The sequence below is a fragment of the Gordonia alkanivorans NBRC 16433 genome (genome assembly GCF_000225505.1).
In the GTDB taxonomy this organism is placed as follows: Bacteria; Actinomycetota; Actinomycetes; order Mycobacteriales; family Mycobacteriaceae; genus Gordonia; species Gordonia alkanivorans.
In genome coordinates, this window is record NZ_BACI01000099.1 from 1 (window position 1) to 115,343 (window position 115,343).

At 66.8% G+C, this 115,343-nt stretch carries 93 protein-coding genes and 1 pseudogene; 35 read left to right on the top strand and 59 right to left on the bottom strand.

Annotated elements, in window-relative coordinates; translation table 11 throughout:
* Window positions 1-480: 480 nt before the first annotated feature.
* The 4 genes from GOALK_RS18365 to GOALK_RS18380 all read left to right on the top strand — a co-directional run bounded on the left by GOALK_RS18365 (window position 481) and on the right by GOALK_RS18380 (window position 9,671).
* Window positions 481-3,213: a hypothetical protein gene (locus GOALK_RS18365; RefSeq protein ID WP_006360331.1), complete on the top strand. Its 2,733-nt coding sequence runs from the start codon at window positions 481-483 to the stop codon at window positions 3,211-3,213.
* On the top strand, window positions 3,210-4,742 hold the full coding sequence (locus tag GOALK_RS18370) for an AAA family ATPase (protein ID WP_006360332.1): 1,533 nt from the start codon (window positions 3,210-3,212) through the stop codon (window positions 4,740-4,742). Before GOALK_RS18365 ends, GOALK_RS18370 begins: the two co-directional genes overlap by 4 nt.
* A gap of 175 nt (window positions 4,743-4,917) precedes the next feature.
* Window positions 4,918-7,065, top strand: coding sequence for a site-specific DNA-methyltransferase (locus GOALK_RS18375; RefSeq protein WP_006360333.1), 2,148 nt, complete (start codon window positions 4,918-4,920; stop codon window positions 7,063-7,065).
* A complete protein-coding gene (locus GOALK_RS18380; protein WP_006360334.1) occupies window positions 7,062-9,671 on the top strand; it encodes a DEAD/DEAH box helicase family protein in 2,610 nt (869 codons plus the stop codon). Before GOALK_RS18375 ends, GOALK_RS18380 begins: the two co-directional genes overlap by 4 nt.
* A gap of 68 nt (window positions 9,672-9,739) precedes the next feature.
* Here GOALK_RS18380 and GOALK_RS18385 read toward each other — a convergent pair whose 3' ends face one another.
* Both GOALK_RS18385 and GOALK_RS24680 read right to left on the bottom strand, forming a co-directional pair.
* The gene (locus tag GOALK_RS18385) at window positions 9,740-12,649 is read right to left on the bottom strand and encodes an ATP-dependent DNA helicase (protein WP_157139172.1); all 2,910 of its coding nucleotides are present in this window, start codon (window positions 12,647-12,649) and stop codon (window positions 9,740-9,742) included.
* A 247-nt stretch (window positions 12,650-12,896) separates the two neighbouring features.
* Entirely contained in the window at window positions 12,897-14,060 is a 1,164-nt protein-coding gene (locus tag GOALK_RS24680; protein ID WP_081474367.1) for a 5-methylcytosine restriction system specificity protein McrC, read from the bottom strand.
* Here GOALK_RS24680 and GOALK_RS18390 point away from each other — a divergent pair.
* Window positions 14,046-15,299, top strand: a complete 1,254-nt coding sequence (locus tag GOALK_RS18390; protein WP_006360337.1) for an IS256 family transposase — start codon at window positions 14,046-14,048, stop codon at window positions 15,297-15,299. The genes GOALK_RS24680 and GOALK_RS18390 overlap by 15 nt on opposite strands.
* 343 nt (window positions 15,300-15,642) lie before the next feature.
* Here GOALK_RS18390 and GOALK_RS18400 read toward each other — a convergent pair whose 3' ends face one another.
* From GOALK_RS18400 to GOALK_RS18415, 4 genes are all read right to left on the bottom strand, one after another.
* Window positions 15,643-17,448 carry an AAA family ATPase gene (locus tag GOALK_RS18400; protein WP_006360339.1) on the bottom strand — a complete coding sequence of 602 codons (1,806 nt, stop codon included), beginning with the start codon at window positions 17,446-17,448 and terminating at the stop codon, window positions 15,643-15,645.
* Window positions 17,449-17,983: 535 nt separating this feature from the next.
* Entirely contained in the window at window positions 17,984-21,328 is a 3,345-nt protein-coding gene (locus tag GOALK_RS18405; protein WP_006360340.1) for an ATP-binding protein, read from the bottom strand.
* Window positions 21,325-22,167, bottom strand: a complete 843-nt coding sequence (locus GOALK_RS18410; RefSeq protein WP_006360341.1) for a DUF4194 domain-containing protein — start codon at window positions 22,165-22,167, stop codon at window positions 21,325-21,327. Before GOALK_RS18410 ends, GOALK_RS18405 begins: the two co-directional genes overlap by 4 nt.
* Window positions 22,164-23,684 (bottom strand): DUF3375 domain-containing protein, encoded by a 1,521-nt coding sequence (locus tag GOALK_RS18415; RefSeq protein WP_006360342.1) that lies wholly within the window; start codon window positions 23,682-23,684, stop codon window positions 22,164-22,166. Before GOALK_RS18415 ends, GOALK_RS18410 begins: the two co-directional genes overlap by 4 nt.
* 125 nt (window positions 23,685-23,809) lie before the next feature.
* Between GOALK_RS18415 and GOALK_RS18420 the strand changes: the two genes are divergently transcribed.
* A complete protein-coding gene (locus tag GOALK_RS18420; protein WP_040004344.1) occupies window positions 23,810-24,925 on the top strand; it encodes an alpha/beta hydrolase in 1,116 nt (371 codons plus the stop codon).
* A 10-nt stretch (window positions 24,926-24,935) separates the two neighbouring features.
* On the opposite strand, the gene GOALK_RS18425 is transcribed toward GOALK_RS18420, so the two are convergent.
* The gene (locus tag GOALK_RS18425; RefSeq protein WP_006360344.1) at window positions 24,936-25,622 is read right to left on the bottom strand and encodes a ZIP family metal transporter; all 687 of its coding nucleotides are present in this window, start codon (window positions 25,620-25,622) and stop codon (window positions 24,936-24,938) included.
* 508 nt (window positions 25,623-26,130) lie between these two features.
* Between GOALK_RS18425 and GOALK_RS18430 the strand changes: the two genes are divergently transcribed.
* The 13 genes from GOALK_RS18430 (at window position 26,131) to GOALK_RS18490 (ending at window position 37,494) form a co-directional block, all read left to right on the top strand.
* Window positions 26,131-26,655: an MSMEG_0572/Sll0783 family nitrogen starvation response protein gene (locus tag GOALK_RS18430; RefSeq protein WP_005195025.1), complete on the top strand. Its 525-nt coding sequence runs from the start codon at window positions 26,131-26,133 to the stop codon at window positions 26,653-26,655.
* A gap of 40 nt (window positions 26,656-26,695) precedes the next feature.
* Window positions 26,696-27,595 (top strand): carbon-nitrogen hydrolase family protein, encoded by a 900-nt coding sequence (locus GOALK_RS18435; protein ID WP_006360345.1) that lies wholly within the window; start codon window positions 26,696-26,698, stop codon window positions 27,593-27,595.
* Window positions 27,588-27,905 (top strand): MSMEG_0570 family nitrogen starvation response protein, encoded by a 318-nt coding sequence (locus GOALK_RS18440; protein WP_006360346.1) that lies wholly within the window; start codon window positions 27,588-27,590, stop codon window positions 27,903-27,905. The genes GOALK_RS18435 and GOALK_RS18440 overlap by 8 nt, the downstream gene beginning before the upstream one ends.
* A complete protein-coding gene (locus GOALK_RS18445; protein ID WP_006360347.1) occupies window positions 27,902-29,173 on the top strand; it encodes an MSMEG_0569 family flavin-dependent oxidoreductase in 1,272 nt (423 codons plus the stop codon). Before GOALK_RS18440 ends, GOALK_RS18445 begins: the two co-directional genes overlap by 4 nt.
* Before the next feature lie 254 nt (window positions 29,174-29,427).
* Window positions 29,428-30,483: an MSMEG_0568 family radical SAM protein gene (locus GOALK_RS18450; RefSeq protein ID WP_006360348.1), complete on the top strand. Its 1,056-nt coding sequence runs from the start codon at window positions 29,428-29,430 to the stop codon at window positions 30,481-30,483.
* Window positions 30,484-31,935 (top strand): MSMEG_0567/sll0787 family protein, encoded by a 1,452-nt coding sequence (locus GOALK_RS18455; RefSeq protein WP_040004345.1) that lies wholly within the window; start codon window positions 30,484-30,486, stop codon window positions 31,933-31,935.
* Window positions 31,936-31,987: 52 nt separating this feature from the next.
* Window positions 31,988-32,851 carry a carbon-nitrogen hydrolase family protein gene (locus GOALK_RS18460; protein WP_006360350.1) on the top strand — a complete coding sequence of 288 codons (864 nt, stop codon included), beginning with the start codon at window positions 31,988-31,990 and terminating at the stop codon, window positions 32,849-32,851.
* The gene (locus tag GOALK_RS18465; protein ID WP_040004346.1) at window positions 32,848-33,975 is read left to right on the top strand and encodes an MSMEG_0565 family glycosyltransferase; all 1,128 of its coding nucleotides are present in this window, start codon (window positions 32,848-32,850) and stop codon (window positions 33,973-33,975) included. The genes GOALK_RS18460 and GOALK_RS18465 overlap by 4 nt, the downstream gene beginning before the upstream one ends.
* Window positions 33,972-34,982 carry a DMT family transporter gene (locus GOALK_RS18470; RefSeq protein WP_006360352.1) on the top strand — a complete coding sequence of 337 codons (1,011 nt, stop codon included), beginning with the start codon at window positions 33,972-33,974 and terminating at the stop codon, window positions 34,980-34,982. The genes GOALK_RS18465 and GOALK_RS18470 overlap by 4 nt, the downstream gene beginning before the upstream one ends.
* On the top strand, window positions 34,948-35,361 hold the full coding sequence (locus tag GOALK_RS18475; RefSeq protein ID WP_006360353.1) for a nuclear transport factor 2 family protein: 414 nt from the start codon (window positions 34,948-34,950) through the stop codon (window positions 35,359-35,361). The genes GOALK_RS18470 and GOALK_RS18475 overlap by 35 nt, the downstream gene beginning before the upstream one ends.
* Window positions 35,358-36,392 (top strand): LLM class F420-dependent oxidoreductase, encoded by a 1,035-nt coding sequence (locus GOALK_RS18480; RefSeq protein ID WP_006360354.1) that lies wholly within the window; start codon window positions 35,358-35,360, stop codon window positions 36,390-36,392. Before GOALK_RS18475 ends, GOALK_RS18480 begins: the two co-directional genes overlap by 4 nt.
* Entirely contained in the window at window positions 36,392-36,859 is a 468-nt protein-coding gene (locus tag GOALK_RS18485; RefSeq protein ID WP_006360355.1) for an SRPBCC family protein, read from the top strand. Before GOALK_RS18480 ends, GOALK_RS18485 begins: the two co-directional genes overlap by 1 nt.
* 35 nt (window positions 36,860-36,894) lie before the next feature.
* Window positions 36,895-37,494 carry an FKBP-type peptidyl-prolyl cis-trans isomerase gene (locus GOALK_RS18490; protein ID WP_006360356.1) on the top strand — a complete coding sequence of 200 codons (600 nt, stop codon included), beginning with the start codon at window positions 36,895-36,897 and terminating at the stop codon, window positions 37,492-37,494.
* A 224-nt stretch (window positions 37,495-37,718) separates the two neighbouring features.
* On the opposite strand, the gene GOALK_RS18495 is transcribed toward GOALK_RS18490, so the two are convergent.
* The 3 genes from GOALK_RS18495 to GOALK_RS18505 form a co-directional block, all read right to left on the bottom strand.
* The gene (locus GOALK_RS18495; protein WP_187346496.1) at window positions 37,719-39,134 is read right to left on the bottom strand and encodes a cytochrome P450; all 1,416 of its coding nucleotides are present in this window, start codon (window positions 39,132-39,134) and stop codon (window positions 37,719-37,721) included.
* Between the two features lie 100 nt (window positions 39,135-39,234).
* The gene (locus GOALK_RS18500; protein WP_006360358.1) at window positions 39,235-40,512 is read right to left on the bottom strand and encodes a glycosyltransferase 87 family protein; all 1,278 of its coding nucleotides are present in this window, start codon (window positions 40,510-40,512) and stop codon (window positions 39,235-39,237) included.
* Between the two features lie 93 nt (window positions 40,513-40,605).
* On the bottom strand, window positions 40,606-41,043 hold the full coding sequence (locus GOALK_RS18505) for a globin domain-containing protein (protein WP_006360359.1): 438 nt from the start codon (window positions 41,041-41,043) through the stop codon (window positions 40,606-40,608).
* A 331-nt stretch (window positions 41,044-41,374) separates the two neighbouring features.
* Here GOALK_RS18505 and GOALK_RS18510 point away from each other — a divergent pair, with 331 nt between their 5' ends.
* Window positions 41,375-42,637: an HNH endonuclease gene (locus GOALK_RS18510; protein ID WP_006360360.1), complete on the top strand. Its 1,263-nt coding sequence runs from the start codon at window positions 41,375-41,377 to the stop codon at window positions 42,635-42,637.
* Between the two features lie 154 nt (window positions 42,638-42,791).
* Here GOALK_RS18510 and GOALK_RS18515 read toward each other — a convergent pair whose 3' ends face one another.
* The 5 genes from GOALK_RS18515 to GOALK_RS18535 all read right to left on the bottom strand — a co-directional run bounded on the left by GOALK_RS18515 (window position 42,792) and on the right by GOALK_RS18535 (window position 49,184).
* Window positions 42,792-45,203: an ATP-binding cassette domain-containing protein gene (locus GOALK_RS18515; RefSeq protein ID WP_006360361.1), complete on the bottom strand. Its 2,412-nt coding sequence runs from the start codon at window positions 45,201-45,203 to the stop codon at window positions 42,792-42,794.
* Between the two features lie 170 nt (window positions 45,204-45,373).
* Entirely contained in the window at window positions 45,374-45,784 is a 411-nt protein-coding gene (locus tag GOALK_RS18520; protein ID WP_035751617.1) for a VOC family protein, read from the bottom strand.
* A 20-nt stretch (window positions 45,785-45,804) separates the two neighbouring features.
* Window positions 45,805-46,236, bottom strand: coding sequence for a helix-turn-helix transcriptional regulator (locus GOALK_RS18525; RefSeq protein ID WP_040004352.1), 432 nt, complete (start codon window positions 46,234-46,236; stop codon window positions 45,805-45,807).
* Between the two features lie 39 nt (window positions 46,237-46,275).
* Window positions 46,276-47,976, bottom strand: coding sequence for a phospho-sugar mutase (locus tag GOALK_RS18530; protein ID WP_006360364.1), 1,701 nt, complete (start codon window positions 47,974-47,976; stop codon window positions 46,276-46,278).
* Window positions 47,955-49,184 (bottom strand): glucose-1-phosphate adenylyltransferase family protein, encoded by a 1,230-nt coding sequence (locus tag GOALK_RS18535; protein WP_035751613.1) that lies wholly within the window; start codon window positions 49,182-49,184, stop codon window positions 47,955-47,957. The genes GOALK_RS18530 and GOALK_RS18535 overlap by 22 nt, the downstream gene beginning before the upstream one ends.
* A gap of 69 nt (window positions 49,185-49,253) precedes the next feature.
* Here GOALK_RS18535 and GOALK_RS18540 point away from each other — a divergent pair, with 69 nt between their 5' ends.
* Window positions 49,254-50,357: an NAD(P)/FAD-dependent oxidoreductase gene (locus GOALK_RS18540; RefSeq protein WP_006360366.1), complete on the top strand. Its 1,104-nt coding sequence runs from the start codon at window positions 49,254-49,256 to the stop codon at window positions 50,355-50,357.
* An 82-nt stretch (window positions 50,358-50,439) separates the two neighbouring features.
* On the opposite strand, the gene GOALK_RS18545 is transcribed toward GOALK_RS18540, so the two are convergent.
* The 6 genes from GOALK_RS18545 to GOALK_RS18570 form a co-directional block, all read right to left on the bottom strand.
* Window positions 50,440-51,411: an oxygenase MpaB family protein gene (locus GOALK_RS18545; RefSeq protein ID WP_006360367.1), complete on the bottom strand. Its 972-nt coding sequence runs from the start codon at window positions 51,409-51,411 to the stop codon at window positions 50,440-50,442.
* Between the two features lie 92 nt (window positions 51,412-51,503).
* Window positions 51,504-52,238, bottom strand: coding sequence for a VOC family protein (locus GOALK_RS18550; protein WP_006360368.1), 735 nt, complete (start codon window positions 52,236-52,238; stop codon window positions 51,504-51,506).
* Window positions 52,235-52,564, bottom strand: a complete 330-nt coding sequence (locus GOALK_RS18555) for a hypothetical protein (RefSeq protein WP_006360369.1) — start codon at window positions 52,562-52,564, stop codon at window positions 52,235-52,237. The genes GOALK_RS18550 and GOALK_RS18555 overlap by 4 nt, the downstream gene beginning before the upstream one ends.
* A 54-nt stretch (window positions 52,565-52,618) precedes the next feature.
* Entirely contained in the window at window positions 52,619-52,840 is a 222-nt protein-coding gene (locus GOALK_RS18560) for a DUF3263 domain-containing protein (protein WP_006360370.1), read from the bottom strand.
* 216 nt (window positions 52,841-53,056) lie between these two features.
* On the bottom strand, window positions 53,057-54,154 hold the full coding sequence (locus GOALK_RS18565; RefSeq protein WP_006360371.1) for a DUF475 domain-containing protein: 1,098 nt from the start codon (window positions 54,152-54,154) through the stop codon (window positions 53,057-53,059).
* A complete protein-coding gene (locus GOALK_RS18570) occupies window positions 54,151-54,435 on the bottom strand; it encodes a hypothetical protein (RefSeq protein ID WP_040004353.1) in 285 nt (94 codons plus the stop codon). The genes GOALK_RS18565 and GOALK_RS18570 overlap by 4 nt, the downstream gene beginning before the upstream one ends.
* A gap of 282 nt (window positions 54,436-54,717) precedes the next feature.
* On the opposite strand from GOALK_RS18570, the gene GOALK_RS18575 reads away from it, so the two are divergent.
* Window positions 54,718-55,062, top strand: a complete 345-nt coding sequence (locus GOALK_RS18575) for an RNA polymerase-binding protein RbpA (protein WP_006360373.1) — start codon at window positions 54,718-54,720, stop codon at window positions 55,060-55,062.
* Between the two features lie 71 nt (window positions 55,063-55,133).
* Here the strand turns inward: GOALK_RS18575 and GOALK_RS18580 are convergent, their stop codons facing one another.
* The 5 genes from GOALK_RS18580 to cobN form a co-directional block, all read right to left on the bottom strand.
* Window positions 55,134-55,979, bottom strand: coding sequence for a polyprenol monophosphomannose synthase (locus GOALK_RS18580; protein ID WP_006360374.1), 846 nt, complete (start codon window positions 55,977-55,979; stop codon window positions 55,134-55,136).
* 8 nt (window positions 55,980-55,987) lie between these two features.
* A complete protein-coding gene (gene lnt / locus GOALK_RS18585) occupies window positions 55,988-57,670 on the bottom strand; it encodes an apolipoprotein N-acyltransferase (protein ID WP_006360375.1) in 1,683 nt (560 codons plus the stop codon).
* A complete protein-coding gene (locus GOALK_RS18590; protein WP_040004348.1) occupies window positions 57,667-59,307 on the bottom strand; it encodes an amidohydrolase in 1,641 nt (546 codons plus the stop codon). The genes lnt and GOALK_RS18590 overlap by 4 nt, the downstream gene beginning before the upstream one ends.
* A gap of 65 nt (window positions 59,308-59,372) precedes the next feature.
* Window positions 59,373-59,909 (bottom strand): FxsA family protein, encoded by a 537-nt coding sequence (locus GOALK_RS18595; protein WP_006360377.1) that lies wholly within the window; start codon window positions 59,907-59,909, stop codon window positions 59,373-59,375.
* A 93-nt stretch (window positions 59,910-60,002) separates the two neighbouring features.
* Entirely contained in the window at window positions 60,003-63,758 is a 3,756-nt protein-coding gene (gene cobN / locus GOALK_RS18600) for a cobaltochelatase subunit CobN (RefSeq protein WP_429913172.1), read from the bottom strand.
* An 85-nt stretch (window positions 63,759-63,843) separates the two neighbouring features.
* Between cobN and GOALK_RS18605 the strand changes: the two genes are divergently transcribed.
* The 3 genes from GOALK_RS18605 to GOALK_RS18615 are packed head-to-tail and all read left to right on the top strand — an operon-like array spanning window position 63,844 to window position 67,242.
* Window positions 63,844-65,025 (top strand): ferredoxin-like domain-containing protein, encoded by a 1,182-nt coding sequence (locus GOALK_RS18605; RefSeq protein WP_006360379.1) that lies wholly within the window; start codon window positions 63,844-63,846, stop codon window positions 65,023-65,025.
* Window positions 65,026-65,038: 13 nt separating this feature from the next.
* Window positions 65,039-65,662: a precorrin-8X methylmutase gene (locus GOALK_RS18610; protein ID WP_035751714.1), complete on the top strand. Its 624-nt coding sequence runs from the start codon at window positions 65,039-65,041 to the stop codon at window positions 65,660-65,662.
* Between the two features lie 2 nt (window positions 65,663-65,664).
* On the top strand, window positions 65,665-67,242 hold the full coding sequence (locus GOALK_RS18615; protein ID WP_035751601.1) for a precorrin-2 C(20)-methyltransferase: 1,578 nt from the start codon (window positions 65,665-65,667) through the stop codon (window positions 67,240-67,242).
* Here GOALK_RS18615 and GOALK_RS18620 read toward each other — a convergent pair.
* Genes GOALK_RS18620 through dprE2 form a run of 4 tightly spaced genes read right to left on the bottom strand, consistent with a single transcriptional unit; the run spans window position 67,195 to window position 70,728 of the window.
* A complete protein-coding gene (locus GOALK_RS18620) occupies window positions 67,195-67,938 on the bottom strand; it encodes a cobalt-precorrin-6A reductase (protein ID WP_006360382.1) in 744 nt (247 codons plus the stop codon). The genes GOALK_RS18615 and GOALK_RS18620 overlap by 48 nt on opposite strands.
* The gene (gene cobM, locus GOALK_RS18625; RefSeq protein ID WP_006360383.1) at window positions 67,935-68,708 is read right to left on the bottom strand and encodes a precorrin-4 C(11)-methyltransferase; all 774 of its coding nucleotides are present in this window, start codon (window positions 68,706-68,708) and stop codon (window positions 67,935-67,937) included. The genes GOALK_RS18620 and cobM overlap by 4 nt, the downstream gene beginning before the upstream one ends.
* Window positions 68,705-69,964, bottom strand: coding sequence for a bifunctional cobalt-precorrin-7 (C(5))-methyltransferase/cobalt-precorrin-6B (C(15))-methyltransferase (locus GOALK_RS18630; protein WP_006360384.1), 1,260 nt, complete (start codon window positions 69,962-69,964; stop codon window positions 68,705-68,707). Before GOALK_RS18630 ends, cobM begins: the two co-directional genes overlap by 4 nt.
* The gene (gene dprE2, locus GOALK_RS18635; RefSeq protein WP_006360385.1) at window positions 69,961-70,728 is read right to left on the bottom strand and encodes a decaprenylphospho-beta-D-erythro-pentofuranosid-2-ulose 2-reductase; all 768 of its coding nucleotides are present in this window, start codon (window positions 70,726-70,728) and stop codon (window positions 69,961-69,963) included. The genes GOALK_RS18630 and dprE2 overlap by 4 nt, the downstream gene beginning before the upstream one ends.
* Window positions 70,729-70,792: 64 nt before the next feature.
* Between dprE2 and GOALK_RS18640 the strand changes: the two genes are divergently transcribed.
* Window positions 70,793-71,194: a PPOX class F420-dependent oxidoreductase gene (locus GOALK_RS18640; protein WP_035751598.1), complete on the top strand. Its 402-nt coding sequence runs from the start codon at window positions 70,793-70,795 to the stop codon at window positions 71,192-71,194.
* Here the strand turns inward: GOALK_RS18640 and GOALK_RS18645 are convergent, their stop codons facing one another.
* Entirely contained in the window at window positions 71,195-72,337 is a 1,143-nt protein-coding gene (locus GOALK_RS18645) for a M24 family metallopeptidase (protein ID WP_006360387.1), read from the bottom strand.
* A gap of 84 nt (window positions 72,338-72,421) precedes the next feature.
* On the opposite strand from GOALK_RS18645, the gene GOALK_RS18650 reads away from it, so the two are divergent.
* A complete protein-coding gene (locus GOALK_RS18650; protein WP_006360388.1) occupies window positions 72,422-73,378 on the top strand; it encodes a 5'-3' exonuclease in 957 nt (318 codons plus the stop codon).
* 16 nt (window positions 73,379-73,394) lie between these two features.
* Here GOALK_RS18650 and GOALK_RS18655 read toward each other — a convergent pair whose 3' ends face one another.
* The 11 genes from GOALK_RS18655 to dop form a co-directional block, all read right to left on the bottom strand.
* Window positions 73,395-74,273, bottom strand: coding sequence for a DUF4333 domain-containing protein (locus GOALK_RS18655; RefSeq protein WP_006360389.1), 879 nt, complete (start codon window positions 74,271-74,273; stop codon window positions 73,395-73,397).
* A 180-nt stretch (window positions 74,274-74,453) separates the two neighbouring features.
* Window positions 74,454-77,282 (bottom strand): DEAD/DEAH box helicase, encoded by a 2,829-nt coding sequence (locus GOALK_RS18660; RefSeq protein WP_006360390.1) that lies wholly within the window; start codon window positions 77,280-77,282, stop codon window positions 74,454-74,456.
* Complete coding sequence (gene tatC, locus GOALK_RS18665; RefSeq protein WP_006360391.1) at window positions 77,279-78,253, bottom strand: twin-arginine translocase subunit TatC; 975 nt, start codon at window positions 78,251-78,253, stop codon at window positions 77,279-77,281. Before tatC ends, GOALK_RS18660 begins: the two co-directional genes overlap by 4 nt.
* Before the next feature lie 20 nt (window positions 78,254-78,273).
* A complete protein-coding gene (tatA, locus tag GOALK_RS18670; protein WP_006360392.1) occupies window positions 78,274-78,537 on the bottom strand; it encodes a Sec-independent protein translocase subunit TatA in 264 nt (87 codons plus the stop codon).
* Between the two features lie 75 nt (window positions 78,538-78,612).
* Complete coding sequence (locus GOALK_RS18675; RefSeq protein ID WP_006360393.1) at window positions 78,613-79,581, bottom strand: helix-turn-helix transcriptional regulator; 969 nt, start codon at window positions 79,579-79,581, stop codon at window positions 78,613-78,615.
* Window positions 79,581-80,573: a helix-turn-helix transcriptional regulator gene (locus GOALK_RS18680; RefSeq protein WP_006360394.1), complete on the bottom strand. Its 993-nt coding sequence runs from the start codon at window positions 80,571-80,573 to the stop codon at window positions 79,581-79,583. The genes GOALK_RS18675 and GOALK_RS18680 overlap by 1 nt, the downstream gene beginning before the upstream one ends.
* 45 nt (window positions 80,574-80,618) lie before the next feature.
* Window positions 80,619-81,977 carry a Pup--protein ligase gene (gene pafA / locus GOALK_RS18685; protein WP_005200010.1) on the bottom strand — a complete coding sequence of 453 codons (1,359 nt, stop codon included), beginning with the start codon at window positions 81,975-81,977 and terminating at the stop codon, window positions 80,619-80,621.
* 72 nt (window positions 81,978-82,049) lie between these two features.
* A complete protein-coding gene (gene prcA / locus GOALK_RS18690) occupies window positions 82,050-82,850 on the bottom strand; it encodes a proteasome subunit alpha (protein ID WP_006360396.1) in 801 nt (266 codons plus the stop codon).
* Window positions 82,847-83,728 (bottom strand): proteasome subunit beta, encoded by an 882-nt coding sequence (gene prcB / locus GOALK_RS18695; protein WP_006360397.1) that lies wholly within the window; start codon window positions 83,726-83,728, stop codon window positions 82,847-82,849. Before prcB ends, prcA begins: the two co-directional genes overlap by 4 nt.
* On the bottom strand, window positions 83,725-83,916 hold the full coding sequence (locus GOALK_RS18700; protein WP_004019064.1) for a ubiquitin-like protein Pup: 192 nt from the start codon (window positions 83,914-83,916) through the stop codon (window positions 83,725-83,727). Before GOALK_RS18700 ends, prcB begins: the two co-directional genes overlap by 4 nt.
* Before the next feature lie 194 nt (window positions 83,917-84,110).
* Window positions 84,111-85,610, bottom strand: a complete 1,500-nt coding sequence (gene dop / locus GOALK_RS18705) for a depupylase/deamidase Dop (RefSeq protein WP_006360398.1) — start codon at window positions 85,608-85,610, stop codon at window positions 84,111-84,113.
* Window positions 85,611-85,691: 81 nt separating this feature from the next.
* Between dop and glgP the strand changes: the two genes are divergently transcribed.
* Window positions 85,692-88,250, top strand: a complete 2,559-nt coding sequence (glgP, locus tag GOALK_RS18710; RefSeq protein WP_006360399.1) for an alpha-glucan family phosphorylase — start codon at window positions 85,692-85,694, stop codon at window positions 88,248-88,250.
* A gap of 108 nt (window positions 88,251-88,358) precedes the next feature.
* Here the strand turns inward: glgP and GOALK_RS18715 are convergent, their stop codons facing one another.
* The 3 genes from GOALK_RS18715 to GOALK_RS18725 all read right to left on the bottom strand — a co-directional run bounded on the left by GOALK_RS18715 (window position 88,359) and on the right by GOALK_RS18725 (window position 93,793).
* Window positions 88,359-90,878 carry an FHA domain-containing protein gene (locus tag GOALK_RS18715; protein WP_006360400.1) on the bottom strand — a complete coding sequence of 840 codons (2,520 nt, stop codon included), beginning with the start codon at window positions 90,876-90,878 and terminating at the stop codon, window positions 88,359-88,361.
* A 114-nt stretch (window positions 90,879-90,992) separates the two neighbouring features.
* Complete coding sequence (gene arc, locus GOALK_RS18720; protein ID WP_006360401.1) at window positions 90,993-92,780, bottom strand: proteasome ATPase; 1,788 nt, start codon at window positions 92,778-92,780, stop codon at window positions 90,993-90,995.
* 182 nt (window positions 92,781-92,962) lie between these two features.
* Window positions 92,963-93,793: a tRNA (adenine-N1)-methyltransferase gene (locus GOALK_RS18725; RefSeq protein WP_006360402.1), complete on the bottom strand. Its 831-nt coding sequence runs from the start codon at window positions 93,791-93,793 to the stop codon at window positions 92,963-92,965.
* Between the two features lie 163 nt (window positions 93,794-93,956).
* On the opposite strand from GOALK_RS18725, the gene GOALK_RS18730 reads away from it, so the two are divergent.
* Window positions 93,957-94,838, top strand: coding sequence for a RecB family exonuclease (locus GOALK_RS18730; protein ID WP_006360403.1), 882 nt, complete (start codon window positions 93,957-93,959; stop codon window positions 94,836-94,838).
* Between the two features lie 48 nt (window positions 94,839-94,886).
* A complete protein-coding gene (locus GOALK_RS18735; protein ID WP_006360404.1) occupies window positions 94,887-95,747 on the top strand; it encodes a thioesterase family protein in 861 nt (286 codons plus the stop codon).
* 166 nt (window positions 95,748-95,913) lie between these two features.
* Here GOALK_RS18735 and hisG read toward each other — a convergent pair whose 3' ends face one another.
* The 5 genes from hisG to GOALK_RS18760 form a co-directional block, all read right to left on the bottom strand.
* Complete coding sequence (gene hisG / locus GOALK_RS18740) at window positions 95,914-96,759, bottom strand: ATP phosphoribosyltransferase (protein ID WP_006360405.1); 846 nt, start codon at window positions 96,757-96,759, stop codon at window positions 95,914-95,916.
* Window positions 96,760-96,829: 70 nt separating this feature from the next.
* Window positions 96,830-97,093 carry a phosphoribosyl-ATP diphosphatase gene (locus tag GOALK_RS18745; RefSeq protein WP_006360406.1) on the bottom strand — a complete coding sequence of 88 codons (264 nt, stop codon included), beginning with the start codon at window positions 97,091-97,093 and terminating at the stop codon, window positions 96,830-96,832.
* Window positions 97,090-97,761, bottom strand: coding sequence for an HAD family hydrolase (locus GOALK_RS18750; protein WP_042376306.1), 672 nt, complete (start codon window positions 97,759-97,761; stop codon window positions 97,090-97,092). The genes GOALK_RS18745 and GOALK_RS18750 overlap by 4 nt, the downstream gene beginning before the upstream one ends.
* A 50-nt stretch (window positions 97,762-97,811) precedes the next feature.
* Window positions 97,812-98,606 carry a helix-turn-helix transcriptional regulator gene (locus tag GOALK_RS18755; protein WP_006360408.1) on the bottom strand — a complete coding sequence of 265 codons (795 nt, stop codon included), beginning with the start codon at window positions 98,604-98,606 and terminating at the stop codon, window positions 97,812-97,814.
* Between the two features lie 4 nt (window positions 98,607-98,610).
* Window positions 98,611-99,078 carry a CinA family protein gene (locus tag GOALK_RS18760; protein ID WP_006360409.1) on the bottom strand — a complete coding sequence of 156 codons (468 nt, stop codon included), beginning with the start codon at window positions 99,076-99,078 and terminating at the stop codon, window positions 98,611-98,613.
* 125 nt (window positions 99,079-99,203) lie between these two features.
* Here GOALK_RS18760 and GOALK_RS18765 point away from each other — a divergent pair, with 125 nt between their 5' ends.
* On the top strand, window positions 99,204-100,016 hold the full coding sequence (locus GOALK_RS18765) for an alpha/beta fold hydrolase (RefSeq protein ID WP_006360410.1): 813 nt from the start codon (window positions 99,204-99,206) through the stop codon (window positions 100,014-100,016).
* Window position 100,017: 1 nt separating this feature from the next.
* Here the strand turns inward: GOALK_RS18765 and GOALK_RS18770 are convergent, their stop codons facing one another.
* Together GOALK_RS18770 and GOALK_RS18775 are read right to left on the bottom strand one after the other, a co-directional pair.
* Window positions 100,018-101,493: an MFS transporter gene (locus GOALK_RS18770; protein ID WP_006360411.1), complete on the bottom strand. Its 1,476-nt coding sequence runs from the start codon at window positions 101,491-101,493 to the stop codon at window positions 100,018-100,020.
* Complete coding sequence (locus tag GOALK_RS18775; RefSeq protein WP_006360412.1) at window positions 101,490-101,936, bottom strand: MarR family winged helix-turn-helix transcriptional regulator; 447 nt, start codon at window positions 101,934-101,936, stop codon at window positions 101,490-101,492. Before GOALK_RS18775 ends, GOALK_RS18770 begins: the two co-directional genes overlap by 4 nt.
* A 100-nt stretch (window positions 101,937-102,036) precedes the next feature.
* On the opposite strand from GOALK_RS18775, the gene GOALK_RS18780 reads away from it, so the two are divergent.
* Together GOALK_RS18780 and GOALK_RS18785 are read left to right on the top strand one after the other, a co-directional pair.
* Window positions 102,037-102,960: a manganese-dependent inorganic pyrophosphatase gene (locus GOALK_RS18780; protein WP_006360413.1), complete on the top strand. Its 924-nt coding sequence runs from the start codon at window positions 102,037-102,039 to the stop codon at window positions 102,958-102,960.
* A gap of 153 nt (window positions 102,961-103,113) precedes the next feature.
* Window positions 103,114-104,700: pseudogene (locus GOALK_RS18785) on the top strand (DUF222 domain-containing protein).
* 85 nt (window positions 104,701-104,785) lie between these two features.
* On the opposite strand, the gene GOALK_RS18790 reads toward GOALK_RS18785, so the two are convergent.
* Window positions 104,786-105,568 (bottom strand): crotonase/enoyl-CoA hydratase family protein, encoded by a 783-nt coding sequence (locus GOALK_RS18790; RefSeq protein ID WP_006360415.1) that lies wholly within the window; start codon window positions 105,566-105,568, stop codon window positions 104,786-104,788.
* A gap of 24 nt (window positions 105,569-105,592) precedes the next feature.
* Window positions 105,593-109,183, bottom strand: coding sequence for a methionine synthase (gene metH, locus GOALK_RS18795; RefSeq protein ID WP_006360416.1), 3,591 nt, complete (start codon window positions 109,181-109,183; stop codon window positions 105,593-105,595).
* 51 nt (window positions 109,184-109,234) lie between these two features.
* Between metH and GOALK_RS18800 the strand changes: the two genes are divergently transcribed.
* Window positions 109,235-110,113, top strand: a complete 879-nt coding sequence (locus tag GOALK_RS18800) for a PAC2 family protein (protein ID WP_006360417.1) — start codon at window positions 109,235-109,237, stop codon at window positions 110,111-110,113.
* Between the two features lie 53 nt (window positions 110,114-110,166).
* Window positions 110,167-111,216 carry an alpha/beta hydrolase gene (locus tag GOALK_RS18805; RefSeq protein WP_006360418.1) on the top strand — a complete coding sequence of 350 codons (1,050 nt, stop codon included), beginning with the start codon at window positions 110,167-110,169 and terminating at the stop codon, window positions 111,214-111,216.
* Window positions 111,217-111,229: 13 nt separating this feature from the next.
* On the opposite strand, the gene GOALK_RS18810 is transcribed toward GOALK_RS18805, so the two are convergent.
* The 5 genes from GOALK_RS18810 to GOALK_RS18830 form a co-directional block, all read right to left on the bottom strand.
* On the bottom strand, window positions 111,230-111,538 hold the full coding sequence (locus tag GOALK_RS18810) for a hypothetical protein (RefSeq protein WP_006360419.1): 309 nt from the start codon (window positions 111,536-111,538) through the stop codon (window positions 111,230-111,232).
* 90 nt (window positions 111,539-111,628) lie between these two features.
* A complete protein-coding gene (mshC, locus tag GOALK_RS18815; protein WP_035751706.1) occupies window positions 111,629-112,879 on the bottom strand; it encodes a cysteine--1-D-myo-inosityl 2-amino-2-deoxy-alpha-D-glucopyranoside ligase in 1,251 nt (416 codons plus the stop codon).
* 88 nt (window positions 112,880-112,967) lie between these two features.
* The gene (locus GOALK_RS18820; protein WP_006360421.1) at window positions 112,968-113,843 is read right to left on the bottom strand and encodes an SCO1664 family protein; all 876 of its coding nucleotides are present in this window, start codon (window positions 113,841-113,843) and stop codon (window positions 112,968-112,970) included.
* A 16-nt stretch (window positions 113,844-113,859) separates the two neighbouring features.
* On the bottom strand, window positions 113,860-114,567 hold the full coding sequence (locus GOALK_RS18825; protein ID WP_006360422.1) for a DUF3090 domain-containing protein: 708 nt from the start codon (window positions 114,565-114,567) through the stop codon (window positions 113,860-113,862).
* 25 nt (window positions 114,568-114,592) lie between these two features.
* Complete coding sequence (locus tag GOALK_RS18830) at window positions 114,593-115,330, bottom strand: MSMEG_4193 family putative phosphomutase (RefSeq protein ID WP_035751563.1); 738 nt, start codon at window positions 115,328-115,330, stop codon at window positions 114,593-114,595.
* Window positions 115,331-115,343: the final 13 nt, after the last annotated feature.

The window sequence follows — 115,343 nt, forward strand, 5'->3', positions numbered from 1 at the left end:
TCAGCGGCAGCCGGTACTCGAGAAGTAGCTCAGCCTGGTCCAACCCGGCGTCTTCGAGGTCGCTGACCAGTACTGCGACGCTGCGCTCCCATGAGCGCACTTCGGCCTTCGACGCGTGGTAGCCGTACTCGAAGAAATGTTGCTCGGTCAACTTAGGGATCAGAGTGTTAGCGGTGATCTGGGCGCGAACGCCCAACACCGAAGCTCGAAACAGAGACATGCGGCTCCAGGAAGACACGACGAACTTCCCGCTCGGGTTGGAGCCTTGTCACGATGACGCGTCTGTCGGGCCGTAGCGGATGACGGTGTCCACGATAGTGGCTGACGCCGACAGAATTGGTTCGAGCACCCGGCGGTTCGGACATCCCTCCGACCCGACACGCAAATGCTCACGATTGTCGTAACGATCGGTTAGCTTCCTGTCGACGTAACTTCTGCGTACGGGCGAACGGACAGACTCGAAGATGAAAGATTGAACTAATGGCGTTGCAAGTTGTCGGCGGAGGGTCGAGTGCCGTCGCGTCCTCGTCTCACGCCGCGTGTGCCCGCTTCCGCGGCACCGATCCGCTGATCACAGGCTTGACTCGCCGCAATCTCGCTACTGCAGTCGGGTTTGACGACGCCTCCGGCGCGATCCCGCAGGCACGGTGGATGCGCGCGATGACATTCGAGCGGCTGGTGCGCAACGAGGACTTCGCCGGACGAATCGCCACACGGACTGTAGGTGCGCTTAACCTCGACCGACCGAAGGAAGTGGTCACGGTCGACGCGCACTCCAACCCTGACACCACCGCGAAGGTGCTCGTCGCAGCGCACGAGCGTGCCGTAAACGAACAGTCCGTGACCCTCGTCTACCAACTCGCGGTCCCATTCGTCGGCTTCGAGGAGCACGACGCTACCGATGTGAAGCCCGATTTCGCTGTCGTCGCGCCATCTGTCGACGACCCGACCGCGTCGTGGCTGGTTATGGGCGATGCAAAGGATTACGAGCGGGTTCGCTCGCGAATCGACGACGCGCGAATGCTCAAGGGCTTCCTTCAGGTGGCTGTCGGCGCAGAATCCGCGCGCGCGTGGTCTCGGCTGCCAGTCGACATGTCTGTCCACACTTTCGGGGTACTTGCCGTGCCACGCAACGCGTTCCTCCAGCCGGAGGCGATTGTCGAGAACCTTCATGACTACGCCGAAGAGGTCAACCTCCGCATCGACGAGCGCCGACGCGAAGCGGCTCAGTCCGGCTACGCCGCTGGCCAAGACGTCAAGCCATATGTCGAGCACCTCCAGGCCGCCTTCGACCCGACCTCGTGTCCGACTTGCACGCTCTTCACCTACTGCCGCGACGAATTACGTCGCTCGACTGTAGCTGGCGATTTGCTGATCGAACTGGGCATAGCCCGACGGCTTCGGAACGCAGCCCTCGGTCTCGTCGACGGTGTGACGGATGTCGGTCGCGTGCCCGCGTCGACGGCGGCGAACATCGAGGCAACGCTTAGCGGCGTCGCACAGCATTCTGGCCAGCTTCGCATCGACCAGGCCGGAAAGCCCGGGACGATCAATGTAGTCCTCGCGAAGTCAGACGCGGCAGCGATCGGCCTGCACGGAATTGGCGTGCAACGAGTTACGACAAGCGGACGAAAGGACTGGCAGTTCACTGTCTTCCAAGACCCGCAAGCGTCCGACACTCGGCGTCGAGCGATGCGGATCATCGGGAAGACGCTCAACAACGCAATCGGCGAGCAACAACGGGCGGCCGGTGTCGGCCAGCCCGACTCCGTGCACCTGGTGGTGCCCGACCAGGCGACTGCCGACGTGCTCGTCACGATCGCGGACAACCTTGCTGGTGTCGAACTGAGCCGCTTGCGGTGGAGGCGCGACGAGCACCAGGGCCGCCCCGCGCTCACCTACGACGGAGAACCGGCAACCATTCCGCGAGCGATCACCGAGGGCGAACGTACTGCGATTGCGTTTCTCCTCGAAGACGACCGCTCGCGCGGATTCTCCCTGCGTTGCCCCATCATCGATGCTCGCGAAGTACTCACGCGGCACTTCGTGGCTGGTGGCCCCTCGGTCAATGCGGGCCGTCTCGACTACCTAGTCGGTTGGGCCGAAGCACGGAAGTCCGGGCCGCTCGATCACAGGGTGTTCGCAGACGAGATCGAAGCTTCCGTACACACTCCGGGCGCACGCCTCACTAACTCAATGTCCGATGCAATCCACGGAGCATTAGTCGGAAAGCGCGGCAAATCCGGATCCGGCGACGCGGCTGACCCCGAGTTGTACGAGAGGCTCGTTCTCGAGGAGATGCAGTACAAAGCGCGGGCGATTGAACGCGCTCTGGACGCTCTGGAAGCTATCGAGCCGTCGACACTGCGCGCCGCGTATCGCGCGGTTGAGTCTGACGCGCAAGAGGTATGGCGCCGGCGCTTGACGCTGCACGCGTCGGACCTCGTGCGATTCGGCCGTACTTACCGTCCCTGGCGGAACTCGCTCGTGCCGATGCTCGAGAGTGACGGCAAGTGTGCGTCTCAGTTACTCCTCTTGTGCAATCCGCAAGCGGCGCGCGACATGGCCTCGGATGCCGGTAATCGATTCGTCGCATCTGCCACCGTCGTGTCGGCTGCGCCGCTCGTCCTCGACGTCGACTCCCGGAGGATCGTTGACGGGTCGCGGATCGTAATGGTGACTCGGAACGGGATGGCCTGCGTCGAGATGACCGAAGTAACTCTCGACGCACCCACCGGCGGAAAGTTCAAGATCGACGGCCTGTCGATCGGCCCCCTCGCGACGGACGCCCCAGACATCCCGACAATAATGCGGTGGACCCCTCAGACGACACCACAACTGGAAGTCGGCGACTCGCTCGTCGTCGCCGACTTCGCCTGGTTCGACAAGCTCACCGGCAACCGCAAACTACCGGTGTGCAAGCCAAAGTCCGATACCACGTCGGCGCCTACGCCAGATTGCCGGTTCGACTCGTACGAGTTTGACCCTGTCGCGCACAGGTGGTGCTGCCGTTCCCACGAGATCAGCGAGGCCGAGTTCTCCGACCTGCTCGCGGAACGACGCGCACGAGGTGAACTGAACCCCGAAACGTGGCCGCCGGTGCGCGACGATGACGCGTTCGAGGTAGTCGCCGTTGGTGCGTCCGAGGGAAACGCCTATGTAGTCGCGCCGGAGACAGTGCCTGCCCACCAGACCATGGATGACATCGAATGAGCGCGCAGCAGATTGAAGAGGCGAGCCACTTCCAGGAACCGCTTGACGTTGCAACCAGCGCCAAGCACCACGAGGACGCAGCCGTACTCAACGAGCACGTCACCGACGAGGCCAGTGTCGAACTCGCCGCCATGCTGTCTGGCACGTCGATGAACGAACGGATTTTGTTGAAGGCCGCGGCCGGAGCGGGCAAGTCGTACGCGCTGAAACGACTCGTCGTGGAGGCGACTCAGCACGCTCCGGGGCATCGAGTCGCGATAACCGCATTTACGAACAAACAGGTTCGACCGCTCGCCGTCTCGCTCGCGGAGTCCCTTGGGAAGGACGCTGTTGCCCTACTTGCGGGAAAGGATGCCTACCTCGACATCCCGCAAGAGGTTCTCAACGCCGCAACAGTGGTGACGTCAACGACTAATCTGCCACTAAATGTGCAGGTTGTGATCGGGACGGTGGCACGGTTCGGCGCAATCTCAGAGCGTAAGAGACTCCTCGATCACCTCGGCTCGGCATCGGACAGCGATTCTCCGTTCGACGTGTTGTTCGTCGACGAGGCGTGGCAGATCGCACACCACCTGTTCGATCAGATCACGAAACTCGCTCCGATCTGGGTTGGTGTGGGCGACGTCGGACAATTGCCGCCCCTCGAGATCGGGCAGAACCCGTGGCGTGGCGATCCCGCCTATAACCCATACCGCGCGTGGCCGACCGAGTACGACCACGATGCCGGCACATGGTCACGCGAACTCCCGACGGTGTGGCGCCCAGCGGCCGGCCACCTCGCCCTTTGGCGCGCCTTCTACCCCGAATGGGAGGGCTCTCTCGACTGTGTCGCGGCTCCAGGCGACCGCTCGATCGATTTCGGACCGATGGACGACGGCGCGGCCGAGATCTGGAGGCAAGTCGGCACGGGTGTGCCAACTTTGCTCGAAGTTGGCGGATTACCCGAAGCAGAAGCAGCCGACATCGACTTGCCGCTAATGACCTTCCTCGAGGCCTTACTCGATGAGTTCCTCGCTGCCGAGCCGACGCTGACGTCCGCCGTGTATGACCGGGACGTCTCAGGTAGGCCGACGGGCTGTTGGGACACGGTAACTCTGCGCGGCCCTCATTCGGATCCTCTAATCACCATCTTGGCAACGCGTAATCAATCCGTGGACGATGCAACCGAAGTCGTTCTACGGCTGCAAGAGCGGCACAGCTTGACCGACCGTGACATCGTCGCTTCCACTGTTGATTCGTGGCAGGGCCAGACGAACGGCATCACGATCGCGGTGCACCCACTGAACGGCGCAGCCGAGCTAGACGAGTTCAACTCCGCGTTCGGCCGTCTCGCGGTCGCGTGCACCCGCGCGACTCACGGCCTTCTCATGCTGACTCGCCCCGGACTCGACGATCTGCTTGCCGAGGCGCCGGCTCGCCCAGGCACACCGTTCGGTGAACCAGGTACTCGTCAGCTGCCTCGGCAGACACACGCACGAATCCTCGCGACATTTGCTCGAAGCGAAATAGACGTATCGGAGCACGGATGAGCTCGGTCTGGCAGATCAAGCAAGGCCGGAACTCAGACCAACGCCATCTCGAGCACGTAGATCCGGACAGCCGCCGGCCGTCGGTGCCCACGGCCCTTTTGCGACCTACCGCCGCATCCGGCCTCGTCCCCGGGGCCGTCTCAGTCACTCCGACCCAGTAGGAAAGAATCGACACGTGTCACGTCTCAACGACCTCCTTCGTCAAGTCGCCAACAGTGATCCCCAACTGGCCAAGGATCTTCGACGCGAAACGGATGCGCTCGCAGACCGTCGTGCCTTCGGATTGAACTTCGAGCGGCACACTCCAGAGGCGGTGGAGCTGCCGGGTCGACCAGTACGAAAGTCCGACAAGGTCCGCATACTCCCTGAGCGCGGAAAAATGCCAACGAAAGAAGACGAGCGGCTGTTCCGGGTCACGAAGGTGTACTCAGAGGGCGGTGACCGATGGGCAGATGTCACCGCGGTAGATAGCCCCCACGATGCGTGGTCTGTAAATGTCGACGACCTCATCGTCGTCGCCGAATTCCGTGACCCGATCTACCCCGGGCTAGTCTCCAGCGGAAAGGTAGAGCAAGGCGGAGACAAGCCGTACCACATCGTCATTAACTCGGAAAACTACCACGCTCTCCAGGCGTTACTCTTTACTCATCGCGGAAAGATTGACTGCATCTATATCGATCCGCCGTATAACACCGGTGCCAGAGACTGGAAGTACAACAACGACTACGTCGCGAGTGACGATCACTACCGACACTCGAAATGGCTCGCTTTCATGGAACGCCGCCTACTTCTCGGGAAGGAGCTGTTAGCAGATGACGGCGCACTCGTTGTCACTATCGACGAGCACGAAGTTCATCGCCTCGCGTTACTTGTAGAGCAGATTATGACCGGATTTACCGTGCAAATGGTAACAATCGTAAATAACCCGAAAGGCGTAACTCAGGGATATCTCTCACGAGTCGAAGAGTACGCGATCTTCTGTTTTGCCCCCAACTTTAAGATGCCGACCGTTCCAGATGATTTGCTAACGCACAAAGAGGTCAGCGAAACTGCGGATGGGCGAATCCGCCCTCGATGGAAGGGACTTTTGCGATCGGGAGACGATTCGCGGCGTGAGGATCGCGAGCATATGTTCTATCCTGTGTGGTTAGATCCCAACACTCGACGACTCATTCGTGCTGGCGATTATCTGCCCCTCGGAGAGAGCCCGAACTTTCAGTTGAAGGACCGGCAGGGCAACGCAGTGGCGTGGCCAGTTCGTAAAGATGGCTCACTCGGCCGATGGGGCGTTGGTACAGACACATTGAACAAACTCATAGAACAGGGTTTTGCATCGTGCGGTCGGTTTGACAAGAAGCGGTCTACATGGGGCATCTCTTACTTATCGGAAAACGTTCGGGCCGAGTTGGCAGATGGGCTTCTGGAGGTCTTGGCCAGGGACGAAGTCACGGGTGTGGCTGATGTTGTTTACGTGGATACAGCGTCTCGGCGGGCTCGGACTGTATGGCACAGATCGAGTCACGACGCTGGAGCGCATGGAACCGACCTCCTTGGCGACTTTCTAGGGTCTGGCCGCAGTTTCCCATTCCCAAAGAGCCTCTACGCGGTCGAAGACACCGTTCGCCTACTTGTTGCGCGAAAACCGCATGCAGTTGTTCTTGACTTCTTTGCGGGTTCAGGAACAACAGCGCACGCGGTCATGCGACTCAATCGTCAGGACGGAGGTCAGCGCGTGTCGATTTCGGTCTCAAACAACGAAGTTTCCCCGGATAGACAAATCGAACTCCGAGCGGAAGGCGCACGTCCCGGCGACCCAATATGGGAGTCCAACGGACTTTGCGAATCAATCACGAAATCTCGTGTCCGAGCTGCCCTCCAAGGGCAGACACCCGAAGGCAGGGCTGTGGAAGGCCTGTACAAGTTCGTCGATGAGTTTCCCAAGTGTGAGGGATTCAGCGAAAATGCCGAGTTCTTTACCCTCACCTACGAATCCGCTATGCGAGTGGCATCCAACCGAGAGTTCGCCAAGATCGCTCCGTTCCTCTGGCTACGCGCGGGGGCACGCGGGCGCCGCATCGATGACATCTCGGCTGGATGGGATGTCGCAGATACGTACGGCGTGATCGCAAACCTCGACCTAAGTGAGCCGTTTATCAAAACCGTTGAAGCGCAAGAAGGTCTGACCCACGCGTTCATTGCGACGGACGAGGATCGGCTCTTCGAGGCGATGGTTCGACTGCTACCGGAACACGTTGAGCCGGTACGTTTGTACTCGTCGTACCTGCGCACTTTCGAGATTGAAGCCGGGAGGGCCGCGCGTTGAAGTTCACACTAAAGCCGTACCAGCGATCAGCACTCGAAGATATGCTTGCGACACTCGAGCGCGCGAAGACGATTCACGAACGCGAGGCAGTCCCGACCTCGGTGTCGCTGTCCGCAACCACCGGCGCCGGAAAAACGGTGATTGCGGCAGCGGTAGTCGAGTCACTGTTCTACGGCAACGACGATTATAACTTCGAACTGGACGACGGCGCCGTCGTCGTCTGGTTCTCGGACCAACCAAACCTCAATCAGCAGACACGGTTCCGCATTATGGAGGCGTCCGACAAGGTTGTGTCGACGGACCTCGTGACGATCGAGTCGACGTTTTCGCGACCAAAGTTCGACGCCGGGAAAGTGTATTTCCTCAATACCCAGAAACTCTCCAAGTCGTCGCTTCTGACCCGCGGTCACGAGGCTGTTGCTGAGCAAGATGTGTTTGAAGGAATGCACAGGTCCGTGCAACCCGATATGCAGGGCTACACGATATGGCAGACCATCGCCAACACTATCGAGGATCCAGATCTGACTCTGTATCTAATCGTCGATGAGGCTCATCGTGGGTTTGGTACGAAAGCAACTAGCGACAAGTCCACGATCGTCCAAAAGCTGATCAATGGACATGCGGGGTATCCTCCGGTGCCAATCGTGTGGGGGATTTCGGCTACGATTGGCGATTTCCGAGAAGCGATGGACGATGCTGATGTGTCGGGCGACCGCCGCTACCTGCCGCCGGTCCAAGTCGATGGTTTCCAGGTGCAGGAGTCTGGACTCGTCAAGGATGTCGTCAAGGTTGACATTCCTGCTGAAGCGCAGGCCATCGACATGGTCTTGGTACGTCGAGGCGCAAGGAAGCTCAAGCACTCGTCCGAGAGGTGGCAATCGTACTGCGAGACACAGCGACTGCCCGACGTCGTCAAACCGTTGATGGTCCTGCAGGCTCCCAACACGCCGGACCACGACAAGATCGGCGAGGCACTCGACGTCATCTTCGACGTCATGCCCGAGTTGGGCTCCGCCTCAATCCGACATGTCTTTGATAAACACGCTATGCAGACATTTGGGGCCCACCAAGTTCATTGGATCGAACCGCAACTGGTCGAAGATCGCACAGATGTCCGAATACTGGTCGCAAAGGACGCGATCTCCACTGGATGGGACTGTCCGCGTGCGGAGGTGTTGGTGTCATTTCGCCCTGCTGTTGATCACGACCACATTCAGCAATTGCTTGGTCGAATGGTACGTACTCCCCTCGCCCGCCGAGTTCCAGGCGACGACGAACTAAACTCGGTAGACTGCCTGTTGCCGTTCTTCGATCGAAAGACCGCCGGCGATGTAGTTCGGCTGCTAACCGCCCAGATCGACGGGGTCCCCGAACCGACCCGAAGGATAGTCCGCGACGAGTGCCTCATGACACCGAACAAATCAGTTCCGGAGACAGTCTGGCGCGTGTGGGACAACTTACCGTCGATGACAATCCCGCAGCGTGGTACATCTCCTGTTAAGCGGCTCGCGACTCTCGCGCTTTCCCTGTCGACCGACGGTGTGAGGCCGGGAGCGCTGGCCGAGGTGTCTGGTCAGTTACATGGCTTGCTCGATGAGGCGGCTGTGTCGTACAGCAGCAAAGTAAAAGCATCGATTGAAGAAGTCTTGGCTGTGCGGCTGCAGCAGATCTCGGCTAAGTTCGGCGCCAAGGGTGTTGAGTACGCCGACATCGTCGAGGTGGCTGACGAACGGGCAATTCGCGCTGCGTTCGAGGACGCTTGCAAGGCTTTCGGCGCCGACATCGCGCACGGTTACGTCGATTATCTGACGAGGGCCGACGACAGCGACGACGCGCTCCGCGAAGCGTTCATTCGAACCGCAGCTCTAGCCTGTGTGCCGGAGATACGCGAGGCGGTCGACAAGAAGTCCGACCAGATCGCGACAGAGTTGTTTGACGAGCACGCTGATGCCATCCAAGAACTGCCCGACGATCGTCAGCAGGAATACCGCGACATCAACGCACTCGCAGCGACACCTCAGATCGAACCACTCGGGCGGCCGCGCACCCGTATCGAAGACTACGTCGACGAGAACGAGGACGGACAGCTCTTTCGCGCTGAGTTGGTGAAGTTGCACCTCATGTCGGACGAGAACGGCGATGCGCCGATTACAAAGTTGAACGAGTGGGAAGCCGAGATCGTCAAGCACGAGATCGCGCGTAACGGTGCGCTTGGCTGGTATCGGAACCCTCCGCGTCAGACGGCTGACTCACTCGGAATCGCTTATCGCGACGAGACGACCGGAAACTGGCGATCGATGCACCCGGACTTCATCTTCTTCCACGAGATCGACGGCGAAGCGAAGGCGTCAATCGTCGACCCACACGGTCACCATCTCGATGACTCATTCGTGAAGCTTCAGGCCCTCGCTACCTTCGCCGAGGAGCACGGCACCGCATTTCATCGAATCGAAGCCTTGAGCAAAGTCGGTAGCGTGATGAAGATGCTGGACCTGAAGGACGAGGACGTGCGCGCCGGCATCAATGCGGGCCGTCGTTCTGTCGATTGGCTTTACAGCTCCCAGTTGGCGAGCAACTACTACGCCGAGAACAAGGTCAAGAACTGACTTCTAGCCTGGGCTGTTGGGTCGCTGCGGGACGAAACCTTATTTGTGCGTGTGTCATCTGCAGATGATTACGGTCTCGCGGCGGCCGAGCAGACGTGGCGCACGTCGCACTGGTTGCATTTCCTCCGGTCTGGTTTCGGCTTAAATTCGCGGCGGCGCAGGCTGTCCGCTGTCGCGATGATCAATTCTTCGGCTTCGCCAATCGAGTCCGCGTCGACTTGAACGTCATATCGCTTCTCCGCCCCCAGATCCTGAATGAACGCGGCGCCGACGTCGAGGCCTTCTCGACGTCCTGCCTCGGTGTAGATCTGCAACTGGAGAGGGTCGATCTGCCCGCCGGTGGACGTCTTGTAATCCACGATCGCGAGGCGCCCGACTTTGCCGTCCTCATTGTCATAGATGACGTCGGCGCGGCCCGAAATCACCGCACCGTCCAGGTAAAGCTCGAATGGCCGCTCAGTCGCCCAGGTGCGTAACAAGTCTCCCGAGTAGTCGCTGACGTACCTCATCACGAGTCGGCGCGCCTTGTCACGCATCTGCTTGTGGCCGGCCTTATTCGCATATGGGAGGAAGAATTCGAAGTTGAGCAGCTCGTCTATCTGCTTTCGTGTCGGCACCACGCCAGTCGCCTGTGTGCGCTCCGCCAACACTCGCATCGTGTGGTGCACGGCATTGCCGTACCCGAGTTCCTGCTGAATAGTTGGCATGAACCCGAGCTCGTTCTTGAGTAAGTAGCTGCGCGGACACGCCTGGTACAGCGCGAGTTCGCTATACGTGATCGCGAGGTCGCTCTCCGAAGCAGTTCCCTTGCCGGTCACCGACGTCGGGACGCCGGCCTTGGCGTAGGCGTTTGCGACCTCGTCGTAGTACGGAGAGGCGTTGCGGTTCTTGCCGGCTCCTGTCAACGAAAAACTGGACAGCAGTACCGCATCGCGAGCGCGCGTGATTGCGACGTAAAACAGTCGTCGCTCGTCATCGTCGGTGCCTTCGTAGCGTTGCCGGTCAAAACGACCGAGCAAGTCTTGGGGAAAGTCTTGCGAGCGACCGTTTCGGCTCGATGGAAACCGGGTCTTCACGAGTGATGGCAAGAACACGACCGGCCATTCCAGACCCTTCGACCCATGCACAGTGCCAAGGGCGACACCGTCGTCCAGATGCCCTTCCTCGCCGGCGAAATCGTCGTAGCTTCCCACCGCGTAGTTGGTGAGCAGGATCGCGAGGTTCTTGTAAAACCACAGTCCGCCGCTTCGGCCGCCGACCTGTTCCCCCGGGTTATTCGGGTCTTTGCGCGCTCGCCAGCTGACGCCCTCGTAGTCTGCGAGTACCGTCGTGAAGCGCGCGATTGTCCCGAGTCGATTGCGCGTCGTCTCGTCGGAGAGATCCCACGTATTTACACCAAGCAACTCCATCAACCCATAGAAGTCACGAACGAGGCTTTCGTTGAAGTCGCTGTCACAGGCTTTCTGCTTCCACGCCTCGAGGTGGACCGACAGCGCTGACTGTTGATTGTCAGAGAGAGCGAACGTCGTGGTGTAGCTGTCGAGCAGTCGCTCCAGTGTGATGATTTCTGGCTGTGCGTACTGTGCCGGGCGCCAGCCGATATCACCGATCCAAGCGTACGTCTCGCCGAACACTCGGGGCTCCGACTGCGCGAATAGCCCTGATCGTCCGCCTGCCTGTACAGGGATTCCGGCCTTCTCGAGGGCGTCCATGATCGCTGGATACGACGAACGGCCCCGCACGAGTATCGCAATATCGCGGTATGCGAGTCCGCCCGAGTGGAAGTCGCGGATCTGCCTCGCGATCTCGATCGCAGCGTCAGCCTCGTCTCCTGGGTCGCGAACGATCGCGACGCTCGGGCCGTCCGCCGTTCGGTGCGGGAGCATTTGCTTGTCTATGCGGCCGGAGATCGTCTGTGCGAAAAGGTTCGCGACCTCGACGATGCCTGGCCGCGAACGACGGTTAGTGAGGAGCTTGAACTGAGCCACGTCTGTATACCGGTCGGCGAAGGTGACGATGTTCTGCACAGATGAACCGCGCCACTGGTAAATTGCTTGGTCATCGTCACCCACGACTACAACGTCTGCGTTGCCGTTTGGCTTCGCGAGCAGTTCGACGAGCCGTTCTTGAGCTGGGTTCACGTCCTGGTACTCGTCGACGATCAGGTGCCGCAGAGGTGCGCTGACTGCGGCATGGACCTCGGAATCGGCGAGTGCCTCGACGGCCCGCACAATCTGGGTCCCGAACGACATGAACTGGTAGCGGTCGAGCGCCGCGTAGTACGCCAGCACGGCGTCCTTGAAACTGCCCGCCGGGAGTGTGGCAACGTCGATCAACTCGTTCTCTATGACGTCGATGCCCCGCTGGAACCTGTCAATGTTCTTGAACGTGCCGTCGGTCGGCGCGAGGTCCTTAATTCCGATCAGACGATTCTGTTGATACAGGAAGTTGGTCAGCTGGTTCGCATCGAGCGGCGTGTAGGTCTCGTACCGCGGCACGTAGGTCTGCAGCATGCGAAAGCAGTACGCGTGAATCGTGCCGACGAACAGACGCCCGAGTTGATCAGTTGCAGCAGCACCCATTCGGGCTGTCACCCGCTCCCGAATGCGGTCCTTCAGCTCCGCGGCCGCCTTTTCCGTAAACGTGAACGCGACAATCGACTCTGGGGGCTCGCCGTCAGCAAGGAGGGAAGCCACCCGCTGCGATACGACCTCCGTCTTGCCGGAGCCGGCCGCCGCGATGATCTGGATGTGGCTCCCACGGTGCGCCACCGCTTTCGCCGCATCACCTTCAAGTTTCGGAATATCTGCTGTGCTTGCTGTCGGGCCAGCCGTGACCGGGCCTACCCGAGCTCCGGGTTTGACGGAAGCCGGGGGCGGCGCGACACCGCGTGCCGATCTCGCCGGTGTTGGAGTTGCGACGAACGGCTTCGGGACGGGACGTGGCGGCTGCGAGGGAGACACCCACTTGAACTTCACGTCATCAGCCTCCTCGTCGCCCCTGGGTCATCGTATCGGCCTCAGGTTCTTCGCTGACGGTAAGGACGCGAGAACTGTAAGAGCGATCCCTCACGACGCGCGCCTGGCAATGATCCTCGCGACGGTCTCTCGGCTGCCATTCCCCACGCACGGCCGAAGACGACCGACGCTTTGGTGACGTGCGAACATCATCCTCCTAGCGGAACTAACCATCCAGCCATCACGGTTTCTACCGACCGGGGGAGCCTTATCCCCGAGAGAACGGACCGACGATTGCCCTCAACGCTGCCGCACAGAGGGTCTGCTCTGTCGGTAGCCGCATGAAATGCACGATGTTGCCCTGCGATGTCTTCCACGGTCCGAGGGCCTCTGCTCGAACGTCTAGATCCATCTCAGATGTTGCTGGATAAGCGAGAAGCCCAAGAGGTGGTGGGAGCCCTGCCTTCGAGTTTGTCGCTAGGTAGGCAGCTAGCTGGTAAAGGTCCCCTCGATCGGGATCTCGCCGGTCGTTCGTCAATCGCTTGTATTTCGCATCGATGATAGCCAATGGGCTGCTGGCTGGACCGACGGTTATGTCTGGGAGCAACCGGCCGAGGCCGAACGTACCGTTTCGAGTCGATCGCAAGAAATACGACTTGTCACCTCCGAGGTTGCCGTGTGCCACCGTCTCGCTCGCGAAGGCCTCCCGTGCGCAGGCGAGGACGAATAGCTCCCATAGTTCTGCAACGTCGATCAGCATGCCTTCGATGCTGTCTCCCGCGGGAGTGTTCTGAATGCCTCCGAAATGAGCTATACGCCAAGATAGTTCAGCTGTTTGCTTGAAGGGCAGGCGGATCGGCGTGTATCGCACACTATCTAGCTGGCGTCGTTTTGGTAGACGAGGGCGATTGCCGGTGCTGTGGCGCAAACGCATCACGATTTCCTCCACCCGGGGCCCTCTCCAGTCGGGTGCCCACGAATCGAGAAGACCGCCCAGCACATTATCCGCAGCCACGATCGACCGGCTTACGGAGTTATCCAACGACTTTTGACGCTCCGTCCAGGCAACCGACGCGACACCGCGGGCCGCGAAACCAGCCGTGCGCTTCCCGTTGATACGCCCTTTGACTGTCGTCCCGGAGGCATCGACTTCGCGTCGAAACGTCGGCAGACCGTGCTGCGACGACTGAGTAACCGAGTTAGCCCACAACCTTGCTATAACAGGCGCAACCAGCAGATCGGGCGACTCCCCCAGCGATGCCGTCTGCTTGATCGCAACGACGCCAGTAGTGCCCCATAGAGTGGTGTAACTCGGTGGCCGAGATCGTGTCTGACGCTGTGTTGTTGACCGATGCAAAGCGGCCACCGCGTGATCCTTCGAGTCAAGCTTCCACAGAATCCTCGAGGAGTCATCGCGATGACCGCACCCCATATTGTCGACCCTGCCGGCCTACTCGGCCAAGCCCTCGCAGACGCGTCACCGGATCTGATGCGCGAACTGCTACAGACTATGATCAACGCCCTGCTCTCGGCGGATGCCGACGCCGTGTGCGGTGCCGAATGGAACGCACGATCTGCCGAACGCACCAACCGCCGCAACGGCTACCGTCACCGCCCCCTCGACACCCGGGTCGGCACCGTCGACGTCGCCATTCCGAAGCTACGCTCGGGCAGCTACTTTCCCGAGTGGCTCCTCGAACGTCGCAAGCGGGCCGAGTCAGCGCTGATCACCGTCGTGGCCGACTGCTACCTGGCCGGTGTATCGACCCGCCGGATGGACAAACTGGTCAAGACACTCGGCATCGACTCACTGTCGAAGTCGCAGGTCTCACGCATGGCCGAAGACCTCGACGAGCAGGTCGCCGCATTCCGGCACCGCCGCCTCGACGAAGCCGGACCGTTCACCTTCGTCACCGCCGACGCGTTGACGATCAAAGTTCGTGAGAACAAGCAGGTCGTCAAGGCCGTCGTGCTGCTGGCGACCGGCGTCAATGGCGACGGCCACCGCGAGGTGTTGGGCATGCAGGTGGCCACCAGTGAGACCAAGGCATCGTGGAACACCTTCTTCGCCGACCTGGTGGCCCGCGGCCTGGGCGGGGTGCGCTTGGTGACCTCCGATGCTCATGCCGGGCTCATCGAGGCGATCGCAGCGAACCTGCCCGGCGCGGTATGGCAGCGCTGCCGCACCCACTACGCCGCCAACCTCATGGCAGTGTGCCCCAAGTCCATGTGGCCGGCGGTAAAAGCGATGCTGCACAGCGTGTATGACCAGCCCACCGCCACCGCGGTGCACGAGCAGTTCGACCGGCTCCTCGAATACACCGACGGCCGATTGCCCGAGGTCGCCGACCACCTCGGCGACGCCCGCGAGGACCTGCTCGCCTTCACCGGGTTCCCCGACGACGTGTGGCGCCAGATCTGGTCTAACAACCCCACCGAACGGCTCAACCGCGAGATCCGCCGCCGCACCGACGTTGTGGGCATCTTCCCCAACCGCGACGCAATCATCCGCCTCATCGGCGCCGTCCTGGCCGAACAGACCGACGAATGGGCCGAAGGCCGCCGCTATCTCGGACTCGAAGTCCTCAGCCGCTGCCGACTTACCCTGACCACCGACACCCCAACACCGACGGAGGCGACCACCGATCCACTGATGCAACTACCCGCCTGACCCCCCGAAGGATCAGAAACGAGTTACACCACTACTCGGGGCTTGACCACGACGCCCGTGACCCCAGTCATCCACCTACCGATCGTGTCGATTCCCAATCGTGGGTTGATCGTGAGGACCCGATTACCTCTTCGGAGTTGCCCGATGTAGCGGCCAGCACGCCAACCCGAACCGAACCGTTCGATAACCGATCCTGGAATCTCGTCCGGGTGGCGGTGAGCGAATGGCACTACGAAAGCGTCCGGGTGTGCCACCTTTGCAAGGTCGGCAAGCCACATGTCGTCTTCGGCGGTTAGGACGGTCCTCGGTCCGTCGAGATCGAGGAATTCGATGATTCTCTGAGTCATGGCCTGGTGAGGAACGCTCTCTCGAGGCGTTCCATCTCCTGGTCCCGATCTTCGACACTGGCCAAGTACTGCTCTAACAACGGCCGGAGACTCAAGTTCCATAAACCTCTCAATGAAGGGCGTGGCTCATTCTTCGGCGTCCACAGGTAGGTGCCGGAATTCGGTTTCTTGTTAAGTGTTCCCAGCCAAAGTATTAAGAACTCAGTAATTTCGGCGAAATACGTATGACCGATCTCAAACTCGGTACCTAAACCGCGGATCTTCGATATCTCTGCATTCAAGTTACTCGCACACTCACCTAGTGCCGTAATCTCCTCCTCCAATTCAGCATATGTAGTCCTGGATACAACCTTACTTACATTTCCGTGTTCCGCGTTCCAGCGATGCATCACGATCTCGGCGAGAGACTCTTTGTCGAATCCGACCGCGCGCCAAAGAAATCTGCGCCGCAGAGCGAAGTCCAGCGACTCGACCGACTGGTCGATGTCGTTCATCGTGCCGATCAGGTAGAGATCGGCGGGTAACGAAATTTCGCCGATACCCTGCTCACCATGCGATGGCAGCCTACGGGTCTCACCCCGCTTATCACGTTCGAGAAGGCTGAAGAGCTCACCAAGCATCGCTGAGAGATCCGTCCGGTTAATCTCGTCAAGTATCAGCACGATCGGCAGCGGATCGCAGCCGACAGGGAGCACCTGATTCTTCAGCTTGTCCAAGACGGTGAAGATCTCCCCCCTCTTCCAAGTGGTCTTACCGTCTTGCAGATTTAGTCCGACGACAAAATTGGAGTAGTCCCACCCCGGGTGCAACTGCAGTTCGTGGATGTTGGTTCCGACAATCTTGTCAACGGTTGTGGCATTACTAAAGTAGGTATGAGCCCCCCACCGCACCAGCGCTTCGCGGCGAATAAGCGATTCGGCGATCTTCTTCGCCGTATAGGACTTTCCGGTGCCTGGAGGCCCATACAAACAGAGATTCTTCTTCCACCTCAGTGCCTCCAGCTCGCCGACGTTGTCGTCGTCGGTAGGCCGCCAGACGGCGAGGAGCGGTGGGCTGTAGAACTCTACGCGACCAGCCGGGCCAATAATCCCCTTCTCCTCGAGGTTTCTAACAACCTTGCGTAGCTGCTCGTCGGGGTGCGCGCCTTGGTCTGCCACAAATTCCGAGAAGGTCGATATTAGTTGACGCCTGTGATTCCCCGCCGCGACCGAGACGTATTCAGTCGGAATCAAGAAGTGCAACAGCATATTGCGCGCTGCGCCGAGGCTACGGTCGGTTGAGTCCGCAAACTTCGTAAGTTTTTCGGGGTCCGCGGTGATCTTCTCAAGCTCGTCCAGGTCAAGCTGCTTCGCACGGTGCGCGAAATCTATCAAATACCCGACGTGGAGGTCCGGGCGTTGGAGGTAGTTCTGCCCCGGTCGCCATGGGCCTCTCCTAAGCGCCTCAACGACGTCGCCCTCCGGAAGGTTCTCGCCGAGGATCCGTTCGATCGTTGAACGCTTGCGGGACCAACCAACGACGCTCGTATGCGGTACCAGATAATACAACCAAAGTACCTCGGCCGCTGTGACTCTCACGTCCGACTCGGAGTTTGCGAGCTGCTCGTCCAGTTTGTCGACGAACGAGCCGCTGCCTACCAGCGGCTGATGGTTGAAGACTTGGTCGAGCTCCGCAAGGTTGGAAAGACTCCACGCTGCGCGGTCAGGGAATAGCAGAGAGTTACCACCAAATAGGCACCGCGCTTTCCACAGACTGGTGGTGTCATAGACCGGCTGTACTCTCGGGTTGCCGTAAGGATCCATAGGCCATCTCTACGTTCCCGTAGCGATGCAGTCAACAGTCCGCTTGCTGTTTCGTGCCGACCACCTGGCGCGTTCGCGGTCCCACTAGCTTTAGCACCGCCAAAATCGTCCGTACGGACGAAACTGCCCGGTCGCTCGGACGTCCGCACGGTTCGCCTCCATCGTGACGAACCTCAGCTGAGTTTTGGCGTGAATTACACAGGTCGTCTCTTCAAATGACCCGGGAAGCACACAGACCGTACTCGGGTCGAGGTCGAACGATTCCCAAGTGTGCGTGAGTACCTGCTCCGCGGTCGCGTTCTACCTCATCCGCGAGCATCGGCAAGGTGTCGCTTAAAAACCTCTGATGGTGGAACATCTCGAGATCATCGGTGTAGCCGATGCCATCGACGAACTCCCTCCGGCACGAATGAAGACCGCACCGCACCCCCGGCTCGTCCTACCGACTGGACATCCGCTGCACACCGCGAGGAATCAATTCTGCTTAGAGCTCCCGCTCTTCGGCGGGTGCCAGCATCTCCGGCACAGGACTCCCCTACACCGACAACTGACTCCCCGACCGCCGCAACTCCGAGAACGCCTTGATCGTCGTCGACGTCGCGGTCGCGATCGGCCGCAGATCCGATCCTGCCTCAACCTTCGACACCATCACCACGTTGTCCACGTACGGCTGGATCGTGCTCGTGTTCTGCACCGTCGCCACGATGATCAGCTGGAACCCGAACTTGCGGAACGCACTCAGCGCCTGCTGGGCGAACTGCGGGTCGGACTTGGAGAACGCCTCGTCGAGCATCAGCTGCGCGAAGATCGGTCGGTTGTCGTTGCCGTGCGGGCTGGCCAGGTTGAAGCTCAGCGCACCGGCGAGACAGAAGGCCATCAGCTTTTCCTGCTCGCCACCGGAGTTGTCACCGGCGTTGGAGTAGGTGCGGATGGTCTCGCCGCTCTCGGCGTCGTGCTCCTCGCAGTAGAAGTCGAAGCGGTTGCGCACGTCGAGAGCGTCACGCGTCCACTGGCGGTCCTCCGGGGTGTTGCCGGCGAGACGTTCGCGCAGCAACAGGATGTCGGAGTACTGCTCGAGGATGGCCTGTTCGTCGCCGAAGCTGACCGCCGTTGCGCGGGTGGAGATCTGGCGGGCCTTCTCGGTCAGTTCCTCGACCGCGGCGAGCTTCTTGCGGCCTGGGACCAGTCGCAGGCGGGTGCCGCGGTTGAACGCCACCGCGCCGAGACCAGTGTTGACGCGCTCGATCTGCTCGACGATCCGTCGTTCCTCGGCGTCGGCAGCCATGTGCAGGCCAAGGATCGCGCCCGGCGCCTGCTCGGTGATCAGGCGGCGCATCCGCTCGTAGGCGGACGGCAGTTCCCGTTCGTCGATGCGGCGGCAGACGGCGACGTAGTCGTGGATGCGCTCGTCGAAGTCGTCGCTGTCGTTGGGGATGGCGTCGGGGAATTCCTCGTCGTAGGTGTCGAGGATCCGGGCCAGCTCATCACGGGAGCGTCGGGCGTCGGAGCGCATGCGGTCGCGCTCGCGGCCGGCGGCCTTGACGATCTCCTGGCGGTACGGCTCGGGGTTGAGCACGTCGAGGGTCGCCGAGAGATCTTCGCGGAAGCCGTCGAGGGTCTTTTCCGCCTGCGCGGGAACGTCTTCGGGCTTCAGCCGGTCGATCAGGTCGAGCAGCTGGGTGCGGCGCTCGTCCTGGCGGGCGATCTTGTCCTTGACCAGCGCGGCCTGCGAGATCGCGTTGCGGACCTGCTCCCAGAGGTCTTCGGCCTTGCGCTGCAGGGCTTCGACGTCGGGGTGCTCCTCCATGAGGAGGTCGTACTGGTCGGTGAGCTGGTCGACGCGATCATCGACGGAGTCGACGTCGATCTCGTTCCACTGCGTGAACTGCTCGCACACGCGGCGGTAGGCGTCGCGGCGTCGTTCCTTGGCGGAACGTTCGCGGTCGAGTTCGGCGCAGTCCTCGCGGGCGTCCTCGAAAGCGCGTTCCTCGTAGGCAAGTTCGTCGCGCAGCGCGGTGATCTTGGATTCGACGTCGCCGACGAAGATGTATTGCGACCGGCGCAGCTGCTGGCGGTCGTCCTTGACGGCGAGCTTCGCCGAGTCCTTGCGCAGGCCCTGGTCGGTGACGGCCTTGGCGTACTGCGAGAACTCGCCCGGGTTGTCGACGCACATGTGGTTGCCCAGGCGCGCGAGGATGGTCATCGCCTCGGCGGCACACGGGTGGCCGGGATCGACGGGACGCAGCTTGGACGCCAGGGTGCCCGGCTCGACGTCGGGCATCGGGCGGGTCTCGGCCTGGTGCAGCTGGATCCGGCCGCGCATGTCGTGCGAGTTGACGAATCGCAGCGCGGAACGGAAGTGCTTGTCCGGCACGAGGAGTCGCAGACCGGCGTTGCGCAAGACCTTCTCGACGGACAGGCGCCAGCGTTCCTCGTCGGGATCGAGTTCGACGAGTTCGGCGACGTACTTCAGCTCGGACTCGTCGATCTGCAGCGCGTGCGCGATGACGCGGCGCATCTCGTGTTCGGTGCGCGGCAGCGCGGACCCGGCCTGTTCGACGCGGCCGAGTTCTTCCTGCGCGGTGTCGCGGCGGCTGCGGGCGGCGACCTCGCGGGCCAGCGCCTCCGCGTAGTGGGCGCGGCCGGCCTCGAGCTGGCCGTCGATCTTAGTGGCCTCCTCGATGAGCTCCTCGCGCAGCGACCAGAAGCCCTCGGCGTTGGTCGGCGGGGAAAAGCCGAGTGCGGAGACCTTGTCCTCGTAGGAGTTTCGTCGTGCGGTGACCTCGGTGCTGAGTTTCTGTGCGCCGCCGAGCTGTTCGCGCAGCGGGGCGAGGTCGCCGGTGGAGGTGGCGATGCGGGCCAGCAGCAGGCTGTGGTCCTGGCGCAGCTGGTCGTGCTGGGTGGTCAGTGCGGCGAGATCACTGTCCATGCGGGTGATCTGGTCGTCGAGGTCGGCGACCTCGGGCTGCGCGTTGCGGATCCGCAAGTTGTTGACGTAGCTGCGGATGGTGGTGCTGTCGATGGTGTCGAGGACGCTGAAGGTCGCCGATTCTGCGGCGTAGCGCTCGTGGACCTCTTCGATGTTGCCGAGGATGGTGCGCTTGCGGCGCGCGACGTCGAGCAGCTCGCGGGCCTCGACGAGCGGGTCGATCTGCTCGAGGGCGTCGGTGATGCCGACGATGGAAGTCGGGGCGTCGAGCATGAACTCCCGCACGAACTGCGCGAGACCGCCGACGCTCTTGAGCGACTTGGCCTTTCCGAGGAGCTGCTGCGCGGCGTCGGAGCCGCGGATCCCGATGAGCGAGTACAACGTCGAGAGGTACTTGCCCTCGCCGGGTCCGCCGCGCCAGCCGCGGTCGCGGAACTTGGCCGAGTTGTAGTTGGCCGCGGCCCACTCGTTGCAGGCGTCGACGATGTCGGCGTCGCCGTCGTAGATGAAGTACGAGCTGTGCGCGTCGGTCATCTTGCCCGCGGCCAGCCACTTGAGGACCAGACCGGTGATGGCGGTGCCCGAGGTGGAGGTGTAGGTGACCGCGATGGCCGCCCACGCCGGGCCGGTGCCGCGCAGGTACATGATCTCGCGGTGCGCGTTGGTGCCGTCGCGCCGCTCACCCCACGCGCCGCGCACGTACTTGCCGACGGTGCGCTTACCGCTCGACGAGCCGGCGGCGGTGGCGTCGCCCGAGGCGTTGAAGTTGCGCCGATGGTCGGGCAGGAACGCCAGCGAGATGGCGTCGAGCAACGACGACTTACCCGAACCCGACGACCCGGTGATCAGAGAACCGTTGGAGCTGAACGGGATCGAGTGATACCCGTCGAACACGCCCCAGTTGATCAACTGCAACCGGGACAGGTGGTACTGGTCGACCTGCCCGCTCACCAGTCGTCTCCTTCGTCGTCGCTGTAGGCGTCCTCGGCATCGAGGTCGGTCGCATCGGCGGCCGCGCCCTCCGGTGGCTCCTCCCCCGTGTCGCCGGAACCGATGAACTGCTCGAACTGTCGCTGCAGGTCGGTGATCACCGACGCCGTCATCACCGCGGAGATCACCGGGCTGACGGTGAAGGTGTCGGCGTCGTCGCGCTGCTTGCGGAGGAACTCGAGTTCTTCCATCTTGTCGATGGCCCGCTCGATGCGCTTGTCGAAGAGCGCGAGGTCGCGGTCGATGGTGTTGGTGACGCCGGCGAAGAGTTCGTGGATCTCCTCGCGGGTGATCAGTGCATCCTCGTCGCGGGCGGCGCGGATGTACTTGGCGAGGTGCAACGCCAGGATGGCGTCGTAGGTGTGGACGGTCTCGCGCTTGAGAATGCGTCGGCCCCAACGAGAGTCGTAGCCCGCCTGCTCGACGAAGGCGACCTGCAGTTCGTCGACGAGGCGCAGACGGAGGTCGAGTTCGGACAGCCGGATCCGCAGGACGTCCTGGTACTCGGAGACCCACGACCACAGCTGCGGCTGCCGGTCACCGCTGACGTAGCGGCGGGCCAGCAGGTTCTGCAGCGCCCAGCAGGCGCGGTCGGGCATCTCGCTGACGTCGCCGTCGAAGCGGGGTGCGCTGGGTGCGTGCGAGGCGGCTCGGTTCGCGACGGTGGGGAGATCGTCGAATCCGGCGAGTTCGTCGGGGAGGTCGGGGCCCTTCGTGGCTCGCTGCGCTCGCACCTCAGGGAGCGAGGGGTCGGTCTCAGCGAGCGAGGGTTCCGTCTCAGGGAGCGAAGAATTGGTCATTCGGCGTCGACCTCCGCAGTCGGAATCGGTTCGGTGAAGGTCAGGTCGGGGACTTCGATGGCGTGGTCCTCCCCGAGGAGGGACCGGAAACGCACGGTGGTCATCGGCACGTTCTCCCCTGCTGCGGCCTGCTTCTGGGCCCAGGACCACAGCACGATGACGTGCGCGAGGTACGCCTCGTCGAGTCCTTCGATGACGTCGGTGAGCGCGACCGGTCCGGCGGCGACGGCGTTGTTCACGGTCTCGGTGAGTTCGACGGTGTCGACCTGGCCGGTCATCGAGGCGAAGGCGGCCAGATCGGCGTCGGCGCCACCGGCGGGCAGAGCCGGGGCGGGCGGGACGTGTTCGCGGATCTCGAAGGCGAGGCGGCCGATCGAGTTGAGGGTCGGGGCGGCCAGCGGCAGCTCGTAGCCGAGGCGACGGTCCGCGAGGGAGGTCTTGAGGAGGTCGTTGGCGGTGGCCAGGGCGTCGTTGAGCTGACGTGCCAGACCGCGGCTCTGCTCGAGGGTGCCCGACGCGACGAAGCGTCGAATCCGACGGGCGCAACGCTGACGGGTGCGGCCGACCTCGGCCATCTGCTGGGTGACCAGACCGAAGAAGTTGTCCATCACCGACCGCAGACCGGCGTCCATGCCGGGGAAGTTCTCGATGATGGTGTCGATGTCGACCTTGAGGCGGGCGCGACGCTCCGGGTCCTGGATCATCTGGGAAAACGCCTGGTACGACGCCGACTGCGACGACTGCAGTAGCGCCTCGTAGTCGTCGAAGAGCTGGCGCTGACGGTCGCGGTAGGCGAGGTCGGAGTCCCCCGGGTCGTCGAGCAGCGCGGTGGTGATGCGGTCGAGCATCGTGCCGTACTGGCCGATGTCGGAGATGATCTGCTCCATCTGGTAGCCGATCGCGCGGGCGGAGTCCTCGGCGACGCGGAGGTCGACCGGCGGTCGGCGGCCGGCTTCGAGGTCGGCGAGCTCGGCGTCGAGGTCGGACATCTGCGCCTCGAGCTCCAGGCGGATGGTCTCGGGGTCGTTGCTGACCTGTCCGGCGACGCGTCGGAGTTCGGCGGCGATACCGGTGATCGAGCCACCGGTGGCGATGGAGTCCTCGCGGCGCTGACGGCGCATGAAGTCCAGGACCGAGCGGGCCTCGCTGGTCAGATGGCAGAGGTTGGGGGCGTCGGGGTCGGTGGTGTCGGTGACGCGGTGCAGCCAGCCCTGACGGGCCCACAGCTTGACCAGCTCCAGGCCGGTGGGCTGGTCGTCGGTGAGGTCGAGTTCGGCGAGGTCGCGTTCGAGCCGCATCGTCAGCTCGACCTCCGACATCTTGGTGCCGTAGTCGAGGTGACGCTCCATCAAGGTGACGTAGAGAGCCGAATTGTTCGCGGCGAACAGCTTGACCGCCGCCGACTTCTGCAGCGCGCGGTTGGCCTCCAGGGCGTCACCCAGTGTGACCTGCACCGATTCCGACGGTACGACGGGTCGCCCGGCCTCGCGCTGAGCCGGGAAGGCAGAACTCTCCATCGCCGCCTCACGGGGATCTCGGGGACTACAGGACCCGCGACAGTCTGCCACGTCCGTCCGGGCGCACCCCAGTCCGGTGGTCGTGTGTTCAGCCGCCGGTGACCCACCTCGCTACCCTGAGCAGCATGGTGATGGCTGATCGTCCCGAGGTCGAGACCGCGTCCGGACCGCTGACGGCGCTGACCGTCGCTGGACTGGCGTCGAGCATGCTCGGCGGACTCGCGCGCGTGCCCTTCAAGAAGCCGTGGTCGGGGCCGTCGGGCCTGCTCGACAACATCGGCCAGGCCGTCACCCGGCAGTCCATCCGTACGTTCATGGGCTACTCGATGGGTCTGCCGATCGAGGAATTCCGGTCGATGGAGAAGATCCTCGACGAGATCTGCCGCGTGGTGATGCCGCCGTTCGTCGAACTGACCGACGGGGTCGAACTGACCGACGACACCATCGGCGGCGTCCCCGGCCTGTGGTGTCGCGCGAAGGCGAGTACCGACGCCTACGTCGACGAGGACGAGGAGAAGCAGGAGATCGGCGCGACCATCCTGTACCTGCACGGCGGCGGGTACATCGGGACGTCGCCGATCATGTATTCGGCGTTCGCATCGTCGCTGGTGCGGATCACCGGGTTCGAGGTCTTCATCGCCGACTATCGGATGGCACCCGAATTCCCCTTTCCCGCCGGGGTTCTCGACGCCGCGGATGTCTACCAGGCACTCCTGGGACGTGGGGTGAGCCCTGAACACATCATCATCGCCGGCGACTCCGGTGGCGGTGGCCTCGCAGCGTCGTTGGTGGCACACCTGCACGAGCAGGGTCTACCCAAGCCCGGTGCGATGGCGTTGTTCTCCCCCGAAATCGATCTCGACCTCGACCACCCGTCGATAACCGAGAACGCCCAGTACGACGTGCTGCCGTGGAACATCCCGGTGACGCCGTACCTACATGGTGTGCAGCCGAACGATGCTCGCGTCTCGATCATCCACGCCGACCCGGAGCCGGACTGGTTCCCACCGACTTTCGTGTGCTGGGGCAAGGACGAGATGTTCCGCGACGGCATCCGCGAATTCGCAGCGCGACTCGAAGACTCCGAGGTGCCCACGCGCGCACTAGAGGAACCGGGGATGTTCCATGTGTTCCCGATTCTGATGCCGTGGGCCGAGGCGTCGAAGCGGGTCTTCCGAGAACTCCAAGAGCTCGCCCAGGGCCACGTTGCCAGCGACCCGGACGCGCTGCAGACGCACTGAGGTCGTCGGCTCAACCCAGGACGAACGCGAGCAGGAAGCCGCCCGCGGTGGCCAGGCCGACCCACCAGCCGCCTTCTTTATAGGCCTCGGGCATGAGGCCGTTGGCGAGGACGCCGAGGGTCGCGCCACCGGCGAAGGCTTGGACGATGCTGACCGCGGTCGGCGAGATGGCGTCGGAGACTGCGTAACCGCCCACGGTCACCGCGATGAGGATCGCGGCGGTGGCCACCCACATCACGAGCGCGTAGCGCAGCGACATGTCGTGTTCGCGTCTCATCAACGACGCACCGCTGACCGCCTCGGGGACGTTGCCGACGGCGATCGCCACCACCAGCACCAGCGAGCCGCCCGCGGTGAGTGAGACGCCCAGCGCGCTGTTCTCGGGCACGCCGTCGAGGAAGACACCCAGCATGAGCGCCGGACCGATGGCGCGGGAGCCGAGTTTGGTTTCGACGACGTGGTCGGCGACCACGTAGACCGCGGTTCCTAGAAGCAGCGCTACCCCGGCGAGGCCGATCCCGGCCTGTGTGAACGCCGGCTGGAAGAGCTCGGTGGAGACCGCGGCGATCATCGTGCCCGCGCCGAAGGCCATCAGGGTCGCCAGGACTCGAGCCGGGAGATCCCACCGGAGACCGATCGCGGCACCGATCGCGATGGGTACCGCGGTCACGAGTCCGTAGAGGATCGCAGTGAGCATGGGTCCAGCTTGCGCCTCGTCGTTCGGCGAGATGGTGCGACACGTCGGACGGGATCGGTGTCGTCCAGGTGGACGACGGCGAACGACGGTTACAGAGCCGTAGAGGTCGGGTTCGTCCGGAATCCGTGAGAAACAGGTCACAGAATTGCGGATCCCTCGCTCGACCTGCGGAGACACAGACGATATGCTGACTTACGTCCGATGAACCGGTCAGACCCCCGACCCGACCGGTTCGTCGGACATTTTTGTTGCCGGACCATCCTGCTGTCCTGACGAGCGGTTGAGGGACGGGCGCGCGTCGAGCGACGTGTTACGCAGACCGGCCATCCATTTATTCCAGCGGTAACCACCCGGTAATCGTCGAGGGGTGAACTGGTTCTCGTAGCGATCAGCTACTCGATGAGATCGAAGTCTTCCGATCCACCGCTCTTGGGCAATGATGCCCGATCCGCATTCGTCTCACACGCCGAGCCGCCAGGCGCCGTCGTCTCGCCATCCAGGAGTCCTTGTGCCCTCTTTCGACGAAACCATCACCGAGAACATCGCCGCGTCGCTGGCGGAGATCCCGCATCCCTCACTTCCCAAGGGCTCCAACATCTACGGCGGCACCAAGATCTTCCCGGATTACCAGGCCGAGGACGGTGAAACTTACTTCACGCTGGTGCACGGCATCGCGCATGAGTCCTCGGTGTCGTTCGTCGCGGTGCTGCAGGCGACCCGCGCCCTGCGCAAGGGCTTCGAATCCGCGATGTACTTCTACGGCCCCGGTGCCATCAATTGCCTTGCCACGCGCGGCTTTCCGACGACCGGCGACTCCGGCTTCCCCGGTGAGCAGAACATCAACAACGCGCTCGAGACCTTCATCTCCGAAGGCGGCACCGTGTTCTGCTGCCGCTTCGGTCTCGCACTACATGGCGGCCGCGAGGAGGACCTGATCGAGGGCGTCATCCCGGCGCACCCGCTCGACGTCCAGGACGCGATCATCCACTACGCACGCAAGGGCGCGATCATCAACTCGACGTACATGGTCTGAGTCGCAACACTTTCCGCATCACCGACCCTGGGACATTCCTATGACCACCATCGGAACCGTCGCGGCGAACTTCACCCGCGATCTCGAACAGAACTACGCGACGATCGAAGAGTACGTCGCCCAGGCGCGGGCCCGCGGCGTCGACTTCCTGGTCTTCCCCGAGGCGGCGATCGGCGGATACCTGTCGTCGCTGGGCAACCACGGCGACACCCGGAAGAACAGTGCACGGTCGCTGCCACCGGCGATCTCCCTCGACGGACCCGAGATCGCGCGGGTGCAGTCCATCGTCGGAGACCTGGTGGTGGCGATCGGGTTCTGCGAACTCGGCGAGGACGGCGAGACCCGCTACAACGCGGCCGCAGTCCTCGACGGCCACCGGATCTACGGCAGCTATCGGAAGGTCCACCAGCCGCTCGGCGAGAACATGTCGTACTCGTCCGGCGACGGGTACGGGGTCTTCGACACTCCGATCGGGCGCGTGGGTCTCCAAATCTGTTATGACAAGGCCTTTCCCGAGGCCGCCCGCATCATGGCGCTCAAGGGTGCCGAGATCATCGCCAGCTTGTCGGCGTGGCCGGCGGCACGCACCGCGACCGCCGAGAACCTTCAAGAGGACCGGTGGACCTACCGGTTCAACCTCTTCGACGCCGCTCGCGCCCTGGAGAACCAAGTGTTCTGGGTGGCGTCGAACCAGAGCGGGACCTTCGGATCGTTGCGGTATGTGGGCAACGCCAAGATCGTCGACCCGGGCGGCAACATTCTCGACACCACCCTCCTCGGCAGCGGGCTCGCCGTCGCCGAGGTGGACATCTGCGAGAGCTTCACCGCGATGCGAGCCGGCATGTTCCATCTCCGGGACCGCCGACCCGACAAGTACGGCCTCCTCACCGAACCGGAGACCGCCGACGACCTCGCCTGGCGGGACCTCGCTCATGCCTGAGATGACCGTCCAGGTGCGCTGGCCCGACGGGCTGTTCCGCCAGTACTACTCCCCCAGCCTCGTCCTGCACGACCACCTCGCGCCGGGTTCGTACCGCGTCGACGACTTCCGGGCGCGGGCCACCACCGCGCTCGACGAAGCCAGCGCACGGGTGCGGGCCAAGTACGGGTTCGCGTGCACCTCGGCCGCCGCGTCCGCTGAGGAGATCACCAAGGATGCTGCGCGGCATCCGGATTCGGCGGAGGTCGAAGTGGTCTCGATGTACCCGCCGCTACCCGCGCACACCACCGACCTACGGGAGCGCTCATGAACACACACGTACCGGTCGTCGTCATCGGCGGCGGGCAGGCCGGCCTCTCGGTCAGCTGGTACCTCGGCCAGGCCGGAGTCGAGCATCTCGTCGTCGAAGCCGAGACCGCGGTCCACGCGTGGGCCGACAAGCGTTGGGACAACTTCACTCTCGTGACACCCAACTGGCATTGCCGGCTGCCCGGATATGCCTACGACGGCCCCGATCCGGACGGGTTCATGACCCGCGACGAGGTCGTGGCCTGGCTGGAGGTGTGGCTGCAGACCTTCGAGCCGCCGCTCGTCGAACACACGCGGGTGACCCGTCTGCAGCGGCTCGGTGTTGACCGGTTCGAGGTGACCCTCGACGGTCCGGACGGCGTCACCTCCGTGACGTGCGACCAGGCGGTGATCGCGACCGGTGGTTATCCGCTGCCGGTGATCCCGGCGTTCGCGTCGGCGCTCGATCCGGCCGTCCATCAGATCCACTCCGAGGAGTACTTCAACCCGGACCAGTTGCCCGAGGGTGCGGTGTTGGTCGTCGGAACCGGGCAGTCGGGCACGCAGATCGCCGAAGACCTGCACCTGGCCGGGCGGCAGGTGCATCTGGCGGTCGGCAACGCGCCGCGGGTCGCACGGTTCTATCGCGGACGCGACTGCATGACGTGGCTGTCGGACATGGGGCTCTACGACACTCCCACCCAGGAGTATCCGGGTGGCCGTGCCGCGCAGGAGAAGACCAACCACTACGTCACCGGCCGCGACGGTGGCCGCGACATCGACCTCCGACGCTTCGCTGTCGAGGGCATGCAGCTCTACGGCATGCTGACCGACGGCAAGGACTCGACGCTGCGGTTCGCGCCGACGCTCAGCGATGCACTGGACAAGGCCGACGCAACCTACAACTCCATCTGCTCCGACATCGACCGGCACATCGACTCGCTGGGGATCGAGGCGCCGGAACCCTCGCGGTACGAACCTGTGTGGGCTCCCGACGAAGACCCTGCCGAACTCGATCTCGCAGCAGCCGGGGTGACGTCGATCATCTGGGCCATCGGGTACCGACCCGACTACCGGTGGATCGAGGCCAGCGCCTTCGACGGTGGGGGTCGCCCGATGCAGACGCGCGGGATCACCGAGGTCCCCGGGCTCAGCTTCGTCGGGTTGCCGTGGATGCACACCTGGGGATCGGGACGGTTCCTCGGGATCGATCGGGACGCGAGGTACGTGGCGGAGCACATCGTCGGTGTTCTGGACCAGGGGCGCCCGCGATTGGCGGCGGCGCAGTAGATGGCCGGGCGAAACGGAGGAGTTGGGTCCGGACCTCGAGGTGAACGCTACAAGCGGGCCGTGCGCTCGAAAAACTCGTCCCCCTCAGCGTCCTCCGAGGGCAATCTGCCCTCCGGCGGTGCTCACGGGGACGAGTCTTTTGGCAGATTGCGTCGCGACGCACGCGAAGACGCAACTCGCACCTCACGGGGCAATGGAGCTCGCACCTCAGGGAGCAGCAAGAGCTTGTTACTCAGGGAACAGGGGAAGTACCTATGACGGTAACCACACGAGTTGACCTGGCACTGCTCGGGATTCGGGGCGAGCCGCCGGTGCAGCGGACCGGCGGTGCCGGGCCGAGCGACGACGGCCACCTGATGGTCGACGGCCTGCACGCTGCGATCCCGCGGAACCCGCAGAGTCCGTTCGTCTTCGACGGCGAACGTGTCCTGTACGACGGAGTGGATGTCGGCATCGAGGTCGAGGCCATCGGACGGCCCCGGTTCTACGACCTGCAGACCGCCGACGGGGTCAGCTACGAGAAGATCGCCCGTCTACACGGTCGTAACGTCTTGGCGACGACGGTGGTCCAGACGTGCATCCGCTACGACGAATCGGAGCGGTGCCGGTTCTGCTCGATCGAGGAGTCACTGCGGTCGGGGTCGACGATCGCGGTGAAGAAGCCGGATCAGCTGGCCGAGGTCGCCCGTGCCGCAGTGGAACTCGACGGCGTCACCCAGATGGTGATGACCACCGGCACCACGAACGGCCGTGATCGTGGGGCCCGCCACCTCGCGCGGTGCGTCCGCGCGATCAAGGCCGCGGTCCCCCACCTGCCGATCCAGGTGCAGTGCGAACCGCCCGCCGACCTTGCGGTCCTCACCGAGTTGCGGGAGGCGGGCGCCGACGCGATTGGCATCCACGTCGAATCCCTCGACGACGGCGTGCGGCGTCGGTGGATGCCGGGCAAGTCATCGGTTCCGATGGACGAGTATCGCGAGGCGTGGGCTGAGGCCGTCCGCGTCTTCGGCCGGAATCAAGTGTCGACGTACCTGCTCGTCGGGCTCGGCGAAGACACCGACGAGATGATCTCCGGCGCCAAGGAACTCGCCGACCTGGGCGTCTATCCGTTCATCGTGCCGTTCCGGCGTCATGCGGGAACGCTCGCCGTGGACGTCGACGATGCACCCGCACCGGATCGGGCCATCGTGGAGAAGATCAGCCGCGAGGTCGCGCGCCATCTCACGCTGATCGGGATGGCGGGAGCGGATCAGCGGGCCGGATGCGCAGCGTGCGGCGCGTGCAGCATCCTGCCGACGGTGGGTGGCTGAATGAGAACAACCGCCAAAGACGCAGTGGCCGGGGAACTCTCGATCCTTGCCGGTCGACGCCGCGTCGCCCCACGCCCGGACTTCCTGATCACCGTCGCCGACACCGCCGTCGAGCATGCCACCTACCGTGCGATGCGGCACCACGAGTTCGTCGATCGACAGGGACTTTTCGCGCATACCGACCTCGACGCCACGGACGACGATCTACGCACCGTGGTCCTCGTCGCGACGCTGCCGGACGGCACGATCGCCGGTGGCGTTCGTGTGGCCCCCGTGCGGTGGGACGGAACGTCGGACATGGAGGACATCGGCTGGTGGTTTGGCAGCCGGCTCGTGGTCGCCGACCCCGGGCACGCCGCCGGCATCGGTCCGGCACTCGTGCGCGCCGCGTGTGCGCACATCGAACAGCAGGGTGCACTGCGTTTCGACGCCACCGTGCAGGACCGCTACGCGCGGATGTTCCGCCGCCTCGGCTGGGACGACTGCGGGGCCGGTCCAGTGATCGCAGGTCAGGCGCACCGGGAGATGCGCTGGCCGATCCACCGCATCCAGCGGACCGTCGACGGCACCAAAGCCGTTCTCGCCGAGGCGCTTGCACCGTTCGCCGACCAGGACGGCGGACTCGGAGCGACCGGTTTCCGCGGTGACGACGGTGTCCCGCTGCCCGGGACCGACGTGATCGCGGCCTGCGATGCGATCATCCCGTCGATGATCGAACGCGATCCGGAATGGGCCGGATGGTGTTCGGTGCTGGTCAACATCAACGACCTGTCCGCGATGGGCGCACGACCGATCGGACTCCTCGACGCCGTCGGCGCACCCACGACATCGCATCTGACCCGCATCATCCGCGGTATCTCCGCAGCTGCACGCGCCTGGCAGACACCGGTTCTCGGCGGTCACACCCAGGTCGGGGTGCCATCGGCACTGTCGGTGACGGCGTTGGGCACCACCGGCAGTCCCCTGCGTGCAGGTGGCGGTGCGGTCGGCGACACCGTCACCCTGCACGCCGACCTCGGCGGGTCCTGGCGGCCGGGCTATCACGACCGGCAGTGGGACTCCACGAGTTCACGCAGCAGCGACGAATTATGTTCGATGGCAGGTCATCTCGCGAGGGTTGCGCCCGCGTCGGCGAAGGACGTGAGCATGGCCGGGGTCGCCGGAACGCTCGGCATGCTCGCCGAGGCGTCGGGCACCGGAGCCGAACTCGACGTGACCGCCGTGCAGCGCCCGACCGGTGCGTCGATGGGTGCGTGGCTGACCTGCTTCCCCGGGTACGCGATGCTCACCGCGGACCGGCCTGGGCGTCGTGCCGAGGTGCCGGCCCCGAGTACTCTCACCATCGCGGACTGTGGTCGTCTCACCGCGGAGCCCGGCGTGCGGCTGCGGTGGCCCGACGGCGCGGTGACCGTCGCGGTGGCCTCCACGGTCACCGGGCTGGGGGCCGCATGACCCGAGCTCGCGTGACACCTTCTCCGGACGGTCAGCCCGGTACTGTTCGACCATGAGCACGGTCACCCTCGGTGCTCTCGCCGCGCACTTCGGCCGCGACGTGGAGCGCGGCGTGTCCAAGGCCGTCGGCATCGTCGCAGCGGCCGCACGCGATGGCGTCGACCTGCTCGTCTTCCCGGATGCGACGCTCGGCGGCTATCTGGGCGACCTACGCAATCCCGATCCTGACGAGCTGCCACCGGCGCTAGATCCCGACGGCCCCGAACTGGCCGCACTGATCGCGGCCGCGGGCGACACGACGGTCTGCATCGGCTACACCGAGGCCGACGGCGACAGGCACTTCAACACCGCGGTCTGCGTCTCCGGGGACGGAATCCTCGGCACCCACCGCAAGGTCCATCAGCCCGCCGGTGAGTCCCTCGCCTACGCGGCCGGTGACGAGTTCCGCTCGTTCGACACCCCGGCCGGCCGGATCGGCATGCTCATCGACTACGACAAGACCTTCCCGGAGTCGGCCCGGACCCTTGCCCTCGACGGCGCGCGAATCATCGCCGCGCTGTCCGCATGGCCGGCGAGCGTGACCGACCGCGCCGCCCGACTCCCCGCCGACCGGCAATCACGGCTGTTCGACCTGTACGACTGCGCCCGCGCCGCCGAGAACCAGGTGTTCGTCGTGTCGTCGAACCAGACCGGCGTGATGGGCTCGCTGCGGTTCCTCGGGCAGGCCAAGATCGTCGGACCCGGCGGCGACATCCTCGCCACCACACGGTCGAAGGGTGGGCTGGCCAGCGTCACGGTCGACGTCGACGCGGAGATCGACCGCGCCCGCCGCGTGCTCAATCACCTCGCCGAGTTGCGCCCGGACTCCTACCGCAGTGCGAGCCACCAGTCCGGGACTGGCGCGGACCTATCATGACCGGTGTGGATTCCCCCTCCCCGCGAGTCGCCCTGCTGACCTATTCGACGAAACCGCGTGGCGGCGTGGTCCACACGTTGAACCTGGCCGAGGCGATGGCGCGACTCGGCGTCGACGTGTCGGTCTGGTCGCTGGCGCGCGGCGGTGACGAGGGTTTCTTCCGCGCGGTGGATCCGGCGGTGAAGTTGCGGCTGGTGCCGTTCGCCGATCGGGAGAACGAGACGATCACCGACCGCATCGTGCGATCCATCGACACCCTGCGCGGCGCCTTCGACGCGAGTGCCTACGACATCGTGCACGCCCAGGACTGCATCAGCGCCAACGCCGTTGGCACCTGTATCCGGACGATCCATCACCTCGACCAGTTCACGACGCCGATCCTCGTCGAATGCCACGAGAAGGCCGTCGTGAATCCGTATGCGCGGATCTGTGTCTCACGGGCGGTCGCCGACGAGGTGCGGCACGGGTGGGGGCTGGCGCCGGACGTGATCCCCAATGGGGTTGCGTACGAACGGTTTGCCGATGCGGCGTCGGATGTATCGGAAGCTGTTGAGGCGCGCGCCCGGTGGACCGGCAAGCTCGGCGAGTACGTGCTGGCCGTCGGCGGGATCGAGCCGCGCAAGGGCAGCATCGACCTGCTCGACGCGTATGCGATGCTGCGTGAACGGCATCCGGAGCTGTCGCTCGTCTTCGCCGGTGGGGAGACGCTGTTCGACTATCGGGACTACCGCGCTGACTTCGACCGCCGCCGGGCCGAACTGGACGTCGAACCGATCGTCCTCGGCAACGTGCCCGACGACGAGCTGCCGTCGCTGGTCGCCGCCAGTCGGGTGTTCGCGTTCCCGTCGGTCAAGGAAGGGTTCGGGCTGGCCGCGATGGAGGCACTGTCCGCGGGGCGGCCGGTCGTGACGCGTGAGCTGCCGATTCTCCGAGAGGTGTTCGGCGACACGGTCGCGTACGCATCGACCGTGCCCGAGCTCGCCGATGCGCTGGCGGACGCGCTCACGCCGGACCCGGCACGCGTCGACTCCGGCCGGTCGCTCGCCGCGTCGTTGACGTGGGAGGACGCGGCTCGTCGTCATCTCGAGTTCTATGCGCGCCATCCGATGCCCACGCGCACATGACCCATTCGCGAGCCGCCGAACGCGCCGGCATCCTCGCGGTGACCCTCACTGCGTTCCTGTGGGGCACGTCGGGCACCGCGGCGGCACTCGCTCCCGCACTCAGTGCGGTCACGATCGGTGCCATCGCGATGTCGGGCGGCGGGTTGCTGCAGGGTGCGATCAACGCGCGTGCGGTGCGTGCTGCCTGGCCGTCGTTGATGCAGCGATGGCCGACAGTGCTGGCGGGCGGCGTCTGCGTGGCGATCTACCCACTGTGCTTCTACGGGTCGATGCGCGTCGGCGGCGTTGCACTGGGAACCGTGGTGTCACTGGCGTCGGCGCCGTTGTTCTCGGCGGTCATCGAACGGGTCGCCGAGGGGCGGGCGTTGACGACGCGGTGGAGCGTCGCGTGTGCGCTGGGTATCGCCGGCAGTGTCGCACTGGCGTTGTCGCGCAGCGAGTCCTCGCACGGCGACAGCGTCTCGGGCAGCACCGCGTCGGCCTGGGGTGTCGTACTCGGGCTCGGCGCGGGTGCGACATATGCGGGCTTCTCGTGGGCGATGCGTCGCCTGATGAACGAGGGACTGGCCCGCGGGGCGTCGGCCGGTGGCGTCATGGGACTGGGCGGAGTTCTGCTGTTACCGGTGGTGGCGGTGTGCGTGCCGTCGGTGATCGAGCATCCGGAAAGCCTTGTCGTCCTCGCCTACCTGGTCATCGTGCCACAGTTCCTCGGATACGTCTTGTTCAGCCGCGGGCTACGACGGATCGACAGTTCGACCGCCACCACCATCACTCTCATCGAACCGGCCGTCGCGACCGTTCTGGCGGTCGTCGTGCTGTCCGAATCGATCACCGCGGTCGGCTGGATGGGCATCGGCGTGCTGGCGGTGGCGCTCGTCGTGTTGATGGCTCCCGCGCGGCGTCGGAGATCGGTTAGCGTCGAGCAGAGAAGTTCGCACAGCGGCACCCCTGCCGTGGACGAGGAGGACATGCATGAGGCAGTTCCGAGAGGCCGTCGAGGCACGTGACGCGCAGGCGATGCAGGACCTGCTCGCCGACGACGTCGTCTTCACCAGCCCGGTCGCATTCAAGCCGTACCCGGGTAAGGCGATCACCTCGGCCATTCTGCGGGGCGTGCTGCGCGTCTTCGAGGACTTCCGCTACGTCAGGGAGATCAACGACGCCGGGGGTCGGGATTCGGCGCTGGTGTTCGAGGCGACCGTCAACGGCAAGGCGGTCACCGGCTGCGACTTCATCCACATCAACGACGACGGCAAGATCGACGACTTCATGGTGATGGTCCGGCCGCTCTCGGGTGCGCAGGCCCTCGCCGAAGCGATGGGGGCGCAGTTCGACCAGATCGCAGCCGAAGCCGCAGCCGAGACCGCGAACGGGGCGAACGAATGAAACTCGGACTGCAACTGGGGTATTGGGCCGCGCAGCCGCCGGCCGGTCACGCCGACCTCGTGGACGCCGCGGAGAAGGCCGGTTTCGACTCGATCTTCACCGCCGAGGCGTGGGGTTCGGACGCCTACACCCCCCTGGCGTGGCTCGGGTCGTCGACGAACCGCGTGCGGCTGGGCACCTCGGTCCTGCAACTGTCGGCGCGCACGCCAACCGCCTGCGCCATGGCCGCGTTGACGCTCGACCACCTGTCCGGCGGACGCCACATCGTCGGACTCGGCGTGTCCGGGCCGCAGGTCGTCGAGGGGTGGTACGGACAGAAGTTCGCCAAACCGCTCGGCCGCACGCGCGAGTACATCGACATCATGCGCCAGGTGTGGGCGCGGGAGGCTCCGGTCACCAGCGCCGGACCGCACTATCCCCTGCCGTACAACGGCGAGGGCGCGTCTGGGCTGGGTAAGCCGCTCAAGCCGATCACTCATCCGCTGCGTGCCGACATCCCGGTCATGCTCGGCGCCGAGGGGCCCAAGAACGTCGCACTCGCAGCCGAGATCGCCGACGGTTGGCTGCCGCTGTTCTACACACCGCGCATGGCCGACACCTACAACGCCTGGCTCGACGAGGGATTCGCCAAGCCGGGCGCGCGACGCAGCCGCGAGGACTTCGAGATCATCGCGACCGCACAGATCGTCATCACCGACGATCGCGCCGCGACCTACGACGCCATCAAACCGTTCCTCGCCCTGTACATGGGCGGAATGGGCAGCGAGGACACCAACTTCCACGCCGAGGTGTACCGCCGCATGGGGTACTCCGACGTCGTCGACGAGGTGACCACACTGTTCCGTTCGAACCGCAAAGAGGAAGCGGCGCAGATCATTCCCGACGCCGTCGTCGAGGACTCGGCGATCGTCGGCGACGTCGATTACGTCCGCGAGCAGATCAAGGTGTGGGAAGCGTCCGGCGTCACCACGATGCTGGTCTCCCCGCGCACCATCGAGGAGATCGATCAGCTCGCCGGCCTCATCAGCTGATGCTGTCCCCCGCCCGGTTCACGATCATCGACGACGTCGTCGCGTTCCCGACGCCCGTCGCAGAGACGTTCGACTATCTCACCGACCCGAGCAATCGGCCTGCGTGGCAGTCGAGTCTGCGTCGCATCGACGACCTGCAGGTGGTCGGCGACCGGGCGGGTGACGTCGGCACAAGCTGGACCGACGTCACCGTCGTGCCCGGGGTGGCACCGCGTCTGGAGGTGATCGACTGCGAACCGCACCGGCTGTGGCGCGAGGTGGGCGGGTGGCGGAGCGTCGACGCGGTGCTGACGCTGGGCTTCGAGGAACGGACTGACGGTGGGACGGATGTCCACGCCGAGGCGACGCTGACGGTACCCGCCATCGGGGTGCCGGTGCTGGCGGTGAACCGGTGGCCGGCGGCGAAAGCGATCCGTGCCGACCTGGCTCGCGCGGCCCGGATTCTGGGCGGTGGCGGCGCTCGGTGAAGCATGCTTGCTCGGGTAGCGTGACCAGGGTGAACATGAAGAATGCGACGCTCGCGCTCGGCGCGGCCCTCGTCCTCACGGTGGCCGGCTGTAGCTCCGACACCGATTCCGATTCCGGCACAACCGAAGCCACCGGTACCGCCGCAGCCGGCAGCACCGACACCGGCTCGGCTCCGACCAGCTGCCCCACCGCGTCGGCCAAGGACGACGCCAAGCCGCAGTGGACCTTGAAGGGCGCCACCGGCGAGATGGAGATGGTTGCCGCCACCGAGACCGAGGCTCCGAAGATCACCGTCCAGTCGCCGTTCAGCGTAGACGCAACGGTCGTGGAAACCCTCGTCGAGGGTGACGGACCCGTCGTCGCCGAGACCGCATCGGTCACCGTCTGCTACGTCGGCGTCAACGGACGCAACGGCGAGGAGTTCGACAGCGCGTACCAAAGCGGCACTCCCGTCGACTTCCCGCTCAACGGCGTGATCCCCGGCTTCAGCAAGGCGATCGCCGGGCAGAAGGTCGGTTCCAAGGTAGGCGTCGCGATGACGTCGGCCGACGGTTACGCCCAGGGACAGCCGAGCGCCGGGATCGAGCCCGGCGACACGCTCATCTTCGAGATCGGAATTCTCGCGGCGTCATAGGGATCTAGAACGAAATACGAAGGGCTGGTGGCCGTTTGGTCACCAGCCCTTCGTGGCTCGTCGCTATCGCTCCTCGCACCTCAGGGAGCGAGTGGTGGCGTCGACCGCTCCTCGTTTCCGACTGCCGAACCTCAACTCGACCGGCAGACGTCGATCGAAGTCTGCAGGTCGGGTTGAAGTCGACCGGTTTGCGGAGCCTCGTGCTGGACGGAAGAACTCGCTCGTTACAGCGCGCGGTGCCGGATGTCGATCGGCAGACCGTCGGCCGGGGTGGGTCCGGTGCCGTAGGTGAGTTCGGGCTTGTAGCCGGCCGGGACGGTCCACTCGAAGCGCTGCAGCATCTGGTGCAGGATCGACTTCACCTCCATGCCACCGAAGTACAGGCCGATGCACTTGTGTGCGCCGCCGCCGAACGGGGCCCAGGCGAAGCGGTGGACCTTGTCCTCGCGACGCTCGGCCGAGAAGCGCTCGGGGTCGAAATGGGTGGGGTTCGGCCACCATTCCTTGCGCAGCATGGTCGCCCAGGGGTGGATGGCCAGCAGGGTGCCCTTCGGAATGTAGTGGCCGCAGATCTCGGTGTCCTCGATCGCCATCCGGAAGAGCATGCCGACGGGGGCGTTGAGGCGCAGGGTCTCCTTGAAGGCGAGTTCCATGCTGGGGAGCTTGTCGACGTCGTCGTAGTCGATCGTCGGCTTGTTGAGGGCCAGCGACTCCTCGCGCAGACGCTGCTGCCACTCCGGATGGCGACCCAGGAAGTAGGTCAGCATCGACAGCGCGATGGTGGACGTGTCGTGCGCGGCCATCATCACGAAGATCATGTGGTTGACGATGTCCTCGTCGGTGAAGGTCTCACCCTCGTCGCTCTCGCTGTTGCAGAGGACGGTGAACAGGTCGTCGGCGTCGCTGCCGCGGCGCAGCGGGATCTCGGAGCGGAAGTACTCCTGCAGGACCTCGCGGCCGCGGAGTCCCTGCGCCCAGGTCCAGTTGCCGACGTCCTTGCGGACCATGGCCTGACCGCCACGGACCGCGGCCTCGAAGGCCTTCTCGAGGCGATGTGCCTCGGCTTCGCTCACGTGCGCACCCATGAAGACCTCGGTGGCAAGGGAAAGCGTCAGGTCCTTGGTGTTGGAGTACATGTGGAAGCCCTTGCCCACCTGCCAGTTGGCGAGGGTCTTCTCGATGTGCGGGGTCATGATGTCCAGGTAGCCGTTCAGGCGCGGGCGACTGAAGGCCTGCTGCATGATGCGGCGGTGCTGCATGTGCTCGTCGAAGTCCATGAGCATGACGCCACGGCGGAAGAACGGACCGATCATCGGCTCCCAGCCGAGCTCGCTGGAGAACGCCTTGTTGCGGTTCATCCACACGGCCTCGATGGCGTCGGGGCCGACGAGGGTCACCATGTTCATGCCGAGGGCACCCGACCAGGACACCTGGCCGTACCGCTCGAAGCGGTCCATCGCCGACTGCAGCGGGTCCGCGAGGGCCTGAAGGGTGTTGCCCAGGTACGGGATACCGGGATCACCCATGACCGGCTTGAGGCCTGAGCCCGCAGGTGGCTCGGCCAGCGGGCGCTCTTTGCTCGGGTACATGCTGCTCAGCTTGCCGAGCGCGGTCTGCATCTGCTTCTTCCGACTAGCCATGTCCTTGCCACTCCCCGTTGATCCGTTGTGCCTTAGGTCACTATGCACCATTGGAACGGATTTTGACAGTTGTTTCAAGAGGCGAGTCTGTGTCAGCCGCTCAATTCCCTCGGCTATTCACGATTTCACCGACAGAGTTCGAGGCCAGGCGTGGTGCGAGCACGCCGAAGGAGACGATCACGACCAGTCCCCAGACCAGGTACGACGACCCGATGACGTGCTGCCACCAGGCCCACGACAGCTCGGCGTCGTAGCGCTGCGGGACGTGCTGATGCGGGGCGTAGGCGAAGATGATCAGCCCGGTGCCGACCATCCACCACCAGATTCTCGACGCCTCCAGGCGTGCGGCCAGTGCGATCAGCACCAGGAGCAGCGGCACGATCCAGACCCAGCTGTGGTCCCAGGCGACCGGTGAGCAGAACAGCCAGGCGAAGGCGATGGTCATCACGGCCGCGACCTCGAGCGTCTCGTCGCGACCATTCGCAGAGGCCTCCGACGCGGACAGCAGGCGCCATGCCGACCACGCGATGAGCAGTCCGACGACGAGAGCCGCGCCGAACCAGATGAGCTCCGACTCGAAGCCGAGTCGGGCCACCTCGCCCTTCACCGACTGGTTGTTGGCGAATTGCGGACTACCGATGCGTTCGGTGTCGAACAGGGTGGATGTCCAGTAGGTGACGGAGTCGTCGGCCGCCAGCAGATACCCGATGCCGGCATAGGCGACGGCCGACACCGCGCCGACGACGAGTGCTCGCCAGTCGCGTCGGAGGAAGAACAGCAGCAGGAAGACCGCCGGGGTGAGCTTGATCGAGATGGCCAGACCGACCAGCAGGCCGCGCCACCAACGCCCTCGCCCGAGCAGGGCGTCGACGACGACGAGGGTCATCAACACGATGTTGATCTGCCCGAAGTTCAGAGTGTCGCGGACCGGTTCGAGCCACAGGCCGATGGTGGTCGCGGCGGTCGCCAGCCACCAGAGATCCGACGACGAGCGGCCGGTCAGGTGGGCCACCACGATCCGGCAGACCACCAGCAGGCAGGCGATGGTCGCAGCAGTGAACAACGCTTGACCCAGTCCCAACGGGACGACGGTGAATACGGAGAACAAGGCCGCCGCCAGGGGTGGATAGGTGAACGGCAGATAGGAGCCGCCACCCAGCGTCGGAAGGGTGCCGTAGAGGTCACCGCCGTCGAGGAAGACGCGGCCGCCCATGCGATAGACGTCGAAATCGATGCGATAGGGCACCGGCGGATGGTTCGGGAGTACGAAGATCGCGATCGCCGCACTGACGAGGAAGACGACGAGCGTCAGCCTTCGCGCCCACGCCGAACGGAGATAGCGATCGATCACCGACCGGGGAATGTCCACAACTGTCACGAGCCCTCTCTTCCGAGCGGGATCGTATCGCGGTGGAGCTGAGAGTCAGCGGGGGCGGCGGTGACCCCGCTGAGGTGGTCGTGTGTGCAGGGCTCAGGCAGCGCCGGATTCTTCAGCGGTTTCCGACGGGGCTTCGTCGGGATAGCCGTCGAGCATGATCGTGGCGACCGCGCCCAACGCCTCCTCCCACGCCGAGGTCATCGCCGGCGTCCACGACTCACCGCCGATCTCACCCATGGCGGCGATCATGCATTCGGCGACCGCGCTGTACATCGGCCTGGTGACGCCGAGGCTCGCATGCCGCTTGCCGAGTGCGTGCAGATTGGTCGTCAGCCACGCCGCGTCCTCGAGGTGATCGAGGACCGACACCACTGCGGAGCGCAGCATCTCGGCCTGGACGCGGGTGTCCCGCTGGAACATCGGTTTCACACCGGGATAGCGCTCGAAGAGGATCTCGTAGAACCGGACGGTGAGACCGGAATCGGGTAGATCGACGAGGGTCAGGCTTTCTTCCAATAGTTGTTTGTCCATGCGAAGACTCTCCGGCCGCGGCGTTGCGTGCGGAATGTCGCGCCGCAAGGGCTGGGTAACGGTGATCTCACAACCGCCTTGGGTGCGTGTGAGATGAACGCCGGGCGGTCGCCTCGGTCGACCCGATAGTTCTGCGAGTCCACCTCGTCACCGAGCAGCCAGAAGAGAATGAGCCAAGAAGAAGGACAAACCCCCCCTCTTCGTCCGCATTGCGTAACGCCTGTGACTGTTGATCACCAGGACGACGATGCAGTTACCGAATGTGAAAGATATTGCAACTCCGCGTTTCTGACGTTCCGAACGGCTGTGGAGAAACCTGGTACCCGAACGTATGTTCGAGTACATTGGGGTCATGGCAAAGCTCGACTCCCTCCTCGACCAGCTCATCGCGATCACCCCTCCGGTTGACGACCCCTCTGGGAGAGCAACATTCGAAGAAATCGATTCATTGCGACAGATGCGCAACGTCGTCGACCACAAGATCGTCTGTCACACAGCGCAACTCGGCCAGAGTCAGTTGGCGGAAAGATCCGGTTCCACCACCAAGCGACTGCTGATCGAGATGGGATTCCCACCATCCGCAGCTTCCCGGCTCATGCGCATCCTCGCTGGCCTGTACGGCCTCGGCAAGGTGGTCGGACACGCTGCGGATGGGCGACTGTCGGTCGAGGTCGTCGATGCCGTCGTCAGCGGGGTCGCACTCATCGAGAAACGCTCGCCTGACGGCCTCTCCGACGGTGATCGGGCCGAATTCGAGTCCCAGCTCGTCAGCCAAGCCCTGTCGGGAGCGACGCCCGCCGAGGTCCAGACCTTCGCCCGGCGGATCGGCAACGACGTCGCCGAGTCAGTGGACACGGGCGTTCCCGCATCCGACGATCGCTCATTGAACACGCTCAATCACAGCGTGACGGATGACGCTCGGATCGACATCCGCGCCAATGTCACGCAGGTGATCGGTGAGAAGTTCGCAGCGATGATCGACGAGCGTGCGGCACCTCGCCCAGAGCCGGACGGCGCGGACGATCGACGATCGGCCGAACAACGCCGGGCCGACGCTTTCGAACTACTACTGGACCAGGCAGCTCTCGGCGCATCCGTCGACAGCGCGGGGTCGCCACATACCCAGATCGTGCTGACGATCCCGGCGGACGGTGAAGATCCCGCCGCGCTGCCGTGGACGGGTTCGGTCACGCACGCGACCGCGCGACAGTTGTCCTGCGACGGCTCGGTTTCCGAGATCGTCATCGACGCCGAGACCGTGCCGCTGCAGATGGGCCGTGAGCAGCGCCTGTTCCCGGCCCACCTGCGACGAGCGATCATCATCCGCGATGAGTTCTGCATCAAATGCGGTGCACCGCCGTCTCATACGCAGGTGCACCACGTCGAGCACTGGAGCGACGGCGGAAACACCGATCTCGACAATGGCTGCCTGCTGTGTCAGCGCTGCCATACCCAGGTTCATCACCACGGATGGGACGTCGTCATGGGATTCGATCGACACCCGTGGCTCGTCCCGCCCGTCGAGATCGACCCGCAGCGTCGGCCCTGCCCCGCCTACAACCGCCGCACCATGCGCCTCGACGACGCCGCATGACGCCAGCTTTCGCGTAGCACCTTCTCGCACCCGGCATACGAGCACAGAGCCGGGACCGCATTCGATCTTTGACAAGTACACAGTGTGAACACTGCGAGCCCACGGGCTCCGTCCTGCCCGGCAGTGGCGCTGGGCAGGACGGAACGCCGGGCAATCAGGCTCCGACGTACTCGGCCAGATGCTGTCCGGTCAGGGTGGATCGATCGGCGACGATGTCCGCCGGAGTCCCCTCGGAAACGATCTGACCGCCGTCGTGGCCGGCACCGGGGCCCAGATCGATGATCCAGTCCGCGTGCGCCATCACCGCCTGGTGATGCTCGATGACGATCACCGACTTACCCGAGTCGACGAGCCGGTCGAGCAGCCCGAGGAGCTGTTCGACGTCGGCGAGGTGCAAACCGGTTGTCGGCTCGTCGAGGATGTAGACGTCCCCCTTCTCCCCCATGTGCGTCGCCAGCTTCAGACGCTGGCGTTCGCCGCCGGACAGGGTCGTCAGCGGCTGACCGACCTTGATGTAGCCGAGTCCGACATCGACCATGCGACGCAGGATCTTGTGCGCTGCAAGTAGTTTGGCATCACCATCGGCGAAGAATTCCTCGGCCTGCGCCACCGACATCTCGAGGACCTCACTGATGTTGCGGCCGCCGAGGGTGTACTCGAGGACCTCGGCCTGGAAACGCTTGCCCTCGCACACCTCACACGGGGCCGCGACGCCGGCCATCATGGCGAGGTCGGAGTACACGACACCCGCGCCGTTGCAGTTCGGGCAGGCGCCCTCCGAATTGGCGCTGAACAGAGCCGGTTTGACGCCGTTGGCCTTGGCGAACGCCTTGCGGATCGGTTCGAGCAGTCCGGTGTAGGTGGCCGGGTTGGAGCGTCGCGAACCCTTGATCGCCGTCTGATCGATCGAGACCACGCCGTCGGCGCCGGCGACCGACGAGTTGATCAGCGAACTCTTGCCCGACCCCGCGACGCCGGTCAGCACGACCAGGACACCGAGCGGGATGTCGACGTCGACGTTCTGCAGGTTGTGCATGTTCGCGCCGCGGATCTCGAAAGCACCGCTGGGTGTGCGGACGTCGGGTTTGACCGACGCGCGGTCGTCGAGGTGACGGCCGGTCAGGGTGTCGGCGGCGCGGAGTTCTTCGACCGTGCCCTCGAAGACGATCTCGCCGCCGTCGGTGCCGGCTCGCGGACCGAGGTCGACGACGCGGTCGGCGATGGCGATGACCTCGGGCTTGTGCTCGACGACGAGCACCGTGTTGCCCTTGTCGCGTAGGGCCCGGAGGAGGTCGTTCATGCGCGCGATGTCATGAGGGTGCAATCCGATCGACGGCTCGTCGAAGACGTAGGTGACGTCGGTGAGTGACGATCCGAGGTGACGGATCAGCTTGGTGCGCTGGGCTTCACCGCCCGACAGCGTTCCCGCCGGGCGGTCGAGGGACAGATAGCCCAGGCCGATGTCCACGAATGCGTCGAGATGTTCGCGGAGCGACTTGATCAGGGGCGCCGCCGACGGTTCGTCGAGTTCGGCGACCCATTGCGCCAGATCGCTGATCTGCATCGAGCAGGCGTCGGCGATGGAGATGCCATTGATCTTCGACGACCGGGCCTCGGCGGTGAGTCGGGTGCCCTCACAGTCCGGGCAGGTCTGGAAGGTGATGGCGCGGTCGACGAAGGCGCGGATGTGCGGCTGCATCGCCTCGCGGTCCTTGCTCAGCATCGACTTCTGGATCTTGGGGATCAGACCCTCGAAGGTGACGTTGATGCCGTCGACCTTGATTCGCGTCGGTTCCTTGTAGAGCAGGTCGTTGAGCTGCTTCTTGGTGTACTTGGCGATCGGCTTGTCGGGGTCGAAGTAGCCGCAGCCGCGGTAGATCCGCCCGTACCAGCCGTCCATCGTGTAACCGGGGATCGTCAGGGCGCCCTCGTTGAGTGACTTCGACGAGTCGTAGAGCGCGGTCAGGTCGAAGTCGGAGACATCGCCGCGGCCCTCACAGCGCGGACACATGCCGCCGGTGACCGAGAAGCTGCGGCGCTCCTTGACCTTCTGGCCGCCCTTCTCAACGGTGACCGCACCCGCGCCGCTGATCGACGCGACGTTGAACGAGAACGCCTGCGGCGAACCGATGTGCGGTTTCCCCAAGCGGCTGAACAGGATTCGCAGCATCGCGTTCGCGTCGGTAGCGGTGCCGACCGTCGACCGCACGTTCGCGCCCATGCGTTCCTGGTCGACGATGATCGCCGTGGTGAGTCCTTCGAGGACGTCGACATCGGGCCGGGCCATCGACGGCATGAAGCCCTGCACGAAGGCGCTGTACGTCTCATTGATCAGACGCTGCGATTCGGCGGCGATCGTGCTGAAGACCAGAGAGCTCTTACCGGACCCCGACACACCCGTGAACACGGTCAACCGCCGTTTGAGCAGCTCGACGTCGACGTTCTTGAGGTTGTTCTCGCGGGCCCCGTGCACCCGGATGCGGTCGTGAGTGTCGGCGGGATGGGTGTCGTACTCGTCGACCGGGGCGGATCGGGGCGTCGACTTCGTGCGCGAGGCAGGGCTCATCGTGTCTCCATCGCGGCGGCGCGTCTCGGTGCGCAGCCATCGTCGTGATCGGGCAGGATTTCCGTTGGCGTACTGGTCTGACTCGATCCAACCAGGAGAGTCATCGGCGATTCGGCAACTCCCCCGGCGAGCGCTTCACGTGGCGGCAATCGACCGGCGCCGCACACCTTTCAGGCCGCCTGGTCGATACGGATCAGGTTGCCGGAAGGGTCCCGCACCGCGGCGTCGCGGACGCCGTAGGGCTGGTCCATCGGCTCCTGCACGATGTCGACGCCACTGGCCTGCAGCTTCTCGAACAGTCCGTCGAGGTCCTCGGTGGCGAGGGTGAGCGCGCCGTAGCTGCCCTTGGCGATCAACTCGAGGATGGTCTGCCTTTCGGCGTCCGTGATGCCCGGTTCGGCGGCCGGCGGGTACAGCACGATCGACGTGCCCGGCTGATTCGGCGGGCCGACCGTCAGCCAACGCATGCCCTCGTATCCGACGTCCTTGCGGACCTCGAAGCCGAGGATGTCGCGGTAGAAGCCGAGAGCTGCTTCGCCATCGGTGTGTGGGAGGAATGCGTACTGGATGCTGATGTTCATGGATGTCAGGCTAGGCATCCTCACCCCCGCTGCGCTTCTCGATTCCTGATCGGTCTGGTGATGTTCTTGGCCATGCATGCAGGGATTCCGTCGGTGGCATCGGCGGACTGCTCGCGATACACCTTCGGCGGTACCCCGACGAGCTCGGTGAACCGCGTGCTGAACGTCCCGAGGGACGAACAGCCGACCTCGAAACAGACCTCGGTGACGCTGAGATCGCCCCGGCGCAGCAGCGTCATCGCCCGCTCGATGCGGCGGGTCATCAGGTAGGAGTACGGCGACTCACCATAGGTCTGACGGAACTTGCGGCTCAGATGCCCGGCCGACATGTTGACGCCCCGCGCCAGCGCCTCGACGTCGAGCGGCTGCGCATACTCACGGTCGATCCGGTCACGGACCTGGCGGAGCAGGGTCAGGTCACGCAACCGCTGGTCGGAATCGGATCGGGGCACCCGTCGATCGTAGATCGTCAACCGGCGCGCGGGGCCCACTCAGCCGCGCAGAACTGCGGCGATGTCGACGCTGAGCTCTTGGAGCCGTTCGGCGGCGCGGAGGTGCGGGACCTCGGTGTCCGCACAATCGAGGACGACCTCGAGGTAGCACTTCAGCTTCGGTTCGGTGCCCGATGGCCGCACGACGACCCGGTCGTCGGCGGCCGTGCGGAGGACGAGTGCATCGGTGGGCGGAAGGTCGCCGGAACCCGTGGCGAGGTCGAGGACCTCGACGACCTGGGAGCCGGCGAGTGCGTCGATCGTCGTGGTGCGTAACCGGTCCATCATCTGTCCGATCTCGGCGACGTCGTCGACGCGAATCGTCAGCGGGGCAGTCGCGTGGAGGCCGTGGCGTCGGGCGAGGTCATCGAGGAGGTCGACGAGTGTGCGGCCGTCGGCGGCGAGTTCTTCGACGAGACCGATGACCCGGACCATTGCAGAGATCCCGTCCTTGTCGCGCACGGCCTCCGGGTCGGTGCAGTACCCGATGGCCTCCTCGTAGCCGAATCGCAGATCCGGTGTCCGGGCGATCCATTTGAAGCCGGTGAGGGTCGCCGCGAACCGAAGTCCGTGATGGCCGGCGATCTTCCCCAGCAGCCGGCTCGACACGATCGAGCAGGCGAGCGTGTTCCCGTTGCGACCGGCGTCGCGGGCGGCCTGTTCGCCCAGCAGCCAACCGATTTCGTCGCCGGTGAGCTGCCGCCAGCCACGGTCGGTGGGGGTGGCGACCGAGCAGCGGTCGGCGTCCGGATCGAGGGCGATCACCACATGTGCGTCGACGTGGCGGGCGAGATCGAGAGCACGGTCGAGGGCTCCGGGTTCTTCCGGGTTCGGGAAGGGGACGGTCGGGAAATCGGGGTCGGGAGAGAACTGGTCGCCGACGACGTGGACGTCGGTGACGCCTGCAGCGCTCAACACGGCGAGTGCCGTCGAACCGCCGACGCCGTGCATCGGGGTCAGGACGACGCGCACCGGGCTGGGGCCGGTGCCGGGCCGGAGTGCGGCGGCCCGGGCGATGTACGCCTCGAGAGTCGTACCGTCGAGGGCGACGACCGAGGCGGCGTCGCGGGTGATCTCGTCAGCCGGCGGCGCGGAGTCGATGAAGGCGGCGATCTGCTCGTCGGCGGGCGGGACGATCTGGACGCCACGACCGGCAGAGTCGGTGGCGCGGCCACCGAGGTACACCTTGTAGCCATTGTCGGCAGGCGGATTGTGCGACGCGGTGATCATCACCCCGGCGTCGCAGTCGAGCGCGCGGGTGGCGTACGCGGTCACCGGGGTCGGTAGCCGACGAGGGAGCGTCATCACGGTGACGCCCTGTGCGGCAAGGACTTCGGCGGCGGCGTCGAGGAAAGCATCGGAACCGTACCGGGCATCGCAACCGATGACGGCGCGCGCATCGGGCCCGACGGTCTCGATGAGGTGGCGGCCGAGGCCGTACGTGGCGCGGGTGACCACCGCGACGTTCATACGGGTCTCCCCCGCCCCGACCTCGCCTCGCAGCCCTGCGGTACCGAAGGTCAGCGGGCCGCGGAATCGGGAGTCGAGATCGGCGCCGGCCGCGGCGTCTCCGGATTCGGCTGCCTCGATGAGGCCGGCGAGTTCGGCGCGGGTCGCCGGATCCGGGTCGTGGTCTCGCCAGGTACGCGCGGTCTCGATCACCCGCGCGACGCTATCAGTCAGCGGATTCGGCGGTGACATTCGACGCGGTCGCCGAGAGCGACCTTCGCTCCCCGGAGGATCTGAGTGTCCATCCCCACGAGCGTGATCTTCTCGGTCGGCACCGGCCGGGTTCGGGGATGGCCACCGATCGTCGCCCGCGGCCCCACCCGGACCCGTTCGTCGAGGATCGACCACGACACGGACGCCCCGGTGCCGATCACGGAGTCCGCGAAGACAACCGAGTCGACGACGGTGGCCCCCTTCTCCACCACCACGCCCGGTCCGAGGACGCTGCGTCGCACGGTTCCGCACACGTGGGCGCCGCTGCTGACGAGGCTGTCCTCGACGACCGCCCCGGTTTCTATCCGGGCCGCGGCGCGCTGCGGCTGGTTCGTCAGGACCGGTCGCTCGGCGCGGAAGACGTCGATCCTGCCGTCGATCAGATCCCGATGTGCCTGCAGGTAGGTCTCCGGCCGGCCGGCGTCGATCCAGTACCCCGACATCGCGTGCGCAACCGTCTTTCCGCGGTCGACGAACCACGGCACGAGGTGTTCGCCGAAGTCGCCGAGCCCGGTGTCGTCCTCGGCCGAACCCACCGTCGTCTCGCGCACCAGGCCTTCGAGTCCTTCGATGAGCACCTGCGGGTCGTAGATGAAGATCTCGGTGGCGATCGTGCGGGTCGTCGCACGGTCGGGCTTGTAGCGGAACTCGCGGACGGTGCCGTCGCGGCGGGAGGTGACCGTGGCGTGCTGGGACGCCTCCTCCAGCGAACAGGTCGTGGTGACGATGGTGCATTCGGCGCCGCGGCTGCGGTGGGTGTCGAGGGCGTCGCGGAAGTCGAAATCGTAGACGTGGTCGGCGCTCATGACGATCACCTCGGCCGGTCCGTGTTCGGCAATGCGGTCGCGGATCCGGTAGAGAAGGTCGGCGTTGCCGGTGGCGAAGCCGTCCTCGGTCTCCGGGGCGTCGGTCTGCTCGGGAATGACGATCCGCAGTCCGCCGCTCGTGCGGTCGAGGTCCCAGGGGCGCCCGCCGGCGACCAGTTGGGTCAGCGTCTCCGCCTCGTACTGGACGCACAGCCAGACGTCGTCGACGTGACTGTGGTGCAGGTTCGACAGCGGGAAGTCGATGAGTTGATAGTTCCCCGCGAACGGCAGGGCCGGTTTGGCCCGTCGATCGGTCAACACCTCCATCCGGGAACCACGCCCACCGGCCTGCACGATCGCGAGAACATCAGAGTGCCGCATCAGCCCAGTGTGCCCGAGACCTCGATCTGTACCGGGATGATCGGATGGGCGAGGAGAAGGGAGAACCCGGTGGAACGGACCGATTGCCTGGTGGTGGGCGGCGGCATCGTGGGTCTGGCCGTGGCTCATGCGCTGGCTTCGACCGGGCGCGAGGTGATCGTCGTCGAGGCGGCCGACTCGGTCGGTACGCAGACGACCTCGCGGAGTTCGGAGGTCATCCACGCAGGGATCTACTATCCCGAGGGCAGTCTGAAGGCGCGGTTGTGCGTGCGGGGTCGTGAACTCCTCACCCGGTACTGCGACGAGCACGGCGTCTCCTGGCGTCGCCCGGGCAAGCTGATCGTGGCCACCGACGACGCCCAGACCGACCGGCTCGACGTACTGCTCCGGCACGGACTGACGAACGGTGTCGCCGATCTGCGACGGATCGACGGTGCCGAACTGCACGAACTGGAACCAGATGTGCACGGTGTGGCCGCGCTGCTGTCGCCGTCGACCGGGATCGTCGACGTCGACGGCATGGTCCGGGCTCTGCGACGGGACCTCGAGTCCGCAGGCGGCGCAGTGGCGTTGCGTAGCAGGGTGATCGGCGGGCGCGTCGACAGCGGCGGAGTCACCGTCGACACTGCGGAGGCCGGCTCGGCGTCGGCGAAGATGCTCGTGAACTGCGCCGGGCTGGGTGCGTGGGACGTTGCCCGCTCCCTGGACGGGTTCGACGGTCCGATCCCGCCGCGACACCTGGCGAAGGGCAATTATTTCGGATTGTCCGGTGCACGAGCACCATTCGAGCACCTGGTCTATCCCGTGCCGGTCGACGGCGGACTGGGCGTGCACTTCATCATGGACCTCGCCGGTGCGGCGCGCTTCGGCCCGGACGTGGAGTGGGTTGACGGCGAGCAGCTCGACTACTCGGTCGACGAGACACGCCTGGCCGGGTTCGAGGAGTCGATCCGCCGCTACTGGCCCGGATTGCCCTCGGGCACACTGACTCCCGCATACGCAGGAATCCGACCCAAGACCAGCGGCCCCGGCGAGGCGACCGCGGACTTCACCATCCACGGGCCGGCCACACACGGGCACGCCGGGCTGGTCACCCTGTTCGGCATCGAGTCGCCAGGCATCACCTCGTGCCTGGCGATCGGCGAGTACGTCGTCGGGGTCCTCGGTCTCTGAGCCGAACCGCTCATCATCTCTGTACCGGCTCACGATTTCCGCGTGAGCGGGAACGGAGATCGTGAGCGACCCGTGAGCGGAGCTACTTGGCGGCGTATTGGTAAGCGGCGCTCTGCTTCTCGCGCTTCTTCATGGCCTGGATCGCGTCGTGGTGGCGACGGGCGTGGTAGGCCAGCGGGAAGTAGGTCGCACGCTCGGGCAGGGTGCGGTAGGCGAACCGCAGGCGACGGTGGATCTTCTCGAGGTGGCGCTGCTCCTCGTTGGTCCACGTCAGCCCGAGGATCTCGCGCACGCGCGGATCCATGACGCCGACGGTCGTGAGGTAGTTGAAATCCTGGAACGGGACCGACGCGGTGGCGGCTACCTTCTTGACGGCCGGGCGCAGCGCCTTGGGAACGGTCTTCGGCACCGGCGGGGCGGCACGCATCTGCTCGATGAGTTCGATCGCCACCGGGTGACGGACCAGCTTGTTCTCGACGAAGTCGTCGAAGTACTCCTCGAACTCCTCGAGGGTCTCCGGGTAGCCCTTCATCGGGACCTGGACGATCTTCGCGATGCGACGGTTGTCGCGGAGTAGTTCCGTGCGCTCCTCGAGTGTGAACTCACGGCCGAGGACGAGCGGCGCGGCCGTGGTCATCGTCGGGAATGCGGTCGCGATGACCCACGCGTAGGCCTCCGGGTTGAGCGCACTGATGTGCTTGCCCTCGGCGTTGCGCATCTGCAGCGGCTGGTGCAGCTTCCGCAGGCGGTGCCCCTCGGCGATGGCTTCCTGACCGCCGTAGGTCCAGCGCAGCACCGAGTCGGCGGACCGGATCGCCCGCCCGACCGGGTCCGTGCGGAACACCGAGTACTTGTCGACGACATCGCCGATCACCGGATGCATCACCTGCATCACGAACGCGGCACCGTTGATCGGCAGGAACGTGTAGAGCCCGGTGAGCTGCGCGGTCAGCGAATCCGGCGGGATCAGCTCGATCTCGTCGTCACGGTGGTTGATCAGGCGATCGGTGTCCTCGAGTGCGGCGGTCGTCGGTTCGTCGTGTACCGCGGTCATGGTGCCCCCAACGTCGTTTTCGACAGCGTGTCTTTCGACAACATTCGTAGTCAGATTAGCGCAGGGGGCGCCGAAAACCCAGGTTTCGGCACTCAAGCAGGACCGATGATGACCGTGCGGGTGCCGAGGGCGCGTTCTCGGACGGTGAAGATGCGGGTGCCTTTCTTGCGGCCCGTACGGATCTCACTGAGTGCCAAACCCGCAGACGACAGACGCGCGTGGGTCACCTCGACGTCGGTGGACCGCCAGGCGACACCCCACAGCGAGGTCGCAGCGGGGGTCGGCGGCTCGTTCGAGGTCGCGGCGGTGACGACCTCGACGATGAGGTCAGCGGCGCGGAAGAACAGCTGCCGGGCGTTGTCGCCGATCGGCTGGTCGAGCCGGAAGTCCAGGCCGAACACGCCGCCGAACAGCGCGACCGCCCGATCGCGGTTGTCGCAGGTGAAGACGAGGTGGTCCATCCCCGTCACGTCCCCGGCATGTGTCGACTCCCCCACGGCCTCACGGGCGGCGACACCGAGCGGGGCCGTCTCGCCGAACACCCCGAGCGTCGACTCGACCACGGGGAAGCCGCGTCGGACCAGCAGCCGGTGCATCGCCGGGAGGTCGTCGGCCGTGAAATACACCCGGTGATCGGCTTCGGCATCAGCATCCCCGGCGGGTGCCTGACGCAACCGGAGCTCGGTGTTCCCGAGAACCACTGCCGGCGAATCGGCATCGGGCGTACCGGAGAGACCGAGAAGGCTCGCGTGAGTATGGGCGGCGAGTGCGGGGTCGGCGCAGGCGAGTTCGACGATCGCAGTCGGGAACGGGTTCGGCGGGATCACCGCTTCTTCTTACCCTTCCGCCTACGGGGTGCCGGCGGGGTGGGTCGGTACGTCAGCCGCGCCGAGCTGGTGATGTGCCAGGCACCGCACATGCACTCGTAGTAGCGGAGTGACAGGGTGCCCAGCGCTCGCCGCTTGATGCGGTCGATGCCGTCGAGCGCATCGGCCGGCGACGAGAAGGGAAGCTTGTCCGGTGTCGGACACTCGGCTGTCTCAATCCGACGCTCCGCTCGCGCCGCGGGGCGCCGGTGCATCAGCTCGTGGAAAGCCATCCGCGCCTCGATCTCGCGGTAGAACGATTCGAGATCGTCGTCGGAGAAGGGCACGGATCGATTATCCCCTCACCGCGGATCGTCGGCAGAACCGCGCCCGGCGCGTGACTAGCGGGCCATCCACAGACGACGGCGGATGACCTCACGCATACGGCGTAGCTCGGCGGCGCTCAGGGCCTCCGGCGGATCGGCGTCGACGATCCGGTTGAGCTCGGTGAAGAAATCTCGATCAGACAGCCCGAATTCCTCGATGATCTGCTTCGACGACCCACCGCCCAGCGGGTACCAGTACTTCTCGAACTGGATCATCTGCTGCTGCCTGTCGTTCATTCCACCTCCAACTGCGTGCTGTTTGCGAAGTAGTGCCGGGGCACCTCGCCCCGGTCGCGCAATCCCGGGGATCGTGCGTGACGCACGTCACCGACGGAGTCCTTTGTACACCTGTCGACCGACAGTCGGGAGTAAGTGACCCAGGGTGATTCGAATGTGTCTCAGAACGTTCACCGGAAGGTCATGAATTCCCGTCGAACGCTTCCGATCGGGGCATCAGGCGTTCACCGAAGACGGGGTTTTCGGGCGTCGTGAGTCGCGTCGATTCGCCCGGATGCTGCTCGCGAGCGAGGCACCGATGAACGCCACTCCGACGAGGCCGGTGACGATCTCGTCGATATGGAATTCCACGCCCAGAAGGAGGATGACGGCGAGCGCGCCGATCGCCCAGTGCGCTCCGTGCTCGAGATACCGGTACTCCCCCAGCGTGCCTGTACGCACGAGGTAGATCGTGATGGACCGGACGAACATCGCGCCGATGAAACCGAGGCCGAGCGCGATGATGATCGGGTCAGAGGTGATCGCGAACGCGCCGATCACGCCGTCGAAGGAGAAGGACGCGTCGAGCACCTCGAGGTAGAGGAAGAGGAAGAACGCGGCCTTGCCGGTCGCCCTGGTCGCTCGGGTCGGACCCGGCTCGTCGTGTTCCGGACCGTCGGACATGAACAGCGAACTGAGTCCGTCGACGGTGATGTAGGTGACCATGCCGAGGATCCCGGCGATCAGGACGGTGGCCCTGATGTCATCGGACGCGAGGAACTCCGCGCAGAGCACGAGGCCGGTCGACGCGAGCACGACCGGTAGCTGGTCGAGCTTGCCGATCTTGGCCAGTGGGCGCTCGAGCCACGTCAGCCAGGTGCGCTCCCGCTCGGTCAGCACGAAGTTCAGGAACAGCAGCAACAGGAACATGCCACCGAACGCGGCGATCTGAGGATGCGCCTCGGTGAGGATCGTCTCGTAGCTGGGTTGGCCGTCGGCGAAGTGGGTCTGCCCCTCCGGCGGTGGGTTGGTGGCCAGCCGCAGCGCCTCGGCCGGATTCAGGCCGCCGGTGATCCAGACGATCAACAGCGGGAACAGCAGACGCATCCCGAAGACCGCGATGAGCACGCCCACGGTCAGGAACATGCGCTGCCAGAACTCCGACATCCGCTCGAGGATGGTCGCGTTGATGACGGCATTGTCGAAGGACAGCGACACCTCGAGCACGCCGAGGATGGCGCACAGCGCTAGCCCGGTCCAGCCGAGGTAGAGATAGGCGACGATCAGCGCCGCCACCGAGACGACGCCGGACAGGCCGAAGATGCGGGCGATCACCGCAGCTTCTCGGCTTCCTTCGCGAGTTCGAGCAGGGTGTCGGTCAGCTCGGTCAGGACATCGTGGTCGGCGCGTTCGGCGACCGCGGTGCCGAGGTCCTCCGCGGCGCAGCGGAGGGCGAACATCCGGTCCCCGAAGTCCGCGGCCTCGGCCGCGGACAGGATCACGGCGTCGGCGGGAATGGATGTGCCCTCGAGGAGCGTTCTCTGCTCATAGGCGCGCTGCCTGCACGAACGCTTGCAGTACTTGCGGCGCCGGCCGAGTTCCGAGTCGACCATCATCGAGCCGCACCAGGCACAGTTGTACGGGCGGCGCCGACGATGGGAGACCTGTTCCACATCGGAGACGGTACCCCGGTCGGACGCCCGGAGACCGGCACGGCACGACCGGCGGCCGCCGCCGGTCAACACGGGTGGTCGGCGGTGGCAAACCACCGGGAAGAATGCGCGTAGAATGTTCCTGTTGACGACTCAGTTGGCTGCGTTCGATGGTGAACGCCGCGTGAACACAGCTGATAGATCCGGCAAACTGAGAATCTGACGAAGCTTTGAGAGGAACCCTTCATGGCAGATCGAGTACTTCGGGGTAGCCGCCTCGGCGCGGTGAGCTACGAGACCGATCGCGACCACGACCTCGCGCCACGTCGCATCGTCCAGTACCGCACCGACAACGGTGAGATCTTCGACGTGCCTTTCGCCGACGACGCCGAGGTGCCGTCGAAGTGGCCGTGCAAGAACGGTATGGAAGGCACGATCCTCGAGGGCGCAGAGCCCGAGGAGAAGAAGACGAAGCCGCCGCGCACCCACTGGGACATGCTGCTCGAGCGTCGCAGCGAGGAAGAGCTCGAGGTGCTCCTCAACGAGCGCCTCGACCTCCTGAAACAACGTCGCAAGGGCATCTCGCACTGAGCCCGACCGCTTGACATACAGACCGGCCCGGCAGGAACACCTGCCGGGCCGGTCTGTATGTGTATGCCGAGCTAAGAGTTCTTGACGATGCCCAGACGCTCGAGGCGGCTCTGGATGCCCCAGCGCGCGACCATCGTGAAGGCCTCCGACATGACGCCACCACTCATCTTGGACACGCCCAGCTCACGTTCGGTGAACGTGATCGGCACCTCGCGGACATCGAACCCGGCCCGCACGGTACGCCAGGCCAGATCGATCTGGAAGCAGTAACCGGCCGACTCGACCGTGTCGAGCTGGATCTTCTCCAGCACGCTGCGCCGGTAGGCGCGGAAGCCGGCGGTGATGTCGTGCACCTTGGCGCCGAGAGCTACGCGGGCGTAGGTGTTGGCGCCGCGCGAGAGGAACTCACGGTGCTTCGGCCAGTTCACCAGTTTGCCGCCGGGAACGTACCGGGACCCGATCACGAGGTCGGCGCCGTCGTTGATGGCGTCGAACAGGCGGTGCAGTTGCTCGGGTGCGTGACTGCCGTCGGCGTCCATCTCGACGATGACCGGGTAGTCGCGGCTCAGACCCCACGCGAAACCGGCAAGGTATGCCTTGCCGAGTCCGTCCTTCTCCTGGCGGTGCATCACGTGGATGCGACCCGACTGCTTGCCCTTCTCGGCGTGTGCCGCGGCGTCCTTGCGGGCCAGCTCCTCGGCGACCTCGCCGGTGCCGTCCGGACTGGAGTCGTCGACCACCAGCAGATGCACGCCGGGCAGGGCGGCCTGGAGGCGTTCGACGATCACCGGCAGGTTGTCGCGCTCGTTGAACGTCGGCACGACGACCAGTGCGCCCGCTCCGTCGGCGCCGACCACCGGCTGCGGCGCGTCGCCTGACTGCCGCTGTCCTGCCGAGGCGTCAATCCCCGATGCCATCGAGCTCCTTAAATGTCACCGGACGCCCGTGCGGCGTCCCTGCGTGGCTTGAGTGTGAACCTAGTACGCGAGGCCAGCGCAAACAAAAGACCACCCACCGCCACGACGATCGCGAGGGCCTCGGGCCACATCCCGAGGCGGGTCGCGAGGGTCGTTCCGTTGTGCAGCGGGAGGGTGCTGGTCAGCACGTCCGAGGAGAAGACGCCGGATTGTTCGGTGATCGAGCCGTCGGCGTCGATGATCGCGCTCACACCGCTGGTCGCGGCGACGACCACGGCACGTCCGTGTTCGACGGCGCGCACCTGCGACATCGCCAGCTGCTGGTATGTCATCTCGGTGCGGCCGAAGGTCGCGTTGTTGGTGGGGACGAAGAGCATCTGCGCCCCGTCGCGGATCGACTGGCGCGCCGCACGGTCGAAGGCGACCTCCCAGCAGGTCGCGACACCCACCGTGACCTCACCCGAGCGGCCGGGCACGTCCACGACGGTGGGACCGGTGCCCGGCTTGAAGTTGCCGGCCATGTCCGCATACGACGAGAAGAGACGGAAGAACGGGCGCCAGGGCAGGTATTCGCCGAACGGCTGCACGATGTGTTTGTCGTAGCGGTCGACCGGTCCCTTCGCGCCGTCCCAGACGAGCACCGAGTTCGTGGGGCGGCCGTCGGAGTTGCGGATCAGGGTGCCGACGAGGATCGGGGCGCCGACCGCCTCGGAGGCGGCGGTGATCTCCGCGGCGGCGTCGGCGTTGTCCAGCGGCGAGATGTCCGAGGCGTTCTCCGGCCAGAGCACGAAATCGGGCGGGGCGGCGAGGCCGGCATCGATCGCCTGGGCGTAGCCGATGGTGGTGCGCACATGGTTGTCGAGCACGGCACGACGCTGTGCGTTGAAGTCCAGGCCGAGTCGGGGCACGTTGCCCTGGACCGCCCCGATGTGCACCGACTCCGACGAGATGGTGCGGTCGATGGTGGCCGGTGTGAGGGCGATCGCCGCCACGGGTGCGAGCAGCGCGATGGCGACGGCGAGGGTCGCGACCCGCACGAAACCCGAGGGCTGGTCACCGGTGAGCGCCGCCGCCGATCGGGCGGATCGGCGATAGGCGGAGACCAGGATGACCAGCATCCAGGCGACCGACGCGCCGAACAGCGCCACGCCGGCGGACAGCCCGGGGGCGCCCAGCACGGAGGCCAGTGGTAGCAGTGGGCCGTCGACTTGACTGAAAGCGGCTCTCCCCCACGGGAACCCGCCGAACGGGAACGCCGATCGCAGGGCTTCGACGAGCACCCAGGAGACCATGAACCAGACCGGCGGGACCGGGAGTCGCATGGTCAGGGTGGCGATCGCGCCGAACAGGGCGAGGTACCCGGACAGCAGCACCGACAATGCGAGCCACGGCAGCGGCCCGACGTAGACGCCGATCCACGGCAGCAGCGGGATGAAGAAGGCGAGCCCGAAGACGAAGCCGACCCATGCACCCGTGCGCACCCGCGGGCGCCGCACGTACAGCGCGGTGAACAGCACACCCAGCCCGAATACCGCGAGGAACCACCAGTTGCGGGGCGGGAAGGCGGCCCACATCGCCAGACCGGCGACGATCGCGGCCAGGGTACGGAGACTCCAGTCCCAGGTCAGGGTGAAGCGACGTGCACGCGCCTCGGTCTCCTCGGCGGACATCATCGTGTCGGTGGTGTTCACCCGGCGTCCCGGTCGTAGAGGACCTGTCCGCGGTGCACGGTCCGGACGCACCGCGGCAGGTCGGCTCCCGGGGAGACGTCCGGCAGGGCGGGCACGCGCGAACGCGGGTCGGTGGACCAGCGTTGCACCTTCTCGTGGGAGCCGGCCACGACGAGGTCGTCGACCTCCCAGACGGCGTAGCTCGCTGGCGCCCCGGGTGTCAGGGTGCCGGTGAGACCGTCGTTGATGCCGCCGGCGCGCCAGCCGCCGCGGGTTGCCGCTGCGAAGGCGCCGCGTGCGGAGATCGCGTTGGTCGGCTGATGATGGTGCACGGCGGCCCGGATCGTCGACCAGGGATCGATCGGCGTGACCGGAGCGTCAGACGAGAACGAGAGTGCCACACCGGTTTTCGCGAGCATCGCGAAGTCGTTGAGCGTTGCGGCGCGGGCCTTGCCGAGTCGGGCGTCGTAGAGGTCGCCTTCGCCGCCCCATTCGGCGTCGAAGTGCGGTTGCATGCTGGCGATGACGCCGCAGCGCGCCAGGACCTCCGCGTCGCGGGCGGTGACCATCTCGGCGTGCTCGAGCCGGTGTGCGCAGCGGGCGATCGCCGGGGTGCCCAGCTCGTCGGCGAGTTCGGTGAGCGCGGCGACGACGGCACCGGTGGCGGCATCACCGATGACGTGGAAACCGGACTGGATACCGGCCAGTGTGCAGCCGCGGAGATGATCGCGGATCGTCTCCATGTCGAGGTAGCTGATGCCGCGGGTGTCCGGGGCGTCGGTGTACGGCTCGTTGAGCCACGCGGTGTGCGACCCGATCGCGCCGTCGATGAAGAGGTCGCCGCCGAGGGCGTGGGCGCGGGTGATGGTCATCAGCTCGGCCGCGTGGTCGGCGTCGGTGACGGTCTGTCCCCAGTAGCGGCGGATCTCGACGGGGTGGTCGAGGTCGGCGATGGCCAGGAAGTCGTCCATACCGCTGATGTCGGGGCCGCCGTTCTCGTGGACGGCGACGACACCGTGCGCGGCGGCCACGTCGAGCGCACGACGCTGCGCCCGTTCACGATGTGCGGCGGTGACGAGGAGGCGGGCCGCACCGCGGACGAGATGATGCGCCTCGGCGACAAGCGGCTCCTCCGGGTGGTAGCCGACGGCGCCCGCGAGTTCCGGGACGAGACGACGGAGTGCCGTCGAGGCGACCGCGGAGTGTTCGTCGACGCGGGCCAGGTACACCGGGCGGCCACCGACCACGGCGTCGAGTTCGCTGGTCGTCGGGAACCGGCCGTCCTCGGGTTCGGGGCCCTCCCAGGTCGAGTCGTCCCAGCCGAGACCCCAGAGCAGGTCGCCCTCGTCGTGGCCGGCGGCGGCGTCGTCGGCCACCGCCTTCCCGACGAGACGCAGGCAGTGCGTCCGGCTCGTCGCCTCGTTGAGGGTGAGACCGTCGAGCGAGAGACCGGTCGACGTGAGGTGCACGTGCGAGTCGACGAAACCCGGGCTGACGAAGAGCCCGTTCAGGTCGACGATCTCCGCATCCGGGTGGAGAGCCCGGCCGATGTCATCGGTACCGACCCACACCACCACCCCATCGGTGATGGCCATCGCGGTCGCGTCGGGGGCGGCCGCCGAGTACACGGCACCGCCGAGAAGCAGTTGGGTTGCCACGATCGTTCAGTCTGCCTTGCCGTGAGTGAATGTGGCCGGGAGGGGTCGGGCGGGGCGTGCCCAGGTCAGCGCGTGGGCGGCAGCTGCGGGGTGGTCATCGGTGTGGTTCCTGGGCCGAAGCCGGTTCCGGGGGTGTCGGACTCCACAACCACGCCGTCGACGACGGTCCCACCACCGGGGACGCCGCCACCGCGGATTCGGCTGCCGTAGACGCCGGTTGCGTACAGGCCCGCGCGGTCCATCGCGGTCGCCATCCGCTTCGCGCCCACGGCCACCACGACCGGGCGCAACACCTTGCGGGTCGGCGGGAACAGCAGCAGGATGCCGGCGAGAGTCGAGACGACACCCGGGATGACCAGCAGGATCGTCGAGGCGGCGACCAGCGCAGTGTCGGCCAGCGGCGCCCGTGCGTCGACCTCGTTGTTGGCGGCGCGGCGCAACTCGCCGAACACCTTGCGGCCCTGCCAGCGCAGCGTCAGGAACCCCAGGACGCCGGCCGCGATGCTGATCAGCACGGCCCAGCCGAACCCGAGCCATACCGCCATCGCCACGAAGGCGGCGATCTCCAGCAGCGCGTACACGGCGAAGTAGCGGAGTGCCATGGTCGTCTCACCTGTCTTTCGGTGCCTTGTGGGCACCCTCGACGTCAGGGTCTGGCAGGTTAACGAACGACGGGGCGATTTTTCTCCCGGGGTTCAGTCTTCGCCGCGGGCCTCGATGTCGCCCTCGGTCTGCAGGTAGACGTTGCGCAGCTGATCGAGGAGGTCGGCGGGCGGTTCGTGCCACATGTCACGTTCGACGGCTTCCAACAGTCGTTCGGCGATGCCGTGCAGTGCCCACGGGTTGGACTGCTGCATGAACTCCTGGTTGGTCTCGTCGAGGACGTAGGACTCGGTGAGCTTCTCGTACATCCAGTCGGCGACGACGTCGGTGGTGGCGTCGTAACCGAAGAGGTAGTCGACGGTCGCGGCCATCTCGAAGGCGCCCTTGTAGCCGTGGCGCTGCATCGCCGAGATCCAGCGCGGGTTGACGACGCGGGCGCGGAACACGCGGGCGGTCTCCTCCGAAAGCGTCCGGGTGCGAACGGAGTCGGGCCGGGTGCTGTCACCGATGTACGCCTCGGGTGCCGTTCCGGTGAGCGCGCGGACGGTCGCGACCATGCCGCCGTGGTACTGGAAGTAGTCGTCGGAGTCGGCGATGTCGTGTTCGCGGGTGTCGGTGTTCTTCGCGGCCACCGCGATCCGCTTGTAGGCCGCGCGCATGTCGTCGACCGCGGGCACGCCGTCGAGTCCGCGCCCGTAGGCATAGCCGCCCCACTCGGTGTAGACCCGCGCCAGGTCCTCGTCGCTGCGCCAGTCGCGGGAGTCGATGAGCTGCAGGATCCCTGCGCCGTAGGTTCCGGGCTTGGAACCGAAGACCCGGGTGACGGCGCGGCGACGGTCGCCGTGATCGGCCATCGAGGCGCGGACGTGGGCGGCGACGAAGTTCTGGTCGTCGGGCTCGTCGGCTGAGGCGGCGAGGGCGACCGCGTCGTCGAGCATCGCCACCACGTGGGGGAAGGCGTCGCGGAAGAACCCGGAGATCCGGACCGTGACGTCGATACGCGGACGGCCCAGTTCGGCGAGGTCGATGAGTTCGAGATCGACGACGCGGCGTGACATCTCGTCCCACACCGGCATGACACCGAGCAGTGCGAGGACCTCGGCGACGTCGTCACCGGACGTGCGCATCGCGCTGGTCCCCCACACCGACAGGCCGACCGACGCCGGGTGGTGGCCGTGGTCGGCGACATAGCGTTCCAGCAGTGAGTCGGCCATCGCGCGTCCGGTCTCCCACGCCAGCCGCGAAGGCACGGCCTTCGGGTCGACGGAGTAGAAGTTGCGGCCGGTCGGCAGCACGTTGATCAGTCCGCGCAGCGGAGAGCCACTGGGGCCGGCGGGGATGAAGCCGCCGTCGAGGGCGTGCAGCACGCGAGGCACCTCCCCCGTGGTCTGCCGCAGACGCGGGACGACTTCGCCGGCGGCGAAACGCAGGACGTCGGCGACCGCGTCGGGCAATCCGGCGGTGGCCTCGGCGACGGCAGCCTCCGACCAGTCGTCCTTGGCACATGCGGCGACGAGTTCACGGGCCTGCGCCTCGACGGTGTCGACGGTCCCGCGTTCGGCGGTGCCGTCCTCGACAAGGCCCAGTGCCTCACGGAGTCCGGGCAACGCCGAGGTTCCGCCCCACAGCTGACGGGCGCGCAGCGTCGCGAGGACGAGGTCGACCTCGGCGTCGTCGCGGGGGGCCTCGCCGAGGACGTGGAGGCCGTCGCGGATCTGGACGTCCTTGATCTCGCACAGCCAGCCGTCGACGTGCAGGAGCATGTCGTCGAAGACCTCTTCGTCCGGGCGTTCGGTCAGTCCGAGGTCGTGGTCCATCTTCGCCGCGGTGAGCAGCGTCCAGATCTGCTGGCGGATCGCCGGAAGCTTCGCCGGGTCGAGGGCGGAGATGTTCGCGTGTTCGTCGAGCAGCTGCTCGAGGCGGGCGATGTCGCCGTAGGACTCGGCGCGCGCCATCGGCGGGATCAGGTGATCGACGAGCACCGCGTGGGCCCGGCGCTTGGCCTGGGTCCCCTCCCCCGGGTCGTTGACGAGGAACGGGTAGATGAGCGGGAGATCGCCCAGGGCGGCGTCGGTTCCGCAGTTGGCGGACATGCCGAGGTTCTTGCCCGGCAGCCATTCGAGGTTGCCGTGCTTTCCGACGTGCACGATCGCGTCCGCACCGAAACCGGCCTGCCCCGTTGCGTGTCGGGCGGCGATCCACCGGTAGGACGCCAGATAGTGATGCGACGGCGGCAGGTCGGGGTCGTGGTAGATCGCCACCGGGTTCTCGCCGAACCCGCGCGGCGGCTGCACCATGATCGCGATGTTGCCGAAAGTCAGTGCAGCGATGACGATGTCGCCGTCGGGATTGTTCGACCGGTCGACGAACAGCTCGCCGGGTGCCTCGCCCCAGTGTTCGACGACGCCGTTGCGCAGTTCTTCCGGCAGCGTCTCGAACCAGTCGCGGTACTCCGCGGCGGGCAGGCGGATCGGGTTGGCGGCGAGGGTTTCCTCGGTCAGCCAATCCGGGTCCTGACCGCCCGTCGCGATGATCTCGTGGATCAGCGCATCCGAATCGTCTTCTGCCAAACCGGGTATCGCACCGGGACCGGATTCCGGTCCGATGTCGTAACCGGCCGCGCGCAGGGCCGAGAGCAGACGCAGCAGACTCCGAGGGGTGTCGAGGCCGACGGCGTTGCCGATGCGGGCGTGCTTCGTGGGATACGCCGACAGCATGACGGCGATGCGCTTGTCGGCGGCCGGAGTTCGGCGCAGCTGTGCATGCGACACCGCGATGCCCGCCACGCGGGCGCAGCGCTCGGGATCCGGCCGATACCAGGGAAGGCCGTCGTCGTCGAATTCCTTGAAGGAGAACGGGACGGTGATGATCCGGCCGTCGAACTCCGGCACCGCCACCTGCGTTGCGACATCGAGCGGTGAGAGACCGTCGTCGCTCGCCTCCCAGTCCGCCCGGGAACCCGTGAGGCACAGGCCCTGCAGGATCGGGATGTCGAGTGCGGCAAGCCGTTCGATGTTCCACGCCTCGTCGTCGCCGCCGGCCGATGCGGTCGCCGGGGTCGCGCCGCCGGCCGCCAGGACCGTGACCACGAGAGCGTCGACCGTGCCGAGCAGCTCGATCAGGTCGTCGGGAGCGGTACGCAGGGACGCACAGAAGATCGGCAGCGCCCGGGCGCCTCGCTCCTCGATGGCGCTGCAGAGCGCGTCGATGTAGCGGGTGTTCCCGGCGAGGTGCTGGGCGCGGTAATAGAGCACCGCGATGGTCGGTGCATCGGAATTCTCCCGCTGCGCGCGCTCCAGGATTCCCCACGCCGGGGTCTGCTGCGGCGGCTCGAAGCCGTATCCGGTGAACAGCACGGTGTCGGAGAGGAAATGATGCAGGTTGACGATGTTCGCGACGCCGCCGGCGGCGAGGTAGTCGTGGGCCTGGGCGGCCACACCGGCCGGCACCGTCGAATGGGCCATCAGGTCCGGGTCCGGTTGCTGCTCGCCGGAACACACCACCAGCGGTTTGCCGGTCGCCTCGACCGCGGCGAGTCCCTCTTCCCAGGCACGCGTTCCACCGAGGATGCGGACGACGATCAGGTCGGCGTCGGCGGCCAGTGCCGGGATCTCGTCGATGAGCAGTCGTGCGGGATTCGCGCCGCGGAACCCCACTTCCGGGTTCGCCTCGCCGGCGGCCGCCGCGGTCAGCAGATCGGTGTCCGAGGTCGAGAACAGCAGGATCATCGTGTCTCCTCGCCGGGTTGTCGCGCCCGGAGTGTCGGGTGTGTGCGAGGGACTGGTCTGGCTGGGGCACCGGCGTCTACCGGGACCCTTCACAGTGGCGCGACCGCGCCGGAATCTCACCGGCTTCAGCCCGCTCGCGGTTGGGTCTCAGCCTACGGCGACCGGTCGGCGGAGTCGTCACCTGGTCCGGTCGTAGGCTGGTGGGATGACTGAAGCGGCTGAACCCGCTCCCGGCACGGCGATCCGGGAATCCGCGGATCGTTGCCCCGGCGTGTTCAGCACGCACGAGGCGCAGGACGGCGCACTGGCCCGGATCCGGCTTCCCGGAGGCCGGATCCGCGCTGATCAGCTCACCACCCTCGCCCAGGCTGCGGCTGCTCACGCCGACGGCTTCCTCGAGCTCACCGCGCGCGGGAACCTGCAGCTGCGCGGGATCGCCGACGTCGAGGCCGTGGCCGACGCCGTGGTGAGCGCCGGCCTCGCGCCCAGCTCGTCGCACGACAAGGTCCGGAACATCGAGGTCAGCCCGCTGACCGGCCGCATCGGCGGTGTCATCGACGCAGGTCCGCTGACAGCGGCACTCGACGACGCGCTGCGCGCCGATCCCGCGGCCACCTCGATCTCGGGACGCTTCCTGTTCGGGGTCGACGACGGTCGCGGCGACATCCGGCGCCGAGGCGCCGACGCGTGTGCCGTGGCGCGCTCGGCCGAACCTGTGGTCGCCGACATCCTGGTCGGCGGCGTCGCGGTCGGATCGGTCGGAGGGGTGCCCGGGATCGTCGAGGCACTCATCTCGGTGGCCGCCGGTCTGAACGCGGTGGCGCCCGGCGCCTGGCGCGTCCGCGATCTCGGCGCCGAGGACCGCCACCGCCTGGAGCGGCTCGTCGCCGAGAACCTGGCCCCCACCGTCGAATCCGACGAAGACGACGTAGCGGCCCCGGTGGAGCCGATCGTGGGCTGGTTCGACCAGGACGACGGATCGGTGCTGCTCGGCTCGGTCGTCGAACTCGGCCGCCTGCCCGCGCGCCTCGCCGAGTTCATCGGCGCGGTGGAGTCGCCGGTGGTCTTCACCCCGGACCGGGAGATCCTGATCTGTGACCTCGGTGAAGGCGTTGCCGAGACCGTGGTGCGGGTGCTCGCACCGATGGGCCTGATCTTCGACGCGAACTCGCCGTGGGCACGGCTCAGCTGTTGTGTGGGCGCCCCGGGCTGCGGATCGGCCAACGCCCCGGTGCGCGAGGACCTGCTCGCCCATGTCGAGGCCGGCCTCCCGGTAGGCGATCGCGAACACTGGGTGGGGTGCGAGCGTCGCTGCGGCTCCCCCGCCGGTACACACCTGTCGGTGCAGGCCACGCCCGACGGCGGGTACGACCGGCGTCGCCGCTAGGCTCGTGCGCATCATGACCGAGTACCTGCGCGACGGCGCCGCGATCTACCGCCAGTCCTTTGCGACGATTCGGGCCGAGTCGGACTTGTCCGCCTTCGGCTCCGACGTGTCGACCGTGGTCGTCCGGATGATCCACGCCTGCGGACAGACCGATCTCACACGCGACGTCATCGCGACACCCGGCGTCGTACGCGCGGCCCGCGGGGCACTCGAGGCCGGAGCACCGATCCTCTGCGACGCGTCGATGGTGGCGTCCGGCATCACCCGCAAGCGTCTGCCCGCCGACAACGAGGTGCTGTGCCATCTCTCCGAACCGGGTCTCCCCGCTCTGGCCGAGGAGATGGGCACCACGAGAACCGCTGCTGCCCTGCAGTTCTGGTTGCCACGCCTCGAGGGCGCGGTCGTCGCGATCGGCAATGCCCCGACCGCGTTGTTCGCCCTGCTCGACATGATCGACGAGGGCGCACCCCGCCCGGCCGCGATCGTCGGCGCGCCCGTCGGTTTCGTCGGCGCCGCGGAGTCGTGCGAGGCCCTCGCTGCCCGCACCGATCTCGAGTTCATCACCGTCACCGGTCGTCGTGGTGGGTCGGCGATCACCGCCGCCGCCGTCAACGCGCTCGCCACCCCTCAGGAGTGAATGTGCCTGCAGTCAACGATGATCAGCGGCCCGGCAAGCTCTGGGGAATCGGCCTCGGGCCCGGCGACAGCGAACTGATGACGGTCAAGGCCGCGCGGGTGATCAGCACCGCCGACGTGGTCGCGTATCACTGTGCGCGCCACGGCAACAGCATCGCGCGGTCGGTCGCCGAACCCTATCTGCGCGAAGACCAGACCGAAGAGCGTCTCATGTACCCGGTCACCACCGAGACCACCGACCATCCCGGCGGGTATCAGGGTGCACTCGACGACTTCTACGCCGAGAGCGCGGAACGGCTCGCCGTCCACCTGCGCGCGGGCCGGGACGTCGTCCTTCTCGCCGAGGGGGATCCGCTCTTCTACAGCTCCTACATGCACATGCACAAGCGGCTGTCCCCGCACTTCGATGCGGAGATCGTGCCGGGTGTGACGTCGGTGAGCGCGGCGTCGGCGGCCACCGGTGTTCCGCTGGTGGAGGGCGACGAGACCTTGACGGTCGTCCCGGGTACGGCATCGACGGAAGAGCTGCTGTTCCGCTTCCGTTCGGCCGACGCCATCGTGGTGATGAAACTGGGCCGCACCTTCGAACGGGTGCGGGAGGCGTTGCGCGAGGCCGGCCGCCTCGACGAGGCCTTCTACGTCGAACGGGCGTCGACCACCGTCGAGCGTGTGCTGCCGGCGGCGGAGGTGAATCCGGCTGAGGTGCCGTACTTCTCGATCCTCGTGGTTCCCGGCCGACGGAACAACCCGCGCTTCGAGCCGGAACCGGTACCGGGCGAGCTGGTGGTCGTCGGTCTCGGACCGGGTCACGACAGCTGGACGACACCCGAAGTCCGCGCGGAACTCGCCACCGCGACCGACCTCGTCGGGTACACAACCTACCTCAAGCGGGTGACCCCGAGACCGGGCCAGCGCGTCCATGCGAGCGACAACCGGGTCGAGTCCGAGCGTGCCGAGTTCGCTCTCGATCTCGCCCGACGCGGAGCGCGCGTGGCGGTCGTGTCGTCGGGCGATCCGGGCGTATTCGCGATGGCGGCCGCGGTGACCGAGGTGGCCGCCGAACCGCAGTGGCATGACGTTCGGGTGCGCGTGGTTCCGGGGATCACTGCGGCGACCGCCGTCGCGGCGGCCGTCGGTGCGCCGCTCGGTCACGACTTCGCGGTGATCTCGCTGTCCGACCGGCTCAAGCCGTGGTCGGTGATCGAGCGCCGCATCCGTGCCGCCTTGGCCGCCGACCTGGTCATCGCGATCTACAATCCGGGTTCGGCCAGCCGGTCGTGGCAGGTCGGGGCCCTCAAACACACGCTGCTGCAGACGGTCTCATCCGACCGGGTCGTCGTCCTCGGTCGCGATGTGGGCGGTCCGGAGCAGTCACTGACCACGACGACCGTGGCCGGCCTCGACCCCGAAGTGGTCGACATGCGCACGTTGCTCATCATCGGTTCGTCGGCGACCCGAGCGGTGTCCCGCGCCGGGGGTCCGCTGGTGTTCACCCCGCGCCGGCACACTCCCACCGAGGAACCGGAACAGGTCTCAGCCGAGCAGCCGCTCGAGCCAAGCCTGGGCGGCAGCAACCTCTGACACCGCCGGGACGTCGGGCTCGATCGGACGGTCGACGACGATCACGTCGATCCCCATCGTCGCGGCGGCGTCGAGTTTCGCCTTCGTCAGCGATCCCCCGCTGTTCTTGGTGACCAGCAGGTCGATCCGATTCTCGCGCAGGAGTGCAAGCTCGGAGTCGTAGTCGTAGGGCCCGCGTGACCGCAGAATTTCGTGGTGCGCAGGGAGTTCCGCGGTCGGCGGATCGACGACCCGGATCAGGAACCAGACGTCGTCGATGCCGGCGAACTCGCCGACGTCCTGGCGACCCGTGGTCAGCAACACCCGGTTGCCGCGGTGCCGTACCTCGTCGGCAGCGGTGGCGAGATCCGGTACGCGGATCCAGCGGTCGGCGTCGGACGGGACCCAGGGTTCACGACGCAGCCGGAGCAGCGGCACCCCCGCTTCCGACGCGGCCTGCGCCGCGTTCCGGGTGATGGTCGCCGCAAACGGATGCGTGGCGTCGATGACGGCCTGAATCCGGTTGCTGAGCAGCCACTCCCGCAGGCCGTCGACTCCTCCGAAGCCGCCGATGCGGACCGGGCCCACCGGGAGGCGCGGATTGTCCACGCGGCCCGCGAGTGAACTGATGACCGACCTCCCGGTCTCGGTCAGGGACGCCGCCAGTGCTCGTGCCTCCCCGGTGCCGCCGAGGATGAGGATCTGTTCATCGGTCATGGGTGCGGTGTCTCGCGGAGTTTCGTCATTCGCGCGTGGGAGTACAGGTAACTGTCGGTGACCTCGGGATCCGTCATGGCGTCGAGCACGCGACCGACGAAGATGATCGCGGTCTTGCGGATGTCGGCGGCGTCCAGGGTCTCCGGTAGACGGCTCAGTGCACAGCGCACCACCTGCTGGTTCGGTCGGCTCGCGAAAGCGACGGTCGCCGTGGGACATTCCGATCCGTAGTGCGGTGCGAGCGCCTCGACGATCTGTCCGGCACGGTGTGCGGCGAGATGGAGGGCGAGTGTCACACCGGTTGCGGCGAGGTTCGCCAGGTCCTCGCCGTGGGGCATGTCGGTCGACAGCGTCGACACCCGAGTGATGAGCAGGCTCTGCCCCACTCCGGGGACGGTGAGTTCGGTGTCGAGAGCAGCGGCCGCGGCGGCGAACGCGGGTACCCCGGGCACGATCTCGTACGGAATGCCCCGTGCACGCAGTTCGCGTTGCTGCTCTGCCAATGCCGAGTAGATCGAGAGGTCACCGGAGTGGAGACGGGCGACGTCGTGTCCGCGTTCGTGGGCGGCGACGATGTGATCGACGATGTCGGGCAACGGCATTCGCGCCGTGTCGACGAGGACGGCGTCGTCGGGGCACAACTCGAGCATGTCGCCGGGTACCAGTGACCCGGCATACAGGCAGGTGCGGCACTCCCCCAGCAGCCGAGCGCCACGCAGCGTGATCAGGTCGGGAGCGCCGGGCCCGGCGCCGATGAAATAGACGGTCATGTCGTCGATCCCGCCTTGTCTGCTGTGTCGTCTCTGGTTGCGGCCCACTGGACGATCGGCAGCGCGGGCCGCCAGGTGCTCATCGTCCCCAGGGGTGCGACTGTTTCCACGGACAGGCGCCGAAGGGTGCCGCCGCGTTCCGCATGCCAGCGGACCAGGATCTCCTGGTTCTCCACGGTGACGGCGTTGACGACGATCCGTCCGGACGGTCGCAGTGCGTTCCACGCGGAGGTGAGGACCTTCTCGTCGAGGCCGCCGCCGATGAACACCGCGTCGGGAGGCGGTGCGTCGGAAAGGGCTTCGGGTGCGGCGCCGCGCAGCGTCAGGCGATGACCGACGCCGTGCCGGCGAGCGTTGGCGGTGAGCCGCTCCGCCCGGTCCGCGTTCTGCTCGAAGGCGACCGCCCGTCCCCGGTCGTCGGCGCGCAACCATTCGATGGCCACACTTCCGGATCCTGAGCCGATGTCCCAGAGGAGCTGCGCCCCGGCCGGTTCGAGAGCGGCGACAGTGATCGCGCGGATCGTGGACTTGGTGATCTGGCCGTCGTGGTCGTAGGTGTCGTCGTCGCGGCCGGGCATCCGGCTGCGACGTGGTCCGACGCAGTCGACGGCCACGATGTTGAGCGGGTCCACGGGTGAAGGTGCCCAGGATTCCGCGGTCGAGGAACGGATGCGCTCGTCCGGTCCACCGAGCTGTTCGAGGACAGTCATCGACGAATCGCCGAATCCGTTCTGCGAGAGCAGTTCTGCCACGGAAGCGGGTGTCATCTCGTTCCGACTGAGAACGAGGAGACGTCCGCCGCCGGTGACCTCGGTGAGGACCACCTCGGGGTCGGCGGTGACGGCACTGACGATCCTGGTCGTCGCAAGGTCCCAGCCGAGACGCGCGCACGCCAGACTCGCGCTGGACACCGTGGGGACGACCCGCACTTGATCGGGCCCGACCCGCGCGACGATGCTGGCGCCGACGCCGTGGAACATCGGATCGCCGCTGGCGAGGATGTGTACACGGCCGGTGGCGTTCTCGAGGACTTCGGCGAGATGCGACGACATCGGCGAGCGCCACACCTCACGCGTGCCGGTGAGCTCGTGCCCGGCGTCGTCGAGGAGTGCGAGTTGCCTTCTCGCCCCGTAGATCACGTGGGCACCACGCAGTTCGTCGCGTGCGGCGTCGCCGAGACCGCGCCAACCATCGGCGCCGATGCCGACGACCACGAAGCGCGGCGGAACACCCGAATTCGACGGTGTGGAACTCATCGGGGCAGTCTCCGCCACACCGCGCGAGGGAGCAGACGCATGCCGAAGAACATCGGGCGCAACACCGACGGGATCCAAACCTCACCACGCCCCTTGCGATACGCGCGGGCGACGGCATCGGCGACCTGGTCCGGAGTCTTCGAGAACGGTGCGGGTTTCACCCCGGACTCCATCAGTTCCTTGGTCATCGCGCCGATCACGAAACCGGGTCGGGCGAGGAGCAGCCGGACGCCGGTGCCGTGCAGCGAATCCGCCATACCGCTGGCGAAGCCGTCGAGCCCGGCCTTGGTGGAGCCGTAGACGAAGTTGGCCCGGCGCACGCGGATCCCTGCGACCGAGGAGAAGACAATCATCGTGCCGGACCCCTGTGCGCGCAGGGCGGCGGCAAGCGGTATCAGCACACTGACCTGGGCGTAGTAGTCCGTGTGCGCGATCTGCAGGGCATGCGCGACATCGGCTTCCGCGCGCGTCTGGTCACCGAGGATCCCGAACGCGACGATCGCGATACCGATCGGGCCGAAGTCGTCGAGCAGGGACGCGATCAGCCCGGGGTGGGTGTCGGTGTCGTCGGCATCGAAGCCGACGGTGTGTACGGCGGTCGCGCCCGCCTCGAGAAGCAGTGCGGTCTGATCGGCGAGGTCGTCGGGCCGACGGGCCGCGAGGACCACCGTCCGCCCGTCGGCCAAACGCTGAGCGGTGGCCACACCGATCTCACTGCGGCCGCCGAACAGGACCAGCGAACCCGCAGATGTCTCAGACGCCATGCACAGCAGTATCGCACCAGCCCCGACACGTCGAAGTCACCCCACCGGCGCTAGCGTGGCAGACATGTCACGTACCGCTGCCGACATCGGCCCCGCCGCACTCGAGTTCCTGACCGAACGCCATCTCGGCACCCTCACGACGCTGCGGGCCGATGGGACACCGCATTCGGTGGCCGTGGGCTTCACCTGGGACCCCGAAGCCGGGCTGGCGCGGGTGATCACCTTCGACGGCAGCCAGAAGGTGCGCAACGTCGAGCGCGGCGGCTACGCGGCGGTGACGAACGTCGACGGTCCCCGCTGGCTCACCCTCGAGGGTCCGGCGCGGGTCAGCCGCGAACCGGAACGCGTGCACGAGGCGGAGCAGCGCTACGCACAGCGGTACCGGCAGCCGAAGCCCAACCCTCGACGTGTGGTCATCGAGATCAGCGTGTCCCGGGTGCTCGGGTCGGCGTCGTTGCTGGGGTAGCTACAGCTGCACCAGCTGGTGCGGGCGGTTGTTGAAGGACTCGCAGCCGTCCTCGGTGACCACGACGATGTCCTCGATGCGGGCACCCCAGCGGCCGGAGAAGTACACCCCGGGCTCCACGCTGAAGGCCATGCCGGGGCGCAGGGTGATGTCGTTGCCGTTCACGATGTAGGGCTCCTCGTGGACCGAGAGGCCGATGCCGTGTCCGGTGCGGTGGATGAACGCCTCGGCGAGGCCGCGTTCGCGGAGCAGGTCGCGGGCGGCTGCGTCGATGGAGGCGGCGGTGACTCCGGGACGTACGGCGGCGACTGCAGTCCGCTGCGCCTCGTGCAGGGCGGCGTACGCGTCGGCGACGTCGGCGGCGGGCGGTTCGAAACAGTAGGTGCGGGTCGAGTCGGAGTTGTAACCGGGTTCGACCGGTCCGCCGATGTCGATGACGACGATGTCGGACCGTTCGATGACCCGGTCGGAGAACTCGTGATGCGGGTCGGCGCCGTTGGGTCCGGAACCGACGATGATGAACGCGGCCTCGGTGTGGCCCTCCTCGAGGATCGCCGCCGCGATGTCGTCGGAGACCTCCCGCTCGGTGCGTCCGGGCTTGAGCCATTCACCCATCCGGGCATGGACGCGGTCGATGGCCGCGCCGGCACGACGCAGGGCCTCGATCTCCGCGTCGTCCTTGAGCATTCGGAGTTCGCGCAGCACTGCGGTGGCGAGTTGCGGTGTGGCGCCGGTGTGCCGGGCCAGCGGGATCACGTGCAGGGCGGGCATCGAATCCGACACCGCGATGGTCGGATTCGACGGCAGACCGGAGAGCGCGAGACCGTGCGCGTCGTCGCCGTCGACCCAGTCGGCCACCTCGATGCCGAGGTCGCCGACGGCTGAGGCGGACAGCGACGGCACCTCGAGGCGCGCGATGACGAGTTTCGGGTCCCCCGCTGCGGGGATGACGAGTGCGGTGAGGCGTTCGAAGGTGTCGGCGCGCGAACCCACGAGATATCGCAGGTCGGGACCGGGCGCCAGCACCAGCGCGTCGAGGCCGGCGTCGCGGGTGAGTTCCGCGGCGCGTCGCATGCGTTCGCGGTACACCTCGGGATCGAACAGCGGTGCCGCCGGGCCGGCGGTGGTCGATGTGGCAGCCATGGTCGAAGACTACCGCCGGGTGTGCGGGTCGTGGTGACGCGGCGACACCGTCAATGCGAGAGTGTGGAGGTGACGGATTCGTTGATGCTGCTCGACGGTGCGAGCCTGTGGTTCCGGTCGTTCTACGCCCTGCCCGAGAAGATGACCAGCCCCGACGGGCGACCGGTCAACGCGGTCCGGGGATTCATCGACACGATCGCGAATCTCGTGACACGCGAACACCCGACGCGGCTCGTCGTGTGCCTCGACCTCGACTGGCGTCCCGAGTTCCGTACCGCCCTCATCCCGACGTACAAGGCGCACCGCGTCGCGGTCGAGGACGGTGCGACCGACGCCACGGGCACGGAGACCATCGACGTCGAAGAAGTGCCCGACACGCTGACGCCGCAGGTCGACATGATCATGGATGTCCTTGCCGCCGCGGGGATCGCGACCTCGGGGGCGGTCGGCTGCGAGGCCGACGATGTCATCGGAACACTCGCCTGGGAGGAGGCGGAGCATCCGGTGGTCGTCGTCAGCGGTGACCGCGATCTGCTGCAGGTGGTCTCCGATGATCCGGTCCCGGTGCGGGTGCTCTACGTCGGGCGCGGACTGGCGAAGGCGGAGATGATGGGGCCGGTCGAGGTCGGGGAGAAGTACGGCGTACCCGCCGATCGCGCCGGGATCGGCTACGCGGAGATGTCGATGCTGCGCGGCGACCCGTCGGACGGCCTCCCCGGTGTACCGGGCATCGGCGAGAAGACCGCGGCGAAACTGATCAGCGAATACGGCAGCCTGGACGCGCTCGAAGCGGCTGCCCGGGACTCGTCGTCGAAGGTCCCGACGCGGGCACGCAAGGCGCTGCTCGCCGCCGAGGACTACCTGGAGGCGGCCCGCACCGTCGTCTCGGTGCGCACCGACGCGGAGACCATCGACAGCGGCCCGGATCTGCTGCCGTCGGAACCGGCCGACCCCGAGGCCCTGGCCGCGCTCGTCGAGGAGCTGGGCATCGGGGCGTCGGTGGGTCGGTTGTCGAAGGCGCTGGGCTGGCCCAAGGCCTGATCAGCGCGGTCTCGTGTCAGCTGGGACGCGAGACCTCGTAGCGACCCTCGTCGTCGATGAAGGTGACGGTGACCTGCTGGTCCTGTCCGCCGACGGTCACCGAGCAGGTGAACGACGACCCCTCCTTGACGCGCTGGCCGGACGGGCACTTCACATTGCTGACATCGCTGGCCTGATAGTCCTCGGTGAGGATCTGCTGCACGCCGTCCTGGGCTGCCTGCTGGTCGAGGTTCTTCGGGGCCCAGCCGGGGGCGACGAAGGCGGTGATGAGGATGATCGCGGCGATCACGATCAGCGCACCGCCACCGGCGAACAGCAGCGTCCGAAGCGTCTTGTTCGACTTGGGCGTCGCCATGCCGCTGAACTGGTCGGGTCCGCCGAACTGGTTCTGGCCGTAGGCGCCCGGGGTCTGCTGCGGCTGACTGTAGGGCTGCTGACCGTACTGGCCGGGCGCACCGTACTGACCGGCACCGTACTGTCCGGCACCGTACTGTGCGGGGTCGGGCTGCTGACCGTAGGGCTGCGCGGGTCCGCCGTAGTTGGGCGCACCCTGGTTCGGGGCACCGTAGGCGGGCTGACCACCGGGTTGCCCGTACTGGCCGGGCTGCGCCCCGGGGTACCCGACCTGTGTCGGCTGGTTCTGGGCCGGCTGGCCCGGTGCCTGCGCTCCGGGCGCGTATCCGGGAGCCTGCTGGTAGGGGTTCTGCCGGTAGGGATTCGCCTGGAACGGATCCTGCTGGGGCTGTCCGTAACCGGGGTTGGGCGCCATCGTCGTGGGGTCGGCCTGCGAGCCGCCCTCCTGGGAACCGCCCGTGTTCACGATCTCGGTCTTGTCGCCGGAGCCGGGCTGGCCCTGCTGGGGCTGGGACGGATTCGGGTTGTTCGGGTCGGTCATGAGTCCCCTCCCACTCGGCTCCCACCTCGACGAGGTGTCGGCGAACTGTGACGTCACGCGACAGTGCCGGGACATCCCTCCCTGACACCGAATGCGGGATGAACGTTACCTCAGGCACACACGACAATCAGGCAACCTCGAGCAGGGTGGCCCGCAGCGTCGTCTGGTGAACCGACGGGCTCAACCGAGTTCGGCGGCCACCACTCCCCGGCGGATCGCCTTGACCGCGGATCGTGCGGTGCCGCCCAGGCGGGTGTCGGTGCCGACGCAGAGCCGGATCTGTTCCAGGAGGTCGATGACCTGACGATTCCACCGGACGAAGTCGCCAGGTGAGAGCAGCTGACCGCGTTCGCCCGCGAGGAGCAGTGCCTCGCTGAGCGATCGGCCCGACGCCCAGGTCGCCACCGCGAGCGAGAAACCGGTGTCCGGCTCCCGGGTGGGACTGACCCGGTGGCGCGACTCGACCGCCGTCACCTTCGACCAGATGTCCACGGTCGCGGCCATCGCAGTACGCAGCGAGGTGCTGCCGGGCAGCGCATCGACCCCGCCGTAGCTGTCGCGACGGCTCTCGTAGACGAGTGCGGCGACGACGGCGGCCAGGTCGGCCGGCGAGAGGTCGTCCCACACGCCCGCGCGAATGCACTCGGTCACCACGAGATCGCTCTCGCTGTAGATGCGGGCCAGCAGCTTGCCCGACTCGGTCACCCGCATGTTGTGGCCGGTCGATTCGGAGGCCTCGCGGACGCGTTCGACGTACCCGAGCTCGCTGAGGACACCGACGATGTGGTCGAAGGTGACACCGAGCGTCGAGGTTCGCTCACCGATGCTGCGTTCGGCGGTGACGATGTCGCGCAGCAGACGGTTGCGCTTCTCGGCGAGACGGAACAGCTCGTCGCCGTTCGGGATCTGATGCGCGGGATGGGCACGCAGCGTGCGACGCATCTGGGCCAGCTCTGGGTCATCGGCGGCGTCGGCGCGCTTCTTGGAGCGCCCCCGGGGCATCTCTATCCCGGTCGACCGCAGTGCAGACGCGAGGTCGCGGCGGCCGCGTCCGGTCCGGCGGTCGGCGTTCTTCGGCAACCGCATGTTGCCGAGGACCTCGGGCGGATTGACGAAGTCACGCAGCCCGATACGTCCGCACCAGGCGTCCTCGGTGACCACCAGCGGCTTGGGATCTGCTGCCTGGGTGGCCGGTTCGACGATCACCGCGAGACCCCGGTGGCGTCCGACGGGCACCCCGATGACGTGACCCCGTTTGAGCGCGGCCAGGTCGGCGACGATTGCATCCTCGGTGTTGATCCGCTTGCGGTACTTCAGGTCTCGTTCTCGACGGCGGATCTCCTCGCGGAGCGTGACGTAGCCGAGGAACCCGGCGTACGCCTCGGTCTCGCCCGCTGCCGGTGCCCCGGTGGCGTCGACTCCCCCGGGTTCCAGACCCCGGGCCTCGGCGGCGCGGGCCAGCTCGCCGTCGAGCTTGCGCAGCGCCCGCTGCGATTCGTGGAGCTTGCGGGCCAGCCCGACCACCGAGCGGTCGGCCTGGAACTGGGCGAACGATCGGTGCAGGAGTTCACGGGCCCCGTCGAGACCGAGCCGGCCGAGCAGGTTGACCGCCATGTTGTATTCCGGCGAGAAGGAGCTACGAAGCGGGAAGGTGCGGGCACCCGCGAGTCCGGCGACCTCCTCGGGGACGACCTCGGGTGTCCACACCACGACGGCATGGCCCTCGACGTCGATCCCGCGGCGTCCGGCGCGGCCGGTCAGCTGGGTGAACTCGCCGGGGGTGAGGTCGACGTGCGACTCGCCGTTGTACTTCACCAGACGTTCGAGGACCACCGACCGGGCCGGCATGTTGATCCCGAGAGCCAGTGTCTCCGTGGCGAACACCATGCGGACGAGCCCACGGACGAAAAGCTCCTCGACGGCGTGGCGGAAGGTCGGGAGCATCCCGGCGTGATGCGAAGCCAGGCCTCGGCGGAGACCTTCGCGCCACTCCTGCACGCCCAGCACGTCGGCGTCGCTGGGCGAGAGTTCGGTGAGGCGCCGGTCGACGACGGCGTCGACCTCGGCGGCCTCCTCGGGTGTCAGCAGCGCGATACCCGACCGCAGACACTGAGCCAGGGCGGCGTCGCAACCGGCACGGGAGAAGATGAACCCGATCGCGGGCAGCAGACCCTCACGGTCGAGGCGACCGACGAGATTCGGGCGCGAGAGCAGTGGACCCCGGCCGTCGCGTCGGCGCGGCTGTCCCCCGCCACCTCCCCGGCCTCGGCCCCGGGACGAATCACGCTCGTCCTCGGCGAGCAGGATGCGGTGACGGATGTGCCGCTTGAGTTCGGGATTGACCCGCGGACGCGACCCCTTCCGGTCCGCGGGATCGCGATCGGCCGGGTCGAAGAGGTCGAACATCCGTTGGCCGACCAGCATGTGCTGAGACAGCGGGACCGGCCGGTGCTCGTCGACGATGACGGAGGTGTCGCCACGGACGGTCTGGATCCACTCGCCGAACTCCTCGGCGTTGCTGACGGTCGCGGACAGGCTCACCACACGCACGGACGGCTCGAGGTGCAGGATCACCTCTTCCCAGACCGCTCCGCGGAAGCGATCGGCGAGGAAGTGCACCTCGTCCATCACCACATGCGACAGCCCGTCGAGCGCGCGGGATTCGGCGTAGATCATGTTGCGCACGACCTCGGTCGTCATCACGACGATCGGCGCATCCGGGTTGATGGAGCTGTCGCCGGTGAGCAGTCCGACCGACTCATGGCCGTGAACGGCGGCGAGGTCGGCATATTTCTGGTTGCTCAGCGCCTTGATCGGGGTCGTGTAGAAGCACTTGGTCCCGCCGGCGAGAGCGAGGTGGACCGCGAATTCGCCGACGATGGTCTTGCCCGCGCCGGTCGGTGCGCAGACCAGCACGCCGTGACCGGCTTCAAGAGCCTCGCAGGCACGGCGCTGGAACGGATCGAGTCCGAAGTCCAGCCGCGACGTGAACGCGTCGAGTTGACTCACAGGACGTCGTCGAATGTCTCGTGTGCCCGTGTCGAGGTCCGGGTGGCGTTCGAGGTGCCCGCGGCCGAGGTCGCGACCGGCGACGGCGACGAGACCGGGCGGGTCGGAGGCAGCGGGCTGGCCTCGTCATCGGAGAGTCCGGCCCAGCTCGGTGCCCGCCTGCCGCGTCGTTTGTCGGCGATGCGCGCGAACTGGATGGAGAACTCCAGCAGCACGGTCAGCGCGCAGGCCAGGGCCAGCATGGTGAACGGGTCCTGGCCCGGGGTGACGATGGCGGCGAACACGAAGACCGCGAAGATCAGGCCGCGGCGCCACTTCTTGAGCCGGTCGTAGGTCAGGACACCGACGAGATTGAGCGCGATGATCAGCAGGGGCAATTCGAAGCTGACACCGAAGATGACCAGGACGTTGATCATGAACCCGAAGTACTGGTCACCGGCGAGGGCGGTGACCTGGACCTCGTTGCCGACGGTCAACAGGAAGTCGAAGGCCTTCGCCACCACCAGATAAGCCAGAACCGCGCCGGCGACGAAGAGCGTGGTCGCGACGGTGACGAAGGCTATGCCGTAGCGGCGTTCGTTCTGATGCAGGCCGGGGGTGATGAACTGCCAGGTCTGATAGATCCACACCGGGCATGCCAGGACCACACCGGCGGTGAGCGCGACCTTGAGTCGCAGCATGAACTGGTCGAACGGGCCGGTCGCGAGGAGACGGCAGGAATCGTCGGCGGTCAGCGTCGCACGGGCCGAGGGCGGCAGGTCGCAGTACGGTCCGCGCAGCATGTCGCCGAGCGACGGGATGCCCAGGAAGCCGTGGCTGTACCAGATGAACCCGAGAATCGTGGTGGCCACGATCGCCAACAGCGAGATGACCATGCGGGTGCGCAACTCATAGAGATGCTCGACCAACGACATCGTGCCGTCGGGATTGAGTTTGCGCTTGCGGTGTCGGGGGTCGAAGGGGATGCGCACTCGGATTCTCCGACGCGCCCCTAAGCCGATTTCTTGGTGTCGGCGTTCGACGACGTGCCCGGCTGGGTGTTGTCAGCCGACGGGAGTTCCCGCTGCGGGGCGTCGGGAGATGCCGGTGCGGTGTCGGCAGGCTTGTCGTCCTTCTGCATCTCCTTGACCTCGCTCTTGAAGATGCGCAGCGACTGTCCGAGACCTCGGGCGGCGTCCGGCAGCTTCTTCGAGCCGAACAGGATCAGCAGCACGACGGCGACAATCGCCCAGTGCCACCACGAAGTGAAGCCCATGAGATCACCCTTCAGATCGGATCCAGACCGTGTCCAATGCTACCCGAGTTGTCTGAGGCCGGTGGACCGCCCGGTTCAGCGGTAGCGCTCGCGCGCACTCGCCGCCGATTCCACGACCGCCGCCGCGACTTTCTGATCGTCGACGACGCGGACCGAGCCGCCGAAGCCGAGCAGGAAACGGGTCAGCCACTCGGGTGAGCCGTAGACCATGCGGGCGCGGACCGGTTCATCCGGATGGCGGTCGTCGATCGAGGTGGTCGGCTCCACCGGGTAGTAGTCGAGAATCCACAGGTGGTCGGGATCGATCTCGAGTTCGACCGCCGGCAGATCGGGGTTCTCCGGGACGAGCACCGACTGCGACGACCACTCGGCCTCGGCCGGCGGGTTGCTCGGTTCGTCCAGTTCGACGGCGGTGTCGATGCGGTCGAAGCGGAACAACCGCACGCCCTCGGCCATGCGACACCAGGCTTCGAGGTAGGTGTGCTGGTCCATCACCTGCAGCCGGATCGGGTCGACGACACGGTCGGTGACGCTGTCCCGGCTCGCCGAGTAGTAGCTCAGCTGAAGCGCACGTCCTCGACGCACGGCTTCGCGGACGGTGGTGAAGGTCGGGTTCTCCCCCGGCGATGCCTCGAACTCCGCACCGGAGGACAGACCCGGCACGGCGGTCGCCCCGACCGCCTCCTCGATCTTGGCGATGGCACGCCGCGCGGCGGTCACGTCGACCACACCGGGCGTCTCCACGAGAGCACGCAGTGCCACGAGCAGGGTGCTGGCCTCCACGGTCGTGAGCCGCAGCGGACGGTCCATGCCCGCGGTGAACCCGACGCTGACGAAGCCCTCGCTGAACTCGAGTTCGATCAGGTCGTCGGGGTAGTAACCCGGGAGCCCGCACACGAACAGCAACTCGAGGTCCTTGGTGAGCTGCGTCTGGGTGACGCCGAGTTCGCGCGCGGCCTGCTCGATCGAGATGCCGCGCCGAGCCTGGAAATACGGGACCATCGCCAGCAGCCGGTTCAGGCGCGACGGTTGTGCACCGGCCATCAGGCGCTCACCCCCGCCAGGCGGTCCAGGCCGGCGATCACGAGGTCGCGCAGCTCTGGCGGATCGAGGACGACCGCGTCCCGGCCCACGCCCAGCGCCATGCGCGCCACCGCCGACAGCGAATGGATGTCGAGGGTCAGCACGTCGCCCGCCTCACCGTCGAGGTCAGCGGGTTCGGAGGTGGTCGCGGCCCGGCGGAGTCCGGCGGCCCGGCCCGCGGCCACCCAGATGCGCGCGGTGCGACCGTCGGTGCCCGCCGCGGAATCGACCGCCGCGGAGACGATCTGCTGGAGGTCCGTGCCGACGGGCACGTCGACGGCATCGGCGGGTCCGACCGGCGTCACCGTCGAGATCCGCGACAGGCGGAACGTGCGGGTGGCGGCCCGGTCGAGGTCGTGTCCGACGACGTACCAGCGGCCGTGGTGGGACACCACACCCCAGGGCTCGACCCGACGGACGGCCGGGGTCGCGGTCGCCGACGACCGGTGGGTGAACTCGACGGCGCGCTTGACCTGGATCGCGCCGAGGAGTCCGGCGATGACCTGCTCCGAACCCATCGATCGCGTCGACCCGCCGGCGGTGAAGCCGAGGTCGTCCTCCGAGCGGACGTCGAGGCCCGCGGCGCGCAGCTTGAGGATCGCGGTCTGCGACAGCGTGGAGACCTCCGGGGTGTCCCAGAGCGCGGCGGCCATGGCGATCGCGGCGGCCTCGTCGGAGTCCAGGGAGATCTCGGGCAGCTCGTAGGTGTCACGGTCGATGCGGTATCCCTCGGCGCCCGCCGCCATCGGCGAACGTCCGGTGACCAGCGGGATGCCGAGGTCGCGCAGTTCGTTCTTGTCCCGCTCGAACATCCGGTTGAATGCCTCGTCGGACTTGTCGCCGTCCTGGTAACCGGCGACGTTGCGTCGGATGTAGTCGGCGGTGACGTACTGCTTCGTCCACAGCAGACAGATCACCAGATTGAGCAGTCGCTCGACTTTGGGAGTGGCCACTGCGTCAGGTTAGATCCTTGCCGATCAGGCGGTGCGGAGGCTCGCTCACATGGATGCGATCAGCCGGTCGACCCGCTCGTCGACGCTGCGGAACGGGTCCTTGCACAGCACGGTGCGCTGGGCCTGGTCGTTCAGCTTGAGGTGCACCCAGTCGACCGTGAAGTCGCGTCCCGCCTTCTGCGCCGCCGAGATGAAGTCACCACGGAGCTTGGCACGGGTGGTCTGCGGCGGCTCGTTGACGGCGGTCTTGATGGCCTCGTCGGTGGTCGCACGGGCCACGAGCCCCTTGCGCATCAGGACGTCGAACACACCGCGGCCGCGCTTGATGTCGTGGAAGGCGAGGTCGAGCTGCGCGATCTTCGGGTCCGACAGCTCCATCGAATACTTGTCCTGGTAGCGCTGAAACAGCTTTCGTTTGATGACCCAGTCGATCTCGGTGTCGACCTTCGCGAAGTCGTCGGCCTCGACCGCGTCGAGCATGCGGCCCCACAGGTCGACGACCATGTCCATCTCGGGGTCGGGACGGCGGTTGGTGAGGTGCTCGACCGCGCGGGCGTGGTACTCGCGCTGGATGTCGAGGGCACTGGCCTGCCGTCCGCCGGCGAGACGCACGGGACGCCGGCCGGTGGGATCGTGGCTGACCTCGCGGATGGCGCGGATCGGATTGTCCAGGGCGAAATCCCGGAACGCCACGCCGGCCTCGATCATCTCGAGCACCAGCGCCGCCGAGCCGACCTTCAGCAGGGTCGTCATCTCGGACATGTTCGAGTCGCCGACGATGACATGCAGGCGCCGGTACTTCTCGGCGTCGGCGTGCGGCTCGTCGCGGGTGTTGATGATCGGGCGCGAGCGGGTGGTGGCCGAGGAGACGCCCTCCCAGATGTGCTCGGCGCGCTGCGAGAGGCAGAAGGTGGCGGCCTTCGGGGTCTGCAGCACCTTGCCTGCGCCGCAGATCAGCTGCCGGGTCACCAGGAACGGCAGGAGGACGTCGGAGATCCGGGAGAACTCCCCCGCCCGCACGACGAGGTAGTTCTCGTGGCAGCCGTAGGAGTTGCCCGCGGAGTCGGTGTTGTTCTTGAACAGGTAGATGTCGCCGCCGATCCCCTCGTCGGCAAGACGCTGCTCGGCGTCGACGAGCAGGTCCTCGAGGACCAGTTCGCCGGCGCGGTCGTGGTTGATCAGCTGGATCAGGCTGTCACACTCGGCGGTCGCGTATTCGGGGTGCGATCCGACGTCGAGGTACAGGCGTGCGCCGTTCTGCAGGAAGACGTTCGACGACCGACCCCATGACACGACGCGGCGGAACAGGTACCGCGCGACCTCGTCAGGACTCAGCCGCCGATGACCGTGGAAGGTGCATGTGACACCGAACTCGGTCTCGATGCCCATGATTCGTCGCTGCACTTGACCAACCCTACTCGCGGGACCCGCGGCCGACCGGGCAGAAGCGCCAGGCCGACCGCGAGTCGTCGCGTTCTAGTCCGATCCGCCGGAAGAGTCGCCGCCGGAGGTGGTGTCGTCCGCTGAGGAACCCTCGGCCGGGGAGTTGGTCGTGGGTGCGGCAGCGGGCAGGAGTTCCTCGACCGCGGCCGAGGTCAGGCGCTTGAACGCCCGTCGCGGCCGGTTGCGGTCGAGAATCGCGACCTCGAGGTCGCCGGCGGTCAGCTCGCGCGGCGACGCCGGGGCTCCGTTGCCGGAGTCGGCCGGGGTGGCGAGCGCCTTGACCGCGACCCCGATCGCCTCGGCGAGCGCCATGTCGGGGGCATAGCTCTCCTTGAGAGCCGCCGCGATCGGTTCGGTCGCGCCGCCCATCACCAGGAACCGGGTCTCGTCGGTGATCGACCCGTCGTAGGAGATGCGGTACAGCTGAGACGGTTTCGGCTTGCCCGCCCGGGCGACCTCGGCCACGCACAGCTCGACCTCGAACGGCTTGGCCTGCTCGGTGAAGACGCTGCCCAGGGCATTGGCGTAGGTGTTGGCCAGGGACAGACCGGACACGTCGGCGCGGTCGTAGCTGTAGCCCCGCATGTCGGCGAGCTGGATTCCTGCCTTGCGCAGGCTCTCGAACTCGTTGTACTTGCCCACCGCGGCGAAGCCGATGCGGTCGTAGATCTCGCTCGTCTTCCGCAGGGTGTTCGACGGGTTCTCCGCGACGAACAGCACCCCGTCGGCATAGGTCAGGATCACCACGGACCGCCCGCGTGCGATGCCCTTGCGCGCGAGCTCCGAGCGATCGCGCATGATCTGCTCGGCACTGGCGTAATACGGGAAGGTCATCGGGCACCTCCCTCGTGCTCGGCGGCACGGCGTTCGACGACGGCCCGCGCCGCACTCTCGATCTCGGCCGCGTCCACCTCCCGTGCACCTTGTGCGTCGACGACCGCGGCCATCGGGAAGATCTTGCGGACCAGGTCCGGTCCGCCGGTCGCCGAATCGTCGTCGGCGGCGTCGTAGAGCGACTCGACCGCGATGGCGATCGCCTCGTCGGCGGTCAGGTCCGAGCGGTAGAGCTTCTTCAGCGACGACTTCGCGAACACCGATCCGGAACCGATGGCCGTGTAGCCGCCGAACTCCTCGTGACGGTCACCCGCCACGTCGAAGCTGAAGATCCGGCCGCGTTCGGTCGGGTCGTCGTGGTCGATGTCGTAGCCCACGAGAAGAGGGATCGCGGCGAGACCCTGCAGGGCCGCGCCGAGGTTGCCGCGCACCATGCTCGCGAGCCGGCTGACCTTGCCGTCGAGCGTGAGCGGGACACCCTCGATCTTCTCGTAGTGCTCGAGTTCGACGGCGAAGAGCCGGACCATCTCGATCGCGATACCCGCGGTGCCGGCGATGCCGGCCGCCGAGTACTCGTCGGTGATGTAGACCTTCTTGACGTCGCGCGTGGCGATCAGGTTGCCCATCGTGGCCCGCCGGTCACCGGCGAGCACGACCCCACCCGGATACGACACGGCGACTATCGTCGTGCCGTGCGGGATGTCTCCGGCGCCGTCTGCGCCCCCGGCGAACGAACCCACGCGATCAACCTGAGCCTGCGGAAGCTGCTCCGGCGCGTGCAACCGCAGGAACTCGGTGAACGACGAGATGTCCGCGCCGAGAGCAGAACCCGTACGAAATTGTGAAAAAGGGGGCAGTGATCCGAACCTGTCGCTCACTGGCCGCCCTTCTGCACGTAAGCACGCACGAAGTCCTCGGCGTTCTCCTCGAGCACGTCATCGATCTCGTCGAGCAGGTCGTCGGTGTCCTCGGCCAGCTTCTCGCGACGTTCCTGTCCGGCACCGGAATCGGGGCCGACGCCCTCATCGTCGCCGCCGCCACCACGCTTGGTCTGTTCCTGCGCCATCTGCTGCCTCCTTGAAACCGATCGCCCCTTGGCGGGCTACCCGCGACCGACCACCATCGGGTCTTGCGACCCCTGGGATCTCACCGGCTTCCGCCGGGCGCTGATCCCTGGTGAATCGGCCTCGGAATCGTGTGGTCCCACACTACCTGTGGCGGCGACAACTGGGGCGGAACAAAGCACATGCCCCGCGCGTGTCAGGTCGTCAGCTGGTCGACCAGTTCGGCGGCGGAGTTGACCGAATCGAGAAGCTTGCCCACGTGGGCCTGCGTCCCGCGCAGCGGCTCGAGCGTCGGGATGCGGACGAGGGAGTCCCCGCCGAGGTCGAAGATGACCGAATCCCAGCTGGCCGCGGCGACATCTGCCCCGAAACGACGGAGACATTCGCCGCGGAAATAGGCGCGGGTGTTGCGCGGCGGCTCGTGGATCGCGGCGAGCACGTCGTTCTCGTCGACCAGACGCTTCATCGAGCCGCGCGCGACGAGGCGGTTGTAGAGACCCTTGTCGAGGCGGACGTCGGAGTACTGCAGGTCGATGAGCTGCAGGCGCGGGGCCGACCAGGACAGGCCCTCACGCTGGCGGAAGCCCTCCAGGATGCGCAGCTTGGCCGGCCAGTCGAGGATGTCGGAGCATTCCATCGGATCGCGCTCGAGGCGGTCGAGCACATCCGCCCACGTCTCGAGGACGTGCTTGGCCCGCTCGTCGTCGGAGTGCTCCTGCTCGTGGAACTTCATGCAGCGTTCGAGGTACTCGCGCTGCAGGGCCAGGCCGGTGAGCTCGCGGCCGTCGGTGAGTGCGACGGTCGCGGTCAGGGTCGGATCGTGACTGATGGTGTGCACGGCCTGGACCGGGCGGGCGAGCTCGATGTCGGAGAAGTCGACGCCCGCCTCGATGAGGTCGAGGACCAGCGCGGTGGTCCCGACCTTGAGGTAGGTCGCGGTCTCGGCCAGGTTGGCGTCGCCGATGATGACGTGCAGCCGGCGGTAGCGCTCCGGGTCGGCGTGGGGCTCGTCGCGGGTGTTGATGATGCCGCGCTTGAGGGTGGTCTCGAGACCGACCTCGACCTCGATGTAGTCCGAGCGCTGCGAGAGCTGGAAGCCCGCCTCGTCGCCCGACTGGCCGATGCCCACGCGACCCGAGCCGGTGATGACCTGACGCGAGGCGAAGAACGTGGTCAGACCCGCGATGACCGCGGTGAACGGGGTCTCGCGGGCCATCAGGTAGTTCTCGTGGGTGCCGTACGAGGCGCCCTTGCCGTCGATGTTGTTCTTGTAGAGCTGCAGCTTGGGCGCACCCGGAACGCTCGCCACGTGGCGTGCGGCGGCCTCCATGACGCGTTCGCCCGCCTTGTCCCAGATGACCGCGTCCATCGGGTCGGTCACCTCGGGTGCGGAGTACTCCGGATGGGCGTGGTCGACGTACAGGCGGGCGCCGTTGGTGAGGATCATGTTGGCCGCGCCGATCTCGTCGGCGTCGATGATCGGAGCCGGTCCGGAACCGCGGCCGAGGTCGAATCCGCGGGCGTCGCGGAGCGGGGACTCGACCTCGTAATCCCAGCGCGTGCGCTTGGCGCGGGGCACGCCGGCGGCCGCCGCATAGGCGAGAACGGCCTGCGTGGAGGTCATGATCGGATTCGCGGTCGGGTCGCCGGGCGCGGAGATTCCGTACTCGACCTCGGTACCGATGATTCGCTGCATGCTTCGAGGGTAGAGGGTGATGCGGAGAGGCTCGCAGCGTCCCGCTCGCAGGGCGGGCCCGGCACCAGTACCGTCGTCGCCGTGAAAGCTTTCCGCCGGTTCACCGTTCGGGTGCCGCTGCCTCCCGAACTCGCCGCCCTCGGTCCCCTGTCGCACAACCTGCGCTGGGTGTGGAACCCGCCGACCCAGGAGTTGTTCGCCACGATCGACGCCGAGCGGTGGGAGGCGACGGGTGATCCGTTGCGGGTGCTCGCCGACGTCGACCCGGCCCGGCTGACCGAGCTGGCGGCCGACGGGGACTTCCGCGCGCGGGTCTCGGCGGCGCACGCGAGTCTCGAGGAGTACCTCGATGCGCCGCAGTGGTTCGGCGGGTACGCGCAGACCCATCCGGTCCCGCCCGGGATCGCGTACTTCTCCATGGAGTTCGGCGTCTCCGAGGTGCTGCCCATCTACTCCGGCGGGCTCGGCATCCTCGCCGGCGATCACCTGAAGGCCGCCTCGGACCTCGGGCTCCCGCTGATCGGCGTCGGACTGTTCTACCGGTCCGGCTACTTCCGCCAGGGCCTCGACCACGACGGCCGGCAGGTGGAGCGATATCCGGTCAACGACCCGCGGGATCTGCCGCTGACCCTCCTCACCGACGGGGACGCGCCCGTCGTCGTCGAGATCTCCATGCCCGACGGCCGGACCCTGTCTGCACAGGTGTGGGTTGCCAGCGTCGGCCGGATCCCGTTGCTGCTCCTCGACTCCAACATCGCAGCCAACACCGACGACCAGTTGCGCGGCGTCACCGACCGGCTCTACGGCGGCGACCAGGAGCATCGCATCCTGCAGGAGATCCTCCTCGGCATCGGCGGGGTGCGCGCGCTACGCGCCTATGTGCGGGCGACCGGCCGGGACGAGCCGACGGTGTTCCACATGAACGAGGGCCACGCCGGATTCCTGGGCACCGAACGCATCCGGGAGTACGTGGCCGCCGGGCTCGACTTCGACACCGCCGAGGCCGTGGTCCGGGCGTCGAACATCTTCACCACGCACACCCCGGTGCCGGCGGGGATCGACCGCTTCCCCACCGATCTGGTGAACCGGTACCTCGACGCCGACGCCTCCGGGACCTCGCGACTGCTGCCCGGCCTGCCCGCGTCGACCATCGCCGAGCTCGGCGACGAGGCCGACCCGGGCGTGTTCAACATGGCGCACATGGGCTTTCGGCTCGGCCAGCGCAGCAACGGCGTCTCGCAGCTGCACGGCGAGGTGAGCCGGGAGATGTTCGCCGACCTGTGGCCCGGCTTCGACGCCGCGGACGTGCCGATCGGCGCGGTGACCAACGGCGTGCACGGCCCAACCTGGGTGGCGAAGGTGTGGCGTGACTTCGCCTCGAGTGACGAGGATTCCGCGCCCGAGGTCTACGCCGGGCTGCCCGCCGAGACGATCTGGTCGACCCACGAATCGCTGCGGGCCGAGCTCGTCGCCGAGGTCCGGCGCCGGGCGCATGCGAGCGGACGCGAGCGTGGCTTCACCGACGCCGAACTCGGTTGGACCGCCGACCTCTTCGACCCGGGCGTGCTGACGATCGGATTCGCCCGTCGCGCAGCAACGTACAAGCGGCTCACGCTCATGCTGCGCGACCCGGACCGCATGCGCCGCATCCTCACCGACCCGGACCGGCCGGTGCAGCTCGTCATCGCGGGCAAGGCGCATCCGGCGGACGACGGTGGCAAGGCGCTCATCCAGCAGGTGGTGCGTTTCGCCGAGGACCCGCAGTTGCGCGACCGCATCGTGTTCCTGCCCGACTACGACATCTCGATGGCCCGCCACATCTACCCCGGCTGCGACGTGTGGCTGAACAACCCGGTGCGGCCGATGGAGGCGTGCGGGACATCGGGGATGAAGTCGGCGCTCAACGGCGGCCTCAACCTGTCCATCCTGGACGGCTGGTGGGACGAGATGGCCGACGACGACAACGGTTGGGCCATCCCGTCGGCCGAGGGAGTCGAGGACGAGAACCGGCGCGACGACCTCGAGGCCGAAGCTCTCTACGCACTCCTCGAGGACACGGTGATCCCGCTGTTCTATCAGCGGGACGAGAACGGGCTGCCGACGCGGTGGGTGGAGATGATGCGCCACACGCTCACCCGTCTGGGCCCCCAAGTCCTCGCCTCGCGCATGGTTCGCGACTACACCACCGAGCTGTACTGCCCCGCCGCGGCGGCCTACGTCGCCGCGTGCGCCGACGATCATGCCGGCGCCCGTGACCTCGCCGTCTATCGGCGGGAGATCGAGACCGGTTGGGGCTCGGTCGTCGTCGCGGGTGTGGACGAGGAGAGCGAGAACGACGGTCTCCGCGTGTCCGCCCACGTGGCGGTCGGCGAACTCGACCCCGACAGTCTCCGTGTCCAACTCGTGCTGGGCCGCGTGACCGACGACGGCGACATCGTCGACCCCGCGATCACCGACATGAGCCCGGCCGCCGAACGAGATGCGTCGGGTCGCGTGATCTTCTCGGTGCTGGCCACCCCGCCGGCGTCGGGCCACCTCGGCTACACGGTGCGCGTACTCCCCCGCCACGAACAGCTCTCGCACGACGCGGAACTCGGACTCGTCCGGTATCCGGTGGCGTCGGGCGATGCGGCGGGATAGGCGAAGGCCGTACGAGCTCGGCCCGACTGCCGAACCTCAGCCCCGACCGCCAGACCTCGATCGACGTCTGCCGGTCGAGTTGACGTCTACCGGTCGGGTGCGGCTGGCTCAGCGCTTTTTCAGCCGCAACCGTGAGTAGGTGAACGCCAGCAGCAGGATGCTGATGAAGGCGAGTACCGAGTAGGCGATGGCGCTGTGGGCGATCGAGGTCTCCCACAACGTGATCCGCTGGGGTGCAGCGACGTTGATGTTGTACAGGTCGACACTGCCGGCGGCGGTGACGTAACCCCAGAACGAGGGGAAGATCCACGACAGTTGCTGCAGGCCGACACCGTCCAGCTTGAACAGGCCGCCGCAGAAGACGAGCTGCACCATCACCACGATGACCAGCGGCGGCATCACCTGTTCGTTGGATTTCACCGCCGACGAGATCGCGAGTCCGACAAGGGTGCTCACACAGGCGAGCACGGCGACGGCGAACAGCAGGGCCAGCGGCGGGGGCAGGATCGGGCCGCCGAAGTCGGGTAGCCCACGACCGGCGAAGGTGATGCCGACCATGATGATCGTCTGCAGGATCGCGGCGATGAAGAAGACCACGATCTTCGCGAACAGGTAAGCGCCGGGACGCAATCCGACGGCTCTCTCCCGCTCGAAGATGTCGCGCTCACCGACGAGGTCGCGCACCGTCAGAGCCGCACCCATGAACGCGGCACCCACGACGAGGACCACCAGGATCTGGATCGCCTCCGCGCCGTCTTTGGGTGGCGGCGCGTTCGGGATCACCTCGAGTCGGGCGAAACCACTCGACCCCGGGATGACCAGCGTCAGCAGTCCGAGGACCACCGGCAGCAACACCAGGAACACCAGATAGCCGATGTCGGCGAAGACGAGCCGTACCTGGCGTCGGGCGATGGTCGACGCCTGTCTGGTGAAGCTGGTGTGCGGCACCGGTATCGGCGGGCCCGGAGGACGTTGCGGCGGCGGTGGATTCGGAGCACGCCGATGCCGTTCGAGGTAGCGCGTGTACGCGGCGTCGGGCTGGTCGGCGACATAGGCGAAGATCTCCGCCCAGTCGGAGGTCCCCATCTCCTGTTCGACCTGCGCCGGCGCACCGCAGAACGAGGTCTTGCCGCCCGGGGCGAGCAGCAGCACCTGGTCGCACATCGACAGGTACGTCAGCGAGTGGGTGACCACGAGGACGACGCGGCCGGCGTCGGCGAGGCGCCGCAGGGTCGCCATCACCTGGCGGTCGAGGGCCGGGTCGAGACCCGACGTCGGCTCGTCGAGGATCAGCAGCGATGGACCGGTGAGCAGCTCCATCGCGACCGATGCACGCTTCTGCTGTCCGCCGGAGAGCTTCTCGACGCGGGTGTCGACGTGCTCGGTCAGTTGGAGTTCGCCGAGGACGCCGTCGATGACCCGGTCGCGGTCTTCTTTCGACAGGTCGGGCGGCAGTCGCAGCTCTGCCGCGTAGCGCAGGGCCTGCCGGAGCGTGAGCTTGTGGTGGAGCACATCCTTCTGCGGGACCATCCCGATTCGGGTGCGGAGGGCGTCGTATTCGGCGTGGACGTTGCGACTCTCGAAGGTGACCAGGCCGCTCGTCGGCGAGTTCAGGCCCGCGGCGATCTTCGACACGGTCGACTTGCCGGCGCCGGACGGGCCGATCACCGCGGTGAGCGTGCCGGGACTCGCGCTGAAGTCGACGTCGGCGAGAAGCCGCTTACCACCGTCGACGATGAGGCTGACCCCGTGCACGTGGAGACCGTCGGCGACCGCCGCGCTCTCCTGGCCGCGCATGAGCGTGCCGCCGGACACCACGAAGTCGCTGTTGCCGATCGTGACCACGTCACCGTCGGACAGCGGCGCGTTGTTGACCCGGCGGCCGTTGACGAAGGTGCCGTTGACGCTGCCGAGGTCGTCGATGACCAGGACGCCGCCGCGGCTCGACACCTGCGCGTGGTGGCGGGAGGCGAGGACGTCGCTGACGACGATGTCGTTGTCCGGTGTGCGGCCGATGCGCTGCACACCGCGCAGCGAGATCGACTCGCGCTCGGGCGGAGTCGGTGCTCCCGGAAGCCGGTAGACCGCCGAGACGTTCTGTTTCAGCGCCTGCAGATGCGGGGCGTCGCGCAGCTCGGCGGGCATCGGTTCCGGCGCACCGGCGCGCGAGGGTCCGCCCGAGGATCGTGACGGGATGCGGCCCGACTGCGGCATGTTCGGTCCCGGGTGGCCGGGGGCGGCGAAACCCGCTGACCGTGGCCCCGGCGGGAACGGACCCGGACGGGCGGGTGCGGACGGCATCTGACCGCTCGGCGGTGGCGGGTAGGCGGTCGGATCGATCACCAGGTCGACTATCGGACCGGTGCTCACGTCGCCGAGCCGGACCTGCGTCGGGCCGGCGACCATGAGCTCGGCCAGGCGTCGTCCGCCGGCGAAAAAGCCGTTGGTGCTACCGATGTCGACGAGATACCACGCAGCCCCGCGCCACTCGATGGCGAGATGCCGACGCGACACCATCGGATGATTGATCACGATGTCGTTGTCGGGTTCCCTGCCCAGGGTGATGCGCGGGGATTCGCCCAGCGGATGAGGCGCCCCACCGTCGACGATCACCCGACCGCGAGCCATCGATGTACTGTTCATCGCCGCCAACTTTAGTGCTTGACGACGGTTTTCATGCCGTTCTGTACAGCAGACGACCGACCCCCTGGGGAGTCGGTCGTCTGCTGGATGAGGCGCGTGCTACAGGTATTGCCCGGTGTTCGTCTCGGTGTCGATGGCGCGGCTCGTCCCGGAGGACTTGCCGGTGACCAGCGTGCGGATGTAAACAATCCGCTCGCCCTTCTTGCCCGAGATGCGAGCCCAGTCGTCCGGGTTGGTGGTGTTGGGCAGATCTTCGTTCTCCGCGAACTCGTCGAGGATCGAATCGAAGAGGTGCTGCACACGCAGACCCGGGGCACCGGTGTCGAGCTGCGACTTGATCGCGTACTTCTTCGCACGGTCGACGACGTTCTGGATCATCGCGCCCGAGTTGAAGTCCTTGAAGTACATGATCTCCTTGTCGCCGTTGGCGTAGGTGACCTCGAGGAACCGGTTGTCCTCGCTCTCTGCGTACATCCGCTCGACGACCTTCTCGATCATCGCCTTGATGCAGGCCGTGCGATCCCCGCCGAACTCGCCGATGTCGTCGGCGTGGATCGGCAGTTCCTCGGTGAGGTACTTCGAGAAGATGTCGATCGCCGACTCGGCGTCGGGACGCTCGATCTTGATCTTCACGTCGAGGCGGCCGGGACGCAGGATCGCGGGGTCGATCATGTCCTCGCGGTTCGACGCACCGATCACGATGACGTTCTCGAGGCCTTCCACACCGTCGATCTCGCTGAGCAGCTGCGGCACGACCGTGGTCTCGACGTCGGAGGAGACACCGGAGCCGCGGGTGCGGAAGATCGAGTCCATCTCATCGAAGAACACGATGACCGGGGTGCCCTCGGACGCCTTCTCCCGGGCGCGCTGGAAGATCAGCCGGATGTGACGCTCGGTCTCACCGACGAACTTGTTGAGCAGCTCGGGACCCTTGATGTTGAGGAAGTAGGACTTCGCCTCCTTGGCGTCGTCTCCGCGGGACAGCGCGATCTTCTTGGCAAGGGAGTTCGCGACGGCCTTGGCGATGAGCGTCTTACCGCAACCGGGCGGACCGTAGAGCAGCACGCCCTTCGGCGGCCGCAGCTGGTAGTCGCGGAACAGGTCCTTGTGCAGGAACGGCAGTTCGACGGCGTCGCGGATCTGTTCGATCTGCCGGCCGAGACCACCGATGTCCTCGTACCCGACGTCCGGCACCTCTTCGAGGACGAGGTCCTCGACCTCGGCCTTGGGCACCCGCTCGAAGGCGAACCCGGCCTTGGTGTCGATGAGCAGCGAGTCGCCCGGACGCAGCTTGCGGCGCTTGCCGTCCTCCGCGTCGACCTCGCCCAGCAACGGCTCGGCCAACCACACGACGCGCTCCTCGTCGGCATGACCGACGACCAGCGCCCGCTTGCCGTCCCCGAGAACCTCGCGCAGAGTGCTGATCTCGCCGACCGTGTCGAACGCCAAGGCCTCGACGATGGTCAGGGCCTCGTTCAGACGCAGCGTCTGGCCCTTGGTCAAGGTCTCGGTGTCGATGTTCGGCGAGCAGGTGAGCCGCATCTTGCGACCGGAGGTGAACACGTCGACGGTCGCGTCGGGGTACACCTCGAGCAGGACCCCGTAGCCGCTCGGCGGCTGACCGAGACGGTCGACCTCCTCGCGCAAGGCGACGAGTTGCTGACGCGCTTCTTTGAGCGTGTCGAGCAGCTTCGCGTTGCGCGCCGTGAGGCTGTCGACGCGTTCCTGGAGGCTATCGGTGTCTGCCTGGCGTCCGAACGACGGGCGTTCGGAACCACTCCGCGCGAGAGGCGGGGTGTAGGCAGGGGTGAAGCCCTCGTCGGGTGCACTCGCGCTCTCGGGGACCGCACGGTCCCCGGTGGCGTCATGGCGGTCAGATTCGGTCATTGCTGACTCCTCTCCCCGGCAATCACCCGATCCCACGATCGGAATGCTCGCGCCGTATCCCTACGCTACCGGCACGGACGCAGAATCGCCCTTCACCCACCAGATGGCGGTGTTGACGGTGTGTTAAATGTGCGCGTTCGCAACGGAATCACGATCTTGCGGCCAATGCGGACCAGCCGAACTCAGCCCTTCGTCGGCCGACGCTGCGGACGCAACGTGGTGGTGCCGTCGGCGAGCCGGCGGGCGGTGATGAGAAACGCAGTGTGGCCTTGCATTTTGTGCTCGGGACGAACAGCCAGGCCGACGGCCGACCACTCGCGCAGCAGGGTCTCCCAGGCGCGCGGCTCGGTCCAGCACTCCTGCTCGCGCAGCGCCTCGATCACGCGCGAGAGCTGGGTGACGGTCGCCACATAAATGGTCAGGACCCCGCCTGGTTTCAACACGGTGCGCACCACGTCGAGGGGCTCCCACGGCGCGAGCATGTCGAGGACGACGCGGTCGAAGCGTTCGTCCTGGTCGACGTTCGCGAGATCGTCGACGACGATGTTCCAGTTGTCCGGGCGGCCACCGAAGAAGGTCTCGACGTTGCGGATCGCATGCTCGGCGTGATCCTCGCGGATCTCGAAGGAGTTCACCTCGCCCTCGGTGCCGACGGCGCGGAGCAGTGAACACGTCAGCGCGCCGGATCCGGCGCCGGCCTCCAAAACGCGGGCGCCCGGGAAGATGTCGCCCTCGAGGACGATCTGCGCGGCGTCCTTGGGGTAGATGACCTGGGCACCGCGCGGCATCGAGAGCACGTAGTCGACGAGCAGCGGCCGCAACGCGAGGTACTGGGTGCCGCTGGTGGCCGAGACGACGCTGCCCTCGGGCGAGCCGATGAGATCGTCGTGCGAGATGGCGCCGCGGTGGGTGTGGAACTGCTTGCCCTCTTCGAGGAGCACCGTGAACTTTCGGCCCTTGGCATCGGTCAGTTGAACCCGGTCGCCGACGGCGAACGGTCCGGTGGTGGGCACTGGGTGCTTCCTCTCGTGAACGGGACGGAGCCGACGCCTCCGCGCTGGCGGAGAAGGTGGTGGTCGGGAGTCCGGTGGGCCGTGAGGACGATACCCGACCGCAGGTGGGTGTCGGACCGGCAGAGTGTCGGGGCTGCGGCCTAGTCTGCGAGATGTGAGCACGATGACCGGCACCGACAACCCCTCCGCCAGCGCGACCCCCGCGCCGGAGCCGCCCCCGTCGGAGGGGGCGCGCGGGATCGTCGGACGCCCCCTGGCTCTGTCTCCGTCGCGGGCGGCGGACTTCAAGCAATGCCCGCTCCTGTACCGGTTCCGCGCCATCGACCGTTTCCCGGAGACGCCGACCGCCGCACAGACCCGCGGCACCGTCGTCCATGCGGCACTCGAGAACCTCTTCGACATGCCTGCCGAGCTCCGCACCCAGGATTCGGCAGAGCTGCTCGTCGAGGGGGCCTGGGCGGCGCTGTGCGAGGAGGACCCGCAGCTCGCGCGGGTGATCGACGAGGGCGGTCAGGCGGCGTTCATCGCCGGTGCACACAAGCTCATCGCGACGTACTACACGATGGAGAACCCCACCGCCTTCGATGCCGACTCGGTGGAGGAACACGTCGAGATCGAGGCCGACGACATGCTGATGCGCGGCTTCATCGACCGTATCGACGTCGCACCGACCGGCGAGATCCGCGTCGTCGACTACAAGACCGGACGCTCCCCCGGCGAGGCCTACGAGGCCAAGGCGCTGTTCCAGATGAAGTTCTATGCGCTGGCGATCCTGCGGACGCGCGGCGTCGTGCCGGCCCGGCTGCAACTGATGTACCTGTCCGACGGCCAGCAGCTGATCTACCACCCCGATCACGACGAGCTGCTCCGCTTCGAGCGGACGCTGCGCGCGATCTGGCAGGCCATCCGCACCGGCGTCGCCTCCGGGGACTTCCGGCCGCGGAAGTCCCGGATGTGCCGGTTCTGCGAACACCAGTCGCGGTGCCCGGAGTTCGGCGGCGAGATCCCGCCCTACCCCGGTCCGCCGCCCGGGTTCGTCGCCTGAGGCACACCCCGAGACGCCCGATTATGTAGATGCACATAGGCTGGACACGTGGAGAGTTCGTACTACGTTCCCGTCGACGCCCCGGCGTCCGACGGCACCAGCCCGGCCGGCGACCCGTCGGCGCGATATGAGTACTTCCAGCCGACCGACGCCACCCTGAGCGTCTGGTCGCCGACCATGCAGCACGGCGGCCCGCCGTCGGCGCTGATGATGCGGTCGTTGCTGCGCTGCGACCCGGATCCCTCACAGCACTTCACCCGCGTGACGACCGAGATCCTCGGCCCGATCGGGCTGGGCGTCAACCGGATTCACGCTCGCGTGATCCGCCCGGGTAGGCAGATCAGTCTCGTCGAGACCGAGCTCGAGGTGCAGCGGGCCGACGGCTCGTTCCGCACGGCCGCGAAGTCGGTGGGCTGGCGCATCCGCGGCGCGGACACCAGCGAGATCGCCAACGGTCCCGCTCCCCTGACCCCGCTGCCCGACGAGCTGCCGAGCCAGATCGGGTTCCCCGACGACAGCGGCGAAGCAGTGAGCTGGGGAACGCTCGGGTTCATCGGAACCGTCGAATCGGCACGCACCGAGGGCCGCTACGGCGAGACCCCGGCGGTGTGGCTGCGCGCGGCCCTCCCGCTGGTCGAGGGCGAGAAGACCTCGGACCTCGAGGCCATGTTCATCGTGATCGACGTCGCCAACGGTGTGGGTACGAGACTGCGCCCGGACCGCTGGTCCTGGATGAACACCGACACCACCGTGCATCTGACGCGGGTACCGAGCGGGCCGTGGGTCGGCATCGACGCCAACATGGTCGCCGGACCCGACGGTTTCGGCGCGACCCTCGGCGACCTGTACGACACCTCCGGCTACATCGGCCGGTCGGCGCAGACGGTCTTGCTCAACGCCGTCGGCTGACCCTTCGAGGCGCTCGCAAGCTCGCTCCTCAGGGACGAGAAAAGGGGCACCCCCGAGATTGGTCGAGGGTGCCCCTTTTCGCTCCCTGAGGAGGCCGGAGCCTGCGACGGACCGCCGTCCTCCGCTCCCTGAGGAGGCCGGAGCCTGCGACGGCCGTCTCGAAGGGTCAGAACCGGCAGGAGCGGATGTCGGTGGCGAGGATCGCCTTCGCGCCGAGCTCGGAGAGCTCATCCATCAGGTTCTGGTGGTCCTTGCGCGGAACCATCGCGCGGACGGCGACCCAATCGGGATCTGCCATCGGGGCGACCGTCGGGGACTCGAGGCCCGGGGTGATCGCCGTTGCTTTGTCGAGGAGCGACTTGGGGCAGTCGTAGTCGATCATCACGTACTGCTGTCCGAAGACGACGCCCTGGACGCGCGCGATGAACTGCTTCTCGGCTTTGGTGAGATCGGCGTCGCGCCGGGAGATCAGCACGGCCTCGGAGTCGCACAGCGACTCGCCGAAGGCAGCCAGCCCGTGTTGGCGCAGCGTGCGTCCGGAACCGACGACGTCGGCGATCGCGTCGGCCACCCCGAGCTGGATGGAGATCTCGACCGCGCCGTCGAGCCGGATGATGTCGGCGGTGATGCCGCGTCCGGCGAGGTCGTCGCGCACCAGGTTCGGGTACGACGTCGCGACGCGCTTGCCGGCGAGGTCGGCGACGGTCCACTCCTGGTCGGCCGGGGCCGCGTAGCGGAAGGTCGACGTGCCGAAGCCCATCGCGAGCTGCTCGTGGACCTGGGCTCCCGAGTCGCCGGCGAGGTCTCGGCCGGTGATGCCGAGGTCGAGGCGTCCCGACCCGACGTAGATGGCGATGTCCTTGGGACGGAGGAAGAAGAACTCGACGTCGTTGTTGTTGTCGAGAACCGTCAGATCCTTGGAGTCGGATCGTTTGCGGTAGCCGGCCTCGGAGAGAATGGCCGACGCGGATTCGGAGAGCGCACCCTTGTTGGGTACAGCCACTCGCAGCATCTCGATGTCCTTTTCGTGGGGTTGTGCTCAGCTGAGCGGGAGGTTGTGTGTCGGCGACCGGGGCTTCCGGTCACAGATGTCGGTACACGTCCTCCGGCTTGAGGCCCCGTTTGATCATCATCACCTGCAGCCAGTAGATGAGCTGGGAGATCTCCTCGCCGAGCGAGTCGTCGGACTCGTGCTCGGCGGCGAGCCACACCTCGCCGGCTTCTTCGATGATCTTCTTGCCCAGGGTGTGCACACCCGAGTCGAGCGCGGCGACCGTGCCCGACCCCGCGGGGCGGTTCTCGGCCTTGTCGCTGAGTTCGGCGAACAGCTCCTCGAATGTCTTCACGATTCCTCATTTTGGCATGTCGCGGTACGCGCGAGACCGCCGGTCCATGCCTCGGTGACGTCGTCGAGTCCCAATCCGACCAGAGAGCGTCGAAACACCCGCAGCGGTCCGGGTTCCACCGGTGCCGCGGATTCGACGACGAGGGTGAGACATCCGGCCGCCGTCGCGGCCTGAGCGCCGGTCGGGGAATCCTCCACCGCCAGGCATTCCGCGGTCGGCAATCCGAGCAGTTCGGCGGCGCGCATGTACGGGTCGGGAGCGGGTTTGCCGACGGCGACCTCGTCGCCGCAGACCGTGGTCGCGAAGCGATGACGGCCGATCGTCTCCAGGGCCACATCGGCTGCCTCACGCACCGTATTGGTGACCAGCGCCATCGGGATACCGGCGCAGGCGATCAGTTCCAGCGCCTCGAGTGCGCCGGGTCGCCACGGGAGACCCTCCTGGAAGAGTTCGGTCACCCGGTCCAGCGTCCACCGTCCGTCCGCGGCGGGATCCCGGACCTCGGGCGACAGACCCGCGGCGTCGTGGACCTTCGCCAGCGCGTCGGGCAGGGAGTTGCCGAGCGTCGATTCGCGCAGGTGCGGGGTCATCGCGATGCCATGGAGCGCCGCCAGCTCGGACATCGCTATCTCCCAGATCGGCTCGGAGTCGAGCAGCGTGCCGTCCATGTCCCAGAGGACGGCGGCGGGGAGTCGGAATGCGGGATCAGCGGAGTCGGTCACCTCTGCATCATCGCAACCCATCGTTCCGTCGGCTCGTCGGCCGGGTAGAAAAGCTCGATCGTCAGCTCTTCGAGCGTGACATCGCGGGGTGAACCGAAGGTGGTCAGGGTGCTGAAGAAGGACAAGACCTCGTCGCCGAGTTCCAGCTCGAACGGCACCAGCAGCGAACCCACCTCTCGCGACCTGCCCGACACCTGCCCGCCGTTCAGACCGGACACGGTCGGATACGACGACACCTCGCGTTCGAGCTCGGCGAGTCGTTCGTCGCCGGTGATGCGCACCATCCGACGAAGGAGGTCGAGCAGGTAGGAGGCCCACTCGTCGAGGTTGTGCGTCATCCGCGCGAAGCCGTCGGGGTGCAGCGACACCCGGAACAGGTTGACCGGCCTGGCTTGGAGCTCGTCCGGGAGCAGGGACAGGAGCCGCATCGCGGTGTCGTTGGCCAACACGACGTTCCACGCGCGGTCGAGGGCCATCCCGATGTTGGGGTTGTGCGCGTCGAGCAGTCTCTTGACCTCGCCGCGCACGCGGGTCATCGTCTCCGAGTCGAGGGGCTCCTCGCTGTAGCGCGGTGCGTGACCGGCCGCGAGGAGGAGCGAATTACGTTCGCGCAGAGGGATGTCGAGACGTTCGGCCAGCGCGTGAAGCAGGCCCGGACTCGGGCGGGACTTACCCGTCTCGACGAAGCTGAGGTGCTTCGGCGAGACCCCGACCTCGTAGGCGAGGTCGAGCTGACTGATGGACCGGCGAGACCGCCACTGCTGCAGCAGAGTTCCCACCTCGACGGTCATGGGGTCATCGTAGACAGCTCTCGATCAGTTCGAGTGAGTACGCGATGGTCTGGGCGAGAACGTCTTCGGGCTCGCCGTCGAACTCCTTGCGGGTCGCGGAGACCCGGCCGCGATGGTCGAGTCCGAACCATACGGTTCCCGGTGCGGCCTCGTCGGGTTCCGGCCCCGCCTCGCCGGTCACCGCGACGACGATCTCGGCGTCGAACAGTCGCGCGGTGGTGGCCACCATGGCGCGTGCGGCCGTCTCGCTGACGACGGGCCCTTCGGGCACCTCGAGCAGGCCGAACTTCACGTCCTCGTGGTAGGCGATGACGCCGCCGCGGAACCAGTCCCCCGCCTGCGGGGCCTTGCTCAGCTCGCTCGCGAGGTTGCCGCCGGTCAGCGACTCCGCGACCGCGACGTGCACACCCTGCTCCACGATCGCGTCGGCCAGTCGCGCGCACGTCTCGGAGAAATCGGTCACGTCGGACATCGGTGGCTCGCCTTTCGGTCGGAATCTTCGATCACAGCACCCCGGCGATATCCGGATAGGGCCGAGATCAAACCACTACCTGGTAGGTAGTGGTGCCGGCGTCGGCGATGCGTCACTCTTGGGCCATGACCCAGACCAGCACAGATCGGCCGACCGCCATCCTGATCTCCCCGGCGATGGCCGTGCCGGCGCGGGTCTACCGACGGCTGACGGAGGCACTGACGGGATACGGGCTCGATGTCCGCGTCGTCGCGCGCCGCGGTGTCGAGGAAGGTGCAACCCCGCCCTCCCACACCGCCGACTGGTCCTACGAGGACGAGGCCGCCGACCTCGCCGATGCGATCGCCGGCACCCGGGCCGACGTCCCGGGCACGCGGGTCGTCGTGGTCGGGCACAGCCTCGGTGCGCAACTCGCCGCGATGGTCGCCCAGTCGTCGGATCACACGCCCGACGGGATCGTCGCAGTGGGCGCGTCGGTGCCGGCGGTACGCCACTACGGGCTCCGCGGTCTGGCCCTGGGCGCGATCGCCGTGGCCGTCGGGCCCGTATCGGGTGCCGTCGGCCATTGGCCCCGGCAGGGTTTCGGCGGCCCCACGGCCCGAACGCTGATGCGGCAGTGGGCACGTATGGTCCTCACCGGTAGGGCGCCGTTCGCCCTCGACGGCTCGATCGAGACACCGACCCTGGCCATCCGGCTCGATGACGACGAGATCGTCACCGACGGTGCGGCATCAGCGTTCGACGCCGCGTTCTCGCCGGAGTCGATCACCCACTGGCGCTACGACGACGCACGATGCCCGGCGGGCGGCAACACGACGCACATCGGCTGGGTCCGTACGCCCGACGTCGTCGCGCAACGGATCGCGGAGTGGTGGGACTCGCAGGCAACCGGTGCACGGGCAGCCACCGAAGCCGACGCTCAGCGCCGGCCGGGGTAGGTCAGGGCACCCAGGTCCCCGACGTGGACTCGATCCGCTCGCGTGTGCGGGCAGCCGTTCCACGGGCCCACGCCCCCGTCGAGACGAAGGCGAGAACGAGGACCGCAGCGCCACACAGCGCCATGATCAGCCACACCGGGCGGGCGGCGGCGGCGAGCCCGTCGGCGACCGACCCCTCGATTCCGGCGAACGCCACCGCGCCGAACACCGCGACACCGAGCGCGGTGCCCACCTGGCGGCCGGTCGAGGCCATCGCCGACGCCAGACCCGCCTGCGTTCGGGGCATCCCCGAGACCGCCCCGTTGGTGATCGGTGCGTTGAGGAACCCGAAGCCGAGCCCGAAGACCAGATATGCGGCGCCGACGTAGACGAGGGAGGTGTCGTTGCCGAGGCCGGTGAGCATCAGGGCGCCCGCCACCATCCCGACTCCTCCGATCACCATCGGTGTCCGGGCTCCCCGATCGCCCACGAGCCGACCGGCGATGGGCGCGCAGACCACCGACGCCGCCGCCATCGGCAAGGTCATGAGTCCCGCGTGAAGCGGCGACATCTCACGAACCTCCTGCAGGTACAAGGTGTTGAGGAACAGGAAGCCCCCGGTGGCGGCGAAGGCGATGACCGCACATGCGACCGAGCTCGAGAACGGCGCGCTCCGGAAGAATCGCGGGTCGAGAAGCGGCTCCTCGCGGCGACTCTCGTACGCGATCATCGCGACGAACGCGCCTGCCGACACGGCGAAACACGTGAGCACTCCCGGTGACGTCCACCCCTGGGGGCGTCCCTCGATGATGGCGAAGGTGAGGGTGGCGAGGAGGGTGAGGATCAGCATCTGCCCGACCGGGTCTGCGCGGCGGGCGTGCTCGGCCCTCGACTCCGGGACGAATCGCATCGTCAGTCCGAGGGCGAGCAGGCAGACCGGAACGTTGAGCCAGAAGATCGCCTCCCACCCGATCCCGGAGACGAGGGCCCCACCGACGACCGGCCCGAATGCCAGGCTCATGCCGAACGCGGTGCCCCACAGTCCGATCGCCTGCGCACGCTCGCGAGGATCGACGAAGACGTTGGTGACGATCGACAGCGCGACCGGGTTGAGCATCGCGCCGCCGACGGCCTGCAACATGCGTGCCCCGATGAGGACCTCCGGTGTCGGTGCCAGCGAACACAACACCGACGCGACGCCGAAGGTCACCAGGCCGACCTGGAAGATCCGCTTGCGGCCCAGGCGATCTCCGAGCGATCCGCCGAAGATCAGCAGGCTCGCGATCACCAGCGCATACGCGTCGAGGACCCACTGCAGCTGCGCCGGCGTCGCGCCGAGGTCCGAACTGATCGACGGCAACGCGACATTCACCGCCGACACGTCGAGGCCGACGATGAACAGGCTCAGGCAGCAGGTGGCGAGGATGACGAGCCGGTCCCGCCGCGTCAGGGTGCCGTCGGCCGATCGAGCGCGCAGCGCAGCGCGTGCGGCGTTCACGACTCGGCCGCCGCGCGGAGGAGATCGAGCAATTCCGCGAGCTGCTGGAGCTGCGCCTCGTCGAGCGCGGCGAACATCTCGGGCGCAGTCGCGGGGTTCGCGGTCACCTCGTCCATCACCCGGCGGCCGGCGTCGGTGATCGTGACGCGCTTACACCGGCCGTCGTCGGCGTCGGCCTCCCGGGTCACGAGCCCGCGGGCGACGAGATCATTGACGATGCCGCTCATGGCCGATGCATCCACACCCATTCGCTCCGCGAGGTCTCGCTGCGTCATCGGCCGCACGGCGACACGGCGGAGCGCGCGGAACCGGCTGAACGGGATGTCGATGACCTCGCTGATGCGGGCACGCGACTGCTTCTCTTGATCCCGCACGAGGCTGTTCATCGCGAACCACACCTCGGTGGTGGTCTGCGAGCGTACGTGGTCGTCCGTTGTCGACATAAAACGATTGTAGTTTTACAACTATCTCTGCGGCAATCATGCAACGTCGGAGCTCCGCCGTACGCTGGGATGCAGCAACGTCGAGCGAAAGCTGAGTCGCATGTCGAAGATCCTCGTCATCGGACACCGCAATCCCGACACCGACGCGATCGGGTCCGCGATCGGCCTGGCACGGCTCGAACAGGCACTCGGAGTTGACGCGGAAGCCGTCGCCCTCGGCTCACCCGGCCCGGAGACGGCCTTTGCGCTCGACCACTTCGGCCTCGCGGCGCCGCGCGTCATCGAGCACGCGAGCCCCCACGACGTGATGCTCGTCGACCACAACGAACGCCAGCAGAGCGTCGCCGACATCGCCGACGTCACCGTCCGCAAGGTGATCGACCATCACCGCATCGCCAACTTCGAGACCGCCGCGCCGCTGTACATGCGAGTCGAGCCGGTCGGATGTACGTGTTCGATCCTCACCCGCATGTACGCGGAGAGCGAGGTCGAGATCCCCGCCGACACCGCCGGGATCATGTTGTCGGCGATCATCTCCGACACCCTCCTGCTGAACTCCCCCACGACCACCGACTCCGATCGCATCGCCGCCGAGGAGCTCGCGACGATCGCCGGCGTCGACCTCGTGGACTACGGGAACCGATTACTCCGCGCCGGAACGGACCTCGGTGACCAACCGGCGTCGTCGATCATCGGACTCGACGCCAAGACCTTCTCGATGGGATCGGCCAGCGTGCGCGTGGCGCAGCTGACCACCGTCGACGCCGACGCCGTCCTCGCCCGCCGCGACGAGTTCTTCGAGGCCATGGCCGCCGAGAGGGAGACCGCGGGCCACAATCTGTTCCTGCTGCTGATCACCGATGTGATCGCCTGCGACTCAGACCTTCTCGTGGTCGGTGAACCCGTCGACGCCGTCGAGCGTGCGCTCGGGATCACGGTTGCCGACGGGCACGCCTTCGGCAAGGGCATCGTCTCGCGGAAGAAGCAGATCGTGCCGCAGTTGACCGAGGAGCTGACGAGCTGAGTTCGCCCGATTGACAGGTCGGACGGTAGCCGCGTTACCACACCGCACCGACAGTCTTGGCGACCGGAAGAACCGACGATATTCGTTGCACGACAACACAATCGCGGGTATTGTCGAACATACATTTCGCACCAGGTGTCGGGGGTGGCCGCCATGAGGGATACCTCGCAGGTGGACGTCGCCGACGAGCCCATCTCGCGTGCCGAGGAACTGGTGGGTGAACTCCACCGGATCACGACCGAACTGCAGGCCGTCGATCTCACGCAGTGCTCAGATGCCGCACTCGTCGATGTCGCGGCCGAGACCGAACGAGCCATCGCTCGACTGGGTTTCGCCGGTGACCGACAGATCGTCGAAGCCACCGAACGCGACCTGCCCCGCAAAACCGGCCACCGCAGCGTCATCCAGTTCATGACCCACCGCCTACGCGTCGCCCACCCCATGCGGCGCCGCGACCAGATGTCAGCGACCGCAACCTTTCCCAGCCTCACCGGCGAACCACTCCCACCCCAGCACCCCACCCTGGCCGAAGCCTTCGCCGACGGACGTGTCGGATCTGCCCACGTGCACGCCGTGCTCGACGTCCTCGACCAGATCCCCCACGCCGTCGACCACGACGTGAAAGTCGCCGCCGAACGACAGATGGCCGAGATCGCCGTCGACCACACCCCCGCCGACATCGCCGCCCTCGGGGCGCGCTTGCTGGCACTCGTGGACCCCGACGGCACACTCGCCGACGACACCGACCGCAAACGCCGCCGCCAGCTGTACGTGAACCGCCAGCGCGCCGACGGCACCGCGAAAATGACCGCCAACCTCACACCCGAACTGCTTGCGCGCGTCACCATGTTGCTTGCCGTGTGGGCCAAACCCGGCATGAACAATCCGGATGACCCCGAATCACCCTGTGGCTCAGTCGAGGATGCCGATCCGGAAGCAGTCGAGGCGGCTGCCGAACGCGATACCCGCACCCCCGCCCAACTCAATCACGACGCCTTCAACGCCCTCCTCAAAGCTGTCCTCGACGACGGCCTGCTGGGCAAGAGCCACCGCGGACTACCCACGCAATTGATCATCAAGGCCGACCTCGACGACCTGGTCCGCGAAGCCGGTTTCGCCACCACCGCCACCGGCACCCTCATCCCCATCACCGACCTCATCAAACTCGCCGCTGACACCCAACCCTGGCTGGCGGTATTCAAAGACGCCACCGCCGTCCCGCTCTACTTCGGCCGCGGCAAAAGGTTGGCCACCCGCGAACAACGCCTGGTGTCCTTCGCCAGACCCGACGGCGAAAGCTGCTCCACCCCCGACTGCGGCATAGCCGCCGCACACGTGGAAATACACCACGCCCAACTGGATTGGGGCCTTGGCGGACTCACCGACATCACCGACCTCGCCCCCGCCTGTCCCAAACACAACCGCCTGGTCGGCGACCAGCCCGGCCAGTACACCACCCGCATGGTTCGGGACGGACCCGACGAAGGCCGCTGCGCCTGGCGGCTCAACGCCGAACCCGGCGCACCACCCAACCCCGAACGCATCAACCGGCGACCCGACATACCCCGCCGATTCGCTGAACAACTGAAACAGGTGCGCACCGATATCCACTGACCCAAACCCGAGTCCGGCGATCAACCGCGCTTCGAGATGCGCCAGATCATCGACCTCCGCAACGCCTCCGACGCCGAAGCCACACTTGCCTCGATACTCCTCGCCGCGGCGTACCCGCGCGGGTGACGCCGAATGGTCTGTGAGCCTTCGTGGCTCGTCGCTTGCGCTCCTCGCACCTCAGGCAGCGAGGGCTATGTCGCGTTCTTTCGGATCAGGGAGCAGAGGTGATGCCCTGACCATGACGGCCCGCGCCGTCGGCGAATCGCGCGGCTCCTGCGACGGTGTCGGAGGCAAGTGACACCATCCCATGGCGCAGCTCGTTGACCATGGCGGCGTCGGTGTCCATGCCCGGCTGCTCGAGGACAGACAGACGATCCTGGCGAAGGCACGTCTGCGGGAACTGTGCGATCTGGGTCGCGAGCTCGACGGCGGCGTCGAGGGATGTCCCGCACGGTACGACCCGATTCGCGAGTCCGATCTGCAGCGCCTCGTCCGCGGCCACCGCGCGCCCGGTGAGGATCAGGTCGATCGCGCGGCTCTCCCCGATCAACCGAGGAAGCCGCACCGTCCCACCGTCGATCAGCGGAACGCCCCAGCGCCGGCAGAAGACGCCGAAGACAGCATCCTCCTCGACGACGCGCATGTCGGCCCACAGCGCGAGTTCGAGGCCACCGGCGACCGCGTGACCGGAGATCGCCGCGATCACCGGTTTGGACAACCGCATCCGGGTCGGGCCCATCGGGCCGTCACCGTCGAACTCCACCCGGTTGGGGGTTCCGTCGGCGATGGCCTTGAGATCGGCTCCGGCGCAGAACGTCCCGCCCTCGCCGTAGAGCACGGCCACCGAGGCGGTTTCGTCGGCGTCGAACCGACGAAACGCGTCGGCCAGGGCATCGGCGGTCGCCCGATCCACGGCGTTGCGGCGGTCGGGACGGTCGATCCCGATGATCCGGACCGGTCCCTGCGGCCGTTCGATCACTCCCGACCCGCCCATCGCCCCTCCGATCGTGGTGAAGACTCAGGTGTTGAAGTACTTGGCTTCCGGATGGTGCAGCACGAACGCATCCGTGGACTGCTCCGGATGAAGCTGCAGTTCCTCCGACAACTGGACACCGATCCGCTCCGGCTCGAGGAGCTCGATCATCTTCGCGCGGTCCTCGAGATCCGGGCAGGCGCCGTAACCGAACGAGAAACGCGCACCACGATATTCGAGGTCGAAGAAGCCCTGTGCGTGCTCGGGATCCTCGCTGTCCATCGACCGGTCACCGAACTTCAGCTCGCTGCGCACGCGCTGATGCCAGTACTCGGCGAGCGCCTCGGTCAACTGCACACCGATGCCGTGCACCTCGAGGTAGTCGCGGTACGCGTCCTCGGCGAACAGCTTGTTCGCGAAGTCGGCGATCGGCTGCCCCATCGTGACGAGCTGGAACGGCATGACATCGACCCGGCCGGCGGCCTTCGCGGCCTCGCGTGACTGGATGAAGTCGGCGATGCACAGGAACCTCGACCGCTGCTGGCGCGGGAACGAGAAGCTGAACCGCACCGGCGCATCGGGATCCGGCTCGGTCAGCACGTGAACGGTGTCACCCTCGCTGACCGCCGGGTAGTAGCCGTAGACGACCGCGGCGTGCTGCAGGATGTTCTCGGTCGCGAGCCGATCGATCCAGTAGCGCAGACGCGGCCGGCCCTCGGACTCGACGAGCTCCTCGTACGAGGGGCCGTCACCGCCGCGGGCGCCACGCAGACCCCACTGGCCGAGGAACAGCGCACGCTCGTCGAGCAGCTGCAGATAGTCGGCGATCGGCACGCCCTTGACGATGCGCGAACCCCAGAAGGGCGGGGTCGGGATCTCGTTGTCGGCGGCCACGTCCGAACGCGACGGCACCTCGACGGGTTCCTCGGCGGCCTTGCGCTTCGCGGCGATGCGCTTGGACCGCTCATGGCGTGCCTTGCGCTCGGCGGTCTTGGCCGCCTCGGCCTTGGCCTCGTCGCTGTCGGGGTCGGGGCCGCCACCGCGCTTGCGCGCCATGATGTCGTCCATCAGTCGCAGGCCCTCGAAAGCGTCACGCGCATAGTGCACGTCGCCCTCGTAGACGTCCGACAGATCGTTCTCGACATAGGAGCGCGTCAGCGCCGCACCACCGAGCAGGACCGGGTACTCGTCGGCGAGGCCCCGCGTGTTGATCTCTTCGAGGTTCTCCTTCATGACGACGGTCGACTTCACCAGCAGACCCGACATGCCGATGACGTCGACCCTCTTGTCGGCGGCGACGTCGAGGATGGTCGCGATCGGCTGCTTGATGCCGATGTTGACAACCTCATACCCGTTGTTGGACAGGATGATGTCGACGAGGTTCTTGCCGATGTCGTGCACGTCGCCCTTGACGGTCGCCAGCACGATACGGCCCTTGCCGTCCTCACCGGTCGCCTCCATGTGCGGTTCGAGGTGCGCCACAGCCGCTTTCATGACCTCGGCGGACTGCAGCACGAACGGCAGCTGCATCTGACCCGAGCCGAAGAGTTCGCCGACGGTCTTCATCCCCGACAGCAGGGTGTCGTTGATGATCGACAGCGGCGGGACCTGGGTCATCGCCTCGTCGAGATCGTCGGTCAGGCCGTTGCGCTCACCGTCGACGATGCGTCGTTCCAGCCGCTCGAACAGTGGCAGCTTGGCCAGTTCCTGGGCGCGCGACTCGCGAGCCGACGCCGCCGAGACACCCTCGAACAGCTCCATCAGCTTCTGCAGCGGGTCGTAACCCTCGCGCCGGCGGTCGTAGACCAGATCCAGCGCGACCTGACGGTGCTCCTCCGGGATGCGCGCCATCGGCAGGATCTTCGACGCGTGCACGATCGCGGTGTCGAGGCCGGCCTGCACGCACTCGTGCAGGAACACCGAGTTCAGCACCTGCCGAGCAGCCGGGTTCAGGCCGAACGAGATATTGGAGATGCCCAGCGTGAAGTGCACGTCGGGATGCGTCTCGTGCAGCCGGCGGATGGCCTCGATCGTCTCGATGCCGTCGCGCCGGACCTCCTCCTGACCCGTGGAGATCGGGAAGGTGAGGGCGTCGATGATGATGTCTTCCTCGGCGAGACCCCAGTTGCCGGTGATGTCGGCGATGAGGCGCTCGGCGACGCTGACCTTCCAGTCCGCGGTCCGCGCCTGCCCCTCCTCGTCGATGGTCAGGGCGACGACAGCCGCACCGTGTTCCACCACGAGTTGCATGATCTTGTTGAACCGCGAATCCGGACCGTCACCGTCCTCGTAGTTCACCGAGTTGACCGCGCAACGACCGCCGAGCGCCTCGAGACCCGCGCGGATCACCTCCGGCTCGGTCGAGTCGAGCATGATCGGCAGCGTCGACGACGTCGCGAAGCGGCTCGCGAGAGCGGTCATGTCCGCCGCGCCGTCACGACCGACGTAGTCGACGTTGAGGTCGAGCATGTGCGCGCCGTCGCGCGTCTGGTCCTTGGCGATGTCGAGGCACCTCTGGTAGTCCTCGGCGATCATGGCCTCACGAAATGCCTTGGAGCCGTTGGTGTTCGTGCGCTCACCGATGACCAGGAAGCTCGCGTCCTGATCGAAGGGAACCGCGGTGTAGAGCGACGACGTCTCCGACTCGTGCTCGGGCGTACGCGTCGCGGGGGTGACCTGCGCGACCGCCTCGGCGACCTGGCGGATGTGCTCCGGTGTGGTGCCGCAGCAGCCGCCGACGAAGGACAGTCCGAACTCGCCGACGAACTGGGCCATCGACTCGGCCAGTTCCTCCGGCGTCAGCGGGTACTCGGCACCGTTCGCCCCGAGGACGGGCAGGCCGGCGTTCGGCATGACCGACACCGGGATGCGCGCATGCTTCGACAGGTAGCGCAGGTGCTCGCTCATCTCCGCCGGACCGGTGGCGCAGTTCAAACCGATGAGGTCGACGCCCAGCGGCTCGATCGCCGCCAGCGCGGCACCGATCTCCGAACCCAGCAGCATCGTGCCGGTCGTCTCGACCGTGACGTGGCTGATGATCGGGATCCGGCGACCCACCCGATCCATGGCGCGCTGCGCCGCGATCACCGCGGCCTTCACCTGCAGCAGGTCCTGCGAGGTCTCGATGAGCACCGCGTCGGCGCCACCCTCGAGCATGCCGATGACGCATTCCTGGTAGGCGTCGCGGATCGTGGCGAACGTCGTGTGGCCGAGGCTCGGCAATTTGGTGCCGGGACCCATCGAGCCGAGGACGTAACGGCCGGTGCCGTCGGCGGACGGACCCATCTCGTCGGCGACGCCGCGTGCGATCGCCGTGCCCTTGTAGGCCAGCTCGCGGATGCGGTCGGCGATGTCGTAGTCGCCGAGGTTCGACAGGTTGCAGCCGAACGTGTTGGTCTCCACGGCGTCGGCCCCGGCCTCGAAGTAGGCGCGATGGATGCCTTCGAGGACGTCGGGCCGGGTGTCGTTGAGGATCTCGTTGCAGCCCTCGAGGTTGTGGAAATCGTCGAGGGTGAGGTCCGCGGCCTGGAGCATCGTGCCCATCGCCCCGTCTCCGATCAGCACGCGCCGCGACATCGACGACAGGAACGTCGTGTCGAAGTCGCTCGGTCGATGGCCGGAGTTTTCGAAGGACATGGTTGACAGCGTAGTTCGCCCTCTCTGCGTGTTCGGTCGTAGGCTGGTTCAGTGAACGCTGAGCAGATGTCGAACCTCCCCCAGCTGCGCAGACCCATTCTGCTCGCGGCCTTCGAGGGATGGAACGACGCCGGGGACGCCGCCAGCAGCGCCGTCGAGCACCTCGCCCTCGAGTGGGACGCTCGTCCGCTCGCCGACATCGACTCTGATGAATACTACGACTTCCAGGTCAACCGTCCCACGGTCAAGCAGGTGGACGGCGTGACCAGGCGTATCGAATGGCCGACGACGTCGATCTCGTACTGCAGTCCGCGCGGCGCCGACCGCGACATCGTGCTGGTCCGCGGCATCGAACCGAACATGCGGTGGCGCGCGTTCTGCGCCGAGATCGTCGATCTGGCCCAGGAGCTCGAGGTCGAGACCACCGTCATGCTGGGCGCACTGCTCGCCGACACCCCGCACACCCGCCCGGTGCCGGTCACCGGGACGGCCTACAGCGGTGAGTCGGCGGCCCGGTACAACCTCGCGGAGAGCCGCTACGAGGGCCCTACGGGCATCACCGGCGTGCTGCAGGACCTCTTCGTGCAGGCAGGCCTGCCCGCCGTGTCCTTCTGGGCCGCGGTGCCGCACTACGTGTCGACCCCGCCCAACCCGAAGGCCACCGTCGCGCTGCTGACACGCGTCGAGGAGGTCCTCGACATCGAGGTCCCGCTCAGCACCCTGCCCGAGCAGGCCGAGGAGTGGGAACGCGCGGTCACCGAGATGACCGAGGACGACGAGGAGATCGCCGACTACGTCCGCGGGCTCGAGGAACGCGGCGACGCCGAGATGGATCCGGACGAGGTGATGGCGAAGATCGACGGCGACGCCCTGGCCGCCGAGTTCGAGCGATATCTGAAGCGTCGCGGCCAGGGGCCGTTCAGCGCGTGACGGCTCCCCGAAAGGCAGCGGCGAGCCGCGCCGCTGCCGTGGGTGCGGTGTGCATGTCCGTCGTGTCGGCCTGCGCCGCCACGTTTGTGACCCGCAACCTCACCTATGATCGCCGGGAGTCGTCCCTCCTCGCCTCGAGCGGGGTGACCTCACGGTCGGTCACCATGCCCGACGGCGCGGTGATCGGCTACGGCGAGGGCCCACCGGGCGGCGCGCCGCTCCTCCTCATCCCCGGACAGCAGGTCTCCTGGACCGACTACGCGTCCGTGCTCGGCGCGCTGTCGGACAACTGGCACGTCTTCGCGGTGGACTGCTTCGGGCACGGTGGGTCCACCAAGGATCCGGCGCACTATCCGGCTCTACGGCAGACCACGGCACTCACCTGGTTCATCGAGTCGGTCGTCGGAACGCCCGCGGTGGTGGCCGGGCACTCGTCGGGCGGGCTCCTCGCCGCACGCCTGGCAGCCGACTCCCCCGACCTGGTCCGCGCCGTCCTCATCGAGGACGCACCGTTCTTCGCCACCGAACCCGACCGCGCACCGGGCACCTTCGCATGGCTCGACGGCTTCCGGCCCATGCACGAGTTCCTGGCCACCCGCCACGACGCGTCGATGACCTGGACGCGCCACTGGGTGCGCCACAGTCACCTACGAACGCTGTTCGGCGACAAGGGCTGGACGCGTCTGGTCCGCGACCCGGTGGAGCGCCGGCTCGACCGCGATCCGCACCGAATCCCGCCTCTCTGGTGGCTGCCGCCGACGATGAACCGGGCCCTCGCCCTGACCGCCTGCCTGCAGGACGGCACCGGCGACTACGACCTCCGCTACGGCGAGATGTTCTACGACAACACGTGGTTCGACGGCTTCGACCAGACCGAGACCCTCACGAGGGTCCGCGCACCCGCGACGCTGCTGCACGCGACCGTGCACGAGCAGGACGGCGTTCTGCTCGGGGCGATGACACACGACGACGCACGTCGTGCCCATGTCCTGATGCCGGACTGCCTACTCGTCGACCGGATCCCGGCCGGGCACGACATCCATCGGCAGCGTCCGGCGCTGTTCGTCGACTCGATCAACGCCCTGAGCGGACGGATCAGGTGAGCGACGGCCCGGGTCAGCCGATCTTCTCGATGGAGACGACCGGCGTGGTGATCCGCCACGTCCGGACGTCGGGATCGTCAGCGGCCCGCACCCAGAACTGAGCCGATTCGCCGAGCCGGCAGGACTTCACCCCGAGCAGCGGGATGTCCTCCGAATCACGGCGCAGCCGACTGACGGTCCAGTCCTCGCTGTCCGTGCCGCCGACACCGGGAGCACGCAACAGCGTCATCTCCCCGAAGTCGAGGAGGTAGGTGGATGTCCGGGTGACCACGGTGAACACCCCGGAGTCGGTGTCTGGTCTGATCTCTTGCACGCGCGCCACGAGAGCACTGTACCCAGAGCGGCCACTCACTGTTCGCCCCGTACAACCCGCCCGACGTTTGCCGGCATCCGGAGAACGCCGGCGACCGGATCAGTCCTGACGGGTCGCCGGGATGCCGAGCAGCGCGTCGACCGCGGCCGCGAGTGTCGCGGGCGCCGCCGCCGACGAGCCGATGCCGCTGCGCACATCGGCGCACCAGGCGTCCACTGCGGCAAGCGCTTTCGGGGTGTCGAGATCGTCGGCGAGATGCTGGCGGACACGCGCGATCACATCTGCCGCGTCGGGTCCGGTGGGTGCGGCGAACGCGGTACGCCACCGGTCGAGACGTTCGACGGCGGTGTCGAGCACCGACTGGGTCCACATGCGGTCGCCGCGGTAGTGGTCGGCGAGCAGCGCCAGACGGATCGCGGCCGGGTCGACGCCCTCGCGTCGCAGAACCGACACGAACACCAGGTTGCCGCGGCTCTTCGACATCTTCTCGCCGTCGAGGCCGACCATGCCGGTGTGCACGTAGTGGCGGGCGAAGCGTCGCGAATCGGTGAGCGCCTCACCGTGGGCGGCCGAGAACTCGTGGTGCGGGAAGATCAGATCGTTGCCGCCGCCCTGGATGTCGAACTCGATACCGAGCCGGTTCAGTGCGATCGCCGAGCATTCGATGTGCCAGCCCGGACGTCCCGGACCGAACGGCGAGTCCCACGAAGGCTCGCCCTCCCGCTTCGCACGCCACAGAAGGGCGTCGAGCGGGTCACGCTTGCCGGCACGGTCGGGGTCGCCGCCGCGCTCGGCGAAGAACCGCGCCATGGTCTCCCGGTCGTAGCCGGACTCGTAGCCGAACTGCTCGGTGGCGTCGGTCCGGAAGTAGACGTCGGGGTACTCCGCATCGTCGACGGTGTAGGCGGCACCCGAGGCGAGCAGCTTCTCGACGACCTCGATGACCTCGCCGATCGACTCGACGGCACCGATGTAGTCGCGCGGCGGCAGCACGCGTAGGGCGGTCATGTCATCGCGGAAGAGCTGGGTCTCCCGCGCGCCGAGGTCGCGCCAGTCGACTCCGTCGCGGTCGGCGCGCTCGAACAGCGGGTCGTCGACGTCGGTGACGTTCTGCACGTAGTGCACGTCGTGTCCCTGGTCCCGCAGGACGCGGTTCACCTGATCGAAGGTCAGATACGTGGCGGCATGGCCGAGGTGGGTGGCGTCGTACGGGGTGATCCCGCAGACATACATGGTGGCGGTCCGTCCGGGGGTCACCGGACGCACCGCACGGTCGGCGGTGTCATAGAGACGAAGGGCAGGCCCCTCGCCGGGTACCTCCGGAAGTTCCACATCGGGCCACGACTGCATGCCGTCCACTGTATTGCCCACGGACCGCGAGGTGTTCACGGCCCGGTCCCAGCCTGCGTGGGCCGGCGACGCGGATCACAGTATGACGTCAGAACGGTGGCCACGGGATCGGCCGGTGCCCCGGCGGGAGTGGCATGGTCTCGCTCTCGGCGATGACGACCGCCCGGACCGTGAGTGCGTCGACCTCGTCGGCGGTGATGTGACGCTGCAGCTCGTCGCGCAGCGTGCACCCGTCGGTCTCCAGCTTCTCCGCCAGTTCGGCAACGTCGGCGACCAGGTGTCCGGGCACCTTCTCCCCCGCCCAACCCCACAGGACGGTCCGGAGCTTGTCTTCGGAGTGCAGGCAGATGCCGTGGTCGATGCCGTAGACACCGCCGTCGAGACCCTCGAGGACGTGGCCGCCCTTCCGGTCGGCGTTGTTCAGGACGACGTCGAGCACCGCCAGGCGCTGGAGTCTCGGGTCGTCGGCGTGGACGAGCACGACGGGTTCGCCGTACGGGTCGTAGGCCTGCAGGACGGCGAAGAAGCCGGTCGGCACCGTGTCGACCGGGCACAGGTCCACCAGGTCGATCCGCGGCTGGTTCTCGACGGGCGGGTGTTCGGTGTTGTCCGGCGTCTCGACCCAGCGCTGGACCATCCCCGGACCGACCGGCCCGTCCCGGTGGATGGTCGTCGGGATGGCACCCCAGCCGAGGGCCTCCGAGATCAGGTACGACGCGACCTCGCGGCCGGCCAACGTGCCGTCCGGGAAGTCCCAGAGCGGGACCTCGCCGCGGATCGGCTTGTACACGCAGCGGACCGACTGTTCGTCGAGCACGGCGTCGCACACCAGGGTGGCGTTGCTCGCCGACGGAATCCGGCCGAGGATGGTCAGCTCACCGTCGCGGAGGATGTCGAGCGATGACACCTCGGTCGGCACCGGGTCCGAGGGCTCGGGTTGCGGACTCGCGGCCTCCGTCGTCAACGACCGTGCCCCTGTCTCACGCCTGCGAGGGTCCGGACGTGCCCGGATCCTCGTCGTCAGGATCCTCCGGGTCGTCGTCGTCCTCGTCGACGAGGAAGCTCGGATCGGTTTGCGCCGCAAGGCTGTTGAACACCTCGGGGTCGATGAAGTCGATCGACTTGCTCAGCTGCGCATCACGCTTGTAGCCGTTGGTGCGAACGCACAGGTGGCCTTCGGGGTCGAGCGGTTCGCTGCACAGCGGGCACGGCTGGCGGCCGGCCGAGATCACCTTCGACGACCGGGCGGCGAATTCCCGTGCGGCCGTGGTGGTCAGGAACACACGCACCGCGTCGGGTCCCTCGTCGGTGTCGTCGAGTACGACGCTCTCGTCGAACTCCCCCTCGGTGATGGCGAGGAGTTCCACGACGACGGCCTCGGACTCGGCGTCCCAGCCCAATCCCATGGTGCCGACCCGGAACTCGGCGTCGACGGGCATGACGAGCGGGCTCAGGTCGCCGACCCGATCGGTCGCCGGCGGGATCGGCGTCCCGAACCGGCGATGGATCTCGTCGAGCAGCGCACCGATCCGGTCCGCGAGGATCTGGACCTGCTGCTTCTCGAGCATCACGCTGATGATGCGGGTCTCGTGGACGGCCTGGAGGTAGAACGTGCGGTCACCGGGTTGCCCGATCGTGCCGGCGACGAACCGGTCCGGGCTGCGGAACACGTGGATCGCTCGGGACATCACACCTCCTTGATTGTTGAGTTCATTATCCCGATGTCGCCGGGATCGTCGCAGTGGCACCGGTGTCCCCGCCCACGACGGCGTCGTCGGAGGACTGCTGGTCGTCGCCGGTGGGCGGACGCGGGGTCGGTATCGAGAGCTTCTGGGTGTTGTTGACGGTGTGCACGTACGGACGCGACGAGGCGTAGCGGATCACGCTGATCGACGCCGGTTCGACGACGATGCGCTGGAAGGCGTCGAGATGGCTGCCCATGGCGTCGGCGACGATCGACTTGATGACGTCGCCGTGCGAACACGCGACCCACACCCCGGAACCGTCCGGCCCGCCGTAGACGCGGTCGAGTTCGCGAATGGCGCGCACCGCCCGCGCCTGGACGTCGGCGAGACCCTCGCCGTCGGGGAAGACCGCGGCCGACGGCTGCTGCTGCACGACCTTCCAGAGCGGCTCGGAGAGCAGCTCGGAGATCGAACGTCCGGTCCAGCCGCCGTAGTCGACCTCGGCGAGGTCGTCGACGACGACCTCCGGCGGGCGGTCGCCGTTGGTGCCGAGTGCGGCGAGTAGCGGTGCGACGGTCTCCGCACAGCGGTCGAGCGGCGAACGCACGATCGCCCTGATCTCGGCGAGGTGGTCGCCGAGGCGGCTCACGAGGTCGTCGGCCTGTTCACGGCCCCGGTCGTCGAGGTGGACTCCGGGGCTACGACCGGCGAGCACACCCGAGGTGTTCGCCGTCGAACGGCCGTGCCGGAGAAGGATCACGGTCATGCCACAACCATAG

Excerpts from the sequence above, each read along its gene's own strand:
- GOALK_RS18365 (WP_006360331.1), top strand. The coding sequence starts at position 481 with ATGGCGTTGCAAGTTGTCGGCGGAGGGTCGAGTGCCGTCGCGTCCTCG.
- GOALK_RS18370 (WP_006360332.1), top strand. The coding sequence starts at position 3,210 with ATGAGCGCGCAGCAGATTGAAGAGGCGAGCCACTTCCAGGAACCGCTT.
- GOALK_RS18390 (WP_006360337.1), top strand. The coding sequence starts at position 14,046 with ATGACCGCACCCCATATTGTCGACCCTGCCGGCCTACTCGGCCAAGCC.
- GOALK_RS24680 (WP_081474367.1), bottom strand. The coding sequence starts at position 14,060 with ATGGGGTGCGGTCATCGCGATGACTCCTCGAGGATTCTGTGGAAGCTT.
- GOALK_RS18400 (WP_006360339.1), bottom strand. The coding sequence starts at position 17,448 with ATGGATCCTTACGGCAACCCGAGAGTACAGCCGGTCTATGACACCACC.
- GOALK_RS18410 (WP_006360341.1), bottom strand. The coding sequence starts at position 22,167 with ATGACCAATTCTTCGCTCCCTGAGACGGAACCCTCGCTCGCTGAGACC.
- GOALK_RS18415 (WP_006360342.1), bottom strand. The coding sequence starts at position 23,684 with ATGGAGAGTTCTGCCTTCCCGGCTCAGCGCGAGGCCGGGCGACCCGTC.
- GOALK_RS18420 (WP_040004344.1), top strand. The coding sequence starts at position 23,810 with ATGGTGATGGCTGATCGTCCCGAGGTCGAGACCGCGTCCGGACCGCTG.
- GOALK_RS18425 (WP_006360344.1), bottom strand. The coding sequence starts at position 25,622 with ATGCTCACTGCGATCCTCTACGGACTCGTGACCGCGGTACCCATCGCG.
- GOALK_RS18435 (WP_006360345.1), top strand. The coding sequence starts at position 26,696 with ATGACCACCATCGGAACCGTCGCGGCGAACTTCACCCGCGATCTCGAA.
- GOALK_RS18440 (WP_006360346.1), top strand. The coding sequence starts at position 27,588 with ATGCCTGAGATGACCGTCCAGGTGCGCTGGCCCGACGGGCTGTTCCGC.
- GOALK_RS18445 (WP_006360347.1), top strand. The coding sequence starts at position 27,902 with ATGAACACACACGTACCGGTCGTCGTCATCGGCGGCGGGCAGGCCGGC.
- GOALK_RS18450 (WP_006360348.1), top strand. The coding sequence starts at position 29,428 with ATGACGGTAACCACACGAGTTGACCTGGCACTGCTCGGGATTCGGGGC.
- GOALK_RS18455 (WP_040004345.1), top strand. The coding sequence starts at position 30,484 with ATGAGAACAACCGCCAAAGACGCAGTGGCCGGGGAACTCTCGATCCTT.
- GOALK_RS18460 (WP_006360350.1), top strand. The coding sequence starts at position 31,988 with ATGAGCACGGTCACCCTCGGTGCTCTCGCCGCGCACTTCGGCCGCGAC.
- GOALK_RS18465 (WP_040004346.1), top strand. The coding sequence starts at position 32,848 with ATGACCGGTGTGGATTCCCCCTCCCCGCGAGTCGCCCTGCTGACCTAT.
- GOALK_RS18470 (WP_006360352.1), top strand. The coding sequence starts at position 33,972 with ATGACCCATTCGCGAGCCGCCGAACGCGCCGGCATCCTCGCGGTGACC.
- GOALK_RS18475 (WP_006360353.1), top strand. The coding sequence starts at position 34,948 with ATGAGGCAGTTCCGAGAGGCCGTCGAGGCACGTGACGCGCAGGCGATG.
- GOALK_RS18480 (WP_006360354.1), top strand. The coding sequence starts at position 35,358 with ATGAAACTCGGACTGCAACTGGGGTATTGGGCCGCGCAGCCGCCGGCC.
- GOALK_RS18485 (WP_006360355.1), top strand. The coding sequence starts at position 36,392 with ATGCTGTCCCCCGCCCGGTTCACGATCATCGACGACGTCGTCGCGTTC.
- GOALK_RS18490 (WP_006360356.1), top strand. The coding sequence starts at position 36,895 with ATGAAGAATGCGACGCTCGCGCTCGGCGCGGCCCTCGTCCTCACGGTG.
- GOALK_RS18495 (WP_187346496.1), bottom strand. The coding sequence starts at position 39,134 with ATGGCTAGTCGGAAGAAGCAGATGCAGACCGCGCTCGGCAAGCTGAGC.
- GOALK_RS18505 (WP_006360359.1), bottom strand. The coding sequence starts at position 41,043 with ATGGACAAACAACTATTGGAAGAAAGCCTGACCCTCGTCGATCTACCC.
- GOALK_RS18510 (WP_006360360.1), top strand. The coding sequence starts at position 41,375 with ATGTTCGAGTACATTGGGGTCATGGCAAAGCTCGACTCCCTCCTCGAC.
- GOALK_RS18515 (WP_006360361.1), bottom strand. The coding sequence starts at position 45,203 with ATGAGCCCTGCCTCGCGCACGAAGTCGACGCCCCGATCCGCCCCGGTC.
- GOALK_RS18520 (WP_035751617.1), bottom strand. The coding sequence starts at position 45,784 with ATGAACATCAGCATCCAGTACGCATTCCTCCCACACACCGATGGCGAA.
- GOALK_RS18530 (WP_006360364.1), bottom strand. The coding sequence starts at position 47,976 with ATGTCACCGCCGAATCCGCTGACTGATAGCGTCGCGCGGGTGATCGAG.
- GOALK_RS18535 (WP_035751613.1), bottom strand. The coding sequence starts at position 49,184 with ATGCGGCACTCTGATGTTCTCGCGATCGTGCAGGCCGGTGGGCGTGGT.
- GOALK_RS18545 (WP_006360367.1), bottom strand. The coding sequence starts at position 51,411 with ATGACCGCGGTACACGACGAACCGACGACCGCCGCACTCGAGGACACC.
- GOALK_RS18560 (WP_006360370.1), bottom strand. The coding sequence starts at position 52,840 with ATGAACGACAGGCAGCAGCAGATGATCCAGTTCGAGAAGTACTGGTAC.
- GOALK_RS18570 (WP_040004353.1), bottom strand. The coding sequence starts at position 54,435 with ATGATGGTCGACTCGGAACTCGGCCGGCGCCGCAAGTACTGCAAGCGT.
- GOALK_RS18575 (WP_006360373.1), top strand. The coding sequence starts at position 54,718 with ATGGCAGATCGAGTACTTCGGGGTAGCCGCCTCGGCGCGGTGAGCTAC.
- GOALK_RS18580 (WP_006360374.1), bottom strand. The coding sequence starts at position 55,979 with ATGGCATCGGGGATTGACGCCTCGGCAGGACAGCGGCAGTCAGGCGAC.
- GOALK_RS18595 (WP_006360377.1), bottom strand. The coding sequence starts at position 59,909 with ATGGCACTCCGCTACTTCGCCGTGTACGCGCTGCTGGAGATCGCCGCC.
- GOALK_RS18605 (WP_006360379.1), top strand. The coding sequence starts at position 63,844 with ATGACTGAAGCGGCTGAACCCGCTCCCGGCACGGCGATCCGGGAATCC.
- GOALK_RS18610 (WP_035751714.1), top strand. The coding sequence starts at position 65,039 with ATGACCGAGTACCTGCGCGACGGCGCCGCGATCTACCGCCAGTCCTTT.
- GOALK_RS18620 (WP_006360382.1), bottom strand. The coding sequence starts at position 67,938 with ATGACCGATGAACAGATCCTCATCCTCGGCGGCACCGGGGAGGCACGA.
- cobM (WP_006360383.1), bottom strand. The coding sequence starts at position 68,708 with ATGACCGTCTATTTCATCGGCGCCGGGCCCGGCGCTCCCGACCTGATC.
- GOALK_RS18630 (WP_006360384.1), bottom strand. The coding sequence starts at position 69,964 with ATGAGTTCCACACCGTCGAATTCGGGTGTTCCGCCGCGCTTCGTGGTC.
- dprE2 (WP_006360385.1), bottom strand. The coding sequence starts at position 70,728 with ATGGCGTCTGAGACATCTGCGGGTTCGCTGGTCCTGTTCGGCGGCCGC.
- GOALK_RS18640 (WP_035751598.1), top strand. The coding sequence starts at position 70,793 with ATGTCACGTACCGCTGCCGACATCGGCCCCGCCGCACTCGAGTTCCTG.
- GOALK_RS18645 (WP_006360387.1), bottom strand. The coding sequence starts at position 72,337 with ATGGCTGCCACATCGACCACCGCCGGCCCGGCGGCACCGCTGTTCGAT.
- GOALK_RS18650 (WP_006360388.1), top strand. The coding sequence starts at position 72,422 with ATGCTGCTCGACGGTGCGAGCCTGTGGTTCCGGTCGTTCTACGCCCTG.
- GOALK_RS18655 (WP_006360389.1), bottom strand. The coding sequence starts at position 74,273 with ATGACCGACCCGAACAACCCGAATCCGTCCCAGCCCCAGCAGGGCCAG.
- tatA (WP_006360392.1), bottom strand. The coding sequence starts at position 78,537 with ATGGGCTTCACTTCGTGGTGGCACTGGGCGATTGTCGCCGTCGTGCTG.
- GOALK_RS18675 (WP_006360393.1), bottom strand. The coding sequence starts at position 79,581 with ATGGCCGGTGCACAACCGTCGCGCCTGAACCGGCTGCTGGCGATGGTC.
- prcA (WP_006360396.1), bottom strand. The coding sequence starts at position 82,850 with ATGACCTTCCCGTATTACGCCAGTGCCGAGCAGATCATGCGCGATCGC.
- GOALK_RS18700 (WP_004019064.1), bottom strand. The coding sequence starts at position 83,916 with ATGGCGCAGGAACAGACCAAGCGTGGTGGCGGCGGCGACGATGAGGGC.
- dop (WP_006360398.1), bottom strand. The coding sequence starts at position 85,610 with ATGCAGCGAATCATCGGTACCGAGGTCGAGTACGGAATCTCCGCGCCC.
- GOALK_RS18715 (WP_006360400.1), bottom strand. The coding sequence starts at position 90,878 with ATGGCTCGCGGTCGGGTGATCGTCGACGGTGGGGCGCCTCATCCGCTG.
- arc (WP_006360401.1), bottom strand. The coding sequence starts at position 92,780 with ATGACCGAATCTGACCGCCATGACGCCACCGGGGACCGTGCGGTCCCC.
- GOALK_RS18730 (WP_006360403.1), top strand. The coding sequence starts at position 93,957 with ATGACCGGCACCGACAACCCCTCCGCCAGCGCGACCCCCGCGCCGGAG.
- hisG (WP_006360405.1), bottom strand. The coding sequence starts at position 96,759 with ATGCTGCGAGTGGCTGTACCCAACAAGGGTGCGCTCTCCGAATCCGCG.
- GOALK_RS18750 (WP_042376306.1), bottom strand. The coding sequence starts at position 97,761 with ATGGACGGCACGCTGCTCGACTCCGAGCCGATCTGGGAGATAGCGATG.
- GOALK_RS18755 (WP_006360408.1), bottom strand. The coding sequence starts at position 98,606 with ATGACCGTCGAGGTGGGAACTCTGCTGCAGCAGTGGCGGTCTCGCCGG.
- GOALK_RS18760 (WP_006360409.1), bottom strand. The coding sequence starts at position 99,078 with ATGTCCGACGTGACCGATTTCTCCGAGACGTGCGCGCGACTGGCCGAC.
- GOALK_RS18765 (WP_006360410.1), top strand. The coding sequence starts at position 99,204 with ATGACCCAGACCAGCACAGATCGGCCGACCGCCATCCTGATCTCCCCG.
- GOALK_RS18775 (WP_006360412.1), bottom strand. The coding sequence starts at position 101,936 with ATGTCGACAACGGACGACCACGTACGCTCGCAGACCACCACCGAGGTG.
- GOALK_RS18780 (WP_006360413.1), top strand. The coding sequence starts at position 102,037 with ATGTCGAAGATCCTCGTCATCGGACACCGCAATCCCGACACCGACGCG.
- GOALK_RS18790 (WP_006360415.1), bottom strand. The coding sequence starts at position 105,568 with ATGGGCGGGTCGGGAGTGATCGAACGGCCGCAGGGACCGGTCCGGATC.
- metH (WP_006360416.1), bottom strand. The coding sequence starts at position 109,183 with ATGTCCTTCGAAAACTCCGGCCATCGACCGAGCGACTTCGACACGACG.
- GOALK_RS18805 (WP_006360418.1), top strand. The coding sequence starts at position 110,167 with ATGTCCGTCGTGTCGGCCTGCGCCGCCACGTTTGTGACCCGCAACCTC.
- mshC (WP_035751706.1), bottom strand. The coding sequence starts at position 112,879 with ATGCAGTCGTGGCCCGATGTGGAACTTCCGGAGGTACCCGGCGAGGGG.
- GOALK_RS18825 (WP_006360422.1), bottom strand. The coding sequence starts at position 114,567 with ATGTCCCGAGCGATCCACGTGTTCCGCAGCCCGGACCGGTTCGTCGCC.
- GOALK_RS18830 (WP_035751563.1), bottom strand. The coding sequence starts at position 115,330 with ATGACCGTGATCCTTCTCCGGCACGGCCGTTCGACGGCGAACACCTCG.